The 113,865-nt window shown below is 58.4% G+C and carries 108 protein-coding genes, 4 tRNA genes and 1 riboswitch (1 of these 113 only partly in view); of the genes, 59 read left to right on the top strand and 53 right to left on the bottom strand.

From position 1 onward, the window contains the following. The 4 genes from CRD20_RS03860 to CRD20_RS11020 form a co-directional block, all read left to right on the top strand. Nucleotides 1–1,117, top strand: partial view of an acyl-CoA dehydrogenase family protein gene (locus CRD20_RS03860; protein WP_048731769.1) — the 3' portion only. Its footprint begins 290 nt before the window's first position; only the last 1,117 of its 1,407 coding nucleotides appear in the window; its start codon lies beyond the left edge, outside the window; its stop codon occupies nt 1,115–1,117. 42 nt (nt 1,118–1,159) lie between these two features. Further along, the gene (locus tag CRD20_RS03855) at nt 1,160–2,371 is read left to right on the top strand and encodes an acyl-CoA dehydrogenase family protein (RefSeq protein WP_016421475.1); all 1,212 of its coding nucleotides are present in this window, start codon (nt 1,160–1,162) and stop codon (nt 2,369–2,371) included. Between the two features lie 219 nt (nt 2,372–2,590). After that, the gene (locus CRD20_RS03850; RefSeq protein WP_048731772.1) at nt 2,591–4,048 is read left to right on the top strand and encodes a metallophosphoesterase family protein; all 1,458 of its coding nucleotides are present in this window, start codon (nt 2,591–2,593) and stop codon (nt 4,046–4,048) included. A gap of 149 nt (nt 4,049–4,197) precedes the next feature. After that, entirely contained in the window at nt 4,198–5,025 is an 828-nt protein-coding gene (locus CRD20_RS11020; protein ID WP_070607477.1) for a hypothetical protein, read from the top strand. A gap of 112 nt (nt 5,026–5,137) precedes the next feature. Here CRD20_RS11020 and CRD20_RS03840 read toward each other — a convergent pair whose 3' ends face one another. Then, the gene (locus CRD20_RS03840; protein ID WP_016421472.1) at nt 5,138–6,856 is read right to left on the bottom strand and encodes an AMP-binding protein; all 1,719 of its coding nucleotides are present in this window, start codon (nt 6,854–6,856) and stop codon (nt 5,138–5,140) included. 366 nt (nt 6,857–7,222) lie between these two features. Between CRD20_RS03840 and CRD20_RS03835 the strand changes: the two genes are divergently transcribed. Then, nucleotides 7,223–7,510 (top strand): hypothetical protein, encoded by a 288-nt coding sequence (locus CRD20_RS03835; RefSeq protein ID WP_187404861.1) that lies wholly within the window; start codon nt 7,223–7,225, stop codon nt 7,508–7,510. A 159-nt stretch (nt 7,511–7,669) separates the two neighbouring features. After that, nucleotides 7,670–10,402 carry an ATP-dependent Clp protease ATP-binding subunit gene (locus tag CRD20_RS03830; RefSeq protein ID WP_070603934.1) on the top strand — a complete coding sequence of 911 codons (2,733 nt, stop codon included), beginning with the start codon at nt 7,670–7,672 and terminating at the stop codon, nt 10,400–10,402. Nucleotides 10,403–10,525: 123 nt separating this feature from the next. Here CRD20_RS03830 and CRD20_RS03825 read toward each other — a convergent pair whose 3' ends face one another. After that, nucleotides 10,526–11,371: a hypothetical protein gene (locus CRD20_RS03825; protein WP_070603935.1), complete on the bottom strand. Its 846-nt coding sequence runs from the start codon at nt 11,369–11,371 to the stop codon at nt 10,526–10,528. Next, complete coding sequence (locus CRD20_RS03820) at nt 11,371–11,931, bottom strand: hypothetical protein (protein ID WP_187400234.1); 561 nt, start codon at nt 11,929–11,931, stop codon at nt 11,371–11,373. Before CRD20_RS03820 ends, CRD20_RS03825 begins: the two co-directional genes overlap by 1 nt. 133 nt (nt 11,932–12,064) lie before the next feature. Here CRD20_RS03820 and CRD20_RS03815 point away from each other — a divergent pair, with 133 nt between their 5' ends. Both CRD20_RS03815 and CRD20_RS03810 read left to right on the top strand, forming a co-directional pair. After that, nucleotides 12,065–12,898: a DUF1266 domain-containing protein gene (locus CRD20_RS03815; protein WP_187400235.1), complete on the top strand. Its 834-nt coding sequence runs from the start codon at nt 12,065–12,067 to the stop codon at nt 12,896–12,898. Between the two features lie 333 nt (nt 12,899–13,231). Further along, nucleotides 13,232–13,408, top strand: coding sequence for a hypothetical protein (locus CRD20_RS03810; RefSeq protein ID WP_005510144.1), 177 nt, complete (start codon nt 13,232–13,234; stop codon nt 13,406–13,408). A 39-nt stretch (nt 13,409–13,447) separates the two neighbouring features. Here the strand turns inward: CRD20_RS03810 and CRD20_RS03805 are convergent, their stop codons facing one another. Together CRD20_RS03805 and CRD20_RS03800 are read right to left on the bottom strand one after the other, a co-directional pair. Beyond that, complete coding sequence (locus CRD20_RS03805) at nt 13,448–14,635, bottom strand: lipase family protein (RefSeq protein WP_070603938.1); 1,188 nt, start codon at nt 14,633–14,635, stop codon at nt 13,448–13,450. A 137-nt stretch (nt 14,636–14,772) separates the two neighbouring features. Next, complete coding sequence (locus CRD20_RS03800) at nt 14,773–15,705, bottom strand: A/G-specific adenine glycosylase (RefSeq protein WP_304505181.1); 933 nt, start codon at nt 15,703–15,705, stop codon at nt 14,773–14,775. A gap of 29 nt (nt 15,706–15,734) precedes the next feature. On the opposite strand from CRD20_RS03800, the gene CRD20_RS03795 reads away from it, so the two are divergent. Together CRD20_RS03795 and CRD20_RS03790 are read left to right on the top strand one after the other, a co-directional pair. Continuing rightward, a complete protein-coding gene (locus CRD20_RS03795; protein WP_070653300.1) occupies nt 15,735–16,367 on the top strand; it encodes a carbonic anhydrase in 633 nt (210 codons plus the stop codon). Between the two features lie 4 nt (nt 16,368–16,371). Next, entirely contained in the window at nt 16,372–17,091 is a 720-nt protein-coding gene (locus CRD20_RS03790; RefSeq protein WP_187404860.1) for a hypothetical protein, read from the top strand. Here the strand turns inward: CRD20_RS03790 and radA are convergent. Together radA and CRD20_RS03780 are read right to left on the bottom strand one after the other, a co-directional pair. After that, the gene (radA, locus tag CRD20_RS03785) at nt 17,088–18,647 is read right to left on the bottom strand and encodes a DNA repair protein RadA (protein ID WP_187404859.1); all 1,560 of its coding nucleotides are present in this window, start codon (nt 18,645–18,647) and stop codon (nt 17,088–17,090) included. The two genes, CRD20_RS03790 and radA, sit on opposite strands and share 4 nt — an antisense overlap. Nucleotides 18,648–18,939: 292 nt before the next feature. Next, complete coding sequence (locus CRD20_RS03780; protein WP_070603942.1) at nt 18,940–19,626, bottom strand: hypothetical protein; 687 nt, start codon at nt 19,624–19,626, stop codon at nt 18,940–18,942. A gap of 154 nt (nt 19,627–19,780) precedes the next feature. Between CRD20_RS03780 and CRD20_RS03775 the strand changes: the two genes are divergently transcribed. The 3 genes from CRD20_RS03775 to rlmB all read left to right on the top strand — a co-directional run bounded on the left by CRD20_RS03775 (nt 19,781) and on the right by rlmB (nt 22,901). Further along, nucleotides 19,781–20,356 (top strand): CarD family transcriptional regulator, encoded by a 576-nt coding sequence (locus CRD20_RS03775; protein ID WP_005510159.1) that lies wholly within the window; start codon nt 19,781–19,783, stop codon nt 20,354–20,356. Between the two features lie 139 nt (nt 20,357–20,495). Further along, a complete protein-coding gene (gene cysS / locus CRD20_RS03770; protein WP_049194066.1) occupies nt 20,496–21,899 on the top strand; it encodes a cysteine--tRNA ligase in 1,404 nt (467 codons plus the stop codon). 57 nt (nt 21,900–21,956) lie between these two features. Then, entirely contained in the window at nt 21,957–22,901 is a 945-nt protein-coding gene (rlmB, locus tag CRD20_RS03765) for a 23S rRNA (guanosine(2251)-2'-O)-methyltransferase RlmB (protein ID WP_187404858.1), read from the top strand. A 555-nt stretch (nt 22,902–23,456) separates the two neighbouring features. Here rlmB and CRD20_RS03760 read toward each other — a convergent pair. From CRD20_RS03760 to CRD20_RS03750, 3 genes are read right to left on the bottom strand one after another with little or no spacing between them, the layout of a single operon-like run. Further along, nucleotides 23,457–24,329 (bottom strand): metal ABC transporter permease, encoded by an 873-nt coding sequence (locus CRD20_RS03760; protein ID WP_187404857.1) that lies wholly within the window; start codon nt 24,327–24,329, stop codon nt 23,457–23,459. Beyond that, nucleotides 24,329–25,009, bottom strand: coding sequence for a metal ABC transporter ATP-binding protein (locus tag CRD20_RS03755; protein WP_070767250.1), 681 nt, complete (start codon nt 25,007–25,009; stop codon nt 24,329–24,331). Before CRD20_RS03755 ends, CRD20_RS03760 begins: the two co-directional genes overlap by 1 nt. A gap of 2 nt (nt 25,010–25,011) precedes the next feature. Continuing rightward, entirely contained in the window at nt 25,012–26,040 is a 1,029-nt protein-coding gene (locus tag CRD20_RS03750; RefSeq protein WP_187404856.1) for a metal ABC transporter solute-binding protein, Zn/Mn family, read from the bottom strand. 317 nt (nt 26,041–26,357) lie between these two features. On the opposite strand from CRD20_RS03750, the gene CRD20_RS03745 reads away from it, so the two are divergent. Beyond that, nucleotides 26,358–27,464, top strand: coding sequence for a LacI family DNA-binding transcriptional regulator (locus CRD20_RS03745; protein ID WP_187404855.1), 1,107 nt, complete (start codon nt 26,358–26,360; stop codon nt 27,462–27,464). Nucleotides 27,465–27,567: 103 nt separating this feature from the next. Then, on the top strand, nt 27,568–28,191 hold the full coding sequence (locus CRD20_RS03740; RefSeq protein WP_016421442.1) for a flavin reductase family protein: 624 nt from the start codon (nt 27,568–27,570) through the stop codon (nt 28,189–28,191). On the opposite strand, the gene CRD20_RS03735 is transcribed toward CRD20_RS03740, so the two are convergent. The 3 genes from CRD20_RS03735 to CRD20_RS03725 form a co-directional block, all read right to left on the bottom strand. Next, the gene (locus CRD20_RS03735; protein WP_070546660.1) at nt 28,173–28,649 is read right to left on the bottom strand and encodes an META domain-containing protein; all 477 of its coding nucleotides are present in this window, start codon (nt 28,647–28,649) and stop codon (nt 28,173–28,175) included. The genes CRD20_RS03740 and CRD20_RS03735 overlap by 19 nt on opposite strands. 14 nt (nt 28,650–28,663) lie before the next feature. Continuing rightward, nucleotides 28,664–29,041 carry a hypothetical protein gene (locus CRD20_RS03730; protein ID WP_187404854.1) on the bottom strand — a complete coding sequence of 126 codons (378 nt, stop codon included), beginning with the start codon at nt 29,039–29,041 and terminating at the stop codon, nt 28,664–28,666. 238 nt (nt 29,042–29,279) lie between these two features. Beyond that, nucleotides 29,280–30,908: a threonine/serine exporter ThrE family protein gene (locus CRD20_RS03725; RefSeq protein ID WP_187404853.1), complete on the bottom strand. Its 1,629-nt coding sequence runs from the start codon at nt 30,906–30,908 to the stop codon at nt 29,280–29,282. Between the two features lie 360 nt (nt 30,909–31,268). On the opposite strand from CRD20_RS03725, the gene CRD20_RS03720 reads away from it, so the two are divergent. Then, a tRNA-Thr gene (locus CRD20_RS03720) sits at nt 31,269–31,344 on the top strand. Between the two features lie 864 nt (nt 31,345–32,208). Here the strand turns inward: CRD20_RS03720 and CRD20_RS03715 are convergent. From CRD20_RS03715 to CRD20_RS03675, 9 genes are all read right to left on the bottom strand, one after another. Continuing rightward, nucleotides 32,209–33,078, bottom strand: coding sequence for a hypothetical protein (locus tag CRD20_RS03715; RefSeq protein ID WP_187404852.1), 870 nt, complete (start codon nt 33,076–33,078; stop codon nt 32,209–32,211). Nucleotides 33,079–33,081: 3 nt separating this feature from the next. Beyond that, on the bottom strand, nt 33,082–33,318 hold the full coding sequence (locus CRD20_RS03710) for a hypothetical protein (RefSeq protein ID WP_187404851.1): 237 nt from the start codon (nt 33,316–33,318) through the stop codon (nt 33,082–33,084). A 402-nt stretch (nt 33,319–33,720) separates the two neighbouring features. Next, entirely contained in the window at nt 33,721–34,047 is a 327-nt protein-coding gene (locus CRD20_RS03705; protein ID WP_187404850.1) for a WhiB family transcriptional regulator, read from the bottom strand. Then, nucleotides 34,034–34,240 carry a hypothetical protein gene (locus tag CRD20_RS03700; RefSeq protein ID WP_187404849.1) on the bottom strand — a complete coding sequence of 69 codons (207 nt, stop codon included), beginning with the start codon at nt 34,238–34,240 and terminating at the stop codon, nt 34,034–34,036. The genes CRD20_RS03705 and CRD20_RS03700 overlap by 14 nt, the downstream gene beginning before the upstream one ends. A gap of 9 nt (nt 34,241–34,249) precedes the next feature. Continuing rightward, complete coding sequence (locus tag CRD20_RS03695; protein WP_187404848.1) at nt 34,250–35,764, bottom strand: phage/plasmid primase, P4 family; 1,515 nt, start codon at nt 35,762–35,764, stop codon at nt 34,250–34,252. Further along, nucleotides 35,761–36,528 (bottom strand): bifunctional DNA primase/polymerase, encoded by a 768-nt coding sequence (locus tag CRD20_RS03690; protein ID WP_187404847.1) that lies wholly within the window; start codon nt 36,526–36,528, stop codon nt 35,761–35,763. The genes CRD20_RS03695 and CRD20_RS03690 overlap by 4 nt, the downstream gene beginning before the upstream one ends. 354 nt (nt 36,529–36,882) lie before the next feature. Next, nucleotides 36,883–37,200: a hypothetical protein gene (locus tag CRD20_RS03685; RefSeq protein ID WP_187404846.1), complete on the bottom strand. Its 318-nt coding sequence runs from the start codon at nt 37,198–37,200 to the stop codon at nt 36,883–36,885. A gap of 69 nt (nt 37,201–37,269) precedes the next feature. Then, the gene (locus CRD20_RS03680) at nt 37,270–37,674 is read right to left on the bottom strand and encodes a hypothetical protein (RefSeq protein WP_187404845.1); all 405 of its coding nucleotides are present in this window, start codon (nt 37,672–37,674) and stop codon (nt 37,270–37,272) included. Nucleotides 37,675–37,686: 12 nt separating this feature from the next. Next, entirely contained in the window at nt 37,687–37,923 is a 237-nt protein-coding gene (locus tag CRD20_RS03675; RefSeq protein WP_187404844.1) for a helix-turn-helix domain-containing protein, read from the bottom strand. Nucleotides 37,924–38,056: 133 nt separating this feature from the next. Here CRD20_RS03675 and CRD20_RS03670 point away from each other — a divergent pair, with 133 nt between their 5' ends. The 5 genes from CRD20_RS03670 (at nt 38,057) to CRD20_RS03650 (ending at nt 43,019) form a co-directional block, all read left to right on the top strand. After that, nucleotides 38,057–38,782, top strand: a complete 726-nt coding sequence (locus CRD20_RS03670) for a hypothetical protein (RefSeq protein ID WP_187404843.1) — start codon at nt 38,057–38,059, stop codon at nt 38,780–38,782. A gap of 2 nt (nt 38,783–38,784) precedes the next feature. Further along, nucleotides 38,785–39,954 (top strand): site-specific integrase, encoded by a 1,170-nt coding sequence (gene xerC / locus CRD20_RS03665; RefSeq protein ID WP_187404842.1) that lies wholly within the window; start codon nt 38,785–38,787, stop codon nt 39,952–39,954. 259 nt (nt 39,955–40,213) lie between these two features. After that, complete coding sequence (locus tag CRD20_RS03660) at nt 40,214–40,456, top strand: hypothetical protein (protein WP_069359754.1); 243 nt, start codon at nt 40,214–40,216, stop codon at nt 40,454–40,456. Nucleotides 40,457–41,675: 1,219 nt separating this feature from the next. Then, nucleotides 41,676–42,050 (top strand): low molecular weight phosphatase family protein, encoded by a 375-nt coding sequence (locus CRD20_RS03655; RefSeq protein ID WP_187404841.1) that lies wholly within the window; start codon nt 41,676–41,678, stop codon nt 42,048–42,050. 126 nt (nt 42,051–42,176) lie between these two features. Then, nucleotides 42,177–43,019 carry a PaaI family thioesterase gene (locus CRD20_RS03650; RefSeq protein WP_187404840.1) on the top strand — a complete coding sequence of 281 codons (843 nt, stop codon included), beginning with the start codon at nt 42,177–42,179 and terminating at the stop codon, nt 43,017–43,019. A 9-nt stretch (nt 43,020–43,028) separates the two neighbouring features. Here CRD20_RS03650 and CRD20_RS03645 read toward each other — a convergent pair whose 3' ends face one another. The 3 genes from CRD20_RS03645 to CRD20_RS03635 all read right to left on the bottom strand — a co-directional run bounded on the left by CRD20_RS03645 (nt 43,029) and on the right by CRD20_RS03635 (nt 45,104). Continuing rightward, a complete protein-coding gene (locus tag CRD20_RS03645; protein WP_187404839.1) occupies nt 43,029–43,802 on the bottom strand; it encodes a triacylglycerol lipase in 774 nt (257 codons plus the stop codon). Beyond that, a complete protein-coding gene (locus CRD20_RS03640) occupies nt 43,792–44,478 on the bottom strand; it encodes a triacylglycerol lipase (protein WP_255468712.1) in 687 nt (228 codons plus the stop codon). The genes CRD20_RS03645 and CRD20_RS03640 overlap by 11 nt, the downstream gene beginning before the upstream one ends. A 203-nt stretch (nt 44,479–44,681) precedes the next feature. Continuing rightward, on the bottom strand, nt 44,682–45,104 hold the full coding sequence (locus CRD20_RS03635) for an HIT family protein (RefSeq protein WP_187404838.1): 423 nt from the start codon (nt 45,102–45,104) through the stop codon (nt 44,682–44,684). Between the two features lie 80 nt (nt 45,105–45,184). Here CRD20_RS03635 and purD point away from each other — a divergent pair, with 80 nt between their 5' ends. The 3 genes from purD (at nt 45,185) to CRD20_RS03620 (ending at nt 48,797) form a co-directional block, all read left to right on the top strand. Continuing rightward, a complete protein-coding gene (gene purD, locus CRD20_RS03630) occupies nt 45,185–46,459 on the top strand; it encodes a phosphoribosylamine--glycine ligase (protein WP_187404837.1) in 1,275 nt (424 codons plus the stop codon). 239 nt (nt 46,460–46,698) lie between these two features. Next, on the top strand, nt 46,699–47,826 hold the full coding sequence (locus tag CRD20_RS03625; RefSeq protein WP_187404943.1) for an aminotransferase class I/II-fold pyridoxal phosphate-dependent enzyme: 1,128 nt from the start codon (nt 46,699–46,701) through the stop codon (nt 47,824–47,826). Nucleotides 47,827–48,641: 815 nt separating this feature from the next. Beyond that, on the top strand, nt 48,642–48,797 hold the full coding sequence (locus CRD20_RS03620; RefSeq protein ID WP_016421428.1) for a hypothetical protein: 156 nt from the start codon (nt 48,642–48,644) through the stop codon (nt 48,795–48,797). A gap of 60 nt (nt 48,798–48,857) precedes the next feature. Here CRD20_RS03620 and trpB read toward each other — a convergent pair whose 3' ends face one another. Further along, nucleotides 48,858–50,189 carry a tryptophan synthase subunit beta gene (gene trpB / locus CRD20_RS03615; RefSeq protein ID WP_187404836.1) on the bottom strand — a complete coding sequence of 444 codons (1,332 nt, stop codon included), beginning with the start codon at nt 50,187–50,189 and terminating at the stop codon, nt 48,858–48,860. Nucleotides 50,190–50,624: 435 nt separating this feature from the next. On the opposite strand from trpB, the gene CRD20_RS03610 reads away from it, so the two are divergent. Further along, a complete protein-coding gene (locus tag CRD20_RS03610) occupies nt 50,625–52,055 on the top strand; it encodes a TrkH family potassium uptake protein (protein ID WP_048733103.1) in 1,431 nt (476 codons plus the stop codon). Next, entirely contained in the window at nt 52,048–52,749 is a 702-nt protein-coding gene (locus CRD20_RS03605; protein ID WP_070603953.1) for a TrkA family potassium uptake protein, read from the top strand. Before CRD20_RS03610 ends, CRD20_RS03605 begins: the two co-directional genes overlap by 8 nt. Nucleotides 52,750–52,759: 10 nt before the next feature. On the opposite strand, the gene CRD20_RS03600 is transcribed toward CRD20_RS03605, so the two are convergent. After that, the gene (locus CRD20_RS03600; RefSeq protein WP_070603954.1) at nt 52,760–53,101 is read right to left on the bottom strand and encodes a cupin; all 342 of its coding nucleotides are present in this window, start codon (nt 53,099–53,101) and stop codon (nt 52,760–52,762) included. Nucleotides 53,102–53,105: 4 nt separating this feature from the next. Continuing rightward, nucleotides 53,106–53,864, bottom strand: a complete 759-nt coding sequence (locus tag CRD20_RS03595; protein WP_070603955.1) for a thiamine phosphate synthase — start codon at nt 53,862–53,864, stop codon at nt 53,106–53,108. Between the two features lie 70 nt (nt 53,865–53,934). After that, nucleotides 53,935–54,057, top strand: a riboswitch (TPP riboswitch). A 7-nt stretch (nt 54,058–54,064) separates the two neighbouring features. On the opposite strand from CRD20_RS03595, the gene thiO reads away from it, so the two are divergent. The 4 genes from thiO to CRD20_RS03575 are packed head-to-tail and all read left to right on the top strand — an operon-like array spanning nt 54,065 to nt 57,561. Then, nucleotides 54,065–55,240 carry a glycine oxidase ThiO gene (gene thiO / locus CRD20_RS03590; RefSeq protein ID WP_222866187.1) on the top strand — a complete coding sequence of 392 codons (1,176 nt, stop codon included), beginning with the start codon at nt 54,065–54,067 and terminating at the stop codon, nt 55,238–55,240. 13 nt (nt 55,241–55,253) lie between these two features. Next, on the top strand, nt 55,254–55,487 hold the full coding sequence (gene thiS, locus CRD20_RS03585; RefSeq protein ID WP_187404834.1) for a sulfur carrier protein ThiS: 234 nt from the start codon (nt 55,254–55,256) through the stop codon (nt 55,485–55,487). 29 nt (nt 55,488–55,516) lie between these two features. Continuing rightward, nucleotides 55,517–56,362: a thiazole synthase gene (locus tag CRD20_RS03580; protein ID WP_141752745.1), complete on the top strand. Its 846-nt coding sequence runs from the start codon at nt 55,517–55,519 to the stop codon at nt 56,360–56,362. Then, nucleotides 56,362–57,561, top strand: a complete 1,200-nt coding sequence (locus CRD20_RS03575) for a ThiF family adenylyltransferase (RefSeq protein ID WP_187404833.1) — start codon at nt 56,362–56,364, stop codon at nt 57,559–57,561. The genes CRD20_RS03580 and CRD20_RS03575 overlap by 1 nt, the downstream gene beginning before the upstream one ends. Nucleotides 57,562–57,597: 36 nt before the next feature. Here the strand turns inward: CRD20_RS03575 and CRD20_RS03570 are convergent, their stop codons facing one another. Then, on the bottom strand, nt 57,598–59,184 hold the full coding sequence (locus CRD20_RS03570) for an alkaline phosphatase (RefSeq protein ID WP_016421418.1): 1,587 nt from the start codon (nt 59,182–59,184) through the stop codon (nt 57,598–57,600). A gap of 209 nt (nt 59,185–59,393) precedes the next feature. On the opposite strand from CRD20_RS03570, the gene CRD20_RS03565 reads away from it, so the two are divergent. Continuing rightward, nucleotides 59,394–61,205, top strand: coding sequence for a BCCT family transporter (locus tag CRD20_RS03565; RefSeq protein WP_187404832.1), 1,812 nt, complete (start codon nt 59,394–59,396; stop codon nt 61,203–61,205). A 442-nt stretch (nt 61,206–61,647) separates the two neighbouring features. After that, nucleotides 61,648–66,987 (top strand): G5 domain-containing protein, encoded by a 5,340-nt coding sequence (locus tag CRD20_RS03560; RefSeq protein WP_187404831.1) that lies wholly within the window; start codon nt 61,648–61,650, stop codon nt 66,985–66,987. A 652-nt stretch (nt 66,988–67,639) separates the two neighbouring features. Here the strand turns inward: CRD20_RS03560 and CRD20_RS03555 are convergent. From CRD20_RS03555 to CRD20_RS03545, 3 genes are read right to left on the bottom strand one after another with little or no spacing between them, the layout of a single operon-like run. Further along, nucleotides 67,640–68,578, bottom strand: coding sequence for an amino acid ABC transporter permease (locus CRD20_RS03555; RefSeq protein ID WP_187404830.1), 939 nt, complete (start codon nt 68,576–68,578; stop codon nt 67,640–67,642). Further along, nucleotides 68,578–69,264: an amino acid ABC transporter permease gene (locus CRD20_RS03550; RefSeq protein WP_048733083.1), complete on the bottom strand. Its 687-nt coding sequence runs from the start codon at nt 69,262–69,264 to the stop codon at nt 68,578–68,580. Before CRD20_RS03550 ends, CRD20_RS03555 begins: the two co-directional genes overlap by 1 nt. A 19-nt stretch (nt 69,265–69,283) precedes the next feature. Beyond that, nucleotides 69,284–70,117, bottom strand: coding sequence for a glutamate ABC transporter substrate-binding protein (locus CRD20_RS03545; protein ID WP_370545910.1), 834 nt, complete (start codon nt 70,115–70,117; stop codon nt 69,284–69,286). Between CRD20_RS03545 and CRD20_RS11290 the strand changes: the two genes are divergently transcribed. After that, nucleotides 70,052–70,210 (top strand): hypothetical protein, encoded by a 159-nt coding sequence (locus CRD20_RS11290; RefSeq protein WP_370545917.1) that lies wholly within the window; start codon nt 70,052–70,054, stop codon nt 70,208–70,210. The genes CRD20_RS03545 and CRD20_RS11290 overlap by 66 nt on opposite strands. 30 nt (nt 70,211–70,240) lie before the next feature. Here CRD20_RS11290 and CRD20_RS03540 read toward each other — a convergent pair whose 3' ends face one another. After that, nucleotides 70,241–70,969: an amino acid ABC transporter ATP-binding protein gene (locus CRD20_RS03540; RefSeq protein ID WP_069359127.1), complete on the bottom strand. Its 729-nt coding sequence runs from the start codon at nt 70,967–70,969 to the stop codon at nt 70,241–70,243. A 120-nt stretch (nt 70,970–71,089) separates the two neighbouring features. Next, nucleotides 71,090–72,370, bottom strand: coding sequence for an MFS transporter (locus tag CRD20_RS03535; protein WP_187404829.1), 1,281 nt, complete (start codon nt 72,368–72,370; stop codon nt 71,090–71,092). Between the two features lie 259 nt (nt 72,371–72,629). Here CRD20_RS03535 and CRD20_RS03530 point away from each other — a divergent pair, with 259 nt between their 5' ends. The 3 genes from CRD20_RS03530 to CRD20_RS03520 all read left to right on the top strand — a co-directional run bounded on the left by CRD20_RS03530 (nt 72,630) and on the right by CRD20_RS03520 (nt 75,664). Further along, the gene (locus CRD20_RS03530; protein ID WP_038626519.1) at nt 72,630–73,079 is read left to right on the top strand and encodes a MarR family winged helix-turn-helix transcriptional regulator; all 450 of its coding nucleotides are present in this window, start codon (nt 72,630–72,632) and stop codon (nt 73,077–73,079) included. A 34-nt stretch (nt 73,080–73,113) separates the two neighbouring features. Then, the gene (gene purB, locus CRD20_RS03525) at nt 73,114–74,544 is read left to right on the top strand and encodes an adenylosuccinate lyase (protein WP_070856365.1); all 1,431 of its coding nucleotides are present in this window, start codon (nt 73,114–73,116) and stop codon (nt 74,542–74,544) included. Between the two features lie 190 nt (nt 74,545–74,734). Beyond that, on the top strand, nt 74,735–75,664 hold the full coding sequence (locus CRD20_RS03520; RefSeq protein WP_187404828.1) for an alpha/beta hydrolase: 930 nt from the start codon (nt 74,735–74,737) through the stop codon (nt 75,662–75,664). Between the two features lie 1,135 nt (nt 75,665–76,799). Here CRD20_RS03520 and CRD20_RS03515 read toward each other — a convergent pair. Then, the gene (locus tag CRD20_RS03515; protein WP_222866178.1) at nt 76,800–77,318 is read right to left on the bottom strand and encodes a replication initiation protein; all 519 of its coding nucleotides are present in this window, start codon (nt 77,316–77,318) and stop codon (nt 76,800–76,802) included. Between the two features lie 401 nt (nt 77,319–77,719). Between CRD20_RS03515 and CRD20_RS03510 the strand changes: the two genes are divergently transcribed. From CRD20_RS03510 to CRD20_RS03500, 3 genes are all read left to right on the top strand, one after another. Continuing rightward, nucleotides 77,720–77,995 (top strand): hypothetical protein, encoded by a 276-nt coding sequence (locus CRD20_RS03510; protein WP_048733057.1) that lies wholly within the window; start codon nt 77,720–77,722, stop codon nt 77,993–77,995. Nucleotides 77,996–78,098: 103 nt separating this feature from the next. Further along, complete coding sequence (locus tag CRD20_RS03505) at nt 78,099–78,278, top strand: hypothetical protein (protein ID WP_141763291.1); 180 nt, start codon at nt 78,099–78,101, stop codon at nt 78,276–78,278. A 118-nt stretch (nt 78,279–78,396) separates the two neighbouring features. Next, nucleotides 78,397–78,798, top strand: a complete 402-nt coding sequence (locus CRD20_RS03500) for a hypothetical protein (RefSeq protein ID WP_048733056.1) — start codon at nt 78,397–78,399, stop codon at nt 78,796–78,798. Nucleotides 78,799–78,817: 19 nt separating this feature from the next. Here the strand turns inward: CRD20_RS03500 and CRD20_RS03495 are convergent, their stop codons facing one another. Continuing rightward, entirely contained in the window at nt 78,818–79,000 is a 183-nt protein-coding gene (locus CRD20_RS03495; protein WP_082150646.1) for a helix-turn-helix domain-containing protein, read from the bottom strand. 59 nt (nt 79,001–79,059) lie between these two features. Beyond that, nucleotides 79,060–79,440: a primase C-terminal domain-containing protein gene (locus CRD20_RS11130; RefSeq protein WP_255468697.1), complete on the bottom strand. Its 381-nt coding sequence runs from the start codon at nt 79,438–79,440 to the stop codon at nt 79,060–79,062. Between the two features lie 49 nt (nt 79,441–79,489). On the opposite strand from CRD20_RS11130, the gene CRD20_RS03485 reads away from it, so the two are divergent. Beyond that, nucleotides 79,490–80,224: a hypothetical protein gene (locus CRD20_RS03485; RefSeq protein WP_187271209.1), complete on the top strand. Its 735-nt coding sequence runs from the start codon at nt 79,490–79,492 to the stop codon at nt 80,222–80,224. Nucleotides 80,225–80,226: 2 nt separating this feature from the next. Here the strand turns inward: CRD20_RS03485 and CRD20_RS03480 are convergent, their stop codons facing one another. The 7 genes from CRD20_RS03480 to CRD20_RS03450 all read right to left on the bottom strand — a co-directional run bounded on the left by CRD20_RS03480 (nt 80,227) and on the right by CRD20_RS03450 (nt 87,218). Beyond that, nucleotides 80,227–80,922, bottom strand: coding sequence for a VOC family protein (locus CRD20_RS03480; RefSeq protein ID WP_187404827.1), 696 nt, complete (start codon nt 80,920–80,922; stop codon nt 80,227–80,229). A 120-nt stretch (nt 80,923–81,042) separates the two neighbouring features. Continuing rightward, complete coding sequence (locus tag CRD20_RS03475) at nt 81,043–81,618, bottom strand: NADPH-dependent FMN reductase (protein WP_016421405.1); 576 nt, start codon at nt 81,616–81,618, stop codon at nt 81,043–81,045. 42 nt (nt 81,619–81,660) lie between these two features. Beyond that, on the bottom strand, nt 81,661–82,665 hold the full coding sequence (nrdF, locus tag CRD20_RS03470; RefSeq protein ID WP_187404826.1) for a class 1b ribonucleoside-diphosphate reductase subunit beta: 1,005 nt from the start codon (nt 82,663–82,665) through the stop codon (nt 81,661–81,663). Further along, entirely contained in the window at nt 82,662–83,126 is a 465-nt protein-coding gene (gene nrdI / locus CRD20_RS03465; protein ID WP_080971522.1) for a class Ib ribonucleoside-diphosphate reductase assembly flavoprotein NrdI, read from the bottom strand. Before nrdI ends, nrdF begins: the two co-directional genes overlap by 4 nt. Before the next feature lie 347 nt (nt 83,127–83,473). After that, on the bottom strand, nt 83,474–84,436 hold the full coding sequence (locus tag CRD20_RS03460) for a MaoC/PaaZ C-terminal domain-containing protein (RefSeq protein WP_187404825.1): 963 nt from the start codon (nt 84,434–84,436) through the stop codon (nt 83,474–83,476). 53 nt (nt 84,437–84,489) lie between these two features. Continuing rightward, nucleotides 84,490–85,848: a 3-oxoacyl-ACP reductase gene (locus tag CRD20_RS03455; RefSeq protein ID WP_101688100.1), complete on the bottom strand. Its 1,359-nt coding sequence runs from the start codon at nt 85,846–85,848 to the stop codon at nt 84,490–84,492. 47 nt (nt 85,849–85,895) lie between these two features. After that, complete coding sequence (locus tag CRD20_RS03450) at nt 85,896–87,218, bottom strand: acetyl-CoA C-acetyltransferase (RefSeq protein ID WP_016421400.1); 1,323 nt, start codon at nt 87,216–87,218, stop codon at nt 85,896–85,898. 296 nt (nt 87,219–87,514) lie between these two features. On the opposite strand from CRD20_RS03450, the gene CRD20_RS03445 reads away from it, so the two are divergent. The 5 genes from CRD20_RS03445 to CRD20_RS03425 all read left to right on the top strand — a co-directional run bounded on the left by CRD20_RS03445 (nt 87,515) and on the right by CRD20_RS03425 (nt 92,803). After that, nucleotides 87,515–88,408 carry a phosphoribosylaminoimidazolesuccinocarboxamide synthase gene (locus CRD20_RS03445; protein ID WP_049173073.1) on the top strand — a complete coding sequence of 298 codons (894 nt, stop codon included), beginning with the start codon at nt 87,515–87,517 and terminating at the stop codon, nt 88,406–88,408. Nucleotides 88,409–88,413: 5 nt separating this feature from the next. Further along, a complete protein-coding gene (locus CRD20_RS03440) occupies nt 88,414–90,645 on the top strand; it encodes a S9 family peptidase (protein WP_370545907.1) in 2,232 nt (743 codons plus the stop codon). A 4-nt stretch (nt 90,646–90,649) separates the two neighbouring features. After that, nucleotides 90,650–91,321 carry a 5,6-dimethylbenzimidazole synthase gene (gene bluB / locus CRD20_RS03435; protein ID WP_070643318.1) on the top strand — a complete coding sequence of 224 codons (672 nt, stop codon included), beginning with the start codon at nt 90,650–90,652 and terminating at the stop codon, nt 91,319–91,321. Between the two features lie 134 nt (nt 91,322–91,455). Next, nucleotides 91,456–92,265, top strand: a complete 810-nt coding sequence (locus CRD20_RS03430; protein WP_222865562.1) for a polysaccharide deacetylase family protein — start codon at nt 91,456–91,458, stop codon at nt 92,263–92,265. A gap of 46 nt (nt 92,266–92,311) precedes the next feature. Further along, entirely contained in the window at nt 92,312–92,803 is a 492-nt protein-coding gene (locus CRD20_RS03425) for a glutathione peroxidase (protein ID WP_048732101.1), read from the top strand. A gap of 6 nt (nt 92,804–92,809) precedes the next feature. Here the strand turns inward: CRD20_RS03425 and CRD20_RS03420 are convergent, their stop codons facing one another. Beyond that, nucleotides 92,810–93,748: a hypothetical protein gene (locus CRD20_RS03420; protein ID WP_224783816.1), complete on the bottom strand. Its 939-nt coding sequence runs from the start codon at nt 93,746–93,748 to the stop codon at nt 92,810–92,812. Between the two features lie 119 nt (nt 93,749–93,867). On the opposite strand from CRD20_RS03420, the gene CRD20_RS03415 reads away from it, so the two are divergent. After that, on the top strand, nt 93,868–94,575 hold the full coding sequence (locus CRD20_RS03415; RefSeq protein WP_049193818.1) for a hypothetical protein: 708 nt from the start codon (nt 93,868–93,870) through the stop codon (nt 94,573–94,575). Here CRD20_RS03415 and CRD20_RS03410 read toward each other — a convergent pair. Further along, a complete protein-coding gene (locus CRD20_RS03410; protein WP_016421392.1) occupies nt 94,572–95,579 on the bottom strand; it encodes an acyl-CoA thioesterase in 1,008 nt (335 codons plus the stop codon). The genes CRD20_RS03415 and CRD20_RS03410 overlap by 4 nt on opposite strands. A 29-nt stretch (nt 95,580–95,608) precedes the next feature. Between CRD20_RS03410 and CRD20_RS03405 the strand changes: the two genes are divergently transcribed. From CRD20_RS03405 to purM, 3 genes are all read left to right on the top strand, one after another. Continuing rightward, complete coding sequence (locus CRD20_RS03405) at nt 95,609–96,049, top strand: sterol carrier family protein (RefSeq protein WP_016421391.1); 441 nt, start codon at nt 95,609–95,611, stop codon at nt 96,047–96,049. 51 nt (nt 96,050–96,100) lie between these two features. Beyond that, a complete protein-coding gene (purF, locus tag CRD20_RS03400; RefSeq protein ID WP_070767417.1) occupies nt 96,101–97,669 on the top strand; it encodes an amidophosphoribosyltransferase in 1,569 nt (522 codons plus the stop codon). 158 nt (nt 97,670–97,827) lie between these two features. After that, nucleotides 97,828–98,892: a phosphoribosylformylglycinamidine cyclo-ligase gene (gene purM, locus CRD20_RS03395; protein WP_016421389.1), complete on the top strand. Its 1,065-nt coding sequence runs from the start codon at nt 97,828–97,830 to the stop codon at nt 98,890–98,892. A gap of 369 nt (nt 98,893–99,261) precedes the next feature. Here the strand turns inward: purM and CRD20_RS03390 are convergent, their stop codons facing one another. Then, nucleotides 99,262–99,444, bottom strand: a complete 183-nt coding sequence (locus CRD20_RS03390) for a DUF3073 domain-containing protein (RefSeq protein WP_005511943.1) — start codon at nt 99,442–99,444, stop codon at nt 99,262–99,264. A gap of 260 nt (nt 99,445–99,704) precedes the next feature. Continuing rightward, complete coding sequence (locus CRD20_RS03385; protein ID WP_187404824.1) at nt 99,705–100,859, bottom strand: folate-binding protein YgfZ; 1,155 nt, start codon at nt 100,857–100,859, stop codon at nt 99,705–99,707. A gap of 80 nt (nt 100,860–100,939) precedes the next feature. Between CRD20_RS03385 and CRD20_RS03380 the strand changes: the two genes are divergently transcribed. Continuing rightward, nucleotides 100,940–101,827: an aminodeoxychorismate lyase gene (locus CRD20_RS03380; RefSeq protein WP_049190238.1), complete on the top strand. Its 888-nt coding sequence runs from the start codon at nt 100,940–100,942 to the stop codon at nt 101,825–101,827. 93 nt (nt 101,828–101,920) lie between these two features. Here CRD20_RS03380 and CRD20_RS03375 read toward each other — a convergent pair whose 3' ends face one another. Both CRD20_RS03375 and CRD20_RS03370 read right to left on the bottom strand, forming a co-directional pair. Then, a complete protein-coding gene (locus CRD20_RS03375) occupies nt 101,921–102,601 on the bottom strand; it encodes an FABP family protein (protein WP_016421386.1) in 681 nt (226 codons plus the stop codon). A 101-nt stretch (nt 102,602–102,702) separates the two neighbouring features. Further along, nucleotides 102,703–103,560: a DUF2993 domain-containing protein gene (locus CRD20_RS03370; RefSeq protein WP_016421385.1), complete on the bottom strand. Its 858-nt coding sequence runs from the start codon at nt 103,558–103,560 to the stop codon at nt 102,703–102,705. An 81-nt stretch (nt 103,561–103,641) separates the two neighbouring features. Between CRD20_RS03370 and mshD the strand changes: the two genes are divergently transcribed. From mshD to CRD20_RS03340, 6 genes are all read left to right on the top strand, one after another. Beyond that, complete coding sequence (gene mshD, locus CRD20_RS03365) at nt 103,642–104,550, top strand: mycothiol synthase (protein ID WP_069359332.1); 909 nt, start codon at nt 103,642–103,644, stop codon at nt 104,548–104,550. Nucleotides 104,551–104,889: 339 nt separating this feature from the next. Further along, nucleotides 104,890–105,987, top strand: a complete 1,098-nt coding sequence (gene pstS, locus CRD20_RS03360; RefSeq protein ID WP_016421383.1) for a phosphate ABC transporter substrate-binding protein PstS — start codon at nt 104,890–104,892, stop codon at nt 105,985–105,987. A 236-nt stretch (nt 105,988–106,223) separates the two neighbouring features. After that, nucleotides 106,224–107,267: a phosphate ABC transporter permease subunit PstC gene (gene pstC / locus CRD20_RS03355; RefSeq protein ID WP_049173061.1), complete on the top strand. Its 1,044-nt coding sequence runs from the start codon at nt 106,224–106,226 to the stop codon at nt 107,265–107,267. A 77-nt stretch (nt 107,268–107,344) separates the two neighbouring features. After that, nucleotides 107,345–108,238, top strand: coding sequence for a phosphate ABC transporter permease PstA (pstA, locus tag CRD20_RS03350; protein ID WP_042388200.1), 894 nt, complete (start codon nt 107,345–107,347; stop codon nt 108,236–108,238). A 48-nt stretch (nt 108,239–108,286) separates the two neighbouring features. Next, complete coding sequence (gene pstB / locus CRD20_RS03345; RefSeq protein ID WP_016421380.1) at nt 108,287–109,063, top strand: phosphate ABC transporter ATP-binding protein PstB; 777 nt, start codon at nt 108,287–108,289, stop codon at nt 109,061–109,063. A gap of 264 nt (nt 109,064–109,327) precedes the next feature. Next, nucleotides 109,328–110,158, top strand: a complete 831-nt coding sequence (locus CRD20_RS03340) for a hypothetical protein (protein ID WP_049193810.1) — start codon at nt 109,328–109,330, stop codon at nt 110,156–110,158. Between the two features lie 370 nt (nt 110,159–110,528). Here CRD20_RS03340 and phoU read toward each other — a convergent pair whose 3' ends face one another. Both phoU and dusB read right to left on the bottom strand, forming a co-directional pair. Next, entirely contained in the window at nt 110,529–111,266 is a 738-nt protein-coding gene (gene phoU / locus CRD20_RS03335) for a phosphate signaling complex protein PhoU (RefSeq protein ID WP_080969597.1), read from the bottom strand. A 90-nt stretch (nt 111,267–111,356) separates the two neighbouring features. Then, a complete protein-coding gene (gene dusB / locus CRD20_RS03330) occupies nt 111,357–112,514 on the bottom strand; it encodes a tRNA dihydrouridine synthase DusB (RefSeq protein WP_187404940.1) in 1,158 nt (385 codons plus the stop codon). A gap of 238 nt (nt 112,515–112,752) precedes the next feature. Between dusB and CRD20_RS03325 the strand changes: the two genes are divergently transcribed. Then, nucleotides 112,753–112,825 (top strand) — tRNA-Lys (locus CRD20_RS03325). 75 nt (nt 112,826–112,900) lie between these two features. On the opposite strand, the gene CRD20_RS03320 is transcribed toward CRD20_RS03325, so the two are convergent. Beyond that, the gene (locus CRD20_RS03320) at nt 112,901–113,431 is read right to left on the bottom strand and encodes an NUDIX domain-containing protein (protein WP_070643090.1); all 531 of its coding nucleotides are present in this window, start codon (nt 113,429–113,431) and stop codon (nt 112,901–112,903) included. Between the two features lie 200 nt (nt 113,432–113,631). Here CRD20_RS03320 and CRD20_RS03315 point away from each other — a divergent pair. Then, nucleotides 113,632–113,707, top strand: a tRNA-Glu gene (locus CRD20_RS03315). Between the two features lie 14 nt (nt 113,708–113,721). After that, nucleotides 113,722–113,795: transfer RNA gene (locus CRD20_RS03310), tRNA-Asp, on the top strand. Nucleotides 113,796–113,865 lie beyond the last annotated feature (70 nt).

Below are 113,865 nucleotides of genomic sequence, written 5' to 3'. Positions count from 1 at the left end.
AAAGAAGCTCTTCGACCTCACCCCGACCGAGGATCAGCAGATGATCGTCGAGACGGTTAAGGAGTTTGCTGAGTCTCGCTTGCGCGAGGCTGCTTACAAGTCCGACCACGAGGCAACTCCGCCGGAGAACCTCGTCTCTGAGGCTTCTGAGCTGGGCGTCACTATGATTAACGTCCCGGAGGCTTTCGAGGGCATCGCTACCGGCGAGGACGTCACCACCAACGCACTGGTCGCAGAGGCTCTGTCCTACGGTGACATGGGTCTGGCTCTGGCAGTGCTGGCTCCGGCCGGTGTCGCTGCCACCCTGACCGCTCACGGCTCCGACTCGCAGCAGAAGACCTACCTGCCGGCATTCGCTGGCGAGAACGTCCCGGCCGCCGCTGTTGTTCTCGCAGAGCCGCGCCCGCTTTTCGACGCACGCAAGCCTGAAACCACCGCAAAGCGCGAGGGCGATTCGCTGGTCCTCAACGGTGTTAAGTCCTTCGTTCCGAACGCCGGCGCAGCTGAGCTGTTCATCATCGGTGTTGAGCTCGAGGGTAAGCCGGCTCTGGTTATCGTTGAGTCCGACACTGAAGGTCTCCACGTTGAGGCTGACCCGTCCATGGGTCTGCGCGGTGCCGCAATGGGTCGCGTCATCCTGAAGGATGTCAAGGTTCCGGCTGAGAACATTCTCGGCGGCGCTAGCACCTCGGCTGCAGACCGTGAAGAGGCATACCTCGACATTCTGCGTCGTTCCCGCCTCGGCTGGGCAGCTCTTGCAATGGGTACTTCTCAGGCAGTTCTCGACTACGTCATTCCTTACGTCAATGAGCGTCAGGCATTCGGCGAGCCGATTTCCCACCGCCAGGCAGTGGCCTTCATGGTCGCCGACATCAAGATTGAGCTCGATGGTCTCCGCATGATTACCCTCCGCGGTGCTTCCCGCGCTGACCAGGGTCGCGGCTTCGCTCGCGAGGCAGCTCTGGCTAAGACCTTCGCCACTGAAAAGGGTATGAAGATTGGTTCCGACGGTGTGCAGCTGCTCGGCGGACACGGCTTCACCAAGGAGCACCCGGTTGAGCGTTGGTACCGTGACCTCCGCGCAATTGGTGTCGCCGAAGGCATCGTCGTTCTGTAAACCGCTAGATACTTCAGCCGAAAAGAATTAAGAGGAAAGAAAATGATTAACCTCGAACTGCCGAAGTTCCTCAAGGCGGGCGCGTCCCAGTCGCATCAGGCCGCCGCTGAGATCTTCCGACCGATTTCCCGTAAGTACGATCTCGCTGAGCACGAGTACCCGAAGGAACTCGACACCCTTGCCTCCATGATGGACGGCATGGCAGATGGTGGCCGTGGCTTCTCCGGTGCTTCTGGTGGACGTGGCGACGATAAGAAGCCGAAGCGCACCGGTGTAAAGAACGGTGGCAACATGGCTTCGCTGCTCAACGTTATTGAGACCTGCTGGGGTGACGTGGGTCTGACCCTGTCTCTGCCGTACCAGGGTCTGGGTAACGCAGCCATCGCAGCTGTTGCTACTGATGAGCAGCTGGAGGCTTTCGGTAAGACCTGGGCTTCCATGGCAATTACCGAGCCGTCCTTTGGTTCTGACTCCTCCGCAGTTTCCACCACCGCCAAGCTCGATGGTGATGAGTACGTCATCAACGGTGAGAAGATCTTCGTCACTGCTGGTGAGCGTTCCGACTCCGTCGTTGTGTGGGCGACCCTGGACAAGTCCAAGGGCCGTGCTGCCATCAAATCCTTCCTGGTGAAGAAGGGCACTCCGGGCTTCACCGTGGAGCGTCTGGAAGAGAAGCTGGGTATTCGTTCCTCGGATACTGCAGTGCTCCGCCTGGACAACGTCCGCGTTCCGAAGGAGAACCTGCTGGGTTCCCCGGACATTGATGTTAAGAAGTCCTTCGCCGGCGCAATGGCGACCTTCGACAACACTCGTCCGCTGGTTGCGGGTATGGCCATCGGTGTCTCCCGTGCTTCGCTGGAAGAGCTGCGTCGCATCCTGGAAGAGGCTGGCATCGAGATTGACTACGATGCACCGGCACACACCCAGAGCGCTGCTGCAGCTGAGTACCTGAAGCTGGAGTCCGATTGGGAGGCTGCATACCTCCTGGCTCTGCGCGCTGCGTGGATGGCTGACAACAAGCAGCCGAACACTCTGGAAGCTTCCGAGTGTAAGGCCAAGGCCGGCCGTGCAGGCACCGAGATTTGCCTCCGTGCCGTTCAGCTGGCAGGTACCTTCGGTTACTCTGAGCGTAACCTGCTGGAGAAGTGGTCCCGCGACGTCAAGATCCTGGACATCTTCGAAGGTACCCAGCAGATTCAGCAGCTGGTCGTTGCTCGCCGCACCCTGGGCCTGTCCTCCAAGGAACTGAAGTAGTTACAGTTTCAGAGCAATCTACATACTGGTGAGCCGGTAAAAGCTCACAAAGATGCTCAAGCCACATTTCTTAAAACACCGTCCTGCCATGACTTGGTAGGGCGGTGTTTTATTTTGCGCTGTTTTGGCCGTGTGTCTCTTGTCGTTGCGTTCCTATTTTTCTGAGATTAGAGGGAGAGTTCATCTAATTTTCATCTTTAGGTTCTAGGCTTATTGGACATGAGCATTTCCCGCCGGGCCTACCTATCTGTTGCAACTCTTGCTGCAAGTTCAATGGCCGTCGCGAAAACCTCGGGAGCGTACGGCCTGGAGTACGTCACGTCGGGTCTGGGGCTTACCCAGTCGGATTCCAAGTCGTGGCAGGTACTGGCTAGCGACTTGGAGGTCATCACTGTCACAGACACGTCAGTGGCATTTACATGGGCAACATATGCTCCGGGAGTGCAGACAGCGTATGGCTTCATTAAGCCGACCGTTCCTTCGGATGAGCGGGTGCTGCTTGGTCCTGCGGATTCAACGCAGTTAGAGCTCGTGCACGAGGGGTACTCAGAGTCGGGCTACCACCATGTGGTCATTGACGGGTTGGAGCCGGGACGGGAGTATCGCTTTGAGTGCTGGTCACACAACTGTCGCGCGGTTCCGTCGCTGAATATCACCATGAGCAAAACGGCACCGGAGAAGACAGGCGTCGTAAGCACTCTGCCAGCGCTGGAGGGTGCACATTTGGCGACGTTCGCGCTGACGAATGACACACACATTGGCAAGCCCAATCATGACGGCATTCGCATTGGCAACCTCGGTCTTTCCTCCGGTCCGGGAGAGCAGCCTTTTGCCTCTATGCAATTGCAGGGTCTGGTGGACACGGTAAAGGCTGCCGGGTTAGACACTCTCGTCATCAATGGCGATTGCACGGATAGCAACCGCCCTGAGGAGTATGACGAACTCATCAGGGTTTTGGATACTTTCGGTGAGTTTGGGAAAAACTGGTTTGTCACCCGTGGTAATCACGATGTGCACCCGCCCGGGCTACCCAATATCAATGGTTTCCGTGGACGCGGAATCCGCAAGGGCAAGACCGCGGTTCCGGATTACTTCAGCCAGCGTCTTGTGCCGACGCAGCAGCACTGGTCGACTCGCGTCGGCGAAGTGCGCCTCATCGGTGTTGATACCGCCGAGTTTGGTTATGCAGGTGGACGTATTAATGAGCGTCAGATGCGTGCATTGCGTGCCGAACTCGCAGACGATCCAGAGCGTCCGACAATTTTGTTTGCGCATCACCCGTTTACTCAGGATGCGGTGCGTTCGCATTTCGGTGGTGAGGCATTCATGGTCGAGGCGCAGCAGGCCAAGATTTTCCAGGAGATTCTGGCCGCCACGCCGGGTGCCAAAGGCGTGTTCGCTGGTCATACGCACCGCAGCCGCCGTGGTATCGCTGACTACGGGGATACGGACTTCTGTGAGCGGGGCGCGGCACTCGGCTATCCGGGTGGATACACGCAGATCCGAGTTCACACTGACGGTTACCAAATTAGCTACCACCGCACTACGACACCTCAGTCTCTGTCCTGGTCCACGAAGACTCGTTGGTCGATGTTCGGGTTGGAGCCAGAGTTTATGCTGGGAAAGATCTCCGATCGGAACTACGTCAATTTCTTCAAGAACAAAGTGCCGCTCTGAGCTAGTGCTAGCTTCAAGCAGGGTACGCTGGGCAACGCATAGTGTTAATGGAAAATACGTAGTGGCAAGTTCCGCTGTGGGCGTAGTCGCAAGCCGCCACGTTATTGGCCGAGCACAAGTGTGGCTCTGAAGTAATAAGGAATTTAGCGATGACCGACCAGTACAACCCGCGTTCGTCCTCCCCGCAGGATTGGGAGCAGGACGGTTATGCAACATCTGCCTGGGAGCAGCCGCAGGGCGGGGCCCAGGGCCAGTACCAGCCTCAGTACCAGTACCAAACGCAGGGGCCGAACCAGGGCGGTTACCCCCAGCAGTATCCGGCTTATCAGCAGGCTCCGGCACCTGAGCAGAAGAGCAACAACGGTCTGTACGTGGTCTTGGGCATCGTCGGTGTCGCACTTGCAGCGGTCGCCGGTATCGGTGGCGCGTACTACCTGAATAATTCCTCCGATAATTCCCCGCAGTCTCCCGATACGGTTGCGGCAGGGGACTCGTCGTCAAGCACTGCGTCCCCGGCGCCGGTGGAGACGCACACGGAAACCTATACCCAGACCGTCGAGCCAGAAACGACGAAGCAGCCGGAGAGCAGCGCTCCTACCACTACGCAGAGGGGAAATTTTGGTCTCCGCGCGTTCGGTATGGATCGCGATGATATCGACGCCAAAGGTTGGGTTGGCAGTACCGCTCGCTGCTCGGGTGGGGATTACGCGCGTGTGCTGGCGGAGACGTCGTCGGGCAAGGCTGTGATTTGCGAGAATTCCAATAACCGCCAGCAGCGCCATTACATCGGTGACTTCGGTGAGATTTCGGATAGTCCGGATGCATACACAGTAGATAGTTTCTCCGGGAACCGTGCTGTCGCAAAGAATGGTGGCTACACGTATACCGTCACTCCAAATGCGGTAACCGTGACCCAGGACGGCGAAGAAATTTTCCGTGAACCCGTCACGGACTACGGTGTTTTGAACGCAGGCTAATCAGCACTGGTTCTTTCTAGGACACGCAAAAAGGACGCGGTAACTTCCACAATGGAAGTTTCTACCGCGTCCTTTTCGTGTCTGCCGCTCGCTTTACGACGGTCCCTGCGCCCTAAGCAGCCTTCTCCTCGGCGGCATTCTCCCACGGCTTCGGCAGGTGGCGAGGAACCACCTTGCCGACTGCGTTGCGTGGCAGTTCATCGAGGAACACGGTCTCGCGCGGAACAGCGAAGCGGCTGAGGCGCTGCTTGACGTATGTGCGAATCTGCTCATTGGTCAGGGCGCGGCCCTCAGGTGAATCGTCGCGGACAACCCAGGCGACCAGAGCCTGACCGAAGCGCTCATCCGGAACACCTGCGACTGCGCACTCGCGGATACCCTCGAGCTGGCTGAGTGCATCTTCGGTCTGACGTGGGAAGACGTTCTCGCCACCGGAGACAATCATGTCGTCCTCGCGACCGGAGATGTAGAGCAGGCCATTTTCCATTCGACCCAGGTCACCGGTACAGACCATGCCGTCAATGACCTGCTTGTCCGCGCCGGGGCGGGTGTAGCCCTCGTACAACATGTTGTTACCCACGAAGATTCGACCGGTCTCGCCGTCGGCGACGCGGTTGCCGTCTTCGTCGAGAATCTGGACACGAGTGCCCAGCGGCGCGCGACCTGCCGTGGTCGGATTTGCCTTGAGCTCATCCGGGGTAGCAATGGTTGCCCAGCTGACCTCGGTGGAGCCGTACTGGTTGTAGAGAACCGGTCCGAAGCGCTCGAGGGTCTTGGTGACGATTCCCTCCGGAATGGCCGAACCACAGGATGCGATGACCTTCAGCGATGTCGCACCGATGTCGTAGTTGTCTGGGAGAATCTCAATCATGCGCTGCAGCATGGTCGGCACCAGGAAGATGGTGTGCGGAGAGTGCTGTTCGATAATGCGGAGGCTGTCGGCTGGATCGAACTTGCGGCGCATAATCATGGTGGAACGCAGTGCGATGCACAGCTGTGCGGTTGCGAAGCCCCAAGTGTGGAACAGCGGAGCCGCAAGGTAAGCCGGGCGGCGCTGACGCAGCGGAATGCGGCTCATGATGGAAGATGCCGGCATCCAGCTGCGCGGCTCCGGACGCTTGGCTCCCTTTGGAGTGCCGGTGGTTCCGGAGGTCAGAATAATAACGCGGCCACGGCGCGGACGGCTTGGCAGCTCGGCGGTCGGCCACTTTGCCGGCGGTGCAGTCTTCAGCATCTCCTGCATGGAGGTCCAGCCCTCGCGAACACAGGAGGTATCACCGTAGTTTTCAAACCACGACACTGCGACCGGGCACTCATCGAAGTCCTCCGGCAGCATGTGAGTGAATTCCTCATCAATGAACAGGAAGTCAATCTTCTGCTCGCGAATTACCGCTAGAGTCTGCTCGGCAGCGGCGCCAGTATTGAGCAGCACCAGATCGGTGCCGAGGCGACCGTGGGCGCACAGAGCCATAATGAAACCGCGGTGATTGCGAGCCAGCACGCCGATGCGGTTGCGCTGCTGAATATCGCCGTGGCGGAGTGCCCGCGCCAGGGCAGTGGAGCGCTCGTGCAGCTCCTCGTAGGTCAGCGAGCCGCCGTCATCAATAATTGCGGTGTGGTGCGGATCGCGGCCGGCTGCAATGCCGAGGAGACCAGCTGGCAGGAAGTCCCAGCGGTAGATGGAATTTAATGCCTTACCAGCCGCGCCGGGTCCCATCGAGCCGAGGACACCAGCTTGCGTCACCGGTGCGAGACCGAGAACGAGGTCCGAGGTAGCTCGCGAAGCTTTGCGCACCTTATTGAGAATCGAGGTCTGTGGATCAGATGTCATAGTCACTCATCTTCCGTGGTTCATGTCCTGTGGTCTTCGGAGAGGCCTAATCAGGCGAAACCTCATCGGTAGGACCGCCGATTTAGTTTCTTTTACAGTAAGAATAAGTGTCCTAGGTCACTTTTGTGGAGCTTTTTGCAAAATTTTTTATCAGAAACGAATGATTGTGAAGATATGCGAGGTGAACAGGGAATACGTTCAAAGGGGCGGAGCTTCTTCTATCTCGAGAGATGTTTGTCGCCGCACTTAGAGCCTCCGTTTTGAGGTAATTTCTCTAGGAAAAGTTGTTGAAAGATGTTCCAATCCAACTGCGCCCTCGTCGCCGTAGTGGAGGGTGAGGCCATTCGATATGACTTAGGGGAACCCATGAAGTCCACTCTCAAAAATCAAACTTTCCTACGCATTTCGGCAGCTCGAGTTGCCGTGGTCGGAGCAGTCGCAATCGGTGCGGCTTTTGGTCTTGCAGCATGTGGCGATAGTGATGACGTCGATCCGGCACCTGTCGAGACCACTACGGTGATTTCGACCGAGAGCGTGGACGACAATCGCAATGATCGCGATGATGACGATCATGACGATGACGACGACGATGATGACGACGACGATGATGACGACGACCGAGATGACGGCCACGACGACCGTGTGCACAACTAGGTGTCCGTTCCAGGATGAAACCGCCGTTGTACCTCTCTTGACCAGACTGTTCGCTACTGGCGTACGGCTATAGGGATTAATCTGCGACGCGTCGCGTTTAAGCTAGGTGAAACAACCTTTATTGAATTACGGCAAAAATAGACACTTGAAAGGGCAGTGATGTTCGAGAGGTTTACGGACCGAGCACGTCGCGTTGTCGTCCTGGCGCAGGATGAGGCACGCGAGCTCAATCACAATTACATCGGCACGGAGCACATCCTGCTCGGCCTGATTAGTGAAGGCGACGGTGTGGCTGCCAAGGCGCTCGAGTCCATGGGTATTTCCCTGGACGCTGTGCGCTCTGAGGTAGTCGACATTATTGGTCGTGGCTCCCAGCCGCCGAGCGGTCACGTGCCGTTTACCCCGCGTGCAAAGAAGGTGCTGGAGTACTCTCTGCGCGAGGCTCTGCAGCTGGGTCACAAGTACATCGGTACTGAGCACCTGCTGCTCGGCCTGATTCGCGAGGGCGAGGGTGTTGCCGCTCAGGTACTGGTTAAGCTCGGCGCTGACCTGCCGCGCGTACGTCAGCAGGTTATTCAGCTGCTCAGCGGTTTCCAGGGTGATGAGTCGGATGGTTCTCCGGAGCAGCGTCCGGTCGGCGCTACTTCCGGCGCTCGTGTGCAGGAGGGAAACCACCAGTCCGGTTCGCTGGTGCTCGATCAGTTCGGTCGTAACCTGACCGTGGCTGCACGTGAGGGCAAGCTGGATCCGGTTATTGGCCGTGAGAAGGAAATCGAGCGCATTATGCAGGTTCTTTCTCGCCGTACCAAGAACAACCCTGTGCTGATTGGTGAGCCGGGCGTTGGTAAGACCGCCGTTGTGGAGGGTCTCGCGCTGGACATCGTCAACGGCCGTGTGCCGGAGACACTGAAGGATAAGCAGCTTTACTCCCTCGACCTGGGTTCGCTGGTTGCGGGCTCCCGTTACCGCGGTGACTTCGAGGAGCGTCTGAAGAAGGTGCTCAAGGAGATTAACCAGCGCGGTGACATCATCCTGTTTATTGACGAGATTCACACGCTGGTCGGTGCCGGTGCCGCAGAGGGCGCAATTGACGCGGCCTCGATTCTGAAGCCGAAGCTGGCTCGCGGTGAGCTGCAGACCATCGGTGCTACCACTTTGGATGAGTACCGTAAGCACATCGAGAAGGACGCCGCTCTTGAGCGTCGTTTCCAGCCGGTGAACGTGCCGGAGCCGAGCGTGGATCTCACTATCGAGATTCTGCGTGGTGTTCGCGATAAGTACGAGGCTCACCACCGCGTATCCATCTCGGACAAGGCACTGGTTGCCGCCGCTACTCTCTCGGATCGCTACATCAACGACCGCTTCCTGCCGGATAAGGCTGTTGACCTTATTGATGAGGCCGGTGCTCGTATGCGTATCAAGCGTATGACTGCCCCGGCTGACCTGCAGGAGATTGACTCCAAGATTGCCGATGTGCGCCGCCAGAAGGAAGCCGCCATCGACGAGCAGGACTTCGAGAAGGCAGCTGGTCTGCGCGACAAGGAGCGCAAGCTGGGCGAAGAGCGCCGCGAGCGCGAGAAGAAGTGGCGTGCGGGCGAGTCCGACACCATCGCTGAGATTGGCGAGGAGCAGATTGCGGAGGTCCTGGCTTCCTGGACTGGAATTCCGGTGTTCAAGCTCACTGAGGAAGAGTCCTCGCGTCTGCTGCGCATGGAGGATGAGCTGCACAAGCGCATCATCGGTCAGGAAGAGGCCGTCAGTGCTGTCTCCCGCGCTATTCGTCGTACCCGCGCTGGTCTGAAGGACCCGAAGCGTCCGTCCGGTTCGTTCATCTTCGCCGGTCCGTCCGGTGTTGGTAAGACCGAGCTGTCGAAGGCCCTGGCCGAGTTCCTCTTTGGTGAGGAAGACGCACTCATTCAGATTGATATGGGTGAGTTCCACGACCGATTCACCGCTTCGCGTCTCTTCGGTGCTCCTCCCGGATACGTCGGCTACGAAGAGGGCGGCCAGCTCACCGAGAAGGTGCGCCGCAAGCCGTTCTCCGTCGTGCTTTTCGACGAGATTGAGAAGGCCCACAAGGAGATTTACAACACCTTGCTGCAGGTCCTGGAAGACGGTCGTCTGACTGACTCGCAGGGTCGAGTGGTGGACTTCAAGAACACGGTTCTGATCTTCACCTCGAACCTGGGTACCAGCGACATTTCCAAGGCTGTTGGTATGGGCTTCTCGGGTGTCGGCGAGGCCGATGAAGATGGCAAGTACGAGCGGATGAAGGACAAGGTCCACGACGAGCTGAAGAAGCACTTCCGTCCGGAGTTCCTGAACCGTATCGACGAGATTGTGGTCTTCAAGCAGCTGAGCCAGGCTGAGATTGTCCAGATGGTCGATCTCATGCTGGCCCGCGTCAGCGACCAGCTCGACGAGAAGCGCATCACCATGGAGATTTCCGACCGCGCCAAGAACCTGCTGGCCAAGCGTGGCTTTGATCCAGTGCTCGGTGCCCGTCCGCTGCGTCGCACGATCCAGCGCGAGATTGAGGATCAGCTCTCCGAGAAGATTCTCTACGGTGAGGTTGGTCTCGGCGAGACCGTCTTCATCGATGTCGAAGGCTGGGATGGCGAGTCCAAGGACGTCGACAAGGCGAAGTTTACCTTCACCAACAAGGGCAAGGCCGGTAACGTCGATGCCGACGGCGGTGCTCTGGATGACTCCGAGGAAGGCAAGGACGTTCTCGGCAGCGCTGGTACCAGCGAGCCCGATATCATCACCCCGGATGTACTGGGTGACGGCGGCTCCACCGCCGCTGAAACCGACCTAGAGTCCGGTTCGGACTCCGATGACGACGGCCACAACCCGCCACCGGCTGGTGCGGGTGCTGGCCAGCCACTCTAAGAGGTTTAGCCGCTAGCAGTACCAACGAACACTGCCGCCCCAGTTCCGATTCCATTATGGGAGGAACTGGGGCGGCAGTGTGTCTATATGCGGTCTTTCCTAAAAGCGCGGAGAGTTGTAGTTCTACTTGGCCACGCCGAGGTCGACCAATGCTTTCTTTGCCACTTCGGGGTCATCATTTTTGATCATGTACTCAACGATTCCCTGATCATCTGGGAGGATTTCCGCAACTGTGATGAGGGACTCCACTCGCTGCGCCTTGAATGTGGAACCGCGCGTTGATTCTGCCGGAATCTCAACGGCATCCAAGACAGGCTTGCCGTCACGAACGGCGGCGGTGGCGGCAGGGTCATCGGTGAAGACTACGTAACCAACGTCGGGTGCCTTCGTAGTATCCACGGAACAGTTGGTACCCATTGCCTGTGGGGCAGGGGCGTTATCCGCACCGTAGTAGCTAAACACCACTTCATAGTCTGTGCAGGCCCGCACGAAACTAGCAATCGGTTCGGGTGCGTGGTCGGCAGGGGTGAGGCCGCCAGCGGTATCCCCACCAGTGGCACCGGTAGCGCCACCGTTGGAAGCGCCGGAATCGGCAGGTGCTTCAGCGGCGGACTGTGCGGGAGCAGCGGACTCGTCTGACTTGTCACTAAAGAGCGCGTCTTTAGCCGCAACGTAGGCAATCGCTAGCACCACGATGCCCGCTATCACTAAGGGGAGGAGTAATAGCTGCTTCTTTACACTGAGACCTTTCGATGCGCCGCTGGCCTGAACACCTGTCGTGCCCGCACTGGAGTTTGACCTGGAGGTAGCAGTCGTATTTGCCGGAGATGCTCCAGTTTCTAGTAACGAGCCATGCTTGATGTAATGGCGATAGCCATTTTCCGCAATAGCCAGGTTTTGCTCGATGTGTGATGTGTCTTCTGCCCCATTAAATCGGTCGGGCGAACCCGGGTATGCAAGTCGAATCATTATTCAGTCCACCACCGTGAATCAATGTCGGAATACAGGGAGCGCATCGACTCTGCAAGCTCTTCCAAACTATTGCGATTGAGACGGTGCTTGTTTTCTTTCCATCGCTCAAAAAGCTCCGTCGACGACACTGCACGCGAGGCCTCCGTTCGTGCCTCTCGGCCTGCGGTCAGGGCCCACTGGGCGGCAAATTGCACACGTTTCGCAGCTTTTTCTGTGAAACCGCTCCACACCTTATATGTGTTGTAGAGCTGGGCCACGACGGCCCAGCCACCCTTGTAAGGCAGAACTGTGACGTTGCCCAGGTTGTCAAGTTCAAGGAACTCAAAATGAGATGGATCCTTCTTATCGGCGGTCACGAGGATCCTGCGGTTGGTGACAAACGCGGCACCGTCCACCCCGCTAGCTTTCGTGGCGGCGGCTTCCAGCACAATCTCGTCGACACCAAGGCCTTCTATAACGGCTTCGGCGGCAGCGTGCACAATCTCGGAATCGCCAGCACGCTTAAGCGCAGCACCGAGATCTGGCCGGTCTGTCAATGCAATTTGGGATCCTGTCATGCACACGAGACTAACAACACATCAAAAACTGTGACTGGGTGTGCTGAATTATGGCGTAGATCATTCCCCAGCATAGGGGTGATGGATGGGGCACCGCGGAACCGCGCCAGAAACCTCGGTACGTTGTGTGGATATGAGCTCAACGTTCACGCCAGCAAAGTTTGATGATACTTGGATTTACCGCCTTACAAAGTTCCCATGGCCGGAACCGGCGCCGAGCAAAGATGAGGTGCGCCGCCACTCTTGGGCAATGGTGTACAAGAGCAATAAGGCGTTTGCGACCCCGCTAGGGGTTGAGGCCATCAACGCAAGGGCGGCCAAGTACTACAAAACTTCTCTCGAGCAAAACTGGGGGGTCACTGGTGCACAGGAAGCGTATCAGGTTATTGATGCTCTGCTCGAAGGTGGCCAGCACGTGGAAGATGACCTGGTTTTACCCCTCGCATACGCCGTGAAGGACGTCCCCGAGCGCGAGCTAGATGTGGAAGTGGAGGAAAAGGTCGAGTTCCTCAAAGACTTCTTTATTGCCCAAGGCGCGGATCCGCGTCGTGGAGAACGTAAGTTCCGCTACCTCGTAAGGATGTTGCGCTCGGAGGGCTTTGCCAAAGCAGCGGCCCCGGCACTGCCCGCCACTACTCGCGCATGGGACATAATCCGTGTTCACAACGTTGGTGGCCCGGCAACGGAGCTGGGGTGGATCTCTCCAGAAGAGTTCCTTCAGATTTCAGACAAGGCCGTGGCGGCGCTGCAGCGCTACTTCGTGTCGTGGGCTGACGTAGCCGCAAGTTTCTGGTGGGGTCGAATGATTTGGGCGAGTGATGGTGAGCCCGACGTCACCGCTGCGATGAAGGATCAATCGCAACGGCTCACCGAGCTGCTCGCACACAGTGATTCGCCTTGGGTGCGCGTGCCCTTGCACGACATCCAGGCCGAGGAGCCATTCGCATCCTTGGGTGGTTTGCACTAACTAGCTGTCGTCATTGTTCGGCACGCTGTGGCGGTGGCCGGTTTCATGAGCTCACTAGGGGCGGTCACAAATAACGGATTGAGGCATCTATGGCGCAGGGACGGCGAGTTCAATGACATCTGCAAGGCGAAGTTATCTTCACCAATATGAGGCAAGGTCGGTAACGTTGATGCCGATGAGCGGTGCCTTGGCCGATTCTGAGGAAGATGACGGGCGTTCTCGGCAGTGCTGACGGTATCCTGAGCGTTTGTATCTGGCGACATCAAAGGTACTGCCAATCAAGATACTGCCGAGGCAGAGACCGAATCTGATAACTCCGAGGGAGAGAACTAAATGGGGATTCAATTTCGCAAGAAGCAGAACCTGGACAAGGACACGTGGCTGAACTACTCGGGTTCGGGAGTCTCTGGTTCTAAGCGTATCGGTCCAGTGACCATTAACAGCCGTGGCGGTTACACCGTCCGACTGGGCAAAGGCTTGACCTTCCGTGGTCGCTGGAAGAAAAAGTAGCTGTATTTGCTAGATGGAGGAAAGTGGCGAATGTCGCCGCTAGTACCCCATTTTCTGATTCACCCACGCAAGCATCTCTTCGTGAGTGAGCACGTAGGCAAGGCCGTGCGTCCCATCACCGAGGTCAGTGTCGACCTCCACGTAGGTGATGTCGGCGCCGGCCTTTTGCCATTTCTGCACAAGTTCGCGTGCCGACGTCACGGGTAACACATCATCCAATGCGTTATGGGTAACGAACACGGGCATACTGGGAGTCTTTGTGCCCAGAGCCTGTTCGTCCACGTGGCGTCGAACGACGGGGGAGAGCTCGGGCGAGCGCAGATTCTCCGCTATCCCCAAGTCATTGGCAGTAAATGCCTTGGTGTCATTGCGAGGCCAACGTTCGACAGTGGCGCCAATGCATTCATCGGCGGTGAGCTTCAGGAAGTCCTGCCCCAGTGGGCTGAGCATGCGCTCGATTGGTTCTTTGGACTCTGGGTACTCTGCAATCAAGCCGTTCATGAAGTAACCGACGAGTCCCGCCAGCGCCGAGCCGCGAATATGCAGCGCAGTGTCGGTGAGATCGGCCGGAATAGCCCCGGCGTAGACAGCGCGGATGTTCAGCTCCGAGGCGTACTCATCGGCTAGCTCGGCGGCTGCAGCGGTGGCACCTCCGCCTTGTGAGTAGCCGAAGAGCGCAATGGGAGTATCTGCAGGTAGTTGTAAAGCTTCAATAGTCGCTCGTGCCATATCGAGCGTGTTATTCCCGGCAATCTCACGGTTGAGATACGGATGTACCCCGGGCGTGCCGAGCCCCTGGTAATCCACGATGGCAACATTCCATCCCTGTGCCAGCAGCTGAGGTGCCGGAGGCGTCGGAGGTGCTTCGTAGCGCAGCGCAACCGAACTCGCGCAGTTATCGGCCATCCCGAGAGTCCCCGGCGCAATCACCGCCAGAGGCCGTGGGGACTTCTCCGACCAGCGGGCATAGGGCTGCAATACGGTACCAGATACTGCTGTTTGGCGGTGGTCGCGTGCACCTGTGGAGGAAAACACGACCCGCTGTGCGCGTGCGGGCGCATTGACCGGAAATGGTGTCTGCGTAATTACCTGCCCCGGAGGCAATCGCTTCACCGCAGAAGAGTCAGAATCCGAGGAGTCGAAGTCAATCGCACCTAGACCATCCAACGCTGAGCAACCACTAATCACACCCGCGCTAGCGCCAATCAGAGAAATTCCGAGCACCATGCTCAGCGCAATTCTGCGCTTACTAGCCCCAAAGAGACAGCGTTGGCGCTGAGATCGATGGAGCGAGGCATTCATGCTCCTAATTCTAGGCAACGCACTTGTCCGAATCTGGTCTTTACCGGAGCATTGCCTCGGCTTTAACGGGGCAACTGGAAGCGGCCATCGGGAGTTTGCTCCGCAAGTCCGTCGTCAAGCAGGGAAAACAGTGCGCGGGAACGCTGATGTGCATCATCCCAGACCGCATCGAGAGCGGCCTGTTCGACGGGAGAGTCGGCGGCGCGGAGCACGTCGAGAAGCAAGCCCCGGACTTGGCGGTCGGTGCCTTCGAACTTCTGCACACGGCGTTTAGCAGCGGCGATTTCGTGGTCTTCGGGCTCGGGGCGACCCGCGGCAATCCAGGCGCAACTGGTGGCGATGGGGCATACCTCGCACTCGGGTGTCGTTCGACAGACGGTAGCGCCGAGTTCCATGAGTGCGACGGAAGTCTCGGCCGCAGTCGTGGGGTCGAGTGGTAGGAACTCTTCGACGAGCGCCATGTCGGCGCGTTTGGCGATGCCGGGTAGGTACGTGCCCTGACGGTGTCGCCGGAGTACGCGGCGCACGTTGATGTCCACCACCGGCGTACGCACGCCAAAGGCAAACGCCGCTACCGCCCGAGCGGTGTAGTCTCCTACCCCCGGAAGGGCTAACAGTGTGTCCACGTCGCTCGGCACTTCGCCGTCGTGCTTTTCGACGATTTTTTCTGCGCATTCACGCAGCCGGAGTGCACGTCGGGGGTAGCCGAGTTTTCCCCACATACGCAGAACTTCATCCTTGGGCGCGACTGCCAAATCGGCTGGGGTGGGCCATTTTTCCAGCCAGGCGCGCCACGAGGGGGTCACCCGGGCGACGGGAGTCTGTTGACTCATCACTTCGCTGACGAGCACAGCCCATGGTGAAGTGCCTTCTTCGCGCCAGGGAAGTGGCCGCATGTTGGTGCGATACCAATCACGTAAGGCGGCATCGACGTGTTCGTCGAAGTCGTCGGATTGGTTAATTGCAGAGGTCAATCTACATTCTCGCTTTCCCATAAACAGCGGAGTCGTTGCACAATATAGCTATGAGCAATTCTGAGAGGACTCCTGAGAGTGTATGGCAATCGATGGTGCGTGGAAACCTCCGCTTCTGTGAGAGCAAGACTGCGCATCCTCGCCAGGACTTGGTTCGTCGTAAGCAGCTGACGCAGGGGCAGAAGCCGAAGGCCGTTGTGCTGGCTTGCTCGGATTCTCGCGCTCCGGTGGAGATTATTTTCGATCAGGGTCTGGGCGATGTATTTGTGATTCGTACCGCCGGTGAGATCACCGACCTGTCGGTGCTGGCTTCGCTGGAGTTCGCGGTTGATGGTCTTGGAGTTTCGCTGGTGATTGTTCTCGGCCACGAGTCCTGCGGCGCTGTGGCTGCGGCGAAGAATGCACTGGACGGTGGCGACCTGCCGGGTGGTTTCCAGCGTGTGCTGATTGAAAAGGTCACCCCGTCGCTGTTGGCGGCTCGCAAGGATGGCGAGACTGAAATCGACGAATTTGAGCGTCGCCACGTGCGCGAGATTGTTAATCACATTATTGATCGCTCACCGGAGATTTCGTCGCGACTGGAGACCGGCGAGGTGGGCGTTGTCGGTATGCGGTACCGCTTGGAGGACGGACGCGCTGAGACCGTCGTTACCCATGGAGTCAGCGAGAACCCGCTAACCTAAATGTGTGACCAATAAGCTGCCTCCAGAAATCTACCGGCGTCGGCGTATCGCCGCGGCGGTGTTGCTCGTTATCATCCTCGTTCTCCTGGGCTGGGGTATTTCCGCACTGGTAAACCGGGACAGCGAGGATTCTGAACCGGTGAATGTCACCAGGGATGACGGGAAAGAGGTGACTCCTCCGGAACAGCCCAAGGAACCTTACGCGCCTAAGCCTGACAAGGACTCGAAGAACGACAAGTCTGACAAGTCTGACAAGGACGCCAAGAAGGGCGACAAGGAAGGCGAAGACTCCGCGAAGGATGACGCTCAGGCGGCGCTTGCGAGCAAAAAGGACTGTACCCTTGCAGATCTACAGGTGACGGCCACCTCGGATCAGCCGAACTACGGCGATGAGCAGCCGACTCTGGCGATTACCGTCCACAATCCCACCGGCGGTGAATGCCGCGTGAACCTTGATGAGCAGCAGTTGCGCTTCGAGGTGTACGACCTGGCAACGTATGAGCGAGTCTGGTCGGATGTGGACTGCAATGACTCCGAAGGCCACGGTGAACTGGTATTGGCACCGGGCGAGGAAGTCAACTATGCCGCCACCTGGTCGCGTCTGACCTCGGCGCCGAACAAGTGCTCCGAGGAAGACCGGGTCCCAGTTCCCTCCGGGTCGTACATCTTCTACGGCGTGATTGGTGACAACAACTCTGACGCCTACACGTTCAACATGCGCTAGCGCTTAGCTCCTAACCCAAGCTCAATGGCCTCGGCAACGGTGCCTGCTTCCAGCAGCCGCATCCCTGCCGGGCCTTTTGCGCCTCTGGGCACAATTGCCGTGTCGAAGCCCATTCGATGAGCTTCCTTAAGGCGCCACTCCAAATCGGTCACTCGCCGCACTTCGCCGGCCAACCCCAGTTCGCCGAGTGCAATGGTTTTGTCCTGGAAGGTCCGCTTAGTCATGGATGAGGCCAGTGCCAGCGCAATCGCCAGGTCCGCGGCAGGCTCCGACAGCGTCATTCCGCCGACGGTGGACACGTACATCTCCATGCGGGCCAACTGCTTGAAGTTACCGTGTTCAGTCAGCACGGCCGCGACCATCGGCACGCGCCTCGGGTCGAGACCAGAGACATTGCGTCGTGGATTATGTGCCTCGGTGTTGATTACCAGGCCCTGCACCTCCGCCAGCAGCGGTCTGCGGCCATCCATGGCCACGGTAATTGCAGTTCCCGAGGTCGGCGTTCGGTGATGCAAAAACAGCCCCGAGGGATCCTCAACTTCCGCAATGCCGCCCGCCGTCTGCTCGAAGCAGCCCACTTCATCGGTGCTTCCGAAACGGTTTTTCAGGCCGCGCAAGAAGCGTAGCCCCGAATGCCTATCACCCTCGAAGTTGAGCACCACATCAACCAGGTGTTCCATTGTGCGCGGGCCGGCCACATTGCCGTCCTTGGTTACGTGTCCTACCAGGAAAATCGCAGTTCCGGTCTCCTTTGCCAGCGCCGCCAGAGCAGAGGTTACGGCGCGAGCCTGGGCAACGCCACCGCGAGCACCTTCGACGTCGGCACGCATCGTCTGCACAGAGTCCACAATGAGCAGACCGGGGGAGAGCTCCAGCGTCAGATCGATGACGTCCTCGATATTCGACACCGCCGACAGGTACAGCGAGTCTGACAGTGCGCCAGTGCGCTCGGCACGCAGCCGCACCTGGCCGACCGATTCCTCACCGGTGACGTAAAGCGTCGGCCCCAAATCGCCGTCCGCGCAGCGGTAGGCCACTTCAAGTAGCAGCGTCGACTTACCAACCCCCGGTTCGCCCGCCAAGAGCACCAACGAACCCGGCACAATACCGGAACCGAGCACTCGATCCAGTTCACCGATGCCCGTGCGCACCGCGTGCGCAGCCTTGGCGGAAATCCCCGTAATCGCGGTCAACTCGGAAGATGAAGTGGGGATTCGATCTGTTGCGGAGGTCTCGGCGAGGAAACGTTCCTCCGCCTCGTCGTCAAGCGCGCGCTGTGCTAGACGCTGGCTTTCAGCTGCGACGGAAGTGGAAGATGCTTTACGACGACCACCCCGCGCGCCGGGCTCCGTTGCGGCAGCGCTACGGCGACGTTGCTTGGCTGCCCGTGCGGCAATTTTGTCCTCCAGCGTGGAGGCGGACTTCCCACCGCTGGAGCGGATAGTGACCTTCTCTAGCGTGCCCCACTCTTTGCAGTTGGGACATTGGCCGACCCATTTCGACACCTGCCAGCCGCATGCTGAGCATTCGTAGGCTTCGTCTTTGGTCTTGGCCACGGTGCAACCACCTTTGCTTCAAGAGAGGGGACACGACAGACTCCACAACGTGTGTTGTGCGGTATGCGGTGAATGTCGCGAGAAAATTCACCCCAGATACGCGAGAGCGGGCCAGGGCAGTGTGAATGACTTGTGTCAAGGATGACTGTACTGCCGTGACCCGTATCAAGCGACCAATCGCCCATGCCCGCTCGATGAAGCGCCTCGCGTTATTTGCGGGACAGGACTGCGCTGTACCAGCGCCTAAAAGTGCGCTGCGCGCGAACAGCGCAGGAACACCACTGTGCTGCGATTACTTGGATTCAATCATGCCGTCAGCACCGCGGTTCGGTGCACCAGCTTCCAGAATGTCAGCGGAGATGGTGATGTCCAGGTCGTAGGTGTTGGTCTGGCCCTGCGGGTCAGTGAACTCGAAGGTGGCCTCGCGGTTCTGGCCAGCAGCGCTGCTCTTGTCGCCAACCAGGGTGCTCGGGTCCAGCTCATTGGTGTAGTACGCGATGCAGCCGGTGTTGTCCTTGGCGGTCTTAGCCAGCGGATCGATGACGGACTTCGGGCCGGCAACAATCTGGCACTCACGCGGCAGGGAGTCCTCGCCCTTTGCAGCCTTAGCGAAGGAAGGTGTCTCAGCGACCTTCTTCAGCTCAACCTCGCCGATACCTTCAACGGTCACGGACTTCAGCGTGTAGACCGACTCGGTAGCGCGCTGCTGGTTGCTGGCGGAGAACTTCAGACCAGCGGTACCAGCCTCCGGGTCAACCAGGATGTGAGCGTCGCGGATGTTGACGAAGCCAAGAGCCGAGTTGGTGTTCTCAGCACCCTTGCCGGCAGCATCTTCGCCGCCGTTCATCGCACCGTCTACAGCCGGGTGCTGATTTGCGGTCTGCGAAATCTGACCGGCGCCACAAGCAGCAAGTGCAACTGCGGATGCTGCGGAGACGGTGATGAGGGCGCTGCGGCGAAGTACGGACTTGAAGGCCATGACTAGATTTCCTCCAGTAGCTTGAGGATGGGCGATAGGATTTTCAGTATTTAAAGAACACCTTAGTGTCTTCCTAAGATGTTCTCATACTACCCGTAAAATCATGGGGGGACATGATAGGGTGGAAGGCCGTTGGAAAGGGCGTGTGCATTACATGGAATTCAGCATTGGCGATACCGTAGTTTATCCGCACCACGGAGCTGCGAAAATCGAAAACATCATTGAACGAGAGCTTAACGGTGAGACCGTTCAGTACCTCGTACTGCAGATTCTGCAGAGTGATCTGAATATCCAGGTGCCCGCCAAGAATGCCGAGCTGGTCGGTGTCCGCGACGTTGTCGGTGAAGAGGGGCTGCTGAAGGTCTTCTCCGTTCTGCGTGAGACCGACGTGGAAGAGGCCGGCAACTGGTCCCGTCGCTACAAGGCCAACCAGGAGCGCCTGGGTTCGGGCGACATTAACAAGGTCGCTGAGGTAGTTCGTGACCTGTGGCGCCGCGATCAGGATCGTGGTCTGTCCGCCGGCGAAAAGCGTATGTTGAGCAAGGCTCGCCAGGTTCTCGTCGGTGAGCTCGCGCTTGCCGACGGCGTTGATGAGGCCAAGGTCGAGGAAGTTTTTGCCCGCGTCGATGCCACTATCGAGCGTCACCGCGCCCTGGCACAGGAAGGTGCCGCCGGTGAGAAGAAGGACGAGGCCGACGATAAGCCGGTGGACCTGGACGCAGACGCATAAATCGTTTCCCTTCCCCGGTTCCTTCCAGTAGGGATTTTCTGCACTTTTCCGGTCAACGGCTAGCGCACACACATTGCCCGTGTGCGCTAGCCGTTTTCTCTTTTTCACCCGTATCTATTTCCCCGCTATGCTCGGGGCTGTGACTTTTCAAATCTTCGATACCGCAACCCGCCAACTGAAGGATTTTGAGCCCCTCCGCGAGGGGCATGCCTCCATTTACCTGTGCGGTGCGACCCCGCAGGCTCAGCCGCACATTGGCCATGTTCGCTCCGGCGTGGCCTTTGATATCTTGCGCCGTTGGCTGATCGCCAAGGGGTATGACGTCGCCTTTGTGCGCAACGTTACCGATATCGATGACAAGATCTTGAACAAGGCCGCCGAGCACGGCCGCCCTTGGTGGGAATGGGTCTCCCGCTTTGAACGTGAATTTACCTGGGCTTACAACCAGCTCGGTGTTCTCCCGCCGAGCGTTGAGCCGCGCGCTACCGGGCATGTCACTCAGATGGTGGAGTACATGCAGCGTCTGATGGATAACGGCTTCGCCTACGCTGTCGATGGCAGCGTCTATTTCGACGTGGATGCCTGGTCCAAGGCTGAAGGCAGCGACTACGGCAGCCTGTCCGGCAACCGCGTCGACGAGATGGAGCAGGGCGAGACCAATACTCCGGGCAAGCGCGGTGCGCACGATTTCGCACTGTGGAAGGCTGCCAAGCCGGGCGAGCCCTCGTGGCCGACGCCGTGGGGCAATGGCCGCCCGGGCTGGCACCTGGAGTGCTCCGCCATGGCCACCTACTACTTGGGCTCGGAGTTCGACATCCACTGTGGCGGCCTCGACCTGCAGTTCCCGCATCATGAAAACGAGATTGCGCAGTCGCACGCAGCCGGCGACGGCTTTGCCCGCTACTGGATGCACAACCACTGGGTCACAATGGCCGGCGAAAAAATGTCGAAGTCGCTCGGCAACGTGTTGTCCGTGCCGCATATCCTGACCATGGTTCGTCCGGTTGAGCTGCGTTACTACCTCGGTAGTGCGCACTACCGCTCCGTGCTGGAGTACTCCGAGGAGGCTCTGCAGGAAGCGGCAGCGGGCTACCGTCGTATCGAGGCGTTTATGCACCGTGCCGTCGATAAGCTCGGCGATATCGAAATTGGTGAGTGGACGCCGGCGTTCGAAGCAGCGCTCGACGATGACCTCGCCGTCCCACGCGCGCTCGCGGAAATCCACAACGCTGTTCGTGGAGGTAATCAGGCGCTTGCCGACGGCGACGAGACCAAGGCCAAGGAGATTGCCGGTGCTGTCCGCGCTATGGCCGCAGTCCTTGGGTTCGATCCGCTGAATGAGCAGTGGGCAACCTCCGATTCCAGTTCTGATGCAGCAATGCATGCGCTCGGTGTGCTGGTTGAGCACCAGTTGGAGGAACGCACCCGGGCTCGTGCAGAGAAGGACTGGGCTACGGCTGATGCTGTGCGCGATCGTCTGAAGGAAGCGGGTATCGAGGTAACTGATACCGCGGATGGTCCGGCATGGTCTGTCGCTGACTAGGGCTGAAAAGCTGGCTTTAGGCTAAAGAAAACTATTAACAACAGGAAGCAGGTAGCTATGGCAGGCAACGGTCGTCGTGGTGCAGTGCGCAAGGCAAGCAAGAAGAACGTTGGCGGCTCCGGTGGTCAAAAGCGTGGCTTGCGTGGCAAGGGGCCGACCCCGAAAGCAGAGGACCGCGTTTATCACGCAGCTCATAAGCGGGCGAAAGAGAAGCGCCGCCGTGACTCGGGGCGTCATGAGCGCAAGGGGGATGGCACCGAGCTGGTAGTTGGCCGTAACCCGGTCGTGGAGTGCCTGCATGCAAAGGTGCCAGCGGCCGCGCTGATTGTGGCGCTGGGTACCGACAATGACGAGCGCCTGCAGGAGTCAGTGCGTATTGCTAACTCCCGTGGTATCCCGATTCGCGAGGTACCTCGCCACGAGTTGGACACCATGACCGGCAACACCATGCACCAGGGTATCGGCCTGCAGATTCCGCCGTACAAGTACGCATCTGTCGAAGATCTGATTGATTCGGTGGCCAAGACAGGGGAGCCGGGCCTTATCGTCTGCCTGGATAACATCACTGATCCGCGTAACCTGGGTGCGGTCATTCGCTCGGTGGCGGCCTTTGGTGGTCACGGTGTGGTGATTCCGGAGCGTCGCTCGGCTGCCATTACGGGCGTCGCCTGGCGTACCTCTGCTGGTACTGCTGCGCGTCTGCCGGTTGCGCGGGCGACCAATATGGTGCGCTCGCTCAAGCAGTTCCAGAAGGCTGGCTACCAGGTTGTTGGGCTGGATGCTGGTGGCAATCACACTCTGGATACTTATGACGGAACCACCCCGGTGGTTGTGGTCGTCGGTTCTGAGGGCAAGGGGCTTTCGCGCCTCGTGCGCGATACCTGTGACACCATCATGTCCATTCCGATGGCCGGATGGGTTGAGTCGCTCAATGCTTCCGTTGCTGCCGGTGTGACTCTGAGTGAGTTTGCCCGCCAGCGCCGGGCAAAGAGTAGCCAGTAGCGCATTTGATACCCCCGTAGGCGCCATTATCAATTCGTTATAGTAATGGCGTTTACGTGGGGTATTTTGAGTTCTAGATTCTGGCCGGTACTTATGGCTACCCCCAGTAGTTCAGCGCTTTAAAAATAATTCTATTCCTGGCGTGCGCTGGGAAAATAGCGGCGTTATTATCAATTTCAACAGAAAATTATCCGTCGTTTCCCGAGGGGAGGGTGGGCAAATGATGCTCCTAGAAATGGGGGCGTATTTGACCGTAGTTTAGGGGAGCGCACGGACCTAGCGGTGGCTTGTACAGCTAGCTTTTAGGTCACTGTGATGTCAGACCACGATATCGTCAGTGTTAGTTTTTCTGTCTGCCGGGTCATCCCATATCGGCAGTCTCGCAGTCTTGAAAAGAGCTGGGGGTGTTGGAGTCTTCTTTTGAGAATCCAGCAAAAATACGGGCAGCCCCTCGGTGGCAAGAGGGAAGGTGGACGCATCTTCTCCGCAATAGCCACTCGAGGGGCTGCCCGGTGTTTTTGTTGTTTTAAAAGCCACTCCGAAAAGCGTATGTATCTATTTGCTCCACTTGGCTGCCTGGACGTCGTCACGCGTTGCCTTGCGCGATTGCACCGCTCCAATGGCGTAGCAGATGAGGTAGATGACAAACGCGATTGTCGTCACTAGAACACTGACCGGGATGCCCGGTGCGAGCGAGAGGACGATGCCGCCAACAGCCGCGACCTCGGCGAAGATAATCGAAAGGATGATGGCCTTCACCGGCGAGGCGGTGACGAATGCGGCCGCGGCACCCGGGGTGATAATCAGGGCGATGACGAGCAGGGAGCCGACAATTTGCACGCCCTGGGCGGCGACGAGACCGGTGAGAATCGCGAAGTAGATCGATAGCGCCTTGACGTTGACACCACAGGCGGCGGCCATGATGGGGTCGGCGGAGGCAAATAGCAGCGGCCGCCATTTCCAGGCAATGCCGCCGACGACGATGACCGCGACGATGGCCATCGTCCATAGAGAAGTGTCAGTCAGGCCAATGATCTGGCCGGTGAGAAGTGAAAACGCGGTACTGGTTCGGCCAGGGTAGAGGTGGATAAACAGCACCGATAGGCCCATACCGAAGCTCAAGACCACGCCCACAACCGCATCTTGGCGTCCTCTTAGCGACAGTGCTGCCAGGACTATTGCGATGACCACCGAGCCGATAATGGCACCGCTGCTGACGCTGACACCAAGTAGTAGAGCTGCGGATGCGCCCATGAGCGCTAGCTCACTGGTGCCGTGGACGGTGAAGCTCATCTGCCGCATGACAATCAGGGGCGAGATAATGCCGGAGATCAGTCCGAGCAAAGCTGCCGCGATGAGAGCATTGTGGACGAACCCGACTTGGAGCAGAGCAGCGGTGTCGGAGAAATACTGAGTCAGTAGGGTCATTAGACGATAACCAGCTTTCCCTCGACACGGGCAACCGCAATGTTGGTTTGGTAGAGCTCCGAGAGCGTCTCTGAAGTGATGATTTCCTCGACCGATCCGACCGCATGTCCATGCGGCGTCAGGTAGAGCACCCGGTCACAGACGCCCAGGATGGGGTTGATGTCGTGGGTGACGAAGACGACTGCCGTGTCGTTTTCCCTGCGATGCCGGTCCAGGCGCTCGACCGTGGTCCGTTGCGCCGCAGGGTCGAGGGAGAGCAGAGGCTCGTCGCAAAGCAAAAAATCCGGCGCCGAAACGAGCGCCTGCGCCTGACGGACAAGCTGCTGCTGACCGCCAGAGAGCGTGCCGACGCGACGGTCCGCAATACCGCCCGCGCCGACAAAGCCCAGCATTTCGTCGGTGGCGGAGCGGTTCTTGCCGGCCGCCAGCTCGACGAGGTCGCGAACCCGAATGGGCAGTGAGGGCTCGAACATCCGCTGCTGCGGAATGTAGCCGAGGTTCCCGTCGACTTTTACTGAACCGTGAGTCAGCCGGCGCATGCCAAGGGCAGTGGTCAGCAGCGTGGATTTGCCGACGCCGTTGGGGCCCAGGATGGCCAAGAACTCGCCAGGTTCGATATTCAAATTGAGACCGGACCACAGCGGCTCGACGGCTGCGTCAGTAAAAGTCAGTGAGGGCAAAGCTATGCGGACTCCATATCGGAAAGGGTTTGCTTGTAGAGGTCAAAGAACGACTGGTCAGCGCTCGGCGACTCAAAAACATCGACGATTTTAACGCCCTTTGCCTTGGCTGCCTCGACGAGTCGCTGCGAGACCTGGTCGTGGGTCTGCGGTGCGTCGATGAGATAGTCCAGCTCGCCGGACTCAATCAGCTTCAGCATTTCATTGACATCGCTTGCCGACGGCTCGGACTCATTCAGCGTGGACTGACGGTAGCCCTTCGGGGTGATGTCCTCGACCTTCGTGTCCTTCAGGATGTCATCGGCCAGCGGGTGAACCTGAGCAACCTTAGCGGCCTTGAGCTTGCTCTTGGCCTCTTCGATGTCCTTGATTTCCTTATCGACGGCCTTGGTGTCGGCCTTGGCGCCCAGCTTGGTCAGAGCTTCGGCGAGCTGCTCTGCAGTTTCTTCAACCGCATCGGTGTCGTACCAGACGTGTTCGTTGGCTTCGCCGTCATGGTGGTGATGCTCGTGGCCTTCGTGGTCGTCGTGACCTTCGCCATCATGCTCGTGGCCTTCATGGTCGTGCTCGTGGCCCCCGTGATCATGGTCGTGACCCTCATGGTCGTGGTCGTGACCTTCGTGATCATGGTCATGATCGTGGTCGTGGCCTTCTTCCTGCGGCAGCGCAGAGATGATGACCTTGTCCTTTGCGTCACGCAGAGAGGAGGTCAGCCATGCGTCGTAATGCCCGCCACCTGCGACGAGAATATCGGCGTCCTCTACCTTTGCCATGTCGGCTGCGGCCGGTTCGTAGGAGTGAGGGTCGATGTCGTTGGACGCGATAATCGGGTCGATGGAGACCTTCTCGTCGTCGGTGACTGCGTCGGCGACGTCTGCCCAGACCTTGGTGGAGGTGACCACCTTAATGGTGTCTTCGGACTTGCCCGCGGACGTAGCGCTGTCATCATTGCTGGAGCATGCGCCGAGACCTGCGACGAGGCCGGCGCTGGCGACTAGCGCCGCGATGCGCGTGGAAAAGCGTGCCTTCATGTATGTATCCAATCCTGTTGCGGGCTGAATTATTCCTTTTATTCAGCTCCTGAGCATTAACCGCTATTGAAAACAGTTGTCTTTTAGTTCAAAGAACATAGTAGGGGCTGCGGAGACCCAGTCACAAGGCGGGCCTCTGCCGGAGTGGCCGAAATGACAGTCGCGCACATTCGTTGGGTAAAGTTGTCCGCGATTAGATGCGTGTGATGCTCGTTGTAGTTCTTTTCCATAAAATCGAGGTTTTCTACCTGAGGTAGCTGGACGAAGATATCTGAGCGGGCAGTCGCTGTTGGTTTTTCAAGAAGGGTCGGTATTCCGTGCAAAGTCGGCGTCGTCGTGGCACCTTGGCTTCCATCGCTGCAGAACTTGGGGTCTCGCGCACGACTGTGTCTAACGCTTACAACCGTCCTGACCAGCTCTCGGAGAAGTTGCGAGAGCACATCTTGGAAACTGCGGAGCGGCTTGGCTATCCCGGGCCGGACCCAATGGCTCGCGGTCTGCGCATGCGCCGGGTTGGCGCCATCGGCGTGCTGTTCACCGAGCACCTCCCGTTCGCTTTTGAAGACCCTGCGTCGGTGGATTTTCTCGCCGGCCTCGCAGAGGAGCTCGGCGAAATGGGCGACTCCATGTTGGTCATTCCAGCTTCCTCCGAGGAGGGCGGGGACGTAGATCTCAATCTGATTCGGCAAGCGGTGGTCGACGGTTTCGTGGTCTACTCCGTCGCGGACAACGACCCGTTCCTCGCTGCCGTGCGCGCTCGCGGCTTGCCGACGGTCGTGTGTGACCAGCCTGCAGATGCGGCGGCTCTACCGTTTGTGGGCATCGACGACCGTGAGGCCATCAAGCCCGCGGTGCGGCACCTGACTGAACTGGGACATCGCAAGGTGGGAATCCTTTCGGTGCGCTTGTCGCGTACCCCGAACTCGGGATATGTCACGGAGAAGCGGCTGGCAGAAGCTCATCACCAGGTGCAGAAGAACCGCGTCGAAGGTGCGCTGGAAGCGCTTGCCGAGGCCGGTATTCAGCAGGCAGATGTGCCTATCATCGAGCGTCACCTCAATGACCGCGAGAATAACCGCGATGCGGCTCGCCAGCTGCTGACCGACAACCCGGATCTCACGGCGGTGGTCTGTACCACGGATACTCAGGCAATTGCGGTCTTGGAATATGCCAAGGAGAACGGAATTCGTGTTCCGGAGGACCTGTCTATCACAGGCTTTGACGGAATCGAGCGCGCCCTCTTCCACAAGCTGACCACTGTAATTCAGCCGAATAGGCAGAAGGGCATTGCCGTCGGCCGCGCGCTGGCCGAGGAACTTGAGGCCGCACGCGAGGACCGCGGTCGCGCTCCTCGCGTCTTGTTAGAGACTGAGTTTGTCGTTGGATCGACAACCGCAGCGCCGTCGGCACCGTCAGCCGGGTAGCGGGCCGACGAGGGTAACAACATCGTGGCGCTATCGGGGGCTCTTGGGGTGGTAAACCCCACCTCGTCTTTACTGTGTTCGGATTCAGATTAAGGTCTATTACATGACAGATTCAACAAATTCGAGCACCGACCGATCAGCTGCGGCTCTCAATAGTCCGGAAGCTACCCGCGACGACCATGTCGAACTTGGCGGCCCCGTCGAATTGGATGAAATGTCGATCCGTGGCGCGATGAGTGAGTTCACCACTGGCGTGACCATTATCGCCACCGAGGATGAAGGCGAAGCGTACGGTTTCGCCTGCCAGTCTTTTTCCTCGCTGAGTCTCACTCCACCGATGGTTCTGTTTACTGTCATGAAGACCTCGCGGTCCTGGCCGCATATACGGAACGCTGGACGCTTCTCCGTCAATGTGTTGGCCGAGGATCAGGAGGATATCTCGGCAGCCTTCGGCCGCAGTAATGGCGAAAAGTTCAAGACGGGGAAGTGGACCCGCTCTGAGCTGGGCAACCCTTTATTGCACGGCTGCTCCGTGTGGATTGATTGCACCGTCGTCGATGTTTACGAAGGCGGCGATCACTGGATTGTGACGGCGGATATTGTGGCTATCGGCAAGCGTGAAGAAATCAATCCGCTCATTTACCACCGCGGTTCTTACGCACGGGTTTCTCACCCCGGCACCGATGCGCCTGTCGATCAGAAGTGGCGTCAGCGCCCCTCGGTGTAACCCGAGGTTGTCGCAGTCCAGCCACGGCGATCCTCGCCTGGCTTGGGGTCTTTCATCTCTCGCATGCGCAGACCATTGTTGTCCTGCGTGTAGACGAATTCGCCCGCAACAATCTTGTGGAAGCGCTCCGAATAGGTCTGCGCCTGGTCTGAGCAGTCCAAACTGCGAGTCTGCTCCGGGGCGCCGAATTCGACCGCCTCGCCCTTCCACTGCAGCGAACCAGAGCCGTTGCCACAGGAATCAGCGAAGGCATATGTTGTCTGTCCCAGCGTAATAGTCGGCGCCTGAGTTCCGTCCGGCACACCGTGGGGCAGGTTTGGGTCATCAAAAATTGCGGTTATCTGCCATTGCTTGCCGACGATCTCCGCTGCCGGCTTTGCCTGGCATGCGGTAGCCGTCATGGACACTGCCGCAACGACAGCTACTGCGGCAACCGCCTTTTTCCCGCTAAGACCCATGCTGCGTGACCCCGTTAGTTAGCTGCCTTCTTGGTTGTTTTCTTGGCAGCTTTCTTCGTCGTCTTCTTAGCGGCCTTCTTGGCAGCCTTCTTCGTCGTCTTACGAGTGGTCTTCTTTGCAGCCTTCTTGGTCGACTTCTTCGCAGTCTTCTTAGTGGACTTGCGTGTGCGCTTTGCGGTCTTCGGAGCGTTTTCCTTCTCGTACTCCTCGTGAACCTTCTTGAAGCTCAGGCCTTCCTTCTCCACTCCGAGCATGCACATCAGAGTGACGGCATCGTAGAAGTCCTCGGCGAAGGTAGCCACAATTCGCCGTGCGCCAGCAGCGGTCTTTTCTTCGACCTTGTGAAGAGCCTCGTTCTGAGCAGTGCGAGTGTCTGTGACCTTCGGTGGCACGAATCCTCCTGGCAAGCATGGCCTTAATTGCGCCCCATTCACCTACTTCTGCCAGCCATCTCACCACACGCTTCCGGCACTGAGCTCAACCGAGTTCAGTGAAGAAGGAACGGGATTGTGATGACGCAGTTTCAGCTTTAAGCGCTACTTACAATTCAAAAACCTTATTCTACCACGTTGTTGATAGGTCGCGCGGTGTGGACAACCTGGTTCCGGAAGCGACCAGTTCACGCAGCGACTAGTCCACGCGCGGGTTCATACCGCCCTTGAAGCGGTAGTTGCGTGGACGGCGAGGCTTGTTCCGCGGATTCACAGGACGGATGCGACGCATACCAGCCCGGATTGGGCGGGTCAGGCCACTGTCTTCGCGCAGTGCGCGAGGGCGACGGAGTCTGCGCGCCATCCATTCACCGAGGACAATACCCGCAGCTAGTGCCGTCGCAATGCCTAGCGCTGAGGCCAGCGCCGTAAACCCCTTGGTCGGGTGGTCGTGCAGCAGTGCGTGCATACCGCGGTAGATCGTCATACCCGGAAGCAGCGGGGTTACGCCTGCCACTGCCGTAATCAGCGGCGGGATGGACCAACGTCGTGCCAGCAGGCCACCGATGAGACCAATCAGCGTTGCTGCCGCGCCTGCGCTGGTCACCGGATGAACTCCCAGCGGAGTCAACACGTAGTAGTAGGTCATCGACCCCAGCAGAGCGACCGTTCCGGACACTGACAACGCGGTGAACCCAGCATTCGAGGCCAACGCAAATGCGATTGAGGCGGTAGTTCCCGCTATCACCCGCACTGTCGCCTGGGCCAGGTTGAGGTCGGAGCCCGCGATGACGTCGGGAAGCGGAATGCCCAGCATTCCAGAAAACTCGATGCCCATCGCGATGCCAGCGACGATGCCGCCGGTCAACAGCATGGTGTCGAAGAAGCGCGCTGAGCCAGTCACTGGCGCGCCGGTGATGCCGTCTTGCAGTGCTTGCACGAGGGTTAGGCCGGCGAGCATCACGATGATTCCCGAGGCAATTAGCCTGGATGGCTGCATTTCAAAGGGAAGGTATGCCTGTGCCGCATTGAGTACAGCAGCGGAGAGTGTGGCGATGAGACCGCCGACTGCGTTTTGGAAGAATGTGGGCAACTCGCGGGCGGCAAGCTCGCCAATCACAATGACAATGGCCAGTGTGACGGCAGCCGCGATGAGAGCGACCTCGAAACCAGAGCCGAGTAGCACTGTCACAGATGAGGCCAGCAACGCCCAGCCAGCGTAGATGACGCGGAGGCGGTATTTTGCGGGCTCACGCTCGACCTTGTCGATAGCCTCAATAGCCTCCTCCAGGCTCAGATGGCCCGCGCGAATTCGGCGGATGACACGGTCCGTGTGGCGCAAGCGCTCGAAGTCGGGCACTGGTGCGGTGACTACGCGCATAGCCGTAATTGGTGTGCGGCGGGCACCGATGAGGTGGTAGACCGTCACCGAGGTCAACGTGATGTCAACCTGGATCTGGGTGAGGCCATAGGCTGAGGTCACGGTCTTAATCTGCAGCTCGGTGTCGCGGTTGCCCGAGCCGCATGCCAGCAGCAGTCCTCCGATGCGAGCAGCGAGATCGAGTACGGCCGTAACCTGGCTGGGGTCGGAATAATCAATCGGTGCCAGCGGCAGTGGGGTAGTAGTCGAGTGCACTAGGTCGACAGTTGCCGTTGGGCCGGAAACGAAATCAATCACGCGCTGCTTGAAGGTGGACTGATCTTCGATTGCAGGAAACTGGGTCTGCGGAGTGTCGTCGTAAGAGACAGTGGCTTCAGCGTCGTAGAGATCATTCTTCGCAGCGGAGTTTTCTCCGGCGTTGGAATTGCTGTCACTAGCGAATGACATGTCGACACTTCCTTTCCCCGATACTGCCTGGGGTGCATTGCAGTGATGCTGCAAAGACGCGATGCGGAGACGTTGCAGAAACATAGCCCCAGTGATTTAGCGATAGTCACACTACCCCGTCAGTGACCGAGAATCTCAATTCGTTTTTGAGGCGGTGAATTTGCCTATCTGAGCGGGGCTTTTAGCGTGTGGAAAAGTGTTCAAGAAGTGCGGTTGCAGTTTTCCTGTGGTGTCGTTTTTAACTTCTGCTTGCCAACCTGTACAATCGCCTGTCAGCGGCACAGCTGAGTTCGATTCTTAGGTTGACTCTGATTCTTTCGAGCCAGCGACGGCTAACGCCAAAAGGGTCGCTTTAAAGTTGCCGGGATGGCGCAATTGGTAGCGCAACTGATTTGTAATCAGTAGGTTACGGGTTCGAGTCCCGTTTCCGGCTCCAAAACCCCAGGTCAGGAAGTTTTCCGGCCTGGGGTTCTTTGGTTTCAGGGGTCGAGGTACGCGGATAATACGCGGATAATCCCAGGACATAAAGCGCGTTACGACTTGCCGCCCTGGCCAGTGGTTCTAGCACGTCCAGATATCGCCCTTGCTAGGGCGCACTAAAACACTCAATGCCACCAAAACACCTAAGCCCAGCTCCGAAAGCCAGCCAGAAGCGACCACAGCCCCCAATTGCGTCCACCCACCCGAAACACTGGAACCCGTACACAAACTCAGAAGCAATGCCCTCCGCCCTGGCCAGACCCTCGAGGGGAGAGACCTCCCCCTACCCGTCCTCGTGAAGGGTTGGCCTATTAATAGGGGAGGGGCTGTATCTCCCCAGAAAGTCTTGAAGCAAACCGCGTTCTTCGCGTTCTCCCAGGTAGAACGTGTTCCGACTTTGTTCCAGTGGGGGCAGGAACACGTTCTTTGCGTTCCCCGGCGGGGTTTTTGTGTTCTATCGATGTGTTCTGGCGTGAGGTTAGATCTCTTTGTTGTTGTGTCAGCTTGTCGGGCGATAGGTTTTGGTGATTAAAAATCCCCCTCCGCAGGTGACTACGTGAGGGGGATTGGGTGCGTGCGTGGTGGTTCTGTGCGTGCGATACGGGGGGCTGTATTGCCCCGGTGCGGGGTTACTTTCGTCTGCGGCTAAACAGCCCTCCGGGGTGGTCTGCTTGCCGTGGTGGGTAGGCGTGCTGGGGGAAACCTAGCTTGTCTGGGACAGTCCGTTGTGGGCGTGTGGCTGCGGCTGCCTGTAGCTCGTTGACGTATTTGTCTGTTGTTAAAAGCGGATTATGAAACTCTTTTGGATTGAGCTTTGACATTAGTTATCGAGATTCCACATTGTTACGACGTCATTGTGTGTTGCGAGCATGTTTGGATCTGTTGGACGTCCATCTGCTAGAAGCTCTGGCTGTTTGACGTCTGGTTTGAGTGTGTAATGTCCATAGAACTCTGGTTTTGGATGCGTGTAGTTTCGCTGTTCCATGTATTCGTTCTTTTCAGATGCTGACATGAATTCGTTGAGTCGAGCGCGCGCATCTTCCAGTGTTGTGATGGCTCCGTTGTCGTCGAGGAACCAGTCTAGGGCTGGGGCGAACTTCAGCTGGGGTTGGTAGTGCCGCTGATGGTGTGCGCGGTCTAGGTCGAGTACTAGCCAGCTTGTAGCATCGATTTTTTTGGATGCAAGGAATTCTGTGAACAGTCGCTTGATGTTGGTGATTGTCCGCTGGTGCTTGCCGCGCTGTTGGTATTCCTTGATTTCGGTGGCGGTAGCTGTGGCTAGTACCTGTTCGGCTGTGGGGTTTTCGGTTCCCCATCGGTCGGCGAGGTTGTTGAGTGCGGCCTGGGCGTGGGCGTAGGTGGGGGCAATGTCGGCTAGTAGGGCGTTGATGTTGGTGGGGGTTGCCCATTGGCGGTAGATAGCGCGTTCTTGTAGCTTTCGTTCGGCAACGACTACTTCTAGCTGGTGGCGTTCTGCGGCTAGTGCTGCTTCTTCTCGGGCTGCTTGTCGGATGTCTGCGGTGCTGCCGGGGGCTAGGCTGTCGGCCAGGGGGGATAGTTCGTAGAGGTGGTCTAGCACGCTTTCAACTTCGTCTAGGCGTGCTGCGGCGTCGGCTAGGTCGCTTGTGGTGGAGTCTTTGACGCCTGCGCTTCGTGCTGTGGTTAGGAATTGTGCGAGTGATCGGGACATGGGTTAGACCTTCCAGGACGAGGGGAAGGCGGTCTTGTCGGCTGCGGCGTGCGCGTCGGCGATGATCTTGCGGACAAGCTTCTGTCCATCGGCGTCAAGTTCTGCGTACCAGGTGGCGATGCCGGTTGCGGCGTCTTCTACTGGGGTGTCAGCTAGGGCTTGCGCTACCCGTACAGCTACGTCGCTGATGGTGGTCTGTTCTTCCTGTGGCTGCTCGTTGTCGCTGTTGTTGTTAGCCATGTTTCTTACCCTCCAGGTAATCGATTACTTTGGTTCTGTCCCATACCAGGCGGCCACCTATGACGCGGGCTTCTAGGGTGCGTGCGTAGCGTCTAGCGTTGCGTTCGCAGACTCCTAGTAGTTGTGCGACCTCTGCTGTGGTGGCGGGGTCTGTTATGGGCGCTGGTATTGATTCTTGTTGTGGTGGGGGTGTGTTGGCGTCCGTGCGTCCTGCTAGGGCTATGTCCCCTATGGCTTCGAGTGCCGTTTGTTGTTGGGTGGACAGTGGGTGTCCATTGCGTCGGGCGGCTGCGGCTCCGAATGCCAGTAGGCGGTAGATGTGGCGGGCGTTACCGTCGTGGACGATGTAGGCGCGTTGGTAGGTGTCATTGTGGGGCATGGTTGGTTTTCTCCTTGTTGGGGTCATGCCGCTTCTTGGTGGTCTTGTGGTTGCCCGTCTGCTCCGTAGAGTTCTCCTGCCCAGATGCCGCGGCGTTCTTCTGGGGGAGTGTTGGCGGCTACGTTGTGGCATGCGCTGCGGGCGGCGCAGCTGCGGCATAGGGTGCGGGCGTGGTGGTGGCGGGCTTCGCGCTGCTCTGTGCTTTCGCCTTTGATGGTGTAGTCGAACAGTGGCGCCCGACCACGGCACGCGGCGCGGGCAAACAGGCGGCTGTAGGCGGGTGTTAGCAGTGGTGCTAGGTGCGCGGGTACTAGCGAGATTTGTGGCCAGGAGGCTTTACTTTTTCGCATTAGTGATTTCCTCCATGAGGTCTACGAGGTTGTTGGTCAGCTCTTCGATTTCGTGGTGGCGGATTATGTAGGGTTCGCGTCCGATGAGGAGGAAGATGCGCTTTCCGCTGTTTTTGGTGTCTTTGCGTGCGCGGATTGTGATTTTGGCGCCGTTGGGCTTTCGCAGTGTGGTGATTTTGCGTGTGGTGGTCATGGGGGTCTCCTATTTTGTTCCTGTGATGATCCAGTTGTCGGCGGTGCCGGTGTCGATGAGTTTTATGCCGGTGTATAGGCGGCGTTTGGGGGAATTCGGGTCGTATTCTCCGAAGGTGTTGAGCCTGGTGTTTAGGTGCTGAACCTGCGGGTAGGCGGCGGGTAGCTCGTTGGCTAGGGTTGCGGCGTTCATGCGTGCGCGGCCTTGGCTGTCGCACCATTGGCGGTAGATACGGTTGACGTCTGTGGCGTTAGCTACGTCGGTTTTGTTGCCGGTGACGATGAAACGCTGCTCGTCTTGTGCCCAGTCGATGAACTCATCGAGTGGGCGGGTGAGGTCGGTCATGGTGTCTACCAGTCCTTGAGCGCCTGCAGGTTGTGTAAATCGCCCGTTTTGTTTGTTCAGTGCGTCTAGCCCTTCGAGTGCCCACACGAAAATTCCGGGGAGTTCTGCTAGTAGCTTGTCGGCTAGATTGGGGTCTGGGTTATTCGTGAAACTCTTTTCCAGGCGGATAATCGCAAACCGCCTAAGGATTGCGCCGGATGCGTCTTTGAACCGCGGCAGCTCGTTGGAGACGAACAGCAGGCGAGTGCCTAGGCGCCCAAACCAGGGGTCTTTGTATTTGCGGTCAATGCCCATTGGGTCATCTGCGATGAGGGATAGTAGGCGCTCTACGGCTCGTTTTCCGGCGTGTTCGGTGTCGCGCGCGTCTTCCATGACGGCCAGTGGCTTACCGATGCAGCCGGATAGCATGGCGTCGTTACGGGCGATGCCGTCGAGGGTGATTGTTGCAGTGTTGCCGTCTCCCATCAGCGCGCGGATTACGGTTGCAATGACTCCCTTGCCTGCGCCGGATGCTCCGATGAGCATGAGGGCTTTTTGGAGATCAGTGCGGCCACTGAGCAGATAGCCCATGAATTCTCTGAGTAGGTGAGCGCCTTCGGGGTCGTGCTCAAAGATTTCGTCAAGGAACTTTGTCCATCGTGGGCACTTGGCGTTTGGGTCATAGTTAAATGGCAGGCTCCAGGTGTTGAAGATTGCGGGCGTGTGGTCGGTGAGTTTGCGGGTGTCCAGATTGAACAGTCCGTTAGCCATCGAGATGATGTTCCCGGCTGGGGTGCCGGTGCCGGTGGCGTAAGGCGGGGTAGCGTCATAGTCCTGCATGGTGAGGATCTTTAGTGGTTCCATGATGTCGGAAACGCGGCGGGTAGTTGGTGCCCAGGGTTTGACCTCACCATCGCTGCCAACGGGGTAAGCCTGCTTTTCTAGGTGCCCCCAGATATCGCCCTTGGACTCAATAGCATCTTTCGGGGCGCACCATTCGGCGCCTGCGTAATGCCAGAGCTGCCCCTTCCAGTACGCGAGTAGAGGAAGGTTTTCGGGGTTGGTGTAGAGGTCACGAACAAGGTGGCGGGCTACCGCCATTGGCTGTGATGGTGCCGGGTAGATGCCCCAGTCGCTTGGTGGTTCGATGAGTCCGGCGGCTACGCGGGCTGTAAGGTTCATGCGTGCGTTGGTGGTCATGCTGCCACCTCCTGCGCTGCGCGTCGTGCGCTAGCGAGTGTGCGCATGATTTCCGGCTCGGATAGCCCGGTGCAGGCGGCTGCGCTAGCTAGTTCTTCCGAAATGTCTAACCCGTACTTGTAGGCGATGAAGGCGGCGCGGTTTAGTGTCTCGTTGCGAGATCCGGACTGTGCGCCGGCAACGTCGTTGATGAGCCGGCCGGCAAGGTTGCCGCTGGAGGATAATGCGCGGGGGATAACGGCTTGGACTTTCGCCGGTGGCCGGTACACGTAGCGCTGTAGGTGCTTCGGTAGTTCTGGAAGTTGGCTAGGGTCATGCCAGGACTGAAACACGTAAGGGCGGCCAGTGGCCGGGTGCGTGCTGCCGGGCATCACTAGATAACCACGGTTGGTTTTGAGATCGATGCCGTCCCCGGCTGTCTTGTTCACGGGAGCGGAGTAGGGGAGCCGGAACCAGATGTGAAGGCCACCCGAGCCGGTACGAGTGACCAGCGTGGCGGGGAGGGGCTTGCCTTTGTTGATTCGGCGCCAGGTGTTGTTGCCGCCATTGCGGGGGTCGATGTCGAACACGATCATGTTGGCGGCGGGTCGTGCTCCGATGTTGGCGTGTGGCCAGCGCGTCCACCACGAGTCAATCTGGGCTTGGTCGGTGGTTGCGTCCTTGTGGCCGTGGCGGGTTAGAGGTGCTTTTCCTTTGAGTGGAAAGACTTCCAGCCCCCACCCTGCGAGGGTGGCTGCGTCCGCGTATTGCTGTGTAGTAGTCATGAAGGAACCTCCGGTAGGTCAGCGGGTAGTGAGGTTCGCTAAGGTCAGCTCCTGGCTGCGCCTAAGCCACTGTCTAGCGGGGCGGCTTACATGGCTCCTGGCCTGCGCCCGTGGCTGCCCACGCGGTTTGTGGGACTTCGTGCCCTGCGTGGGAATTGCACCCGCGTTCGCTGTCCAGGGCTCCTATTCAGTTTGTTTTCGTCACTCTATTTCGTCACACCCTTGTTTTTGCCCCTTATAGTCGGGCGGCAGTGGTTGTAAAACCGCTTAAATCAAGGGTGTTGAGCAGGGTGTTTGCCCAGTTGATTAGTTCTTCGTCTGCCGCGTTGAGTAGGGCGGTGGCGTCCATCGAGATCACTTCTTGACCTCCCAGCGATCGGCCATATCGAGCGCCATATCTGCCGGAACGAGGAACTTCGGCCAATGTCCGTCCATGGCCTTTTCCAGGCGTTGAATGTGCCTGCAGGCTGGGCATGGGTAGTACTCGACGGATAGCGGTACACCGTCGCTATCAACCTTCACGGGCGTCGCGTCCTGCCGGGCGATGAAGTCCCCACACGAGGTGTGGTCGCCTGCTTCGGTGCTGCGGATGATGCTGTGAGCGGCGCGGCGGCGTCGCTTATGCCTACTGCTCGTTGATTCGGTTGTGGTAATCTTTGGCTTGGTAGTCATTGTGACCGTCTCCCTTCTTTTTGGGTTAAGGTGCTCTAGCTTTTCAGTCCTCAGCTAGAGCGCCTTTTTCTATTCCTGGTTTTCTTGCTTTTCGACGTAGTTGAAGATTGCCGACATTACGGCTTCACCCTTGGCGGTAAGTTCCTGCATCGTGTAGTCAAAAACCGCTCCGGCTAGGGCGTTGATGATCTCGTTAAATTCGTCGATGCCTGCCAGTCCGTCGAGGAACTTCTTCGTCTTTTCGGTCTCCATGTCCTCATCGGAGACCGTGACGCCTGCCGAGCGCTCGAGGAGTAGCGCGGCGGCTACCCTGCGGTAGTCCTGGTTGCCTGCAATTTCAGCGGCCAAGCGGTCTTTAACCACTTGTTCCCACGGGTCGCCTTCGTTCGCGCGGTCTGGCATCTCCTGGTTGATGAAGTGCTCTGCCAGGTCGCACAAGTTGGTCATGTGGTCGTTGATGGCCTGGGTAGTCATTGTTTTGTTCTCTTATGCGGCGCGTTGGGTGTCTGTGTCGGTTTCGGTGTGTGCCCACTCGGGGAGGGTTTCTAGCCCTAGGAATTCGAGTAGGGGGCGGGTGGCAATGACGTAGCGGCCATTGACTCGGTGCGCGGCGGTAGGAAAATTCCCAGTGCGGATTGCGCGGTAGACGCTTGATTCCGACATGCCCAGTAGGCGAGCAGCTACCGAAACGGGGGTGGTCGCGATTATCTCTGGACTAGTCATAATATCCTCCTGTTGACTGATATGCAGTCAGTTAATGAATGAAATAGACACCAAATGACTGTGCCTAAATCAAGGTAACCATACTATTTAAAATCAGTCAAGATATTGACGATATGGCAGTAAACTGACTGATATGCAGTCAAGTGAGGCGTGGATTGAAAAGATGGCTAAACAAATTGGAAGAGGTATCGACGCAGCGCGCGGCAAACGTTCCGATCAATGGATTTCAGACAGAACTAAGATGCTTGGGCACCCCATATCAAGAACCGCTATTTCCGAATATCGCAGGGGAAAGCGAAAGGTGATGCCGGTTACAGACCTTTTTGTCATTGCGGGAGCATTGGGAGTACCTCCGGTATCACTTCTATTTCCAGGTCTACCGGACGAAAAGAGTCATCTTCTACCGGTTCAAGAGCAGCCGGTAGCATTCGACGCGCTCCAATGGGTCACTGGCGAGCGGCAAACACTTCCCGCAGGGATAGATCCGGTATTTAGCTTGGAAACCGGCGAGTTAACGGGCATCGTGGAGGGGCGTAGAGAGTATCGGGCGGGAACGGAAACACGCGGTGGTACCAATGACCTTTATTCAGAAGCCGCACCAAGTAGCCAAAAAAGCCTAATAGACGCGTGTAGAGAGCTGGCAGAGATCTTTAGCGAGTTCCGCGACCTTGATACAAGTGCGTTCTTAGACTTCGGTGACACACTGCCACCAAAACAACGAGAAGCACAGCTGAAAGTCCACTTTGAGTTAGTCAAAAAACTTCAAGAGCGCTCTCGAGAGGTCGAGACCCGCATACAAGAGCTTGGTGGGGTAATCGCAGAAGAAACAGTAATTCCCATCGATAGTGAGGACGGCTAGCCGTGTCCAGGGGTAAGCCACCAACGCCACCGGGTACACACGGCACCATCAACTACCAAACCCAACCCAACGGCAACATCAAAGCACGCACCCGCCTACGCCTATACACCGGACAAACAGTCCACGTCACAGCCACCGGCAAAACCAAAACCGCAGCCGCCCGAGCACTAGAAACCCGCTGCGTCGAACGACTAGGCACCCCCTACGCCGACACCATCACACCCAACACCCCACTAACCGACCTGCTAACCACCTGGCTAGACCAACACAAAGTCACACCACGCTCCACACGCATCTACAAAACCAACATCGACGCACACATCAAACCCGGCATCGGGTCACTACGCCTAAATGAACTAAGCCCCGTCGTACTACAGGCGTACATCACAGGACTAACCCCAGGCACCGCCAAAACCAGCGCCGCCATACTCTCATCAGCCCTCAAATACGCCGTCCGCGTCGGCGGAATCGCACACACCCCATGGCAGGCAATCCAACTACCAACCAGCGACACAAAACCCATCACCAACATCACCAAGAAACAACAAGACGCATACATCAAAGCCGTCGAACGATGGTGCACCGGCCTAGATCCAGACCAAGCCGACACCGACAAACCACGGGGACGCAATCGCGGCCACGGACTACCCCAAGTAATGCGTCTCATAGCCGGAAGCGGCATACGGCCAGGAGAAGCCCTAGCTCTAAGAATCACAGACGTAGACCCCAAAAACCGGCGCATCACAATTAGCGGACAAGTAGACGGCAAGGGAGGGCGAACAGAGCAGGTTAAAAACCGGTCGAGCCAATTCGCCCGGCGAACAATCACAATCACCACCGACGCCGCCAACGCCGTCACAGAACAACTCCGAGACGAAGCAACCCGGCGATACGGAGAACCGCTGTTTCCCACCTGGAAAGGCACCTACCGCACGGTAAACAACCTCAACCGCGATCTACGCGCCGCTACAAAAGGCATTAAATTCGGAGTCACAATTACGCCTAAAGCGTTCCGTTCCACTATCGCTAGCCGAATTGCGGCCAAGTACGGCCACGACGCCGCGCAACGGCAACTAGGCCACTCCACAAGTGACGTCACCGAGCGCTACTACACCGCGCCCCCGCCATTGATTGAGGATTATCTAGGCGACCTAGAAAACGACACCGACTAGGGCGCTCTGTAAGCGATTAAGGGTGCTAGGGTACGTGCTCCCCGCGTTTAACCGCTTAGAATACGTTTGTGAACAGGGTTTTTAGATCGTGATTCCGACTTAAGCCCCACACGCGCACGGAAGCTACTCTTTAGAATCCTTAAAATTCGACATTGAGCGGGTAAGCCCCACGCACGCACGGAAGATATATCGGAAGATTTACCGTTACCGCTGTAAGCCCCACGTCTGACACAGTTAAGATTGTAAGGGAGGAGTAAGAATGATTGAAAGCATTGCCGATTTGCGGGAAACAGTGGCTGCAGCGACTGGAAAGCGAGTAACCCAGTTCGCAAATTCTGCATACCGGTTCAACAATCATTGGATGATAGGGCCAGCAGAGAATGAGCCTGAGGGGAGCCCTGCGTATCTCGTAACTCCGGAAGGATTGTGCTCAAAGAAGACTCACCAAGATTCCTCCGAGATCGATGCTTTCATCTCCCATGCAGTCGAAATAACCGAATAGTCATTATTCAATGAATAAAGCCATGTAGAAGCCACATTCGCGGGGTGCGAGTCCCCGCCATGGCGCTGCCCCGCACCACATCGGTGGTGGCGGGGTTTTCTTATGCCCGAAAACAGAGGCCACCTAGATGGGTAGGGGCGGGGTGCAATTCCTGCATGGCCACGGCATAGGCATCACAGCAAGGGGGGGGGGCGTGAACAGCTACACCCCTCGGCTCCCCAGAATTAGCCACCCTCGGCAACAGGGAGTAAACCAGGAGTGCTTTAATCCGTCTACCTGCGGGAACATGTTTTTACCCGTAGGAACACACTAAGAACATACTAGGAACACGAAAATATATGCTCTGACCTGTAGGAACACTAGGAACACATTTTTAACTGAACTTTCCTATAGGGGCATTCTGGTTAGTGATTGGTGCGCGGATAATACGCGGATAATGGGTAACTCTAGTGAGAATAGACATGCCTAGAGGTTGCTAGATAAGTGTCTGACCAGCATAGATATGCGAATGGTGAGAGACGGTAAGTCCAGTGACACTACCGCTAGGCAACAGTAGGTTACGGGTTCGAGTCCCGTTTCCGGCTCAAAAACCCCAGGTCAGGAAGTTTTCTGCCCTGGGGTTCTTTGGTTTTAGGGGGTGGGCTTTTGGAGGGGGCTTTTTTTTTGGGGGGCGGGGAGCAAAGGATGCGTTTAAAGGCTGATTAAAGGGCAAATGCCTGTCGGGGCTGGGTGTCGGGCAGTTCTCTGTCACTTATGGCCACGCTGTCGGAAGTCCCGGTCAACATATGGATGAGCTATTCACTTATGGCCACGCTGCTGCGTATCGATAGGTGAATAGGGCATCGATAAGACAACGCAACACCGACACCGGGACAACGCAACACCGACACCGGGACAACGCAACACCGACAGTGGGACAACGCAACACTGACAGCAGGACACGCAACACCGACAGCCGGAAAATCACAGGTCGCGGAGTATTCACATCTGTAACTCCAGCCCCATGCGTCACAGGAGTTGCACGCGTATGTAAAGTGGGCTTTGTTTTTAAGTCATAAGCGTCGATAGGGCTGGTCTCGGGGAAGGGCCTGCGCTATGGGCGCTTTTGGCATTTTTCTGTAAAACCTTCCAGAAAACCCCACAAGCTGGGGTGATTTCTCTGAGAAAAATATTCTACGATAGAGCCATGTCAGAGGTGCTCTTTGTCAGTAGTTCAAACATGGGACTCTCACGCGTACTAGAAGGGCTGCTGCGGCAAGCTGCCCCGGGCCTGACAGTTTTGTCAGCAGGTATCAGCATCGATGATGATGACCGCGGTCTGGATGAAGACGCGCGGCGTGCACTCTGTGAGGTGGGGGCACGGTGCGATGGAGATCCTCATCAGCTCACGCCATCTCTCGCGGATAGTGCGGATGTGGTCATTGTTGTGGGGAAAATCGATGTATCGGACTACATTGCGCCAGATGTAGAAACTGAGCGCTGGGAATATGATGACCCGGCTGACCGCGGCATTTATGGCTATCCTCGCTACGCGCAATTGCGGGATTTCTTTACTCGGCGTGTCAATGCGCTGGCGGAACGGTTTGCTGCCTAAATAGTCGCTGACTTCATAAAAGGTGGGGCGCGGGAACCGTCGTAAAGCATGTGCTGAAGCCGACACACTTTTGTTTTCGGACAATAATACCCGCGTCCGTCCGGTCAGCACCTAATGTAAGTAGTTATGTCTATTGGTCCCTCGCTGCGACGCACCCTGTACAAGCTTGCTGAGAAAGAGATGTCCCCGGCTAAGGCAAAGTTCTTGCTGAACATTTGGCCGCCGCTGTTTGGCACCGGCATCCGTATCACCGAGATTGCGGATGACTGGTCGGCAGGTCGGCTGGAGCTGCGCCTGAACGCTCTGACTGCGAATATGCATGGCGCGGCATTTGGCGGTGCGCTGTTTTCGATGACGGATGTGCTGTTCGGCACGTTGGTTATGCAGCGCCTGGACGTCAATAAGTACGAGGCGTGGACGCGAACTGGTTCGTTTGAGTTCATTCGCCCAGGTAAGAACGGTGCGTACCTCGAGGTAGAGGTGCCGGATGAGATGGTCGAAAAGCTTAAGGCGGAAACAGAAGGCGGCTATTCGACGGTCGTTCCATACACCTCTGTAATCCGAAACCGCGATGGTTCCCTGGTCGGTATTGGCCAGCAGGAGCTCTACGTGCGCCGTCGTGGTCGGAAGAAGCCGCCGGCCAACCCGAATCAGCAGGATCGTGTTGCCGGTGAGAACCTCATCTCTGCTGCTCGCACTCTTGCTCGGCTGGGGATGCGCGGGGTGGAAAACCGCGATGTGCTCGTGCAGCAGGAACGCACCGCACGACGCTGCATTTCGCCAGAGTCGCGTGCAGTCGCATGGCTCCACGGCGTCCTTGAGTACGGCGATGTCACTGTCGACGACTACCGCGCCGCAGGGCTTCCCGACGTCGTCATCGAGGCCCTCACCTCCGATAACCCCTCGCCAGCTGCGCAGCAGCTGCTTGCGGATGTCGTCACCGCGCGCGAGTCGTTGACCAAGTTCTAGGTCGAAGCTCTACGCCAATAGCCGAGTGATCAGATCGATCACTTCGGGGTCTGTTTGCTGCTTCCAATGCGCAACAGACCTGCCCTCCAGCTCGGATTCGAGCAAAATAGTTCGACTGTCCGGCAGGAAGCTCTGTGCGGTATCGGACCACGGAATGACCAGACTGTCATGGTGGCTGATGACATTAATCCAGTCAGGTGCAGTTGCCTTGCGCCCGCGGAGGTGCGGGGCAGTGTTGGCGGCAGGAAGTTCGTATTTTCCTGCCGCTACCGCAATTTGATCGGCTAAAGCCTGTCCCATTAGCCAGCGGGCAGGAGCCCCATTCCGCCGGCCCAGAATGCGGGAGATTCCAGTCAGATTTACGCCGCCGACAGAGCCCGAGACACTGATGACACGCCGAAACGAAAATCGCTCGCATTCATGGTTCTCTAGGCGTGTAAATAACAGGAAAGCCAATAGCCCACCCTGAGAGTGAGCCACAATGTCGACCGTGTCCGAGTTCGTTTCAGCGCAAACTCCGTTGATATAGTCCTCGACTTCGGCGACAGAATCCGCAAGGGCAGCAGTGCCGCGGTTTCCGTAGGCCGGTACATAGACTCGGCGGCCGAGGGAACGGAGCCCGTCGGCAAGCGGTGCCCACGCGCCGGGACTATCGAGCGTGCCATGTAATGCGATAACCGGAACGGGGTCGCTGAGGTTCCCCGCTGCCGGACTCGGATTTGGCAGGGACGGACGAGCGGCTGTCGGCGGGAAGATCCGCGTTAGGAGCGGTCTATTCCGCATGCTCGGTTGGGTCAAAATCCTCGCCTACCAGCTTGAATAGTGCCTCGCGAGTAAGAGTGCGGGGACGCCAATCGTGTGCCATCTGCTCATGCAAAACGATGGCTTGAGGGAACGTGTCCTGCACATAGAGATTGGTGACCATGTCTGTGTCACCGTCATCCAAGAAACAGGACTGTGGCGGGGAAATGAGCTGGTCATACTTAGTGGCAATGCAGGTATAAGTAACGCCGGGGCCGAGAATGTCGTGGGAATTGGAGTTCAAAACCATCTTTGAGCCCGTGAGCTGTTCCAAGCCGGAAACGCCCCAGTAGCTCTGAACAAAGTTGCTCATCAGCGACCTCGTGCCGGGAATCTTAGTGATGCCGGAAGCGATGCCGCCCAGGTTGGTGCCGTGATTGGGGGCGGCAAGACAGACAACATGCTTGATGTACTTGGAAATGCGTAGAGAAAGCAGGGTGGCAATTAAGCCGCCTTGCGAGTGCCCCACGATAACGGCGTGCTTGGCGTCAGTCGCGTGCAGGACAGCCTTGATGTAGGGCACGAGCATGTCGATGGACTGATTGATGGGGTCTGTTGCACGGTGCCCAAAATCTGGCGCGAAGACAGCCCAGCCATCTTCCCGCAACTGACCGCCAAGGGTCTCCCAAATGCCCTTGACCTGGCCTGTTCCGTGCAGGAGGATGACCGGCCACGGCCGAGATTTGGATACTTTGGCTCCCCAGTTATCTTCGAAAACACCGCGCAGCGGACGGAAGATGGCATAGGGAAGCGATGCTGATCCTTCAGCTGCAGCCGGTTTATGCGCCTCCGGTTCCTGCGCTTCAGGGGCAGGGGCTACCGGAAGTTGTTCTTCCCGAAAATCCTCGTTTGAAGCGGCGATTAGCGCACCAACTTTCCGTCTTCGTCAGTCCCGAGGGCCTCCCGTAGCTTAGCGGCGGCCTCATCCATGGACTCTGCGGAAGGATTGCGATCCACCGACTGCAGGTTGTACCCGGACATAGCGTGGGCAGGGAAGATATGAATGTGGGTGTGCGGAACTTCGAAGCCGGCGATGAGGTAGCCAGCACGCGGAGCGTCAAAAGCGGAGACAACAGCCTGACCAACCTTCTGGGCAACCTCATTGAGGTGAGCCCACAGCTCAGGCGAGGCGTCCGTCCACTTGTCCACCTCTTCAACAGGGACGACCAGCGTATGACCAGGCGCAATTGGCTCGATGGTCAAAAATGCGACGACCTTGTCATCGCGGTAGACAAAACGACCGGGGAGTTCACCGTTGATGATCTTGGTAAATACTGTGCTCATGTGCCAAGGGTAACCCGAATAGCGGATTGAGGGGTTGGGTGCGATGAGAGTTATCCGGGCTGATTAGTAAGATGATTGCTATGCGCATCCTCGTAATTGGCTCCGGTGCCCGTGAGCACGCCCTGTTGTACGCAATGAGTAAGGACCCGCAGGCTACTGATCTTCACGTAGCCCCTGGTAATGCGGGTATGAGTGAAATTGCAACCATGCATCCACTGGTCGTGGATGACCCCGCTGGCGCTGTTGCGCTGGCCAAGGAAATTGGGGCCGATTTGGTTGTTATTGGCCCTGAGGTTCCGCTGGTCGCGGGTGTGGCAGACGCGCTGCGCGACGCTGGTTTCGCAGTCTTCGGACCGAACGCTGATGCAGCTCGGATTGAGGGGTCCAAGGCTTTCGCTAAGGACGTCATGAAGGCGGCTGGGGTAAAGACCGCCTCGGCAGAGGCCATCCAGCCGGAGGATTCCGACGAAGACATCGAGGCCGCCATTGACCGCTTTGGCCCGAACTGGGTCGTGAAGGATGACGGTCTGGCTGCTGGCAAGGGAGTCGTGGTCACTAAGGACCGCGCTGAAGCTCTCGAACACGCAAAGGCTGTTCTGGCCGCCGGTAACCCGGTGCTGCTGGAGTCCTTCCTGGACGGCCCGGAAGTTTCCCTGTTCTGCCTGGTCGACGGCGAAACCGTCGTCCCGCTGTTGCCGGCTCAGGACCACAAGCGCGTCGGTAATAACGACGAGGGGCCGAACACCGGTGGCATGGGTGCTTACAGCCCGCTGTCCTGGCTGCCGGAAGGCGCAACTGAGCGCATTGTCGCCGAGGTCTGCGAGCCGGTCGCTCGTGAAATGGCCGCTCGTGGCTGCCCGTTCCAGGGGCTGTTGTACGCGGGTCTGGCCTGGGGCAAGGACGGCCCGGCTGTCATTGAGTTCAACTGCCGTTTCGGTGACCCGGAGACCCAGGCCGTGCTGGCGCTGCTGGAGTCCCCGGTGGCGCAGCTGCTCAACGCCGCTGCTACCGGAACATTGGCGGACTTCGGTCCGCTGTCTTGGCGTGATGGTTACGCTCTGACTGTTGTGCTGGCCGCTGAAGGCTACCCGGTGTCGACGCGCACGGGTGATGTCATTGAAGGTGCAGAGCCTGGCCGCGAGGAAGATGGCATTCTCCACGCTGGTACTGCCCGCAATGCTGCGGGTGAGCTGGTCTCCGCTGGTGGTCGTGTTCTCAACGTCATCGGCGTTGGTGACACGCTGGAAGAGGCCCGCAACAAGGCGTACGAGACCATCAAGACCATTAAGCTCGAGGGCTCGCACTACCGCACCGACATTGCACTTCCTGCAGTTGAGGGCCGGATTTCCATCTAAATAATGCCCGAGGTGTTCAGGCTGCACTCGGATACCTCACTGGTGCACCCACCCGGGTTGAACTGGATTTCCCGGGTGGCCTCGGTGGCTGCAAAGATGAAGGTATGCACGCCGAATCTCCGCAGTTGCCAAAGTCGTCGCAGTCACCGCAGCCGTTAAACTCCTCGCAGCCTCCGCAGGCATCCCAGCCCCAGCGCGACCTAGCATCCCGCCGCAGTGAGGTCGCCCCCTTCCATGTGATGGATGTTCTCGCGCTCGCGCAAGAGCGTCAGCGCACTCATGGTGACGCTCTATTCCTCTGCGTGGGACAGCCCGCGACCGCGGCCCCGGCTGCCGCGATTGCCCGTGCGCGTGCTGATTTAGAAAATCAGGTTCTGGGCTACACAGCGGCCGTCGGCACGCCTGAGCTGCGCGAAACCATCGCCGCCTGGCATCGTGAAAACTACGGCACGGCCACGGAGGCTGCTGATGTTGTCATCACTACCGGTTCTTCCGGCGGTTTCGTGGCACTCTTCCTCGCAGCGCTCGACGTCGGCGACGATATTGTGCTCGCGCGCCCGGGCTATCCCGCATACCGAAATACTCTGCAGGCGCTCGGTGCCAACATTGTCGAGATTGACTGTGGTCCTGAGACTCGTTTCCAACTCACCGCCCAACACCTGGAGGCACTTCCGCGCGTGCCCAAGGCCGTGATTGTCACCAGCCCGGACAACCCCACTGGCACCATTATCGATGCCGACGAGCTGCGTGCCATTGCGAAGTGGTGTGAGCAGCACGATTGCCTGCTCATTTCCGACGAGATTTATCACGGCATTACTTATGGCCGACAGTGTGCGTCTGCACGCGAGTTCTCCGACGCGGCGGTCGTGGTCGGCAGTGTCAGTAAGTACTTCTCGATGACCGGCTGGCGCGTCGGCTGGCTAATCGTTCCCAAGTGGCTGCGTGCGCCGCTTGATCGCCTCGAAGCCAACCTCACTGTCTGTCCACCGGCAATTTCGCAAGCAGCGGCCGTGGAGGCGTTCAGCCCCGAGTCCATTGCCGAGCTCAATTCGCACGTGACGCGTTACGCACGCAACCGCGACGTTTTGCTCGAGGGGCTGCCCCGCGTCGGTCTCGGTAATATTGCCCCACCCGATGGCGGTTTCTATATCTACGCCAATATCGCAGGGCTTTACGACGACCCGAACTCCGTCGACTCCATGACTTGGGCTCGGGAACTGTTGGCCGCAACGGGCGTGGCCGTTGCCCCTGGAATCGACTTCGACACAGAGAACGGCCATGAGTGGGTTCGCCTCTGCTTCGCCGGTGAGACGTTCGAGATGGAAGAGGCTGTTCGGCGTATTGGGGTGTTCACTGATCGTGGTTAAAACGGCTTTTAGTGGCGCTCGCGGTGTGATTTACCTCACCCTTTTAGGAGTGTTTTTCAGTCGGGCGAGATAGGGTGCTCGACGGGCGAATCGCTGCTTTAAATCCTCTACCGACGGTCGCTGGTAGAGCCGATGTTGGGGGCATTCCTGGACGGGGGCGTTGGGGCTCTGTTTTCTTGATCGCCCGTTCGCTGTAAAGGCGGAAAAACTGCCTCAGATTGAGGGCTCTGTGGCTGCGGTCACATCAACTGAGGCTGGGGTTGGGTCGATAGTGGGGTGGGGTGGTCTTCGCGGCAGCATCTTTGACAGTCGGCAGCTCTGCTGGTGGGCTATTTGTGCTGGCAGGGGGTCCTTTTTCTTTAATTGCCGATGGGGTTGACCTCTGAGGAGCTGGCGGCTATCCCTGCGCGGGGTGACGATTGAGCGCGGTGTGTAACCCACATTCAACGTTGGCTGCAAGCGCTTTTAGTGGGGATAGTTTATGTCTGACCAAAAGAGACTTTCGCGCCCTGTTTTTGGCTGTGTAAAAGCGTGATTTTGAAGCCGTTGTCGGGAGTGGTGAAGCGAGGCTTGGGGTGGCGCTGAGGGGCGCTGTTTGTGGTGCAGCGATTGAGCTAAAAAACGTCCAAAAGTTAACAAAAGGTTAACTAAAAATAAAGTTTAGTGCTTGCCAGGCCTTGTGTTGTGGTCTATGGTTGCAAGTCATAAGTTCCAATCGGTTCGATGAAACATTGTTTCAACTGCGGAATCGCAAAGAATCGATTGGAGAAGTCCAACAATAAAGATCAAAGAGATCTTAAGAGAGGTGACCTCTGATGAACGCATTCAACGAGATTATGGATACTGTGTCCCCGATTTTCCGGGACGGCAAGGAATCTAAGCAGGATGCGCTGGCATCGCTGCTTGCCGAAGCCATCGTGGAGGCGAACCCGAACCAGGGCATCGCCGCCGACGACCGCCGCGCTGCCTAACAAGAATTAGCTTTGGTCCGATTCCTGCTAGGCAGCTAGTGCGAAAGCAATCCCTACCGGTTAACCCTGCTGGTTCAGGAACTCCCGGACCTGCTCCATATCCTTATCACCGCGACCCGACAGGTTCACGAGCAACAGCAAAGGCTCATCGCCTTCGTGAACCGGCAGCCCGAGCTCGCTACCAGCGGCAGGGTCGGTTTCACGGAGTCGCGCAATTTTAATGGCCTGCGCCAGCGCATGCGAGGATTCCATCGCCGGAATAATGCCCTCCATGCGGCTGAGCAGCTGGAACGCTTCCAGCGCCTCCTCGTCGGTAATCCCGACATAGCTGGCGCGGCCATTCTCCTTCAGCATGCCGTGCTCCGGGCCAACAGACGGGTAATCCAAGCCCGCCGAGATGGAGTGCGATGGCAACACCTCGCCGTCGTCGGAAAGCATGACAAATGAGCGCATGCCGTGAAGGACGCCAGTCTTACCCGCGTTGATGGGCGCGCCGTGACGATCGGTGTCGAGCCCCTCACCTGCGGGCTCGACACCAATGAGGGCGACATCGGAGTCGTCGATGTAGTTAGCAAATGCACCGATGGCGTTGGAGCCGCCACCGACGGCTGCGATCACAGCGTCGGGAAGCTTGCCGTAACGCTCGACCATCTGACTGCGTGATTCCTCCGAGATGACCTGCTGGAATTCACGCACGATAGTGGGGAATGGGTGCGGACCGGCGGCGGTGCCCAGCAGGTAGAAAGTGGAGTCGAGAGTCTTGCTCCACTCGACCAGTGCCTCGTCAATAGCATCCTTCAAACCGGCCTCGCCGGTGGTGACGGGAACGACCTTCGCGCCCATGAGCTCCATGCGCTCGACATTGGGGTGCTGGCGGGCGACATCGTGCGCGCCCATGTAAATCTCGCACTCAAGTCCCAGCAGCGCTGCGGCCATCGCGGTGGCCGTGCCGTGCTGGCCTGCACCCGTCTCAGCAATGAGGCGGGTTTTTCCCATGCGCTTTGCCAGCAGCGCCTGGCCGACCACGTTGTTGCCCTTGTGCGCGCCGCCGTGGTTCAAATCCTCGCGTTTCAGCACAATCGTCGTGTTCGGCGTGGATAGACGACGGCATTCGAACAGCGGGGTTGCGCGGCCGAGGAAATCGCGACGCAGCTCTTCCAGCTCGCGCTGGAACTCCGGATCGCTCATCGCCTCGATGTAAGCCGCTTCCAGTTCATCGAGAGCTGGCAGCAGGAACTCTGGCACTTCCTGTCCGCCGAAGCGACCGAAAAATGCAGGTAAGAGGGTTTCGCGCACCTCGCCCGCGCCGTTAACGCTTGCCGACGGCACCCTAGTTGCAGTCGGTGCTGAAGCCTTGGCGATGGCATCCGCGCTGGGGTTGTAATCAGTCATTGAGGGGGCCTTTCGTTGCTGTTGTTTATTTCAGCGGGCCCTGGTTCTCTTTGTCGAACCGATAAAAGTCTCGAACCGATAAAAGAAAAGAGCCCGCCAGATTTATCTTCTTGCGAGCTCGTACTTGACGGGTTTGCCGTCGACATTAATGAGATGACGTGACGTTGCTCGCAGACTTAAGCGAGCCACCACCACTGTGCGCCGCACGGCGCGGGTGTGTTCATCAGGGGTGTCATCATGAATCTGACCATAACTCAAGGTTTCCGCAGTAGCCAAAGCGGGGTGGGGTGTGGGGGCGGGGATTAAGCGCGAATTGTGTACGGATATTGCAACTGTGCATGGGGCGTAAGGCAGTTCCCCTATTAGTCGGGTACGCGTAAGAGGCAGAATTCTCGGATCCCCTCGACACCGCTGGCCACGAGGACTAACGTTTCGATGGTGATTACGCTGTCGCGGCAGACCACTAAATCACGTCGGGGAGTTCGTCCCACGACGTTGGTGGTGTGGTGTTATGTCGCCCTCATAACCGTTGGCACGGTTTTGTTAATGCTGCCGATCTCGGCAGCCAATAGCCATCCCACGGGGCACTGTGCCCCGAGCCCTGGGAATCTGTGCCTGCCCACGGCGCTGTCTGATGCTCTGTTCACAGCCACCTCGGCAACGAGCCTGACCGGCCTGATCACCGTAGATACGGCTACCCATTGGTCAACCTTCGGCAAGGTTGTCATCATGCTGTTGATTCAGCTGGGTGGCCTTGGGTTCATGACCTTGGCTTCACTTTTTGGCCTCTTCGTTGCGGGAAGACTCGGCCTTAACCGCCGTGCTGGTGCCCGCGTCGAAGGCCGCGGTATGGACATGGGTGAGATCTCATGGGTTGTCCGTGCTGCCGTTAGCTTCACGCTGTTGGTGGAGTTTGTTGTGGCAGTGGCACTTATGCTGCGGTTCCACCTAGGTTATGGGTACGGCTGGGGGAGAGCTGCGTGGGAGGGCTTGTTCCATGCCATCTCAAGCTTCAACAATGCCGGTTTTGCTCTGTATACGGACAACGTCATTGGGTTCCGCAGTGATGCCTGGATACTTTTGCCGCTGGCCTTCTCTCTTATCGTTGGTGGTCTGGGTTTTTCTGTTCTGCTCGAGGCCTGGCGACACCTGAAAGCGTGGCTTAGTGTCCGCACGCGAGGGCAGTTGCCTAAACGCTGGTCTCTGACTACTCGCTTCACTATCAAAGGCACCATCCTGCTGATTGCTTTGGGCACAATCATGGTGGCATTTGGTGAGTGGTCCAATGCCATGTCTGGATTCACTACAGGGGAGAAGATACTCAACTCATTCTTCGCTAGTGTGAGCCCGCGTACCGCGGGGTTCAACGCACTCGATTACGCGGACTTCCACCCATCGACACTGCTGGGCACTGACTTCCTCATGTTCATTGGCGGCGGCACCGGTGGTACTGCAGGTGGCGTGAAAATCACGACGTCGGCAGTCATTCTCGCCGCCGTTCTCGCGGAGATTCGCGGTGACACCTCCGTGTCCGTGGCTCGGCGGCGCCTCAACCCAAAAGTGCTGCGTCAGGCCCTCGTCGTTCTTGCATTCGGTATTGGCCAGGTTTTTCTGGCAGTAATCGCCGTCAGTTTCCTAGCGCCACAGTTTTCTACTGACCAAATCCTGTTTGAAGTAGTCAGCGCCTTCGCCACGGTAGGCCTATCCACAGGCATCACCGCTAATCTACCGGTGGCGGCACAGGCAATCTTCATCGTGCTGATGTTCGCCGGACGTGTTGGCCCGATCGCTTTGGCGACGGCCTTGGCCGCCCGCCCACGCCAGCGCATCTACGAATATCCGGAAGAAAGGCCCTTCATTGGCTAACTCGAAATTCAACCCGTTTGCTGGTTTTGCAGAGCATTTCGCCAACCAAGCCAGCTCTTCTCCTGTTGTCATTCTCGGCATGGGGCGTTTCGGACAGGCGCTCGGCGAGGAGCTGGTCGCTGGCGGTATCGAGGTTCTCTGCGTAGACCACCGCGAAAAGGTGGTCCAGGAGCTGTCCTCGACCTTCGATCACGTGGTTACCGCCGACACCACCATGCCGGAAGTACTGAAGCAGCTCGGTGTCGATGAAGCCGAACGCGTGGTCATTGCAATCGGCAGTGATATCGAGGCGTCGTTACTGACCGCATCCGCGCTGGTGGACATGGATGTACCGCTGATTTGGGCGAAAGCCGATAACCAGGCTCACGCCAAGATTCTGGGCCAGATCGGTGTGCACCATGTCATTCGCCCGGAGGCAGACACCGGCCGTCGTATTGCGCACCTAATCGGCGGCAAGGTCCAGGACTTCCTTGAGTTCGATCGCGACTACGCAGTCGGTAAGGTCGCCCCGCCGATTCACTGTCTGGATAAGACAGTGGCGGAGATTAACCAGAGCGCACCGATTACGGTCGTCGCCGTACAAAAGCGCGGTCAGCGCTTCCGCCCCGCGCTTGCCGACGACCGCATTACCGCAGGTGACCTGTTGATTGTCTCCGGTGCCATTCGGCAGTTGGAGACGTTCGCCGGGGAGTAGGCGCTGATTGCTACTTGTCGCCGTGGCTGTCGATTCCGTCGACGCCTGTGACCGTGGTCAGCAAAAACACGGAATCTGTTAGAGCTTTCACGCCATGCTTGACGTGGGTGAGCACTTTGAGATTGCCCTCTGAAATCGTGGTTTCATCGGCACCGGTGATTTCAACTTCGCCAACAAGAACAAGCATCGAGGCTGCGGGCGGTGAGTTATGGGCGGAAAGCTCAGTTCCTTCAGTCAATGCGATGAGAGTCTGGCGCAGCGGGCCGTCGTGGACAACAATTTCCGCAGCACGGCCATTACTGTTGCTTTTGGCCTGAGCGAGAAGTTCGTCCTTGTGGGAAAGAATCCTCATGGTTCTAGCTCCTTGGTGAAACCACAGCGCGCAGAGCACACGCTGCCTCTTCCGGATTTTCTGCCTCGGTCAGTGCGCGAACCACCACAATGCGCTCCGCGCCAGCGGCGATAACTTCGCCGGCGGTCTCGGCGTTGATACCGCCGATTGCCCACCATGGCTTTACCGGGTCACTTGCGCCGCGGTCGTGTGGGCGCACAATATCGGCCACGGAATCCTGGTGGGACTCCGCTGATCCCTGAGCGCGCACCCTCCGTACCAGTGCCGCAGCTTCACGGACCATCTCGACTCCGACGGGTTGACGGTCGGGCTTCGTCGGGGTGGCATACACCGGGCCGATTACCGCGTAATCGATGCCATCGTCGGCAAGCGAGGCGGCGAACATGTCCAGATTTCGGTTGGATCGGCCGATGAGAACCTCGGGGCCAACGATCTGGCGGGCCTGCTCGGTGGTGAGGTCCTCCTGGCCCACATGCAGGATGTCTGCGCCGGTCAGTGCGGCAATGTCGGCGCGGTCATTGACGGCGAAGAGCTTGCCGTGTTCAGCGGCGACCTCGGCGAGGGTCTCCACAGCGGCAATCTCGTCGCGGGTGTCGACTTTCTTGTCGCGCAGCTGGATGATGTCGGTGCCGCCTTCGTAACAGGCGTGCAGGAATTCGCGCAGATCACCGCGGGATGCGCGCGAGTCGGTGCAGAGGTACAGGCGGGCGTCGGCAAGCAGGGCGCGTCGTGTTGTGCGAGTGGCGGCTGATGAGGCGTTCATGTCCCCATGTTAGGCGAGGTTGGGGATGCGGTGTCGTGGCGGTGAGTCCGAAGTCATATGATGGGGGAGTACCACGTTCCGCGGGAGCCGTACTCGGTATCGATGAGATGCCGCTGGCTGAGAGGGCGAGTAACGCCGACCGCTTTTACCTGATGCGGGTTATGCCGCCGGAGGGAGGAATGGCAGTGAATGCTGCCGCTATGGGTGCTGCCTCGACAAGTGAGGGCGGCACAGGGGAGACGTCGTCGAGCGTTGTTATCGCAGGCGCGGGCATTATCGGCTTGGCGACGGCATGGAGACTACTCCGCCAGGGATTCGATGTGACCGTCCTCGATGCCGAGCCCGTTTCCGGCGCAACCTTCGCCGCAGCTGGCATGCTGGCGCCGGTGGCCGAAGTCGTGTGGGATCAGCCGACGCTGTATCCGCTGATGGTGGAGTCGGGCAAGCTTTACCGCGACTTTGCCCTCGCCATCGCCGAGGAATCGGGCCACGATGTTGGCTATATCGAGAATTCCACGTTCGTGTGTGCGGGTGATGCCGCCGACCGGCAGACACTCAGCGAGCTTGTTGAGCTGCAGCACGACATGGGCATGGAGATCAACCGCATCACCGCTACCGAGGCGCGCCGGGCAGAACCGGCACTGGGGCCGGGCTGTGTTGGTGCGGTGGATATTCCGGGAGATCACCAGGTCACTCCGCGTCTGCTCGCCGAGGCGTTGCTGACCATTCTGGGAGACCGCGTTACCCGCACCCGCGCGGAAGAGGTTATTTACGCTTCCGATGCCGACCCCCGCCAAGCCATTGGGCTGCGCGGTGCGGACGGAAATGACTACCTCGCCGATGAGGTCATTCTGGCTGCGGGACTGAACACCGCCGACATCACTGGCCTGCCGGAGAATCTGAATCTGCCGCTGCGCCCGGTCTATGGGGATGTGCTGCGTCTGCGGGTGCCGGAGCACTTGCAGCCGCTGGTCACCCGCACTATTCGCGGTGTGGTTCAGGGGCGTCCGGTTTATATCGTCCCGCGTGCTGACGGCACCGTCGTGCTCGGCGCAACCTCGCGTGAAGATGACCTGACCGGTGTCTCCGCCGAAGGAGTCCACCAGCTACTCCGCGACGCATACCGCCTGGTGCCCGGCATTCTCGACTGCGAAATCTACGAGATGACCGCCCGCGCCCGGCCTGGCTCCCCGGACGATGTCCCCATGATTGGCCGCGTGGTTCCTGGATTGACCGTGTCCACCGGCTACTTCCGTCACGGCATTCTGCTTACGGCCATCGGTTCCAAGCTCACGGCCGATGTCGTCGCAGGTCGAGAAACTGACAACGACCCGGCGCTTCTTTCCGCCGTCAATCCATTCCGCTTCAGCGATTAGAGGAGGCTCGCTTATGTCCACCACAACACTCAATGGCGAAGGCTACACACCGGCTGAGGGGGAGATGGTCGCAGATCTCGTCGCAAAGCATACGGGGCACGCGCTTAACGACGACGGCACCGCCGCGGACGGCACCCGCCTGGGAATCGCGGTAGCCGTGGACGGTGCGGTAATCCCGCGAGCCAAGTGGGCGAGCACGCCCGTGGCAGGTGCCATCGACATCGTGACAGCAGTTCAGGGAGGCTAGAGATGACCGAGAATTCCGCACAAGCAAATATGTCCGCACAGGCAAACGAAACCGGGGCGGCGAGCGGACTTACACGCGAACCGCTGCGCATTGGCGGGCTGGAGTTGAACTCCCGTCTGATTATGGGAACTGGCGGTGCGACCAGCATGGATACGCTGGAGCGCGCGCTGGTGGCTTCGGGCACCGAGCTGACTACGGTGGCGATGCGCCGTTTTACGCCCGGCACGAAGCAGAACGTTTTTGAGATTTTGCAGCGCAACAATATTGCGGCGCTGCCGAATACTGCGGGGTGCTATACCGCTCGTGACGCGGTGCTGACTGCGCAGTTGGCCCGCGAGGCGCTGGAAACCAACCTGCTGAAGCTCGAGGTCATCGCCGACGAGGACACGCTGCTGCCGGACCCGGTCGAGCTGGTTGCGGCAGCGGAGCAGTTGGTAGCTGACGACTTCGTCGTCTTCGCTTACACCAACGACGATCCGGCGCTGGCCAAGCGGCTGGAGGATCTGGGCTGTGCAGCTGTCATGCCGGCGGGTTCGCCTATTGGTACTGGCCTGGGAATTCTTAACCCACACAACATCGAGCTGATTGTGGACCGCGCGAATGTGCCCATCATCCTGGATGCGGGCATCGGTACCGCGTCTGAGGCAGCTCAGGCGATGGAGCTTGGCTGCGATGCAGTGCTGTTGGCATCCGCAGTGACCCGTGCACATGATCCGGTGGGCATGGCCACAGCGATGCGCTTCGGCGTTGAGGCAGGCCTGACTGCTCGCGAGTCGGGTCGCATCCCACGGCGTCGACTGGCCCAGGCGAGCTCGTCGTTTGAGGGAATCATCACTGAGCGCGTCAGCGGCGCACGCGAGCAGGATTCTCTGTAATGGCGGAGCAGGGTGTCAATTTTTCGGACCGCGACCTGCGCCGGTACGCACGGCACCTAACATTGCCGGGCTTTGGTGCCGAGGGTCAGCGAACTTTGCGAGCCTCCCGCGTCCTCGTTATCGGAGCTGGCGGCTTGGGATCGCCTGCGCTGTTGTACCTGGCCGGGGCAGGGGTCGGGCACATCACCATCATTGACGATGACGTGGTCGACGAGTCCAATCTTCAGCGCCAGGTCATTCACCGTGAGTCCGATATTGGTCGCCCGAAGGCCGAATCTGCCGCGGATGCCGTGCGGCGCCTTGACTCCGAGGCATCGGTGACCGCAATCGTCGGCAGGTTAAGCGTCGACAATGCTGAGGAGCTCTTCGCCACTCACGATGTAGTGCTCGACGGCGCGGACAACTTCGCCACGCGCTACCTGTCCTCCGATGCCGCGGAGCTGACCGGAACGCCGCTGGTCTGGGCCACAATCCTGCAGTTCGCAGGGCAACTGTCCGTCTTCTGGCCTGGCCACGGCCCCATGCTTCGCGATCTTTACCCCGACATCCCCGACCCCGGCTCCGTGCCGTCGTGCGCCGCAGGCGGTGTCCTCGGCGCAATGGTCGGACAAATCGGCTCCATGATGGTCGTCGAAGCTATCAAGGTGCTCACCGGTGTCGGCAAGGTCGCCGTCGGCAAACTCGTGCTTATCGACGCCCTGGAGGCAACCACCCGCACACTGTCCTTTGCGGCCGACCCGGAGCGCGAACCCGTTTCCGACTTGACCGAAATTGCGCAGGTGTGCGCAGCTTCGTGGACCGAGGACGAGGAGGCCCCGGCGCAGAGCATGCGCAGCATTGGCCCCAACACGGCGCACGAGCTTCTTGCCGAGGGTGTGCCTCTCATCGATGTACGCGAGCCTGAAGAACACGCGGAGGCTGCCATTGCCGGATCTGTGCTTGTGCCACTCGGCGACATTCGCAGCCGTGGGTGGGCTGCGATTCGCGAAGCGTGGGCTGAGCGGAACCTCCAGTCGAACTACCCACGAGTTCTGATTCACTGCCACTCGGGTGCCCGCTCGCAACAGGCAATTGAGCTGTTGGCCAGCGAGATTGAGGCTGATGGCGCCATACCGGAGCTCATCAATCTGGACGGGGGCATTGTGGCCTGGCAGGCTGCGGGGCAGGAGACCGTCGTAAAGCGTGGCGGAACGCACTAATTAGTGGCTACCGCCACGCGCTGTTGAACAGTGTGCCTACGCCTGCGGCTTCAGCGTTGTCGACCACAACTCGGTGCCACGAGTGGTGAGCAGACGGACGGTCATCTCGCGTGAGTCGCCGTCGATATCGACTTCGCCGAAGTGCTGGAAGTCCTGTGTGGGGTCGGCGTTGGCATTGTCTTTACCCGGTGCGTGGACGTACTCCACCTTCGGCCCGAAGGTCGAGTCCATTTCGTTGGGGCCGAAAGCGCCCGCGTGGAGAGGACCGGAGACGAATTCCCAGAAGGGTGCGAAGTCGGTGAACTGTGCGCGCTCTGGGCTGTAGTGGTGAGCCGCGGTGTAGTGCACATCGGCGGTGAGCCAGACGACATTTGAAACATCTTTAATGGCGCTGAGCAGGCGGGCGATTTCACGTTCACGTCCTGCAGGTGCACCGGCGGCACCATTGGATACGCTTTCTTGGTCACCATCGTCGCCGTCGGGGACGATGATTCCAAGCGGTAGGTCATTAGCAACAATCTTCCACGTCGCGCGGGAGTCCTTGAGGGAGTCGATTAACCAGTTGGTCTGCTTTTCGCCAAGGATTGGTTCTTCGGTTGTCGAGCGCGGATTATTGGAAGTGTTTTCTCCCTTGTAACTGCGCATATCCAGAATGAAGATGTCTAGCAACGGGCCGTAGGAAACCTTGCGGTAGACGCGCCCATCTACAGCCATTTGCTGATCAATTGGCTGCCACTCATGGAAGGCTTGGTAGGCACGCTTGGCCAGGGTGTTGACATCGCGCTCGGTATAGCGATCATCGTCTAGGACTTCGTTGGGGTACCAGTTGTTGACTGTTTCGTGGTCATCCCACTGGACTAGCTGCGGAACCTGCGCATTGAAGGCCAAGTAGTTCTTGTCCATGAGGTTGTAGGAGTACTGGCCACGATACTCTTCGAGGGTTTCAGCAACCTTGGATTTGGCCGGAGTGACATGGTTGCGCCACACAGTGCCGTCGGAAAGCGTGACGGATTCATCCAGCGGACCGTCGGCATAGCAGGTATCGCCTGAGTGAATGAATAGGTCTGGATTGCGCTCCATCATGGTGGAAAAGCCGGTGTAGCCACCGATTTCGTCGTTAATTCCCCAACCCTGACCTGCGACATCGCCGGACCAGTGCAGGCGGATGTTGGATGCGCGGTTTGGGGCAGTACGGAAGGTGCCAATAACGGGATCAGAGCAGATTCCAGTATCTGCCTCTTCGAGCGTGACGCGGTAAAAGATTTCCTGTCCTGGCTCGAGACCGACGACACGTAAACGTCCGGTGCCGTCAGTATCTGGAGTTAACAGAGAGTTGCTGCGGAATACCTTGGCATTCTGGAAGCTCTCAGTTGCAGCAGTTTCAACCACCATATGGGCGGGGCGGTCTGAGCGAGCCCAAATCAATGCGCCGTCGCCGCGGATATCGCCACTTGCAACGCCGTGGGTGAGCTGTGGCCGAGAACGCAGTAACCCTGGGGAGGCCAGTGACGGCGAACCCGGTGTAGCTGAAGCCGCAGCTCTAGAGGCATGAGCGAGCGTGACTGAAGTGGCAAGTGCGGTGGATGCGCCTAAACGTAGAGCGCTGCGACGGGAAAGCTGCATGGAGTCGAACGATAGGTTTTCCACTTTGACGTTCAGTTAAACCAGCGTGAACTCGAAGGAAAAAGTCGCAATTACAGCACAAAGGCTTAGTTATTGAGAATGACTGGGCTTCCTTTTGTAACGTAGATAACCGACTTGGGAGGAATGTGTCTTCCGAGCTGTCTTTTCTGAGACAGACAATCTAGAAGTGAAAGGCGCTGACCCCGATAATGGGATCTACACAAACGCCACAAGTAAAAACGCAAGAAAAGAAGTCGGGCGGTTTTCTTAAGAACCTGCCGACCGACCCGTTGATCTTCACGACGGCGATGGGTTTCATTGTCCTCTTTGTGGCAGTGACCATAGCGCTGGGGGATACCGCTCGGGATGCCTACTCGGCCGCTTCCGATTGGGTTACGTCTAACATGGGCTGGCTGTTCATCGGTGGTGTCTCGGCAAGCTTTATCTTCCTCATCGGCTTGTTTGTGTCCCGCTACGGACGCATCCAGCTTGGCGATGATGACGAAGAGCCCGAATACACCATCGCCGAATGGTTCGGCATGCTCTTCGCCGGTGGTACTGGCTCCATGCTGATGTTCTGGGGCGTGGCTGAACCGCTCAACCATGCCTACAACCCGCCGTTCGGTCAAGAGCCGATGAGCCGCGAAGCTCAGAACACTGCGATGGCATTTACCATCTACCACCTGGGTATTCACATGTGGGTCATCATGGCGCTGCCGGGGCTCGCGCTGGGGTACTTCATTTACAAGCGTCACCTGCCGCCGCGCGTCTCCTCCATCTTCGCGCCGCTGCTCGGTGCCCGAATCTACTCATGGCCGGGCAAGCTTATCGACGCCGTCGCCATCATCGGTACCGTCGTCGGTATCGCGGTATCGGTGGGCATGGGTGCGCTGCAGATTAACTCCGGTGCTGCACGTGTAATCGGTACCCCGGAAAGCTCGATGGTGCAGCTCATTCTGATTGCCATCATTATTGTGATTGCCTCGATTTCCGTGGCCCGCGGTCTGGACAAAGGTATTAAGGTGTTGTCCAATGCCAACATTTGGGCAGCCATGGCATTGATGGTCTTCGTGCTGCTCATGGGCCCGACATTGACGCTGCTGCGCCAGACCGTCGATACGACAGGTGTCTACTTGGATGCGTTGCCGCGCATCATGTTCTGGACTGACTCCTACGACGTCAACCCGAATTGGAAACAGGGCGCCTGGACGGTCTTCTATTGGGCCTGGACAATCTGCTGGTCGCCATTTGTGGGCATGTTCGTCGCCCGTATTTCCCGTGGCCGTACTGTGCGTCAGTTCATTGCCGGTGTGATTGCACTGCCGACAATCGTGTCAATCATGTGGTTCTCCATCTTCGGCCGCGCTGGCTTCGAACTGGAAGATGAGCAGCCGGGCATTCTGACGGAACCAGTCGTCGAAGGAGGGGATCCCTCGCCGGCTCTATTTATCCTGCTGGAGCAGTACCCACTGGCGACCCTTGTCAGTGTGTTTGCGCTCTTTGTGATCATGATCTTCTTCGTCACCTCCATTGACTCCGCTTCGATGGTGATGGACATGATGTCTACCGGTGAGGAAAACAAGGCTCCGACCTTCTACCGCGTGCTGTGGGGCGTCATGATTGGTGCTGTGGCAGCTTCTCTGCTGCTGATTTCTGGTGAAACCGCACTGGAAGCGCTGCAATCTGCGGTGATCGTCATCGGTGTACCGTTCTTCTTCCTCCACTTTGTGATGATGTACTCCTTGGTCAAAGGCATGAGTGATGACCACATGGCAGTGCGCAAGCCGGTTACCCGCCAGTGGGAGAAGACCGATACTCCGGAGAAGTTGGAGAAGCACGAAGCCGTACCCGCGCCGGGCTACGACGAAGAGGGCAATGAGCTGCCGCGCTTTGAGTACACCCACGATGAAGAGGGACGTCTTGTTATTCAGTCCGATGTGGTCGTTGAAGGTGAGTTTGAGTCTGGCGAAAAGTCGGAATCAGAGAGCCCAGAGGAGTCGGGGACGAAGTCTGAGTCGTAGGAGAGCACGGTCGCAGTAGTGCCCGGCACTTGTGGCCACGCTATTCACCTATCGGTGCGCTGTAGCGTGGCCATCAGTGAGTAGTGCATCGATAAGAGCGAAGGCAAAGGCTGTAGCCAAATAAAAACGCCGCCCAGCGGAAACCAAAAGTAGTTTCGGTGGGCGGTGTTTTTGTATTCGTTGTGTCAGTTTGTCAAGCCTTGCTTTCGCCGAAATTTCAGGGGTGTTTGGGGGTATTACCAGGGTATATGGGGTTAATTTTGCATGCTAAACTGTGGTGAACGCCCTTTTTACGGTTCATGCTGAAGTGTTATGGAGCTTTCTGGGTGGTGAACATCCAGGTGTTGAACATCAAAGTCTCGCTAACAGAATCGGCGAGGTGCCAGCGGGCCCGTACCAGGTGGGTAAGGATAGGGAAATTGGATAAGGACGCAAAATGCGTATGAAATTACCGGAAGTGCTCAAGAAGCGCTCCGTACGCGCTCCTTTGGCTGTGCTAACAGTCACAGCCGTAGTTGGTAGTGCAATCGGAGTTGCTCCGAATTTTGTCTCTTCACAGCCGGAGGCGGTAGCTGCAGAACTCTCCGGTGGCATCCGCGAGAAGTCCGGCGCGGTGGAGAAGGATGCCCAGAAGGCCTCCGACCTGCCGGCCGGTTCGTGTGTTGTCTCGGAGAACGCTCCGCAGGGCAGCCAGGCTGGTTTCAGCTGGTATACCTCTGAGCCAACTGCGAGCAGCCCCTCGAAAACGCGGTGGGGCTTGAGCGTCTCTTTCGATAACTCGAAGGACCGCACGTTCGCTGATTGGAGCTTTACCAATTCAGGCCTTATGGGGAACTACCTCGATGTAGCTCAAATTCCCGCTATGAATGCCGGTCAGACCCTTGGTGACAAGGTCACACACAAGGCCGACGAATTCCTCAAGATTGATGGCTCTAGGCAACAGCGAAACCTGAACCTCAACGCGGAACTGACCGATGCTAAAGTCAAGCAGTTCGCTGAGGCCACTGCCGCGAACCCGGTTCGTTATGCCTGGCAGGGTGACTATAAGCAGGAAAATCCTAGCCCAAAGGCTAGGGCCACCCAGGGAGAATCCGTAGGCTTTACGGCCGTCGTGAACCCGTGGCCGAGCGAGAACATCGAATGTAACCCGATCACGGTCTCGTGGGAGAGCTTCGAAAAGCACGTTATCGTCCCCGGTGAGGAAACCAAGGTCGGTAAGATCAACGTTCCTGCCGTTGAGAACGGCGGCACGGATGACTCCATGTCCCGCATGGTCGTGGAGGCCTACGACGGCAACGGCAAGTTCATCGGCACCACCGACCCGGCAGCGTCCGGCGGCACCAAGAACCTGCGTATCGACGATACGACCGGCGAGATCTACTTCACCTGGCCTGAGTACCGCGGTACCGACCTGGCAACTGACAAGAACGTGAACTTCTCCGTTCTGGCAAAGCCACGTACCGTTGACCAGCTCCAGGCTGCTGGCGCGAACAACAATGAGTTCGGCGACTCCAAGGCCTTCGACAGCTCCAACTCGCTGACCCGCTACAACAAGGCGAACGTCATCGACTCGAAGGCGTTCTCCCTGGACGACACCGAGTACCACGACCCGAAGTATGACAAGGAGGACGCTTCGATTATCTCGGGCGTTGACAGCCCGACCGGCCCGCTGGCTACCGAGCCACAGAAGGTCGTCTTCAAGCAGGTACCAGATAAGATCAAGGACCTGGTGAAGAAGAAGGGTGACGGCGGCTTCGAGGCCAAGGTCGAGCTGGACGAGAAGTACGTCTACGAGGGTTGGACCGTCGAGATGGACGAGGACTACAACGTCACCGTCACCGCTCCGGAAAACCCGAAGCCGGGCACCTTCGCACGCCCGAAGGTCATAGTGGAATACTCGAATGGCTCCACCGATGAACTTGAGCTGCTCGTCGTGGTCGACCCGAACAATACCCAGGTCACTGACCTGGTGCGCCCGGGTCTTGCCAAGGGCAAGGTGAATGAAGACATCACCTCTCAGATCACCACCAAGTCCATCATGAAGGGCCATAAGCCGGTTCACCCGGCCAAGTTTGAGATTGACCCGTCCACTGTCCCGGAAGGGTGGACCGTCAAGGTCGACGACACAGGTAAGGTCACCGCGAAGGCGGACGACTCTGTCGCGCCGGGAACCGTCATCACTCCAAAGGTGAAGGCGACCTATCCGGACCAGACCACCGATGAGATCGAGGTCCAGTTCCAGGCCATCGTGGACATCAAGATCCCGACTTACGACACTGTAACTGGTCAGCCAAATGCGAACGTCAGCCTCACTCCGGAACTCCCCGAGCGCGGGCTGAGCGGAAACACCTCCGACGAGGCTCCGACGCGCTACACCTTCGAGGACGGTACTAACCAGACCACCCTTAAGAGCGAGGATGGCAAGACGTGGACTGTCTACGTTGATGAGAAGACTGGTGAGATTAAGACCACCATTCCGAGGGACGCGCACGAAGGAGACATTCTTAATGTCCCAGTCCTCGCGCACTACAGTGATGAGGGCAAGCAGAAGCCGCAGACGGTTGTAGGCACCGTTGTCGTTATTAAGGGTGACCTGCAGGCAAACTACGATGTCCAGACCACTGGACCGGGTCAGTCCGTCGAACATCATGTCGACGGTCCGCCGGAGGGCTCTACTTTCTCCTTCGGACAGAAAGACGGCAAGCCGGTCCTCACTCAGAATGTTGACGGCTGGGAGTACAAGGTTGACCCGAACACCGGTGTCGTTACCTCGACTCCGCCGGCCGATGCGAAGCCGGGCGACAAGAATACCGTCACCGTGACGGTTAATGCCCCAGGCGGTCGTGCTACTCAGACGCCGGTTACTACCGTCGTGAAGCTGACTAATGCCTGGGAAGCAGATCCGTCTTACCCAACAGAGACGGTGTACCCGGGGGATACCGCAAAGCTGCCGTTAAACCTCGACAAGCCGGATAACGTAAACGTCGCCAAGGACAACCCATACGAGCTGGGCGAAGTTCCGGCTGGTTGGACTGTCAGTATTGACGACAATGGCGAGATCACCGCAACCGCCCCTGCGGATGCGAAGCCGGGTGACCAGGTCAAGATTCCGGTCACCGTGACCTACGAGGACGGCTCTACGGATACCGCTTACGCTGTGGTTAACGTTGTCGACGTTCCGACGCGTGAGGTCCCGTTCAAGGTCGAGTACAAGTACGACGACACCATTCCTGCCGGCGAGTACAAGGTTGAAACCAAGGGCGTTCCTGGCAAGGAAAAGATGACCAAGGACGGCCAGTGGGAGCAGACCGAGGCGCCGGTTAATGAGGTCGTCGTCATCGGAACCAAGGTTACTGAAAGCGAAAGCGCCGAGACTGTAACTTGGACGGTTCCGATTCCGTACCCGACCGAGGTTCGCGAGAACCCGGACCTGGCACCTGGTGAAATCAGGGTTGTCCAGGAAGGCGAGAACGGTGAGAAGACCTTTACTGCTAACTTCACCGCGAAGGGCGACAAGGCTGAGGTAACCGAGGAGAAGACCACGAAGGAACCTGTTACTCGCATTGTTGAGTATGGTCCCGGCGTGGAGCCATCGGAACTGGTGACCAAGACCGAGAAGCCGATTCCGTTTGAGACTGAAATTGTTTTCGACGACACCCTGGAAAAGGGTACTCAGGTCGTCGATCAGGAGGGTCAGCTCGGAACTGAGGTCGAAACTTCGACTCAGAAGATTGTGGACGGCAAGCCGTCCGGCGACCCTAAGGTGACCACTGAGCGCACCAAGGAGCCGGTCAAGCAGGTTATCCGTGTTGGCACGAAGACCGTGGGCACTCACACTACTGAGTACGAGGTAGACGTCCCGTTTGAGACTGAGATTATCTTCGACGAGAATCTGGAAGCTGGCACGCAGGAGACTGTCCAGGAAGGCAAGCTAGGCAAGGACAAGGTCACCACGACCCAGACCATCGAAAACTCGACGGTTGTGGATTCCAAGACCGAAACCGTGCGAGTGGCTGAGCCGGTCAAGAAGATCATCAAGGTCGGTACCAAGGACAAGCCTGCATCCACGACCATCGAGTGGACTGAAAAGACTCCGTTCGAGGTCGAGGTTCGGGTCAACCCTGAGCTGAAGCCTGGTGAGACCAAGGTCGTCCAGGAAGGTAAGCAGGGCGAAATCAAGCACACCGTTAAGGTGAATGCTGACAACGGGGAAATCTCCACGGATGAGTCCTCTGAGAAAATCAGCGACCCGGTAAACCAGATCATCGAGGTTGGCCCGGCCAAGGGCCGCGAGACCGCATTGACGGATAAGCACACGGAGAAGATTCCGTACGACACCCTCATTGAGTACGACCCGAACCTGGAAGTCGGCAGGGTTGTCGAGGAACAGGCCGGTGAGTTCGGTGAGAAGGAAATCACCAAGACCTGGAAGCTCGAGAACGGTGAGCCGGTAGGCGATCCGGAGATTTCGGAGACCGTTACTAAGGACAAGCAGGATCGAAAGATTCGCGTGGGCACTAAGTGCAAGTGCGAGCCGACGCCTCCTGTTGACCCGAGCGAGCCGACGGACCCGAGCGAGCCGACTGAGCCGACGGACCCGACCGAGCCGACGGACCCGACCGAGCCGACTGAGCCGACTGAACCGACGGACCCGAGCGAGCCGACTGAAAAGTGTGAGCCGGTAACCACGTCTGACTCGTGGATTGAAAAGACTCCGTTCGACACCTTGGTTCGCGTTAACCCGGATCTGGAACCTGGTGAAACCAAGGTTGTTCAGGAGGGAACTCCTGGAGAAATCAAGCACACGGTCACGATTACGGTTGATAGCGACGGCAATGCGACCAAGGAGGATTCGTCTGAGACAATCAGCGATCCTGTCGACCGCATTGTCGAGGTTGGTCCTGCTGAGGGTGAGGCCCAGCTGACGGATAAGCACACTGCGCCGATTCCGTTCGATACCATCATCGAGTACGACGAGACCCTCGAAGCCGGCAAGGTTATTGAGGATCAGCCTGGTGTCACTGGTGAGAAGGAGATCACCAACACCTGGAATCTCGAGGACGGTGAGTTTGTGGGCGAGCCGGAAACTTCTGAAGAGATTCTCAAGGAGAAGCAGGATCGTGTGATTCGCGTGGGCACCAAGCTCGACTGCGAGCCGACTGAGCCGACGGACCCGAGCGAGCCGACTGAGCCGACGGACCCGAGCGAGCCGACTGAGCCGACCAAGCCGACTGAGCCGACCAAGCCGGGTAAGCCAGGTGACAAGCCAAGCAAGCCGGACAAGCCAGGCAAGCCAGGTGATTCCGACAAGCCGGGTAAGCCAGGTGACAAGCCAAGCAAGCCGGACAAGCCAGGCAAGCCAGGTGATTCCGACAAGCCGGGTAAGCCCGACAAGCCGGGCGATAAGCCAGGTAAGCCGGATGACAAGCCAGGCAAGCCGGGTAAGGACGGAAGTTCCTCGAGCTCCAGCTCTAAGGGCGGTTCCTCTTCGGGCTCCAGCTCCAAGGGTGGAAGCAGCTCAGGTTCTAGCTCCTCGGGCTCGAGCTCCAAGGGCGGAAGCTCCTCCAGCGGTAGCCTCTCTGGTGGAAGCTCCTCCAGTGGAAATACCTCGGGTCACAGCAGCTCGGGTGGCAGCACCTCGAGCTCCAGCTCCAAGGGCGGGTCTTCTCTGGCTGTCACCGGCGCTAAGGTCGCTGGCACGCTAGGAATCGCAGCAATGCTGTTGCTGGCTGGTGGTATTTTGCTAGCGGTTCGTAAGCGCCACTCGCAGAATGAAAACTAGTGATACCAAGGCTTTCGAGCCGCATTGCTAGCTCCTAAAAGGAGACGGCGGGAATATAGGAGAACTCCTGTATTCTCGCCATTTTTCATTCAATCCACCGGAATGGCACTCGCAAGTGGTAACTGGGTCTTGGTTTGCTTTCTAGGTGACACGAAACAGACCCCGATACTCCATATGTGCAGGCCAGATGAAGAACAACGACGCCACCTCCAAAGGAACCATTAGATGGTGATGTAAAATCCCCAACTGCGGCAGCTCCACAACCCGGCGTTAAGTAGCAAAGCGGACAACCCGACAAACTACGGGCTGCAAAATGTGAAACTGTATGAGTTTATGACACTTTCAAGCCATTTTTCGGACCATTTTCGTCATAAACGCAGTCAGTAACTCGCATCGACCCGCCGCCGCTGTCATAAACGCAGTCAGTAACTCGCATTGGGGTAAGCAGCAAAAGATGCCCGGCACTTGTGGCCACGCTATTCACCTATCGTTGCGCTGTAGCGTGGCCATCAGTGAGTAATGCATCGATAAGAGCGAAGGCAAAGGCCGTAGCCAAACAAAAACGCCGCCCAGCGGAAACCAAAAGTAGTTTCCGTGGGCGGCGTCGCTGTGTTCGTCGTAAAGCGAGTGCGGCAGTAAGCCGTGATTAGCTTTACTCGTAGGTGCCTCGGAGGTCCTTGTAGTCCTCATCGTGCCAATCCACGTTGGCCTGGTCCTTGGTGGTGACACCGACATCAGGCTGATGCGGGACCTTCGCAATGATGTTGCGGCGGGCGCGGCCGGCGCGGAGCTGGCTTTCGATACGCTCGGCAAGGTTGGCCAGGCCGAAGTTGATGGCAATGAGAATGATCGCCACGACGACCAGCGATGGAATCATGGCGCCGTAGTACTCGCCAAGCTGGCGGCCGGAGCGGACAACCTCGACGTAGCCAATCATGTAGCCCAGTGCGGAGTCCTTCAGCGCAATAACCATCTGCGAGATAATCGCCGGCAACATGGCGGCGACGGCCTGCGGCAGCAAAATGGTGACCATCGTCTGGCGGTGGGAGAGACCCAGCGCAATCGCAGCCTCACGCTGGCCCTTCGGCAGCGACTCGATGCCGGAACGCAGCGTCTCGCCAATGACGGAGCCGTTGTACATGGTCAGGCCAAACACAACGGCGGCAAAGCCGAGGTAGTTCGACGGAAACAGCTGCCAAAGCGCGAACACCGAGTAGGCGAACAGCATGAGCACCAGCACCGGAATGGCGCGGAAGAACTCGACAATCACCGAGCACAGCCAGCGCACCGGAGCGATCGGGCTCAGCCTGCCGACGCCCAGGAGAGCGCCAATAACCAGTGCCAACACAATAGAGACGACAGCCGCGACAATGGTGCTGACCAGACCGGGCAGAATGTACGTGGTCCAAGTGGTGGATTCGAGGAAGAACGACCACTTATTCGCCTCGAACTGGCCCTTGTCGGCCAGCTTCATTCCGACCCAGGCGAGGATCGCAACGGTGATTGCAGCCACGATCCAGGTGAGAGTTCGGTTGAACCGCTGAGCCTTGGGGCCCGGCGCGTCGTAAAGAACTGTTGCGCGAGTAGCCATTAGCGCTTCACCGCCCATCGCTTGCCAGCCCAGCCGAAGAACAGGCCGGTCGGCAGAGTCAGAATAATAAAGCCGACAGCGATGATGCCGAAGATAATCAGGATATCGCTGGCGTAGTTTTCAGTCATGGTCTTCATCAGCAGCGACGCTTCAGCCACACCGATTACCGAGGCAATCGTGGTGTTCTTGGTCAGCGCGATCAGGGTGTTGCCGAGTGGCACGATAGCGCCACGGAACGCCTGCGGGAAGATGATGTAGCGGAAGCTTTGGCCGAAGCTAAGCCCCAGGGAGCGGGCGGCTTCGGCCTGCCCGAACGGCACAGTATTAATACCGGCGCGCAGGGACTCCGCAACGAAGCACGAGGTGTAGGCAACAAACGCCAACACCGCGAGACGGAAGTTCTGCTTGACAATGAAGGAGTCATTCTCCGCAGCCAGCAGCAGCCCCAAGTTGTAGTAGAGACCCATCGAGGCCAGCAGCACAATCAACGTCAGCGGGGTATTGCGGACAATGTTGATGTACCAGGTCGACAGGGTACGTAGGATTCCCACGGGGCTCACGCGCATAGCGGTGAGAAGCGTGCCAAAAATCAGGGAACCAATTGCCGAAGCAATCGTCAGTTTGATGGTTACCCAGAAAGCCGGAAGCAGTTCCGGCCCCATTTCACTCCATAGTTCTGGATTCATTGTTTGCTCGCACCCCTTCCTACTTCTTCTCTACGAACGACAGATCGCCGATTGCCGGCTTGTCGTCGAGCTCGAACTTGTCGCCCAAATGCTTCTTCAGGATCTTCTGAAGCTCACCGGTGTCGTACAGCGACTCCAGCGCCTCATTGATGGCCTCACGGCTGGCATCATCACCCTTGGGCAGGCCGATGCCGTAGTACTCATTGGTCCAGTAGGAACCATCGGGGTTGCGCAGCTCGACCACGCGGAAGTCGTCGCCGAAGCGCTCCTTGTAGCGCTGGGCGAAGCCCGCGAGAATAGTTGCATCGGTAGTCAGAGCATCGACGACCCCCTGCTTCACACCTTCGGCACATGCGGCGTAGGTATCGAACTCCTGCAGCTGCACCTCCGGTAGAGCGTCCTTGACTTTCTGCGCTGGGGTGGAGCCGGATACAGAACACAGGCGAGTGCCCGGGGCGACGTCGTCAAGCCCCTGGATGCCCTCGGAACCGCGCACCAACAGTGCCTGGTGCGTGACCAGGTACGGGCCGGCGAAGTCGACGGCAGCCAGGCGGCCAGCGTTGATGGAGTAGGTGGCGGCGATCATGTTGACCTCGCCGTTGTTAATCAGCGTCTCGCGCTGAGCGGACGGGGTCTCGCGCCACTCCATCTCGGGCACATCCCAACCGTTCTTGTTGGCGATGTACTCAATGACGTAGCGGGAAACATCGTTGTCGACGCCCGCGAACTCACGGTCCGGGGTGCGCTCGCCGAGACCCGGCTGGTCAAACTTCGTACCCAGTGTCACGTGCCCGGCTTCGATATCGGCCAGCAGGTTTCGGGGTCCGCCGCTACCGCAGGCCGCGAGGCTCATTGTCGTGGCAACAGCTACGACAGCCGCCGCAACTCGCTTGCCGACGACACCTCGGCGGCCCTGGTTGCGACTGCGTCCCCGGCCTCCTCGTAATAGTGAAAGCTTCATGGTGACCAGCCCCGCCTAGTGTCCGACGATCTTGGCCAAGAAGTCCTTGGCACGATCGCTCTGCGGGTTGGTGAAGAAGGTCTCCGGGTCGGTGTCTTCGACAATCGCACCGTCGGCCATGAACAGGATGCGGTCGGCCACGCGGCGGGCGAAGCTCATCTCGTGGGTGACACAGACCATGGTCATGCCGCCCTTGGCCAGGTCGGTCATGACATCGAGGACCTCGTTAATCATTTCCGGGTCGAGCGCGGAGGTGGGCTCGTCGAAAAGCATGACCTTCGGGTCCATGGCCAGGGCGCGTGCGATGGCGACGCGCTGCTGCTGACCGCCGGAGAGTTGTGCCGGGTACTTGTCAGCCTGTTCCGCAATGCCGACACGGGCGAGCAGCTTGTCCGCACGCTCGCGGGCCTCGGCTTTTGAGATCTTGCGGACCTTCAGTGGGGCCAACGTGACATTGTCGCGAATGGTCATGTGGCTGAAGAGGTTGAACTGCTGGAAGACCATGCCGACCTCAGCACGCAGACGGGTGAGTTCCTTACCCTCTTCTGGGAGAAGTTTGCCGTTGATGCGGATCTCGCCGCTGTCTATGGTCTCGAGGCGGTTGATGGTTCGGCACAGTGTGGACTTACCAGAGCCGGAGGGGCCGAGGACAACTACGACCTGACCAGCTGGGATTTCCAGATTGATGTCGCGCAAAGCGTGGTAATCGCCGTAGTGCTTATTCACCCCGGCAATCGAAATCATGCTCTGTGGTGTGGATGATTCAGTCATGTGAAAAAGTATAGGTGACTCACGACACATCACTGCTATCGGTGTTCCTTGTGCGATATTCACCTGTGAAAAGTGACTGCACACCAATTAGTTCTAAAGATCCACGCGATGGCGCCTCGCAACAGGCTTGCGGCCATGCACGAACCAGTAGAAAACGGCCGCGAGAACCACCACGACCGCCAGGCCTGCGTACATCTTGTCGAATCCCATAGTGGCGGCTACCGAACCCAAAACAATCGGGCCGAGGCCGATGCCTGCGTCGACAAGCAGGAGCAGCGTCGAGATGCCCGTGCCCAACTTGTGTGCCGGGGCCAGGTGCACGGAGATGGTCTGGCAGGCCGGCATCAGCGTGCCGTAGCCCAGGCCGCAGAGCGCACCGGCGGCGATAACGTGCCAGTCAGCGGTTGCGAAAGCCAGAACAAGCAGTGAGATGGTGAAGCACACCAGGCCGATGGCGATGACGGGGTTGTCGCCGCGGCGATCTTGTAGGCGTCCCAGTGAGAAACGCGCCGCCATCATCGCCACCGCATAGGCGATGAAGAAGAAGCTGGCGCCTCTAGCCAGGCCGCTCAGCTGTGAGTATCGGTTCAGGAATGTAATCACGCCCGCATACGCCAGGCCGATGAGCAGCATGAACAGGCCGATTGGCACCACTCTCGGCGTCATGATGTCATCGAAGGAAAACGTGCGCTTCGTCTCGCTTGCCGACGAATCCTCGGTGGCCTCGTCCTTGGTTGCCGCAGTGGCGGGCTCGTTGTGTTGTGGCAGAACGAGCGCCAGCACCAGTCCGACAATGGACAGGCCGAGGGCTGTGGCAAAGAGGACGCTGTATCCGACCGAACCAATAAGGGCCAGGCCGAGAGCTGGGCCAATCGCTGTAGCCAGGGTGGTGCCGAGCGAGATGTAGCCAGTTCCCTCGGCGCGGCGCGAAGCCGGAATAGCGGTCTGGGCGGCGGCCATCACGGCGGTGGAAGCGAAAGCGTAGGTCAGGCCGTGGATGATGCGGATTGCAATCAGGACCGGCAGGGATGCGGCCCATATGTAGGCGGCACAGGCTGCCACGATGACAGCAAGCGAGCCAAGCATGATTCGGCGACCACCGAAGGTGTCCACCAAGTAGCCGGAAAAGAGGCGAGCGATGGTGGCACCGACCACGAAAGAACTGGCGGCGAAGCCACCGGCGGCATCGGAGGCGGAGAAGCGCTGGACGGCGTAGAGCGCCATGACCGTGATTGAAAGGTAGAACACCAGGTACATGCTGAAGTTAATCAGCCAGCTGATGATGAACGCGGGGGAGAAGAGCTTGTCTTGCCCGTGCTGTTCGTCCTGCTCGTTCTGTTTGTGCCTGTTCTGTGTGGTCGTATGCGTTGTCATGCTGAAGATACGGTCTCTTTTCTCGTTTGAAAACGATCGTGGAATTAGTGCTTTGGCAAAACTGCTTTCCGGTATTTGTATCGTGCAAAAATGCAGTTAGGGCTCGAATTATAACAATCGGTTTGTATGATGCAAACGCGCTTTTTTGGCCTTAACCCCATCCGCGGCGCGCTAGAATAGGAGCTGTTCAGCAAACAGATACATCTCGCAGGCCCATTAAAGGGCCGACAAATAGGCGACAAGAGGATTGACTGCCATCGTGCGAAACGACGACCTAGCCGCGCTCGTTTACGAGAACATGCTGCTATCCCGGGTGAGCTCCAGCGGCTACCGACCACATCGCAAGGACATCCTGTTGGATCGCTCCGCCGCAGCACTACTGGCACGACTGGAAGCGCAGCCGGATATGACAGTCGCCGAGCTTTCCGATGCGCTGGGGCTGGACATTTCTACGGTGCACCGCCAGCTGGCCGCCGCCATGCGGCAGGGGTATATCGCGAAGAGACCCGCGCCGTCGTCAAGCGCGAAGGTGCATAGCGCGACCGACAAGGGGCTAGAGCTGCTGCACCGGGAAATCGAGGCGCGTAAGAAAACCGTCGATGACATTACGCATGACTGGGAGGACTCGGAGCTCGTGGAGTTCGTGCGATTGATGCGCAAATTCAACGAAGGCGTGGAAGAAATGCGTGGTCACCCATGGCCTAGATAACCGCGGATGCCGGGGTCATGGAATACTTGAGGGCGTGGCTGAGAAAAAGAAGATTGCAAACGTCCTTGCTAACCGATACGCCTCTGCGACTCTGGCGGAGTTGTGGAGCCCTGAGTACAAGATCATCCTCGAGCGCAAGCTCTGGATTGCAGTTTTGAAGGCCCAGGTCGCCCGCGGAATTGAGGTTCCGGAGGGCACTATCGAGGCGTATGAGAAGGTCATCGACCAAGTTGACCTCGACTCCATTGCCGCCCGTGAGCGTATTACTCGCCACGATGTGAAGGCCCGCATTGAAGAGTTCTGTGAACTGGCTGGCACCGAGCACATTCACAAGGGAATGACCTCACGAGACCTGACTGAAAACGTCGAGCAGCTGCAGGTTCTGCAGTCGCTGAAGGTCGTGCGTGACAAGGCCGTTGCCGTTGCCGCCCGCACTGCTGAGAAGGCCTCCGAGTACCAGTCGCTGGTCATGGCGGGTCGTTCCCACAACGTCGCCGCGCAGGCAACTACTTTGGGCAAGCGCTTCGCCTCCGCTGCGGACGAGATGCTGCTGGGTATCGAGCGCGTAGAAGACCTGATCTCCCGCTACCCGCTGCGCGGCATCAAGGGCCCGATGGGCACCGCCCAGGACATGCTGGATCTGCTTGACGGTGACGAGTCCGCGCTGGCCTCCCTGGAAAACGAAATCGCTGAAGGCCTCGGCTTCGACCGCGTCTTTGACTCCGTCGGTCAGGTTTACCCGCGCACCCTCGACTTCGACGCTCTGTCCGCGCTGGTCGAGCTCGGTGCAGGGCCGGCATCGCTGGCCACCACCATCCGCCTGATGGCCGGTAATGAGACCGTCACCGAGGGCTTCAAGGAAGGCCAGGTTGGCTCTTCCGCCATGCCGCACAAGATGAACGCCCGCTCCTGTGAGCGCGTCCACGGTTTCCAGGTCATTCTGCGTGGCTACATGACTATGCTCTCCGAATACGCCGGTACTCAGTGGAACGAAGGCGACGTTTCCTGCTCCGTGGTCCGCCGCGTTGCGCTGCCGGATGCCTTCTTCGCCATGGACGGCATGTTCGAAACCTTCCTCACCGTCCTGTCCGAGTTCGGTGCATTCCCGGCCATGATCGACCGTGAGCTGGAGCGCTACCTGCCGTTCCTCGCCTCCACCAAGATCCTCATGGCAGCTGTCCGCGCTGGTATGGGCCGCGAGGAAGCCCACGAGATTATCAAGGAGCACGCCGTCGCCACCGCATTGGATATGCGCGAAAAGGGCGCCGAGCAGAATCTCACTGAACGTCTCGCTGCAGATGAGCGTTTCCCGCTGGATGCCGCAGGGCTTGCCGACGCTCTGGCAGACCGTCACGCGTTCATCGGTGCCGCAGAATCGCAGGTTGACCGTGTAGTTGCACGTGTGCAGGCTGTCGTGGACAAGTACCCAGAGGCCGCGGCTTACAAGCCGGGCGAGATTCTGTAGCTCCACGTGCGTCACGCGCGAATCGCGAAACGTGAAACGCGAAACGCGCAAACGTAAGGACCTTTGAAAAACTCTGTCACGTTGGTGGCAGAGTTTTTCTTCGTTTGTTGGCGAAACCACCAGTGAGCAGCCAAGTTCCTCGGTACGATGAGCGATAAGTATCGAAACCTCTACGCGAAAGGTGCCCGACGTGACATCGGCTGTTAGGACTTCGCTTTCTCGCCCAGGTGCCACATTGAATGTGCTGCGCTGGGTCCCAGAAAATGACAAGGGCGCGCCCATTACTCCTAAGGGAGTGGTGCAGATTGTCCACGGCATGGTCGAGTACGCCAACCGCTACGCTAAATTCGCCGAGTACCTCGTATCCCAGGGCTATGCCGTCGTCGCGCACGACCATCGCGGCCACGGTATGACCAAGACGGATGCTGGCATCCCGGGCTACTTCGCTGACTACGGTGGCTGGAATCTAATTCTCGAAGACCTCCACGCAGTGCGCCAGTACGTTGATGCAGAATTCCCAGGCAGCAAGCACTATATTCTCGGCCACTCTATGGGGTCGCTTCTGACTCGTAACTACATCGCCAAGTACGGCGAGGGGCTTACCGGCGTCATTATCATGGGCACCGTGTCGTGGCCAGGAGCTAAGGGCGATGCGGGAATGAAGGTTGCAAACCTGCTGGCTAAGATTCTTCCTACCGCGCCGGGCAAGCTGCTCAACACCCTCACCTTTGCTGATTACAACAAGGGCTTTGAGCGCCGCACTAAGTTTGATTGGCTCACCCGCGACCACAAGATTGTCGATGCTTATATTGCGGACGACAAGTGTGGTTTCGTTCCCACCAATGCCTTTTTCCGCGACCTTCTCGTCGGCACGCACTACGCGAATTCGTCTGAAGCCTATGAGAAAGCGCCTGATGATCTGCCACTTTTCGTGGTTTCCGGTGCCATTGATCCGGCGGGTGGCGCTGGCTGTGTGACTGAGGTCGTGGGTAAATACCTGAACGCGGGGAAGAAGGACGTGCGCTTTAAGGTCTACCCGGATGGTCGCCATGAAATTCTCAACGAGTTGAATAAAGAAGAGGTCTACGCCGACATTTTGGCGTGGTTGGAGTCCCGCTAAGGGGAGCTGGTTAATAGGCGAAAAGTGTGCCCGCTCGGCGTGTCGACCGGCGTGTTGACCGGCGCGTCGGCGGGTGGGCACCTTTTTGCTACTTATCCCAATGCGAGTTACTGACCGCGTTTATGCCAGCGACGGCGGGTCAATCCGAGTTACTGACTGCGTTTATGTCAGAAATGGCCCGAAAAATGGCCTGAAAGTGTCATAAACTCGCACAGTTTCACATTTGCAGCCCGTATTCACGTGTGGAGTCCGTAATTTTTGGTGTCTGCCCAGTCATTATCTTGAGAATCAGACACACTTTTTGTCTGTCGATCCAGAGGTGCTGGAAGAACGTGTGCGCTAGCTCGGAGTGCGCCACGAGTGGCGCTGCTTGTGTGAGCCCTAGAAAGCCACCGCACTTCTAATAAGTTTCCATTGCGCGGATGCTTTTGTCGGGTAACGTTCTTTTCACGCTGGAAGAAAAGGAACCGACCACATGATCAGAACAAGACAACTCTCGGCGGTCGTGCCCACTATTTCCATGTTGCTGGTGCTCGTAGGCTCTTTTGCGGGAATCAAAGCAGGGCGTGCACAGGCGCAATAGGCTGCGAGTACCTAGATGCCCAGGACTCCGATTCGCTGGCTGAGTCCATGAAGACGCTGGCGACCCGCACCGCACGCACCGCGAAGTCCAGCGCGCAAGAGATACAGGGCGGCGACGCTCCTACGAGCGCTCCCCAGGTGCCTGCCGACGTGGAAACGTTCTCGACCAAGCTGCGGGAAAAGACTCCTGAGTCCGAGCGCAGCATCAGTAATCAGGAAGGCGACGGTGCTGAGTACTTCTCCGTCCCGGTCGCTGAGGGAGAGCGGCTTGCAATTAGTGCGGCCACGGTGCCGGGAGCGTCGTCAGGCGCGACTTTGATGGACCTAGATGTCCGCAACTTCTCGCTCACTATGCATTTGGACGACAGCAGTTGCTTCCTTGCCAATGATTTCGGCAATGGCATCATCGACTCCAATGGCCCCCTTTTCGCATCGATAACAACCAAGCAGTCCGGAGGAGCGGAGGGGGACTGTAAGTCGGGCAATATGGTGTTCTCCGTGGCCCGAAAAGGAGGCCCCTTCGAAGGTCAGGACATTCCTGCAGAAGTGACCATCAAGCGTTTCGCCAACGAAAACCTGACTGATGTGCCGGAGGCGTTCCCGTCCGACAAGGAGAGGTGGTTGGTGACCCAGTGGCTTGTCCAGCAGGTGTGCTCGGGGTTTTGGTCATCAGCCCGGAGTAGGCGGTGTCGCCGTCGACGCTGCGGCGTAGTCCTTCGGTGACTGCGGCAGCGTAGGCCAGTGGTGCGCGGTGGGCGTACTCGGTGCGTGCGAATGGGGCTTCTAGCGCCCATACGGCGTGTGCGTGGCCGTTGGTGGGGTTTTCGACGACTGCGTTGGATCGCCACTGTTCGCAATCCCACATGGCGCGGATGAGTGCGTCGTCGTGGTCGATGTCGACGACAAGCAGGTTGGAAATCGCATCGGGGTTGGCTTCGATGAATCGTTTCCCGAGTGCTTTTTGCCTGCTGGTGCGGTAGATTCCGTCGCGCAGATTATCCGACGCTAGCGGCCATAGTGGCAGCCATAGCTGCTCGAATTTGCCGTCTGGCCGGTCGGTGGGAGCTGTCATGGTGCTCATCCTTGCACAGGGGTGTTTTGTGCTCGGGGATTTCTCCCCAGCGTGTTCAAAGTACGTCGCGAACCAAGTCAGATATTTCCGGGGTTCCAGGGGGGATCCCCTGGAGAGCTTTTCTCACTGCACGAGCGAAGCGAGTTCCTCCCCCTGGGCGCCCCGAGAGGCCCCCAACGCGCACTACGCACCCCGACTTCATCGACCACTAAACCGGCCCCTCGGCAAGGCGGTCCCACCACCGCGGCAGTCCCTAAAAAGTCGCAGATGCTCATCTGCAAGAGGTGTGTCGACCCTGGCGGGTCACTTTCGTTACTTGGCAGGGTCGGGACTGGGTGCGTGTGTGGCGCGGGCGGCGTGCAGGATGGGGCTATTGACCGGTTTTTGGGAGGTTTGGGCGTGTGAGTGGTTCGTACATCGAGCGGTTGCGTGAAATTGGCTCAGAAATCGCCTCAGACGCGACGCTGAGCGCCTCACAGCGCGAGTTGGCACTCCAAGGCGTGGAGGATGCTTTGAACGCTCTACGGGGCGCTGATCGCGATCAAGGCTCGGTGCAGTCGCATCCTCGTCGTGTGCTTGGGGCTGAGGCTGTCGCTGACAGCGCGGGAGTTGTTTTTGGTGTGCGCCCGCGCAGGAAGCGCGGTGCGCCGCGGCCAGAGCGCAAGCGCGACGGTTAAGCCGTTGGCTCGCGCGATGTCGCCGGCGAGGTAACACATGGAACGAAGCGCCGGATTCTTTCGATGAAAGCGGAACGTAGGTTGAGCGCTAGATTGCTCGGCAGTGCTTGAGCTTGAATCCTTTTCCTTTCATCCTCCCCAGTTTATTATTTGCATCTCGCTGAGCGGCGCCCCTGTCCTTGCCTTTGCCAAAGATGTATTGCCCAGTTGCTTCATTCCGAAGATTTACGACAGCGCACTTCAGCGTGACGCCTTTTCCTCGTGGGGGCTTTTTCTTCGCTAGGAAGACTTCCGATGCTGGCTTCGGTGCATACGCACTAGCACTCGGCGCAACAGAGAACGCTGCCCCCGTTAAAGCTAGGCTTACTATCCCGACTACTAATGAACGGAGTGACTTTCGCATGACCAATCCTTCTTCCTTGTCAAATGGTGAGCTGCAAGGCTTTTACGAAGACCTTTACGTTTATTGCTCTGAAAAAGACTCTTACCAGGTTGCCGAGCGTTTCAAGAAGGAACTCAAAGTTTCTTTTCCCGAAATTGACGATCTTCCTGATTTCACAGTTGATGAGTGCGATGAAGACGAGTATCAGCTTGCTGAAGAATTAGACCCTGGTAGTAATCAGGAAAATTTTCGTCCGTACATGATTACTCAGCATTTCTTCCTGGAAGTCTTAAACCTAAGTGACAAGATAATTGACCCTATTAGTGATGCTGTTTTCGAAGCCGTTCAACGAGCTACAGAAGATGTCCCATACTTCAGTTTCATGGGTTTTCTCAAGGAGAATCACTCTGATGATGAGTAGAAGAACGTAGCATCTGGCTTTACTCTGATACGTAGCGGTGGACTGTTCCCACGGAGTACCCAGTTTGTTTTGCTATCGCCCTGATGCTTAGCCCACGAGCACGTAACTCTCGGACGCGGCGACGCTTCTCGTTAGCGCGTGCGAGGTAGTCTTCGCGCGATTCACTAGTCCATCGTTGAGCGGTTCTAACAGACGCGCCCATTTTCTCGGCAAGAGCGCGAGCTGTTTTTCCGTTACGCGGATAGCGAGCATAAACCTCACTCATAGGGCACTTCTCCAGTTCTCTTGAGCAGCTTTACGCCTAACCGCTCCGCTTTTGCGGCCTCGTGCGCTTTGGATGGTGCTGAAGGTTGCTTCGTAGACGGCGGGGCCGTCTGCCCACATGCGGGATTTGGTGGTGATCCATCGGTGGATGGAGCGGGCGATTTGGTCGACTTCGCGTGTAGACAGTGGTTCGCTGAAGAGTTGTTGGTTCATGGCTTGTGCGGTGGTTTGGATTGCGCGGCCGAGTCCGTCGGGGTTGCCGAAGTGGTGGCGGATTTCGCGGTATGCCCAGGTGCGTGCTGATTCGAATAGGGCGCAGTTGCGCCCTAGTCCGACGGGGTTTTTGCGGCGGGTGCGCTTCCACGATGGTGGCGGCATGAAGCCGGTTTCGGTTAGCCAGAAGTTCAGCTCGTCGAGTGTGTAGAGCTTGAACCCTCCGCCCGCGACACCGGAAGCAGATCAGGCTAAGAAGGTCACCCCAGGTTCGTGGTTCGATGACGCCACGGAACTTACTGTCGACAACATCAGCAGCGTCACGGCCGACATTGTTCCTGGTGAGACGCACGTGTACAAGATCAAGTCCGAGTATGGGCAGCAGCTCCGCGGCGCCGTCAAACTCATTGACGCCCCAGAAGCGGACAAGCTTGCACAGATCTCCGGCCTGGATATCAAGACGCTGAATTCGGCACGCCAACTCGCCGGTAGCGAGGAAACCCGTCCTGTAAATGAACACCAGATCGGCGAAGAGACAACATTTGGTAACTCGGCCCGGATTAACTACCGCAATCGGATCGGCGAAGATAGTGAAAAGTCGGGCGATTACGAGGCTGAAAGAGCGTGGCTGGATGGTGACCAGTACATCGTTGTCTTCTTCAACAACAGTTGGGGCGCCGGTAAATCCCACGATGTCGCGGATGTTCAAAATGTCCCGGTGACTTATCAGCTAACCACGGAGTTGGTCGGCGAGAAGATTCCGGGCCCAGCTTTTGAACAGGTCGCGCACAAGTCGCCAAGTAGCGAAACCCCGACTAGTAGCCAGCAGAATCCGAAGACCACCGAAGAAAACGAGGATGACGGCTCCTCGAAGATGATGTGGTTCTCTATGGGGGCGGTGCTTCTGGTCTTGGTCGTCGGCGCGACAATCGCGTTGACCCGTAAGTAACTCTAGAGCGTCCAGTACACGCCGAATCGGTCAGGCTTGACGACGGTTTCCGTGCCCTCGGCAACCTCAGCGCCTGTAAGGCCAAGCGCTTGGCAGGCGCTTTCGACCTCTTCGGCAGAATCGCTGGAGAGACGCATCGCCACACCGTCGCCGAAGGTGAAATTGTGCATGCCCGGCGAGTCGAGCGTCATGAAATTCTCTGACCCGAAAAGTTGGTTGTATACCTCGGTGGCGGCGGCAGCCTGTGGTTCGTCGCCTGTCCACATGAAGTAGGGAATAACGGCGGGATTCGCTGTCTTTGCGGCAGCGTCCGTGCTTGCAGCCCCGCTGGTTAAGGAATTAATCATCAGTTGCCAGTTGACCCCATTGCCGTCTACCAACCAGCCAAAGAGCGGCGAGAAATCGTAGCTGGTCAGGGGCATGAGTGCAGCACCACCGCTGATGGTTTCATCACCCGCCATCAGATGCTCCCACAGTCTGCGCAGCTGGTTTTCCTGACCAGGGGCAAATCGCACCAAAAAAGACACAGCGGGGGTTAATCGGCGGTTCCCGTCCTCAATGAGCTCGAAGTCCATCCCACCGATGGTGAGCGTGGTGGAGTTGGGCTTGATGTTGGAGTGAAAACCTTCGGCGTAAAACCGCGCAGCGGCGCGAGGGTCGTCGTTAAGCGCGATCACGGCCGAAATAGAAACAGTCATGAAAATGAGCCTAACGACGAGCGCTTAACCGCGCAGAGAACGCAGCGTTTGATCCTAGTCAGTGAAGAATCTTCATACGGTGATATCCCCAGTAACGCTGCGCTGATTAGGGGATTTCAGTTAGTGGCGTGGGCTCTGCTCGCGAACTAGGTCTGCAAATCTGTTGATGTAGTCGCGAACAAAGTCCTCAGTGCTTGACGACGTGAATTCTCCTTGTTCGTCAATGAGTGTTGGCGATTGTCCCAGGAAGACCTCTGGCTGACCGAGCATCGGCATGTCGAAGTACGACAGCGCGAGTCGCAAGTTCTTCTGAGAGCTATAACCTCCCATACGGCCGACGGAGTGGCTGATAATTCCCGCGGGCAGGTTCTTCCATGCCACATCACCGTTGGGCTTAGATCCGATGTCAACGGCATTCTTCAGAGCTGCAGGAATTGTGCGGTTGTTTTCTGGGGTGACAAATAGGATGCCATCGCTGGCTTTAATGGTTTCCCGGAAACTGGTGTATTCCGCGGGAGTCGCAATATCGGACACTGCGGGGTCGTCGTAGTCGAAGTTGTAGAGAGGGAGGTCACGAATCTCGACGATGTCGACTTTGAAGTCATCGGGGAAGTACGTGGCTGCCTTGAGTGCAATCTTTCGTGCATAGGAGGCTCGACGCAAGCTTCCTACCAGGATAGAAATCTGTGCAGTCATGCGAATGTTCCTTTCTTAGGATGTATGGGGAAAGACGCGGGTTTAGAAATCCCAGTCTTCGTCTGCGGTGTCTTCGGCTTTTCCGATGACATATGCGGAGCCGGAACCGGAGAAAAAGTCGTGGTTTTCATCTGATCCCGGGGTGAGGGCGGCGAGAATCTCGGGTTTGAAAGCGGTCTCATCATGGTTAAACCGCTGCGGATATCCCAAGTTCATAAGCGCTTTGTTGGCGTTGTATCGAATGAAGTTGGCAACGTCGTCGTAAAGCCCGAGTGGCTCGTATAGAGCTTCGGAGTACCTCAGTTCGAGCTGGTATAGCTCGTCGAGAAGCTCGAAGACGAAAGCCTTCATCTGCGTTTGCGTGGTGGCGTCGTAGGTTTCTACGCCGCGCTGGAATTTGTAGCCGGAGTAATAGCCGTGCACAGCTTTGTCACGCAGGATCAGGCGCACCATGTCGGCGGTGTTGGTCAGGATGCCTCGTGATGCGAAGTGCAGCGGGAGGTAGAAACCGGCGTAAAGCGAGAAAGACGAAAGAAGCGTTGCTGCCGCCTTTCGCTTGAGTGGAACGGCACCGTAATAGTGTTTGAGCACAGCTTTTGAACGTGCCTGCAGGATGTCATTGCCGACTGCCCATTGGTAGGCAGCGTCGATGTCAGGGGTATTGGACAACGTTGAAAAGACCGAAGAATAGGACTTTGCATGCACTGCTTGCATGAAAGCGATGTTGGTATAGACCGCCTCTTCATGTTCAGTGCGGGCATCTTGAATTTGGGAAATCTCTCCGACAGACGCCTGCACTGTGTCGAGCATGGTCAGTCCTGTGAAGACCTTCATAGTCAGCTCGCGTTCTAGATCGGTGAGACGCCGCCAGTCTGCAAGGTCATTGGACAGCGGGACTTTCTCAGGCAGCCAAAAATTTGCTGTTAGGCGATTCCACACTTCGAGATCTTTGTCATCTTGCACTCGGTTCCAGTTGATTGGCCGAAGGCGGGCAGCTGGGTCCTTGCGAAAAGACGGTGGCGTAGTTGAATAGCTGTAGATGTTCAAGAAGTAGCGCTCCTCCAGAATTTTTCCAGGCCCTCTTTGACGTTTTCCACATCGTGGTCCGTCCCCAGTAACTCGTAGTGGTATAGCTCCGGGACCTGGCATTTTGCAGAAATGATGGCTCCGGCTATGCAAAAGTCGGTGCCGAAATTTGTGTTGCCCGAGGTGATGACACCGCGGATGAAACTCCTGTTGGTTTCGTCATTGAGAAAAGCGATGACTTGCTTAGGTACCGCGCGGCGCCGACATCCGCCACCATAAGTCGGTGTGATCAGGACAAATGGGCTGCAAACGCGAATCATTCCGTCTTTTCGCGGATGTAACGGGATGCGTGCTGCTGGTTGAGCCAGCTTTTGGACGAACCGGTGAGTGTTTTCAGAAGCACTGGAGAAGTACACGATTCGGGGTGACTCCTCCGGTGGGAGTTCCGTGAAAGTCAGCGGCGTCTTCGATGATGAAGACACTCGATTACCTCCTATGTTCAATGGATTGAACATAGAATAGGGGAGTGAATGGGGTGTCAACAAGGCGTTGCCTACGTGCGGCTGAAAGTGCTTAGTCACGCAATTGTGAAGTAAAGCCGCGACTCTGCATTAACGGCGGAAAAATCCAGCAGCTGACTATCAAGGCGGGAAAGTGGCGGGGTTGCCGGCCGGGGGGGGGAGGAGGCGGTGTCTCTCGGAGGGGCTCCAGTCGTGCCCTGGGCAAAAGCACAACTGGGAAAACAAAAACGCCGCGCCTTGGAAAGACCCAGTCGATGAGGAGACTGGTTTTCCAAAACGCGGCGTTTTCTACAGCGCTTTCGCGTCAACTACTTCAGCGGGCGAACACTTCCGGTGAAGTGCGGACGCTTCTTCTTGCGATCCCACGCGACGATGTTGACTGCACGGCCGATGTTGGAGCTGCTATCAGTCAGGTTGTGAGCAGCACCTGCACCGTCACCGGTGTGGGTGAGTGCGACGTTGATGGTGGTCGGCAGAACGACCGGCGCACCGAAGGAAATCTGGAACTCGTACGACTGACCCGGCAGAACCTGTGCCTCAGCCAGTGCGCGGGAGGCGGTGTACATGCCGTGTGCAATCGCTGCTGGCATGCCCAGAGCCTTCGCGGAGACAGAGGTGATGTGAATCGGGTTCCAGTCACCGGAAACCTTGGCCCACTTGCGGCCGGTGTTGCCAGCCAGCTTCCACTGGGCAGTGGGGAAGGGGACCTTGAACTGCTCGCGCTTGATGGTCTCGGCGCCGGACTTGATGGCCTCACGCTGTGCCTGGACCTCTTCGAAGCCCTCCGCCTCCTTTAGGCGAACGCCCTTGGCCAGGTACACCGACTGCTCCTCGACCAAGGTGGCGCCGGATGTGGACGATGTAACAGTCGACTCCAGAACAACCTCAGTGCCCGAGCGGTGAGCGCGGAATGCGGCAACCTTCACCGCGATATCAACCTTGCCACCGAGTGTGACAGGCGAGATTTCGCGGTAGGTGTTCTCGGTGTGGACCAGGCCCATCATCGGCAGCGGGAAATCGTCCGCAGCCATTAGCTCCATCTGAATGGGCATGATTAGGGCGTGGATGTGGCCGAAGAACGCTTGCTCAGACTTCGGGGCGCCAACGACGTCGCGGAAGTCCTGGTCACGGTCGGCATCGACAGTGACGCCCTTGACCACCAGCTCATTGACCTTGATTTCGGTGGAGTTCGGGCGCTTCTTCGCCGAACCAGCAGCTGCCTTGGCGTAGAGCGGAACCAGATTGGGAATGGCATCCAGGGTCTTAGCCATAAGTTTTCCTCTTTCCTCCTTATCGGGAGCCTATGCGGAAGCCGCGACTTCGCTTAGGCGCCGACGATGTTCTGACCGCAGACGCGCAGGACGTGGCCATTGACGCCGAGAGCGCGGTCGGAGACCAGGAAGGCGATTGCCTGGGCGACATCGCCCGGCTGGCCACCCTGCTGCAGCGAGTTCACGCGTCGAGCAACCTGGCGATTGACGAACGGAATAGCAGCGGTCATGTCGGTCTCGATGAAGCCCGGAGCAACAGCGTTGATGTTGCCGCCGCGCTTAGCGAACTCCTCAGCGTAAGCCTCGACCATTGCGATAACGCCGGCCTTGGAGGTGGCGTAGTTGGTCTGACCGCGGTTACCTGCGATACCGGAGGTGGAAGCCATGGTGGCAATACGCGGAGCCTTCTCGAAGGCCTTGTGGTTCAGCAGCTGCTCGTTCATCTTCAGCTGAGACTCGATGTTGACGGCGATGACCGAGCCCCACTTGGCGTCGTCCATGTTGGCGAACATCTTGTCGCGGGTGATGCCTGCGTTGTGGATGACGATGTCCAGGCGACCGTAGCGGGCCACAGCGGCATCGGCAATGGCGTTGCCGGCGTCGTCGGCAGTGATGTCCTGCTGCAGAGCCAGGCCACCGAGCTCGTTGGCAACCTTGGACAGAGCCTCGCCCGCCTGTGGAACGTCGATGACGATGACCTCTGCGCCGTCAGCCTTGAGCTGGCGAGCGATAGCGGCACCGATACCACGGGCGGAACCGGTGACAGCGGCAACCTTGCCAGCCAGCGGCTTATCCCAGTCGGACGGGATCTCGCCAGCGTCGGAGGTGACGCGGAGGAACTGGCCGTCGATGAAGGCCGAGCGGCCGGAGAGGAAGAAGTGCAGGGAGGAAATCACGGACGGTGCGGTGACCGAGACACCCGGAGCAACGAGGATGCCGTTGGCGGTGGAGCCGCCACGAACCTCGTGGCCGAGAGAGCGAATCAGGCCCTCGATACCACCGGCGACAGCGTTCTCAGCGATCTCGGCCGGGGTTGCGTTGTGGTGAGCATCCTTGGCGCGGGAGACGGTGACGATGCGGCCACCCTTGTCCAGCTTGCGCATGTGCTTTGCAGCAGCGAGCACTGGGCCCTGCAGCTCTGCCGGACGCTTGGCCTCAGTGGCGACGAGGACAATGGCACCAATCTTGTCGTCAGCGGCGGTGCCACGACGAACCTGCAGACCCCACTCAGTCAGCTGAGCTGCAACTGCGTCTGCATCTGCACCCTCGCCGGTGACGAGCACCTTGTCGTTGTTCAGCAGCGGACCGCCCGGCTTGTGGCGGCGCAGGAACGGTGGCTGCGGCAGGCCAGCGGCCTTAGCCAGTCCAGTGAGCGGACCACCGTTGACGAGTTCCTGGTACTTATCGGTCATGGAAAATTCTCCTTGAAAGTAAAAGTGTCTTTATCGGTGGTGCGCTTTTAGACGCGAGCCTCGAGAACTGCGACAACACCCTGGCCGCCCGCAGCACAAACGGAGATCAGGCCGCGAGTGGTCTTGCCGGTCTCGTCTGCCTTCTGGCGCAGCATCTTGGCGAGGGCTGCCACAATGCGGCCGCCGGTAGCGGCGAATGGGTGGCCGGCTGCCAGAGAAGAGCCCTTGACGTTGAGCTTCTCGCGCGGGATGGAGCCCAGCGGGCCTTCCAGTCCGAGCTTGGTGCGGCAGAACTCCTCGTCCTCCCATGCCTTCATGGTGGACAGGACAGTGCCGGCGAAGGCCTCGTGGATCTCGAAGAAGTCGAAGTCATCGAAGGTCCAGCCGTTGCGGGCCAGCAGGCGCGGGGTGGCGTAAGCCGGAGCCATCAGCAGGCCCTCGTCGCCATGGACGAAGTCAACTGCGGCTGCCTCGGAATCGACGACGTCGGCAAGCACCGGCAGACCGCGCTCAGCGGCCCACTCCGGGGTGGAGACGAGGACGGCGGAGGCTCCGTCGGTAAGCGGAGTGGAGTTACCGGCGGTCATGGTCGGCTCTGCTTCCAGGCCGCGGCCGAAGACTGGCTTGAGCTTGGCCAGCTTCTCCGGGGTGGAGTCCGGGCGCATGTTGGTGTCGCGGGAAACGCCCTTGTATGGGGTGACGAGGTCAGTGAAAAAGCCCTCGTCGTAAGCGTTTGCCATGTTCTGGTGGGAAGCGGCGGCGAGCTCGTCCTGCTCAGCGCGGGTGACGCCCCATTTGGCGGTGGTGATTGCCTGGTGCTCACCCATGGACAGGCCAGTGCGTGGCTCGCCGGTCGACGGAGTGTCTGGAGCCAGGTCGGACGGACGAGCCTTCAGGAAGACCTTTGCCATGTCCAGAGTGGACTTCTGGCGGCTGGCCTCCAGCAGGATCTTGCGCAGACGGTCGTTGACAGCAATCGGAGCGTCGGAGGTGGTGTCCACGCCGCCGGCGATGGCGGAGTCAATCTGGCCCAGCTTGATCATGTTGGAGACAGAGTTGAGGGCTTCCATGCCGGTGGCACATGCCATCTGAATGTCGAAAGCCGGGGTGTCCGGCGCCAGTGCGGAGCCGAGGACACACTCACGGGTGAGGTTAAAGTCACGGGAGTGCTTCAGCACAGCGCCGGCGGAGACTGCGCCGAGGCGCTCGCCGCCGATACCGAAGCGGGCGACGAGACCGTCGATTGCGGCGGTCAGCATGTCCTGGTTCGACTCGTTAGCGTATTCCTTATTAGAACGAGCGAACGGAATGCGGTTACCACCGACGACGACTGCGCGACGCAGAGAGTTATTGTTGGCCTGAGCTGCCATGTGATTGTTCCCTTCAAAATCCTTGAAGTGTGACGTGAATTACTAAATTTAGACAATACTGGTATCGGTGTTTTCTGTCACGTTTTTAGAAATATTTTTGTCCAGTCATCTACCGAGCGGGGTGGGCGAGGGGTAAACACCGTCGTCCACCTGTGAAAAATTCGATGGGCAGCACTCCGGAATCTCAAAAATTTTCCCGCTTGACGACGGTAATTGCGTCAATCCCCACTAGTTGGGGTGGTGGCCGGAGGTATCAATAGAGTGCAAAGGCGTATAGGGGTTTAGACTTTATCGCCATGCGACCTGAACTTTCCTCGTATAACCATCTTTCCGCGGGCAAGGTCCGGGAAATCTACGAGATTGACCCTGAGACTCTGCTGCTTGTGGTCAGTGACCGTATTTCTGCCTTCGACCACATTCTGGAGACCCCGATTCCTGACAAGGGTCGAGTGCTCACCGCGATGAGCGTGTTCTTCTTCGATGAAATCGACTTCCCGAACCACATGGCTGGCCCGGCTGACGATGAGCGCATTCCGGAAGAGTGCCTCGGCCGTGCGCTGGTGTGCAAGAAGCTGGACATGCTGCCATTCGAGTGCGTCGCACGTGGCTACCTGACCGGCTCTGGTCTGGTCGAGTACAAGGAAAACGGCACTGTCTGTGGCATTGAGCTGCCAGAGGGTCTCGTCGAGGGCTCCAAGTTGCCAGAACCGATTTTCACCCCGGCCACCAAGGCTGAGCTGGGCGAGCACGACGAGAATGTCTCCTTCGATGCTGTTGTGGAGTCCCTGGGGCAGAAGCGTGCCGAAGAGCTGCGCGATGCCACCCTGCGTATCTACTCCCAGGCTGCTGAACTGGCTGCTAAGCGCGGCATCATCCTGGCCGATACCAAGTTCGAGTTCGGCCTCGACTCCGACGGCAACCTGGTGCTGGCCGACGAGGTTCTCACCCCGGACTCCTCCCGCTACTGGCCAGCCGACTCCTACCAGGAGGGTTCGGTTAACCCGAGCTTCGACAAGCAGTACGTTCGAAACTGGCTGACCTGCTCCAAGTCCGGCTGGAAGAAGGACGAGGGCACTCCGCCGCCAGCGCTGCCGGGTAGTGTTGTGGAAGCAACTCGCGAGCGGTACGTCGAGGCCTACGAACGACTGTCGGGCCGCCGCTTCTCGGATTGGATTGGAGAACCTGCGTGAGCGAAGTGACCTTGGACTCGGCATCCGTCGGCAAGCCTGCAAAAAAGGATTTGCCCGCACCCCGTGCACAGCGGAAGCCGGTGACTCGGTCCTTCCACGGAAGGGACTTCACCGATAACTTCGAGTGGCTCCGCGATAAGGAAAACCCCGAGGTTATCGAATACCTAGAGGCTGAAAATGCCTACACCGAGGCCTTTACCTCCGACCTCGATGGCACCGCAGACACGATTTTTAAGGAGATCAAGTCGCGCGTGCAGGAGACCGACATGTCGGTCCCAACTCGCCTGAATGGCTGGTGGTACTACTCGCGTACCCAGGAGGGCAAGTCCTACGGGATGAGCTGTCGTGTGCGCGCGGAGGCCGGTGACGGTCTTGATGCATGGATTCCGCCGACCATCGCCGACGACGCCCCGGCACCAGGAGAACAGGTCATCCTGGATGCCAACGAGCTTGCCGAAGGGCATGATTTCTTCGCCCTTGGTGCAGCAAGCATCTCCGCGGACGGCAATCTGCTGGCTTACTCCACCGACGTCACAGGCGACGAGCGCTACACGCTGCGCGTAAAGGATTTGCGCACGGGCGAACTGCTTGACGACGAAATTGCGGGCATTTCCGCAGGTGCTACCTGGGTCGGCTCGGAGTGGATCTTCTATCAGAAGGTCGACGAAGCCTGGCGGCCGGATTCCGTGTGGCGTCACCGCGTGGGCACCTCCACCGAGGACGATGTCTGTGTCTTCCATGAGCCCGATGAGGCCTACTGGGTTGGAGTCGGCACGGTACGCAGCGAAAAGTACCTGATTATTGAGAGCTCCTCGAAGATTACTTCCGAGGTTTGGTACCTGGACGCCAGTGACCCGACTGGTGAGTTCACCTGCGTGCGCCCGCGCGAGGCCGGTGTTGAATACGACATCGACCACGCCGTCATTAGCGGCCGGGATATGTGGCTGATTACACACAATATGACTGGTTCGAACTTCGCACTGGCCATGGTGCCGGCGGGGTCTTTCGACAGCATTTCGGATCTCACTGAGCTGGTTCCGCACCGCGATGACGTCCGCGTTGAGGGCGTCGACTGCTTCGCTGGGCACATCGCGTTTGGTTACCGTCGTGGCGGTATTGGCCGTGTGGCGCTGGCGGTATTGGATTACGATGAGGATGGTGCTGGCTCCGCTGGTGATGCCTCTGGTACAAGCGATGCTGCTGCTCCAGTGCCAGCGTCCGCTGTGAACTTCGTCGAGCTCGACTTCGACGAAGAGCTCTACTCTGCAGGCACTACCGGCAACGCTGAATGGGACACCCCAGTGTTGCGCTACGCTTACGGCTCCTTCACCACGCCGTCGCAGCTTTGGCAGATTGATATTGCCTCGGGCAAGCGGGTGCTGCTCAAGGAGCAGAAGATTCGCGGGGAGTTTAATCGCGGTGATTACGTCGCCAAGCGTGAATGGGTGAGTGCAAGCGATGGCGCCCAGATTCCTGTCTCGATTATTCACCGCGCGGATCTGGACCTGAGCAAGCCGAATCCGACGCTGCTCTACGGCTACGGTTCCTATGAAGCCTCGATGGATCCGGGCTTTTCTATCGCCCGGTTGTCGCTGCTGGATCGTGGGATGATCTTTGTCATTGCACACGTCCGCGGTGGTGGCGAAATGGGCCGTGGCTGGTGGGAGAACGGCCGCGCAACCACGAAGAAGAACACATTCACTGACTTCGTCGCCGTCGCTGACTACCTGCGGGATTCCGGTTGGACCACGCGCGAGCAGCTGGTAGCACTCGGCGGTTCGGCGGGCGGCATGCTGATGGGCGTGGTCGCGAACATTGCTGGCGATAGGTTCGCGGGCATTCAGGCCGTGGTCCCGTTTGTCGACTGCCTGACATCCATGCTGATGCCAGAGCTGCCGCTGACCGTGGTGGAGTGGGATGAGTGGGGCGATCCGTACCACGACCCGGAGGTCTACGACTACATGGCCTCCTACGCGCCGTACGAGAACATCTCGGCCGATGCGAAGTACCCGAAGATTCTCGCGATTACTAGTTTGAACGACACCCGCGTGCTCTACGTGGAGCCGGCAAAGTGGATTGCCAAGCTGCGCGAGGTTGTCGGAGGTCAGCCGGGGCAGTTCCTGCTCAAGACCGAGATGTCCGCTGGTCATGGTGGTGTTTCCGGTCGTTACGAACGTTGGCGTCAGACTGCCTTCGAGTACGCCTGGATTGTCCACACTGCTGGTGCGGTGGAGTAACGGCATGGATATGCGCACGCTGCTGGCAGCGCAGGGTTTTGACACCGATTCGCTTTCCGACGATCAGTTGGCCGTCTACCACACCCTTTTTCGGCGGCGGGATGTGCGCCGCGAATTCGCCGGAGAAGTGGTGGACAGGGAGCGATTGATGCGCGTGTTGGCGGCGGCCCACGCCGCCCCATCGGTGGGGCTGTCCCAACCATGGGACTTTCATATCATTCAGAGCCCGGACCGCCTGCGGCAGTTTGCCGACCACGTAGCCGGACGCCGCGCTGAATTCGCGGCCAAGCTCGAAGGCGAGCGGCGTGAGACCTTCAATCCGATTCAGATTGAAGGAATTGTGGACTCGGGAACGGGCATCGTCGTCACCTATGACCCGACCCGTGGCGGCAAGAACATTCTCGGCCGCGACACCGTCGATGACACCGGCCTCATGTCAGTCGCGCTGGCTATTCAGAATCTGTGGCTGGCTGCTACGGCAGAGGGGCTCGGCGTCGGCTGGGTCAGTTTCTACCATGAGGATTTCCTGGCCGACTTTGTCGGTGTCGAGGCGCCCGTGCGCCCGGTGGCTTGGCTGTGCATTGGTCCGGTAACGCACCTGGCAGCGGAGCGTGACTTGGAGAAGTTCGGTTGGCGCAAGGGACTGGCGCTCGATGAGGTTGTGCATTGGGGATGATCCGCGCTGCAGACGCGAATTGATGCCCTGCGATGGCGCTTTTTTGAACTCTTACTTGAAAGGCTTCTGAGTATTCTCCAAGCCTTGTCCTCTCCGTTACCAAAAATTTACATACGCCTGTTTTTGTTGAATCCATGGCAGGCAGTGGGGTGCAAGAACAGATTCGGACGACCGACCAGGTCATTCGTCCAGCGGGCAAAGAGCTCGTAACTGTTGACGGTGGTGTGGTCGGTTCGCCGCTTTTGGTGTCGGTGTCGGGTTTGCGCGATGGCACGTTGCTCGACGTCGCTCGTTTCGTGGCAGCGATGGAACAGCGTGGTATTACACCGTCTCTGCTGGTAGCGCCGCATGCGGGTAAAAACTGGTCGTTGCGGGAAGCTCCGGCGGTGCTGGATTGGCTCCGCCGTCGTAGCGATGACGGCATCGAGATTGTTCTCGCGGGGTTCGATCAGTCAGTTCGAGGCCGGGGCGCGGAATTTGCGTCGTTAAGCGAACATGAAGCGCGTTTGCGCCTGACCGCCGCAACGCGCCAGATGCGTGCGATGGGTTTTGAGACGGACGTCTTTGCACCACCGAAGTGGACCATGTCGCCAGAGACCATGAACGTGCTGCCGGAGCTGGGCTTCCGTGTGGCAGCGGACCGAAATGGTGTCCGCGACCTGACCACTGGTGCTGTTGATCCGACTCGCGTGCTGGCTATCGGCGAGGGCTTCGGCGGCGCCGGTTGGTGGCGCCGTGCGGTGCGCTCCTCGGTGCAGCGCTCGCTGGAGAAGGGCCGCGCGGTGCGCATCTCCGTCAACGCTTCGAAACTGCGGGAGCACAAGCTGCGCCAGGATGTTGTCGGCATCATTGACCAGGCGGTCGATGGGGGTGCGCAGCCGGTCAACCACTCTTCGGTGCCACTGGGCCGCGAGCTCTTTGAAGGTATGGAGCAGGTCGGCTAGTCGCTACCTCTGACGGCTATCGGGGGACTGCCCTAGTGTGGGGTTTATGAGCAATCTCTTCGACATCCCAGTGACCACCATCGACGGCAACGAAGCAACGATGAACGACTGGGCAGGCCACGTTCTGCTTATCGTCAACACCGCCTCGGAGTGCGGTTTCACGGATCAGTACGACGATCTGCAAGGACTTTTCGACGAATTCGCACCCCGCGGCTTCTTCGTCCTCGGCTTCCCCTGCAATCAGTTCGGTGGGCAAGAGCCCGGCAGTGCCGAGGAAATCAAGCAGTTCTGCCAGCGCGAATTCGGCGTTACCTTCCCGCTCTTCCAAAAGACGGAGGTCAACGGCGATGGCGCGCACCCACTGTACAAGCTGTTGAAGGAAACCCCGGACGCCGACGGCGAGGCTGGGGATGTGAAGTGGAACTTCGAAAAGTTCGTTGTCTCGCCCGAGGGTGAAGTCATCGGCCGTTTCCGCTCCAAGGTCTCGCCTGACGACGATGCTCTGCGCGACCTCATCGAGGAAAACTTGCCTATTTAAACTTGGCTATTTGGTGGCGTCCAGCGGTGCCTGCTCGAAGTAGCCCGTGGCACCGTAGCCCACGATGCCACCTCGGTTGCGCAGGGTCATGCTAGCTAGACCGACCTTGCCAAGCTCATCGCCACCGATGGTGACCCAGTCACCCTGAACCGCGACAACCATGTTGGCGTGCACCCCAAGGCCTGCGGGGTAGCGGTAGAAAATGATGTCACCCACCTGAGGAGAGAAGTCCTTGTCGGTGACGAAAGCATCATGTGCCTTGTAGGCATCCATGAGCTGTTCGACATCCGTAACCAGCCATGGGTTCTCGGCTGCGGCAGCCGAATCCTCGGGCGTATCAAAGACCGGAACACCCGCGGACGCGAGCAGGAATGACAAGAATGGCGCAGTCCAGGAACCGGAGCAGTCGACCGTGTTGCCGAATGCGTCAAGGTTTGGATTCAGCTTCGCGGTCTGGTTCGCAGCTGTGGGTGCAGAACCCGGCCTGGTGGCAGCAGCGGCGGCGACGGCATCTGCATCAGCAGTTGGGTCTGCGTCTGAATTCGGGTGCTCGCCGACCTTGGGGATAACGCTGCGGATGTCGTCATCAGTAGCGCCACACGCCAGGCCGAAGTAAACCTCAGGGGAGGGCTGCTCCTCGTACTGATAGCGCGCAACATCCTTCAGAGCCTGCTGATAGTAAGGGCGGTCTGCCTCGGTGCGGGGGAACGTGCCACCACGCCACGCCAGAACATTGATAGGACCGAAGAGCGTGAACCACCCGGCGAAGAGGAATACCGCCGTCAGTACCAGGATGGAAACAGGCGGGATAGCGGCGCGAACACGTTGCAGCATGCTCGGTGAGGATGCGTTCTCCTGGCCGTCGTCAAGCGATGGTGAGGAAGACTCAGACCGTGCTGCGTGAGGCTGCTGTGCGGGCACAGGCGCGGGTGAATCGGTGGTCATATCTTCTCAGGATAGTAGGCGGCGCTGCGCTCGTCCTTGGCGAGTGCGTCTGAGCCGTACGTAATGGCCTAGTCTGCGGCTCCTGCTGCAGAAGAGGGCGTGCAGTTAAACTGTGGTTCATGACTTCACCCGACATGCGTAACGAGGCCGAGCACGACCCTCGTGAGGATCTGCCGAGCTTCCTGCGTGAGCCGGACAAAATAGACAAGCTTCTCTATGCATCGCTGATGCTGGTTGCCGTGTACGGCTTTGCAATCATCCCGTTCCGTGCGGTTTTGCTGCTCAAGTACACGTTCTTGCACACATGGCTGACAGGATCGAATCTGTCGGTGCTGATTCTCGCGTCGGAAAACGAGGACCGGCCGCTCTTCCTCTTCGCTGTTGTAGTGATTGCGGCGCTTTCGACAATCAAGTTCATGCCGTTCTTCTACTGGATGGGCAAGAAGTGGGGCACGGAATTCATAACGATGAGTTTCGGCGGACACCCACCGCGATGGTTTAAGAAGATGGAGAACTTCATCTATGAACGCATCGGGCTGAGTGTGCTGGCATCGTTTGTGCCATTCTCGCCGATTCCGGCCACGATTGTCGTGGCCATCGGTGGTATTGCGAAGGTGCGCGGCTGGGTAGTAGGCGTGTACCTCTTCTTCTGTGCCGCAATGCTCAAGTGCTTCTACCTGTACTTGGGCCTGAAGTTTGGCCCAAGCATCCAGGGCTCCCTGCAGACGATTGACCGGTACGTCACCTACATCACCTTCGCGCTGATTGGCTGGATGTTCCTATCCATCTGGTGGAAAAACAGGAAGCCGGGTAGCCAGGCGGCTTAATCCTGTTCGCGCTCAATCAGCGGCAGTGGGCTGTACTTGTCACGCAACGCCTTCAGTGACAGATCGTGAGCGTGCAGGCGCTTGTCCTCATCCGTCGTCGGCTGGAAGTGCGGTACCGGCTGCGGGTTGAAATCGTCATCAATTGCGACATACGTCATGGTCGAATGCAGTGCCTTGCGCAGGCCGCCGACACCCTTGCGGGGCTCACAGCAGTAGACCTGCACCGACAGGTGCATCGAGGTCGTGCCTGTACGCAGGATGCGTGCGCGCACCTCAACCAGGTCGCCAATGTGGATCGGGCTGTAGAAGCGAATACCACCTGCGTAGACAGAAATGGTCTGGCGCCCTGCCCAGTTGGTGGTAACTGCCGTCGCAGCCTCGTCGATCCACTCCATAGCGGTGCCACCGTGGACGTTTCCGCCCCAGTTAACATCGGTCGGCTTTGCCAGGAAACGAGTGGTCAGCTCGGGTGCAGAAGAGTCCGCGGAGTAGGTCTGCGCGCGCATGCTGGCCTCGATGTCGCGGCGAAGCTCAAAACGGGAAAGAGCGGCCTTCTCAACGCGCTCTTCTTCCTCCGTTTGCGGCACCCACTTCGGCACCGGAGTCGACTTACCGTTTTCATCCATGGCCACGAAGATCACCAGGCAGTCAGCTGCGCGGGTGAACTTGCCCTCGCGCGGATCAGCCGAGAGCACTTCGTTGACGATGTGCATGGAACTGCGGCCGGTATGCGCAATCTTGGAGCGCACCTCAACAATGTGGCCGCTGGGAATCGGGCGAGTGAAGTGAATGTGACCGAAGTACGCAGTCACGCAGTAGCGTCCCGACCAGCCGGTCGCGCAGGCGTAAGCGGCCTTGTCAATCCACTGCAACACACGGCCGCCGTGGACAGAATTGGTTCCGGCCATAATGACATCGGTCGGCGATGCCATAAAACGGAGTACAAGAGATGGTGATGCCGGAGCATGCACCTGTTCAGCTTTTTCAGTTGACTGCGTATCCATATATGAAAGCATAACTCTAGGATGAGGTTATGGTATCCAAAATCTCGCCTTTCGACGTTCGCAGCGCTCTTTCCACCGCCGCACCCTGGGCGGCGCAACGGCTTCTCGGTCGCGAATTGCTATCTGACCAAGAGGCTGCCTCCTTCATCGGGCCGGATGGGGCGCAGGGGTCGTCGTTAAGCCGTGCGAGCCTTGCCAAAGCGGTACGTCTGTCCGTGCGGATGCTCGCCCAAGAGGCTCCGGGGCATAGCGTCGAGGTGCGCGTGCCGCCCTTCGTCGCGGTCCAGTGCATTGAGGGGCCCAGGCACACGCGCGGTACGCCGCCCAATGTCGTGGAGATGTCGCCGGAGATTTGGCTGGGACTCGCGTGCGGAATGATCACGTTAGAGCAGGTGCAGGCGCACATCGATATGTCGGGCACGCGCGCGGCGGAAATTGGGAATCATCTGCCGGTGGCGCGCATTTCTTAAAGCCCGTGGGGGGGATGCTGAATTGGTGCCTAGGCGGGTGGGGCTATTAGTGTGAATGTCGTGGCCGATACCAACATTTCAGGTGCACCAAAGTCCAAACTTTTGCCAAATTCGCCTTACGACGATCTGGGGGAGACATCCCCGCGCGAAGAATGTGGCGTTTTTGGCGTTTGGGCACCTGGCGAAGACGTGTCCAAACTCACCTACTATGGCCTGTTCGCCCTGCAGCATCGCGGACAGGAAGCCGCCGGTATCGCAGTCGGCGACGGCGACCAAATTCTTGTATTCAAGGACCTCGGGCTTGTTTCCCAGGTTTTTGATGAGCAGACGCTCGACGCTCTGAAGGGGCACGTAGCGGTGGGGCACACGCGCTACACCACCGCTGGCGCTCCTGCGTGGGAGAATGCACAGCCGATGTTCCAGATGGCCTCTGACGGCACGGACATCGCGCTGGGGCACAACGGCAACCTGACCAATCACCTCACGCTGTTCCATGAGGCGGTCGACAAGGGCCTGCTGCGTGAAGAGGGCGAGCTGCCCAGTGACTCCGCAATCATGACCACTTTGCTTGCCGACGAAACCGGCAAGATTGACCACCCCGAAGATTACGGCTGCAGCACCAATGTAGAAGCGGCCGCGATGGCACTGCTGCCACGTTTGAAGGGTGCTTTCTGTCTTACTTTCACCGATGGCGAGACGCTGTACGCCGCGCGTGACCCATACGGTGTGCGCCCGCTGTGCCTGGGTCGCCTGTCCGGTGGCTGGGTAGTCGCATCCGAGACTTGCGCGCTGGATATCGTCGGTGCATCGTTCGTCCGCGAGATCGAGCCAGGCGAGATGGTGACCATTGATGCTTCCGGTGTGCGTTCGCAGCGTTTTGCCGAGACCACCCACGCTGGATGCATTTTTGAATACGTCTACCTGGCGCGCCCAGACTCCAACATCCGTGGTCGCTCCGTCAACGCGGTGCGTCTTGAGCTGGGCCGCCAGTTGGCCCGCGAGTTCCCGGCTGACGGTGACCTGGTGATGCCGGTGCCGGAATCCGGTACCCCGGCCGCTGTTGGCTACGCCCAGGAATCGGGTATCCCGTTTGGTCAGGGGCTGACCAAAAACGGCTACGTGGGGCGTACCTTCATTCAGCCTTCGCAGACGATTCGTCAGCTGGGCATCCGACTGAAGCTGAACCCGCTGAAGGAAGTTATCGCCGGTAAGCGCTTGGTCGTGGTCGATGACTCCATTGTCCGCGGCAACACCCAGCGCGCCCTGATTCGCATGCTGCGTGAGGCCGGTGCAAAGGAAGTGCACGTGCGCATCGCCGCACCGCCGGTGAAATGGCCGTGCTTCTACGGCATTGACTTCGCTTCTCCGGGCGAGCTGCTGGCCAACGGTGTCGATGAGAATGACATTGTCGCCGGTATCGCAACCGCGATTGGTGCCGACAGCCTGGGATTTGTCTCCATCGATGGCATGGTCGCCGCTTCCGAACAGGCAAAGAGCGAAGTGTGCTGTGCCTGCTTCGATGGCAAATACCCACTGGGGCTGCCGGAGGGCAATCCGAATGCGGCAGCTGTGGAGAGGATGCAGGCAGCCCAGGCTGCCAAAGCCGCAACGAGCAATTAGCCTCGAAACCTCCTTAGAATGAACTACGAGAACTGAACCGAGAACGAAGCGCAAGCGGTGCCGTGGAGTGCAGCCGTTGCTTTGTTCCTGGTCCGCCAATACTCCCGGATACGGCAGTAACGCCGCCCGGGGGAGAAAGTTTAAAGCGAGAGCCTCTAATGACCGAGAACGTTTCTGGTGCTTCCTACGCTGCAGCCGGTGTCGACATCGAAGCCGGCGACCGCGCTGTTGAACTATTCGCCCCGATTGCCAAGAAGGCCACTCGCCCAGAGGTCCGTGGCGGGCTCGGTGGTTTTGCCGGCCTGTTTGCACTGGGCAACTACGAAAAGCCGCTGCTGGCCGCATCCTCCGATGGTGTGGGGACCAAGTTGGCCGTGGCGCAGGCCGTCGGCAAGCACGACACCATTGGCCTGGACCTGGTCGCCATGGTCGTCGATGATCTGGTCGTGTGCGGTGCCGAGCCGCTGTTCCTGCAGGACTACATTGCAATTGGCAAGGTCGTGCCGGAGCACGTCGCCGAGATCGTTTCCGGCATCGCCGAGGGTTGTGTCCAGGCGGGTTGCGCGCTCCTGGGTGGCGAGACTGCAGAGCACCCGGGTGTGATGGAACCGGGTGAGTACGATGTCTCAGCTACCGGCGTCGGTGTCGTGGAAGAGGACAAGCTTCTCGGCCCGGACCGCGTGCGTGAGGGCGATGTCATTATCGCCATGGAGTCCTCTGGACTTCACTCCAATGGCTACTCGCTGGCTCGCTACGTTCTCCTGGAGAAGGCCGGTCTGGAGCTCGACGGTTATGTCGAGGACTTCGGGCGCACCCTCGGTGAGGAGCTGCTGGAGCCAACCAAGATTTATGCGAAGGACTGCCTGGCTCTCATGAACGAGGCCGAGGTCCGCACTTTCTGCCACGTCACCGGTGGTGGATTGGCTGGCAACATGGTTCGCATCATGCCGGAAGGCCTGACCGCCGACATGAGCCGCGCAACTTGGACCCCGGGTCCGATTTTCAAGACCATTGCTGAGCTCGGCAACGTCTCCCGCGAGGAGATGGAGAAGACCTTCAACATGGGTGTTGGCATGGTTGCGATTGTTTCTGCAGAGGACCGCGATCGTGCCCTGGCTCTGCTGACTGCCCGCCACATCAACGCTTGGGAGCTGGGTACTGTCCGCAAGAGCGAGGCTGGCGAGGACGGGGCTGTTTTGCGCGGCAGCCACCCGCGCTTCTAGGTTCGGCCGGCCGTCGGTTTACTGCGACGGGCGGCCGGGGACTGGGCCGGCTGGTCTGCCGTGGAGGGCGGCCTACTGATGCGACGGGGCGGTCTAGATTCTGGGTTGCACAACGGAGATCCCAGAAAACCACGGGCTGCAAATGTGAAACTGTATGAGTTTATGACACTTTCGAGCCGTTTTTCGGGCGATTTTTGTCATAAACGCAGTCAGTAACTCGGATTGATCCGCCACCGCCGAACATAATCGGCGGAACATAAACGCAGTCGACTAAGCAAAAGCAAGCACCCACCAACGGAATCGTTGGTGGGCGCTTGCTTTATTGAAATAGAAACGCTTTGCGGAAAATACGACAGCGGTTAGCTTGCGCTAGCTGTCGCGACCAGCGCCTGAGGCCCATTCCTCCCAGTCAGAGTAATAGTCGTCTCGATCGGACTCGTTCGACTTGCCGACGAGTTCCCGCTGCAGACGTTCCAAATCCATTTCTGGTGAATCGTACTTGAGCTGACGGGCAACCTTCGCCTGCTTTGCTTTCGCACGGCCGCGACCCATGGCCTGACCCCCTTGTGTAATCCGTGGGGCGGCACGGGGATACGGCCGACCCACTTATGTCTTATTGCGTTAATTCCTGTAAGACACCATAGCCGATTTTTAGACGAAGGGGTTACGCGGGGAGGCCCATAGTGGGTCGTGTCCTCGCGCTCAGACAACTCAATATGTGCTGTGGCCTGGGGAAATGTCCTTTCTGAAAAAGAATGGAAAAAGTTATTTTTTCACCACTCTGTCTGGTGGCTTTACCTATTTCCTGTTACCTATTTCCCACGCAGGCGGTTGATGGCCACACGGCCCGGCGGCAGCTGCTCAACGCGGTCGATGGAGGAAGGGTCGACGGCCACGGCGCAGTCACCCACCACAAGGCCCTCGCGCTCCTGAGCTGAGCGTTTAAGCAGAGCCAAAGCAATCGGGCCGTAATCGGCATGTTGCACGACGGTGCCCACGCGGCCCACGGCGCGCTTGCCCATCATCACTGGATCGCTGGTTTCCGGCAGGGTGGCCGAGCCGTCGAGCTGCAGCATCACCAAAACTCGTGGGGAGCGACCAACATTGTGGACACGTGATACCGTCTCCTGGCCGCGATAGCAGCCCTTGTCCAAGTGCACGGCAGCCTTGTCGAATTCAGAGGCGATCCAGCGCGGAGCCTCATGCGGAATCATCTTCTCGTCTACGTCGATTCCCAGCTCTGGGCGCAAGGAGACTACGCGTTCGGCCTCCCAGCCCATCAGGCCAACGGGGGAAGCGCCAGCAGCTACCAACGCGTCCCAAGCGCCGACTAAATCCTGTCGGCGCACGAGCACATCCACACGCCCGCCGCGTGGCCACGGTAGGTGCCGGACGTAGGAATGTCCCACAGTCGTAGCTTTACCCACCTGCGGGAATGCGAGGCCAGCGGAGACCAGTACCTCAGGGGCATTCGGCCCCATGACGGAAATAATCGCCCGTTCTACCTCAGCAATTTCCACCTTGGACCAGAACACCATCATGTTCAGGTACTTCAACAGGGAGTCGAAGCCGGCAGGGGGCACGTCGATAAGCACGGAATCGTCCAAAACAGTCAACGTCATGTGATGGAGAATGTGACCGTTTGCATCCAGGTTCAGTGCTTCAGTGACAGTGCCGGGAGCGGCTTCGTCGACCTTCTGCGAAAAAAGTGTGTTGAGGTAAGTCAGGCGATCCTCGCCAGTGACCTCAATAACGCGGTAATACGAGCGATCTACTACTCCGCAGTCCTCCTGCAGGTGACGTTGCTCTACCAGCGGACGGCCGTAGTGCCATGCCACGCTAGCTTGCCCTGTGGTTTGCTCAACGGTTTTCGCTGAGTTTCCGTCTGGGGCGTTCTCTGAGGCCTTCTCCAAACCTTCCATCTGTCCGCCCAGTTCGAGGGCAGCGGCGCCAGCCACGTGAGACATCAAAGGACTTACATACTCAACACTCACTCCCTCATGTTAACCAGAAATCCTCAAATTAAGCATGGATTAAGCTTGTGTGTATGACGGATTCGCTTTCTTCTCTAGTGCTTATCGACGTCTTTGCAGACGGCGGCCCGATTGCTGTCGAGGCAGGACAGCCGTTCCTCTACGCGGATGATCTCGGAGCTATTCGCGGCGACGGAGTTTTTGAAACACTCCTGGTCAGGGGTGGTCATACCTGTAATACCGACCGGCATGAGAAGCGATTCGCATCGTCAGCGCTAATGCTGGATTTGCCAACCCCAGATCTGCAGCAGTGGCGGGCGGCTACCGAGGTCGCACTACAGGAGTTGCGCGATAGGTCAATTGAGGGGGATGCGACGTTGCGGTGGGTGTACTCGCGTGGTCGCGAGTCCACCGGAGAGCCGACTGGCTACGTTTTGGCTAGCTCCGCGGAAAAGGTGGCGGAAAACCGTCTGAAGCCGGTATCGGTCATGCTTGCAGAGCGCGGTTTCTCGCTCGACCTTGGCTCCCGTGCACCGTGGGCGCTCATCGGCGCGAAAACGTTGTCATACGCAGCTAATATGGCTGCTTTGCGCTATGCCAAGTCCAAGGGGTTTGACGATGTCATCTTCACGTCCGCAGAGGGCAAGCTCTTGGAAGGCCCAACATCGACCATCATCGTTCAGCGCGGCAATGAACTGCTGACTCCCAACCCCGGTGAAGGAGTGCTGCCGGGCACAACTCAGGCAGCGCTGTTTGAAACAGCCGCCAACTGCGGCTGGAAAGTCACCCCGACGGTCCTGGTGCCCGGGGACCTATTCACCGCCGATGCGGTGTGGCTAGTGTCTTCGGTGCGTATCGCGGTCGTGGTTAAGTCCATCGATGGTGAACCCATCCGGCAGCCGGATGCAATCGCGGAAAAGGAATTCCGCGACCTGTGTGACAAGGCGCTGGCGACGCAGTAGGGCTTGACGCAGTTGGGGCGCCAAACGGTGGGGCTTGATGCAGTTGGGCGACGCAGTAGGGCCACACAACGCCCGTCGTAAAGCGGGGAGAACCTAGCCCGCGTAGCGCTTGAGCTGCGCGGACATGCGGGGAGCGAACTCCTCATCCCGCAGGCGCTCGTCCACCCACCCGAGATCGTTGTTCGGCATCAGACCGTAGAGGCGCTTGCCCGGGCCAAGGGATGCAGGACCGGTAGCAGTGACCATTGTGGAGGCTGCCTGCAGTTCCCATGCACGCTCGGAAACCGGCTTGCCGTAGTAGATCTCAGTGACGCCGGTGGAGTGGACGCAGATGAACTCAATCTCGTCCTCGTTGTTAATGCGCCAAAATCCTGTTTCGCGCTGGTCAGGGCCGGTCGGCTTGCCTTCTTCGTCCAGCTTCCAGATGCGCGACTCATACTTCAGGTAGTTCTCGCCATCGTGGCTGAAGATGAGCTGCTGGCCGAAGTTGTACTCGCCGTCGACGACAGTGTTCGCCTGCCCCTCACCGCGCCACACGCCGACCAGCGGCAGTAGTGCCAGCAGGCCGTCGTGAATATTCGGGCCGAAGCGCAGGTTAGCGGTCTCGTCGGGGATCGGGAGCCCCTCAAGCTCAGTGATGTTGCGCGTAGCGGTGCTCTTGGCCTGTTCGGCCGCGCGGTTGATGGCCTCGTTGCCGTCGAGGCGAGGGGCTTCCGCAGCTGCAGGCTCCTGTGCAGCGGCGTCTGTCTGGTTGCTGCCATTCTTCTCGGTCATGCTTCACACTCTACCGCTGAAGCTCTTGTGGCCATGTATGGGCTGTTGTCGCATGGTGCTAACGCTGCACCGACGCTTAACGGCGATGCTTGACGACGGCCTTAGCGACGCACCCGACAGTTCTTCTCCGGCAGCTTCTCCGTGGATTGAGCTGACGCCTCGGCATCCTGCTGGGATGTCGGCGGCATGAAGTTTGTTGGCGACACGGTGCACAGAATCTGTTCGCCTTCGATGGTGATAGAACCGCCCGACACGTACACGCGAGTCGCCGGCATGCCCATCGGTATCTCTGAATCCCGCAGCGTCAGAGCGAAGGTGTCCATGATGTGCTGCGTATCAGCCTCAGACAGCTCAGGTTTGATGTGGCTTTTAGAATCCGTTGGGGACGAGGGCGCAGAAATAATCTCCATCGGCGTAATGACCACGTCGCGGCTGACAATGCGCAACTTCGCCGTAACCTGGGTTTTTCCCTGCCATCCGGCTGGCGTGGCCTCGAAGATAGCCTCGGTCTCCCAGCCGCCGGTGGGGGAGGAGTCCTTCAGGCTCTGGATACTCAAGTCTGTCAGTCCCAGCTTGTTTCCCAGAGAGACACCGTCGAGCGAGAGCTTAGTGAAGTACTGCTTCGTCGGCGATTCTGGGAAATTACCGCTGAGCACCGCCGATGCCGGGACCTTAACGTTGGAGGCTCCGTACTCCAGAGATACCAAGCCGAAGTCGGGCACCTCGACATCGCGGATGCGCGAGGTTACGGAGCTCCATTTTCCCGTAACAAAAGAGGACAAGTAGGCCTTGCCACCAATGGCGACGTATGGGGTCATCTCCAGCTGAGCAGTCTCCTGAATATGCTCGGAGAGCTTGTACTCCGCATGGCTGGCGAAGCCCATGTCGGTGGCAATCACCAGCGCGGCAACGGCGAGGATAGAGCCACCGATCTTCTTCTGTCGTCGGGAAATGGACACACTCTATTAGTACCCCATCGCTTTTGGCTCAGACGACATCGGGGAAGTGTTGAATTCGCTGCTGTGTATAAGGTGGGGCGTATGAACGTAACCGAACTGCTTGACGTAGACACCACCGCCGCCGATACGCTACTGCAGCACGCCCACTCCGCCGACGGCGTGGAGGCGTTCGGCGAGGCTTTCGTCCGAGGGCTTGACGACGAATCTTTCGGGCATCGACACTTTGCGATTATTGAGAACGACCGTTACTTGGGCCTGGCCGCCGTTGCGCCGGATGCTGTGGAGATGGTTGTTGACCCGGAGTTTCGTAAGCAAGGAGTGGGGGCGAAGCTGCTTGCGCACATCGATGCTGAGGTCGGCGAGCGCCTGCCTGTCTGGGCTCACGGTGATGTCGCCGGTGCCAGTCGTTTGGCAGAGTTGACGGGACGCAAGGTCATCCGCGAGCTGTTGCAGATGTCCATTTCGAGCTCAGCGTTGGAGAAGGCTGCGGGGGCCGTCGATAAGCGCGATGATGTTGAAGCGCTAACCCTGACTGCGGCACGCGCGAAGTGGGGTGAGGCGGCCGTGGATCGGGCGTGGTTGGCTGTGAATAACGAGGCGTTTGACTGGCATCCGGAGCAGGGCGGTTGGTCGCAGCCACAACTCGATCGCGCTCGGAACGTGCAGTGGTTCGACCCGGAGGGCGTGTTCTTTGCTGCGGATGTGGCCGGGGCGCGCGACAGTGCGGAGGAGATTTGCGGTTTCCACTGGACGAAGTGGCATGCCGAGGAGTCTGTGCCAACTGGCGAGGTGTATGTGATTGGACTGAGCTCGAAGGCACGCGGACGTGGTCTCGGACGATGGCTGACCAACGTTGGGCTTTCCTATCTCCGAAACCGGGGAGCGGAAAAGGTAATTCTCTATGTCGAAGGCGACAATGCGCCGGCAGTGCGCACGTACCGTGCGGTCGGTTTTGAGGTGGCCCGCCGTGATGTGATGTACGGCGCGTAGATGTGACGGTTCGATTGGGGGGGGGATTGAAGGCGAGTTATTGGGGAGGGGGAGCTTAGCTTTATCTCAGTTTTAGGTGGTTTTCCTCTGGCGCGGGGGCAATGATTCTTGTGTTTTTGAGGAGATGCTGTCCAATCCTCAGTGTTTCAGGGGCGCATTTTAGGGCCTCTTACAGGGAAAATGAGGATAAATAAAGAATTACTTGCGCCGTTCACCAATTGTTAATGTTCTGAACAGGTTCCGGTTACTATCGGTAGATAGGTTCAGCGCAGTGGACCGGAGTGTGGCGGTTCCACGTGAACTGTTTCACTCATTGTGTAAAACCCCGGAGGATTTACTGTGCTGAAGAAGAACCGTGCGGCATCTGTCATTGGTTTGGCCGCTGTTGCAAGCCTTACCCTGGCTGCTTGCTCTGAAGAGGGCGGCGAAGGCGCTTCTAACGTTGAGGGTCTGGCTGACGTCACCGGTGAGCTGCAGGGCGAGGGCGCTACCTCGCAGCAGCGCGCCATGGATTTGTTTGCCACCAAGTTTGAAGAGACCGGCTCGACCCTGTCGTACAACGCATCTGGCTCTGGTTCCGGTCAGACTCAGTTCATTGCCGGCACCGTTGCTTTCGCTGGCTCTGACTCCCCGCTGAAGGAGAAGGACGGCAAGGACCAGGTCGCAGAGGCTAAGAAGCGCTGCGACGGCAATGAAGCATGGCACCTGCCGATGGTTATCGGTCCGGTTGCCGTTGCCTACAACCTCGAGGGTGTTGACGTCGCTCTGACCCCGGCTCTGGTTGCTGAAATCTTCGACGGCAAGATCACCAAGTGGAACGACCCGAAGATCGCTGAGGTCAACGAAGGTGTCGATCTTCCGGAGAAGGACATCAAGGTTGTCTACCGCTCTGAGGAGTCCGGTACTACTGATAACTTCATGAAGTTCCTGAGCGCAGCTGCTCCGGAGCAGTGGCAGCACGAGGCTTCCAAGTCCTTCCCGACTGCTACTGGCCAGGGTGCTAACGGCTCGGCTGGTGTTGTCAACGAGGTCGCCAACATCGACGGTGCTATCACCTACGTCGAGGCTGGCTTCGCTGAGGACAAGGACCTGGGCATCGCCAAGATGGACTTCGGTCATGGCCCGGTTGAGCTGAACAACGACACCGTCGGTAAGGCTCTGGATTCCGTCACGTTCAAGACTGAGGGTCACAACATGGTTGTTGACACCGACGCTCTGTTCGCAATGGACGAGGAAGGCGCTTACCCGCTGGTTCTGACCACTTACGAAATCGTCTGCTCCGCTGGTTACGACGAGCAGACTCGTGACCTGGTTAAGAACTTCCTGAAGGTTGTTCTGGAAGAGGGCCAGGGTCCAGAGCTCGAAGAGCTGGGTTACATCCCGGTTCAGGGTGAGTTCAAGGACAAGCTGTCCGCAGCGGTTGACGCTATCAAGTAATTCTTTGCGCGCAACGCGGGTGAAAGCAGAGTTGGCTCTGTCGTTACCCGGTTGGCGCGAGGATCACTTCAGCCGGCCACGCAGATTTGAGCTGTAGGCCGAAAACCTGACGTAGACCGGTTGGCTTTATATATCGACACCTCAGTTGATTGAGTACCGCTCGTAGAGGGGTACTGAGGCCAATCGGTCTTCATGCGCGTTGAAGCACAAATCACTTCTACTTAGGAAATGAGATCATGAGTTCGTCGACTCCCATTGAAGGGAAGCAGGAGGCTGTAGACAGCAGTCTGTTGCAGTCCTCAGCACCGCAGGTGGATTCCTCCGGCGACGAGAGCTCGGAAGAGCAAGCCATTCAGACCGGCGTTGTTCGTCCTGGTGACCGAATCTTCAAGATTCTGGCGGTAGGATCTTCCGCATTGGTGACTGCCGCCATCATCGCAATTGCTGTGTTCCTGCTCCTGCGCGCAGTTCCGGCAATGTCCCGTAACGAAGCGAACTTCTTCACCTACACCGAACGATGGAACCTGGCGGATACCTCCGCCATGTACTTCGGTATTCCGAACATGTTTCTGGTGACCGTCGCGGTTTCCATCCTGGCGCTGATTCTGGCTATGCCGGTTGCGCTGGGTATTGCTATCTTCCTGACTGCCTATGCGCCAAAGAAGATGGTCAAGCCGCTGGGTTACCTCGTGGATTTGCTGGCTGCAGTGCCGTCGATTGTTTACGGTCTGTGGGGCTTTATGGCTCTCGGTCCGGCATTGGCTGGTCTGTACGGGTGGTTGGCTAAGACGCTGGGCTTTATCCCGATGTTTGCCCTGTACCCAAACTCGCCGGCATTCGAGACCGGTCGAAACCTCTTCACCGGTGGCATTGTGCTGGCAATTATGATTCTGCCGGTTATCGCGGCTACCACCCGTGAAGTCTTTGTTCAGACCCCGCGTGGTCACATTGAGGCATCGCTGGCTCTCGGTGCGACCCGTTGGGAGATGGTCAAGCTGGCTATTCTGCCATTCGGTCGTTCTGGTTTTATCTCCGGCTCGATGCTGGGTCTGGGACGTGCCCTCGGTGAGACGATGGCTCTGTACCTCGTAATCTCCCCGTCCTCGGCATTCCGTGGCTCGCTTTTCGACGGTGGTACCACCTTCGCAACCGCAATTGCTAATGCGGCACCGGAGTTCAATGACAACCTCAAGGCCGGCGCTTACATGTCCGCAGGTTTGGTGCTGTTCTTGCTGACCTTCGTGGTCAACTCCGCAGCCCGAATGATTGCGAAGAAGTAGCAAGGTCGTAGGAAAAGAAACGAGAAGTAACAATGACTAGTTCAACTACTGATTCTTCGCCTCACGGCCCTGCAGACATGGTCCCCACCACGGAGTCGGCATTCACCCAGATTAAGGGTTCCCGCAAGGTGGCGGACAGCGTCTCCACGGTCCTGATTTACTTCTGCATGGCTCTTGCTCTGGTCCCGCTGGTGTGGGTTCTCTTCGAGCTTGTCGTCCGAGGTACCCCGTCACTGCTGAGTGGTGAGTGGTGGACTGCATCCCAGCGCGGTGTCACCGTTGGTGCGTCTGCCGGCGGTGTTGCGCATGCAATCGTCGGTACCTTGGTTCAGGCTCTGGTTACTACTCTCATGACCGTGCCGTTCGGTATCTTCGTCGCCATCTACTTGGTCGAGTACGCAGGTAACTCCCGCCTGGGCAAGGTCACCACCTTCATGGTCGACATTCTCTCCGGTGTGCCGTCGATCGTCGCGTCGCTGTTCATCTACTCGATGTGGGTGGTCATGTTTGGCATGAGCCGTTCCGGTTTCGCCGTCTCGCTGGCGCTGGTTCTGCTGATGCTGCCAATCGTTGTCCGCAACACCGAGGAAATGCTGCGCATCGTTCCGCACGAGTTGCGTGAAGCCTCTTACGCTCTGGGTGTTCCGAAGTGGAAGACCATTTTGAAGATCGTGCTCCCGACCGCACTGTCGGGCATCGTCACCGGCATCATGCTGGCCGTCGCCCGCGTCATGGGTGAGTCCGCACCGATGCTGATCCTGGTTGCAACCTCGCGAATCATCACCTATAACCCGTTCGGCCAGTCGCAGTCCTCGCTGCCGCTGTTCATGCTGGACATGTACAAGGCCGGTAATACCGGTGCGGCATTCGACAAGATGTGGGGCGCAGCGCTCACGCTGGTTCTCATCATTGCCCTCATCAATATCCTGGCGCGCGTCATATCCGCCAAGTTCTCCGTCAAGAGCAGTTAATGCTGGGCGCCTAACGTCCGCTATTTCAAGGAAGGTTTTTGAAAGACCATGGCTAAGCGCCTAGACCTTAACGATGTCAACATCTACTACGGCGATTTCCACGCTGTGCAGAACGTCGACCTGCACGTCCCGCCGCGTTCCGTTACCGCATTCATTGGCCCGTCCGGCTGTGGTAAGTCCACCGTGCTCCGTTCGCTGAACCGTATGCACGAGGTCATCCCGGGTGCCTACGTCACTGGCGAGGTGCTTCTCGACGGCGAAAACATCTATGGCCCGAAGATCGATCCGGTCTCTGTTCGTAACACCATCGGTATGGTGTTCCAGCGTCCGAACCCGTTCCCGACCATGTCCATCGAGGACAACGTCGTGGCTGGCCTGAAGTTGGCCGGTGTTAAGAACAAGGCTCATCTCCAGGAGGTTGCCGAGAAGTCCCTGCGCGGCGCCAACCTCTGGGATGAGGTCAAGGACCGCCTGGACAAGCCGGGTGGCGGCCTCTCTGGTGGTCAGCAGCAGCGTCTATGCATCGCACGCGCAATTGCAGTTGAGCCGGAAGTTCTGCTGATGGACGAGCCGTGTTCCGCACTGGACCCGATTTCCACTCTGGCAATCGAGGACCTGATTCATGAGCTGAAGGAAGAATTCACCATCGTCATCGTGACCCACAACATGCAGCAGGCAGCTCGTGTGTCCGATCAGACCGCATTCTTCTCCCTCGAGGCAACCGGTAAGCCGGGTCGCCTGGTTGAGGTTGGCCCGACCAAGAAGATCTTCGAGAATCCAGACAAGAAGGAAACCGAGGACTACATCTCCGGTCGCTTCGGTTAAACGCTTTGCGTATGCCGTAATAAGCCAAAAAGAGCCCCGTACTTCACGCGTGTTCACGCGAGGTACGGGGCTCTTATTGTTGTTGCAGTTTATGAGATTGCTGTTTGTTTCGGTGTGGGGCCGGGGGTGAAAATAATGTTTGTTTTGGGGCGGAATTGTCTGTTTGTTATCGGGCGGGGTAATCTTCCGAAGACGCAATCGAGCGTCCCCCGGAAAACTGTAGAGGGATCTGGGTAAATATATTTACATAGGAGTTATTCAATTATGGATAACCAGCAAAACGCGCAGTTCAATCCTCAGTTTTCCCCTGTGGGTGAGCAATCTTGGCCAGTAATCGCCGAAGAGAAAGCGCCGAAGCCAATTGTCGGTTACATTGCACTTGTAGTTGCGATTATTGGTTTACTCGGTTGTATCCCGGGGGCTTTGATTATTGGTTGGGTGGCGCTACCGGTTGCATTTATTTTATCGGTCGTCGGACTGTTTCAGCGCGCAACTACCAAAAAACCAGCTCTTATCGCTCTGATTCTTTCTGTGTTGGGATTGCTCATTGCGCCAATTGTATTTGTTTCTTCGGTAGGCAATGCCGTGGATGATGCGTTCAATCGGGATACGACTGCCTCTAGCCCGGATGGAAGCAAATCTGATTCTTCCGATTCTGGTGCTGCGGGCAGTAGTCGGGAGAATCCGTTGCCGATTGGAACGACCATCGAAAGTGAGCAGTGGGCCATTACTATCGATAGCGTAAATCTAAACGCTAACGATGAGGTTCTGGCGGAAAATCAGTTCAATGACCCTGCTCCAGAGGGGTTTGTATACGGACTTGTGCATGTTACTGCAAAGTACAAGGGGAATGACCCTCAGGGGCAGAGTTCCTGGCTTGGTATTAATTATGTAACTGCAGGTGGCCAAACCACGGACGAAACGGAGCTTTGGGCGGTGGCGCCTGACGAGTTTGACACCCTCGAGACGGTGTATGAGAACGGCGAAATCGCAGGTAACGTGGTAATCGTTGTGCCCATTGATGGGGCAGATCAGGGAGTTCTGGCAGTCACCCCAGATTTAATGTCAAAGAAGTCTTTTGTTGCTGTCTCTTGAGTAGCGGCTGTCTCTTGGGCCGCGGGGATGGACACGATATAGGAATCGGCATTCTCCAGACATCTAACGCGAAAAGTAATCGCACAAACAGTTACTGACTAGGTTTATGACAGGTGAATAGCGTTTACAGGCGGTAAAGTGTCATAAACCTAGTCAGTTTCTCGGTTTGAGGCGGTGTTGTGGCTGGGGCAGTGTTTGGCTGGGGCAGTGTTTGGCCTGGTGTGGCTTAAAAACGGCTCCACTCCGGCCTAAAACCCGCGCCCCAGGCCAGCAGCCACCCCCAACATCCCTACAGCTCAGCCGAACACCCAGCCACGCCCAGCAGCCCTACAGCCCAGCCCCCCCCCCAACAGCCTGCAGCTTCACGAACCTACATCCGCAGGTGACGCTCCAAGGCCTGCAGGCGTTGGTTAAAGCTGCGCTGGTCGCGTTCGTCCTCAAGCTTGTCCAGGTAGACATCGCGCTTGTAACCGGTGGCCAGGTAAATAATCCGGGCGGCAACCTCGACGGCGTGATCCGCGTAACGCTCGTAGAAGCGGCTCAGCAGAGTGACATCCACTGTCTGCGCAGGGGAGTGCGGCCAATTATCGTCGTTGGTCAGCGTAAACAGGTGCTGGTGGATGTCGTCGATGCTGTCATCGGTCTTATCCAAGGCCAATGCCTGGTCAACGTCGTAGTCGATGAGCACCTGACGGGTTTCGTGCGTCATCTGTTCAGATACGGAGGCCATCTCGCGGAAGAACCCCTCCACGGGCTCTGGTAGTGCCTTGTTCGGGTGGCGACGCCGGGCAACGTTGGCAATATGCACACTCAATGCGCCCATGCGGGAGATGTCCTCGACAATGTAGAGGCCACTGACAATCTGTCGGAGATCACCAGCCACAGGAGCTTCGCGGGCCAACAGCTCGAAGGCTCGCTGCTCCGCATCCTGGCGTAGGTCCTCGAGAGAATCAATCTGGGAAAGAACTGTTTCAGCCGAGACCAAATCAGCCTCGAAGAGGGCCTTGTTCGCAAGCTTGTGCATGGAGCCAACTCGGTCACACATCACAATCAGGCTGTGGGCCAAGTTGTCCATTTGTTCTCGGTAGACAGTGCGCATGCGTTCCATAGTAGGCAATCCTCAACAACGTCGCGCGTTAGTGGGGAGCCCCCAATTACCCCTCGTAAAGTTATGTAAACACTCGCTCAGAACCGAAGCTTAGCCACCGGAGTGCATAATCTCCGCGCCCTCGGGCACGGTGTCGTCCTCCGGGTCGTCCAGCCAGCCCTCCGGCAAGACCACCTTTGCAGGGGACCCCTGTCGGCCGCGGGCGCCGTCGGAGTCCTCCGGGCGGGCGTGGGCGCTGGGGCCGTCGTAAAGCGGTGCGAGAATCTCGTCGAGCGTTGCCAGCGAATCGACGCGTGCGAGAGACTTGCGCACCTCACTGCCGGCGGGGTAACCGCGCAGGTACCAGGCGATGTGCTTGCGCAGGTCGCGGCAGCCCTTACGTTCGCCCTCGTGCTCCACGAGCAGTTCCGCGTGACGACGGATAATCCCCGCGACCTCACCAAATGTTGGTGCCGGCGGCACTTCTTCGCCACGCAGCTCGGCGGACAACTGCGCGAACAGCCACGGGCGGCCAAGGCAGCCGCGACCGACGACGACACCGTCGCAGCCGGTCTCGTCGAGCATTTTGCGGGCATCGGTGGAGGCAAAGATGTCGCCGTTGCCAAGCACCGGGATATCGCTGTAGCCGGAGTCGACCATGTGCTCCTTCAGCCGCGCGATCTGCGACCAGTCAGCGTGGCCGGAGTAGCGCTGCGCTGCGGTGCGGGCATGCAGAGCCACAGCCTGGGCGCCCATCTCAGCGGCGATGCGGCCGGCATCGAGATGCGTGTGGTGCTCGTCGTCGATACCGACGCGGAATTTCACGGTCACCGGGATGTCCGTGCCCTCAGTGGCTTTTACCGCTGCGGCGACGATGTTGCCGAAGAGACGGCGCTTATACGGCAGTGCCGAGCCGCCGCCCTTGCGAGTGACCTTCGGTACCGGGCAGCCGAAGTTCATATCGATGTGGTCGGCGAGGTTTTCGTCGACAATCATCTTTGCGGCCTCGTAGGTCCACTTCGGGTCAGTGGTGTAGAGCTGCAGGCTGCGCGGGTTTTCGTCAGGCGCGAAGGTGGTCATGTGCATGGTCTTCTCGTTGTGCTCGACCAGTGCTCGCGCGGTGACCATCTCGCAGACATAGAGGCCCGAGACCGTGCCTGTACGCTGCAGCTCCTGCTCGCGGCACAGCGTTCGGAATGCCACGTTGGTGACACCGGCCATCGGAGCGAGTACCACGGGGGAAGCGAGCTCAAAGGGGCCGATGTGCATGTGCGCGGACGTGGCATCGGCGGGCTTGGCGGCGCTGAGTGGACTCGTGGAGGTATCTAACACGTACAGTATTGTGTCACGCTGAACTGCCGTTTTCGAATCTGTTTTGGGCGGCCGGCTGGATTGGTCGTGCGTTTGGGCGTGCTCATCTATTCCACGAGCGTTTCAGCGGTTCCATCGCAAGTGTGGGGGCAATTATTAAAAACAAGCGCGTAATTGCTAGGCTATTTTGTTGCGCGGGCCTTTAGCTCAGCTGGTAGAGCTACGGACTTTTAATCCGCAGGTCGCGGGTTCGAGCCCCGCAGGGCCCACAAGCACGCAAAACCCCAGGTCATCAACAGCCTGGGGTTTTGTAGTATCTTGCCTGTATTTGCCCTCTGTGGCACCTACTTCTCCCGCTTGTGGTAGCCCATCCGTGGCTTGAAGCCCGCCGGGTGCTTAAGCTGCGCCACTGCATCGGCGACTATCAAGCGGAAGCGTGGCTTCATCGGTGGCATCTGTGAGATCTGGAACCATCCGACATCAGTGGATTCATCATCAGCGACATAGGGGACGTCGTCGCCAACAACACTGCAGCGCATGGAGATATCCAGATATGAGGAAACATCGCCGTTGAGGTGTTCGATAGGGCCAACGGCGCCAGTTCCAAGCAGGGCCTCAACTGTGACATCGAGTCCCGTTTCTTCCTTTACCTCTCGCACGGCGGCGTCGTGAGGCTGCTCGTCCGGGTCGATAATTCCGGTGACTGGGGTCCATTCACCATTATCGGAGCGACGAACCAGCAAGACCTCGGGCAAGGCGTACATCGGTGCATTCGGCGGAACATCGCGAATGACGATAGCCGTGACACCGGGGAGCCAGAGCGGAGCGTGGCCCACTTTTTCACGGAGCTGAACAATGAAATCCGGAATTGCCATAGTTGCGAGCTTATCTGAGTACTAGTAGCGTCCGCGGAAATAGTAAGAAACTCCAGTTCAACCGTGGATTTTGGGAAAAGGGTACTTATCCTCTATAGTTCTTTACGTTGCCAAGAGCGCGCGCAAATGCAATGTTCATACACTGCAGGTGTACGCGGAGTGTGCCACTGAGTGGGCAACTCTTTGCAGCGTTAAGTCGGGCTCCCATCGTCTAGAGGCCTAGGACTCCGCCCTTTCACGGCGGCAACACGGGTTCGAATCCCGTTGGGAGTACCACTAAAAATCATGATGGCCCTGTGGCGCAGTTGGTTAGCGCGCCGCCCTGTCACGGCGGAGGTCGCGGGTTCAAGTCCCGTCAGGGTCGCAATTCTAAACGCCAGTTCCGGTTGGAGCTGGCGTTTTTTGCTTTTGGTTAGTGGTGCGCTGGGCGTCGG

The sequence above is a fragment of the Corynebacterium sp. LK33 genome, from assembly GCF_014334955.1.
Classification (GTDB): Bacteria; Actinomycetota; Actinomycetes; order Mycobacteriales; family Mycobacteriaceae; genus Corynebacterium; species Corynebacterium jeikeium_D.
The sequence above is the reverse complement of the archived record's forward strand: the minus strand, read 5'-3'. Positions and strand labels throughout refer to the sequence as shown.

Coding starts and splice junctions, on each gene's coding strand:
- CRD20_RS03855 (WP_016421475.1), top strand. CDS start 1,160: ATGATTAACCTCGAACTGCCGAAGTTCCTCAAGGCGGGCGCGTCCCAG.
- CRD20_RS03850 (WP_048731772.1), top strand. CDS start 2,591: ATGAGCATTTCCCGCCGGGCCTACCTATCTGTTGCAACTCTTGCTGCA.
- CRD20_RS11020 (WP_070607477.1), top strand. CDS start 4,198: ATGACCGACCAGTACAACCCGCGTTCGTCCTCCCCGCAGGATTGGGAG.
- CRD20_RS03840 (WP_016421472.1), bottom strand. CDS start 6,856: ATGACATCTGATCCACAGACCTCGATTCTCAATAAGGTGCGCAAAGCT.
- CRD20_RS03835 (WP_187404861.1), top strand. CDS start 7,223: ATGAAGTCCACTCTCAAAAATCAAACTTTCCTACGCATTTCGGCAGCT.
- CRD20_RS03830 (WP_070603934.1), top strand. CDS start 7,670: ATGTTCGAGAGGTTTACGGACCGAGCACGTCGCGTTGTCGTCCTGGCG.
- CRD20_RS03825 (WP_070603935.1), bottom strand. CDS start 11,371: ATGATTCGACTTGCATACCCGGGTTCGCCCGACCGATTTAATGGGGCA.
- CRD20_RS03820 (WP_187400234.1), bottom strand. CDS start 11,931: ATGACAGGATCCCAAATTGCATTGACAGACCGGCCAGATCTCGGTGCT.
- CRD20_RS03815 (WP_187400235.1), top strand. CDS start 12,065: ATGAGCTCAACGTTCACGCCAGCAAAGTTTGATGATACTTGGATTTAC.
- CRD20_RS03810 (WP_005510144.1), top strand. CDS start 13,232: ATGGGGATTCAATTTCGCAAGAAGCAGAACCTGGACAAGGACACGTGG.
- CRD20_RS03805 (WP_070603938.1), bottom strand. CDS start 14,635: ATGGTGCTCGGAATTTCTCTGATTGGCGCTAGCGCGGGTGTGATTAGT.
- CRD20_RS03800 (WP_304505181.1), bottom strand. CDS start 15,705: ATGGGAAAGCGAGAATGTAGATTGACCTCTGCAATTAACCAATCCGAC.
- CRD20_RS03795 (WP_070653300.1), top strand. CDS start 15,735: ATGAGCAATTCTGAGAGGACTCCTGAGAGTGTATGGCAATCGATGGTG.
- CRD20_RS03780 (WP_070603942.1), bottom strand. CDS start 19,626: ATGGCCTTCAAGTCCGTACTTCGCCGCAGCGCCCTCATCACCGTCTCC.
- CRD20_RS03775 (WP_005510159.1), top strand. CDS start 19,781: ATGGAATTCAGCATTGGCGATACCGTAGTTTATCCGCACCACGGAGCT.
- rlmB (WP_187404858.1), top strand. CDS start 21,957: ATGGCAGGCAACGGTCGTCGTGGTGCAGTGCGCAAGGCAAGCAAGAAG.
- CRD20_RS03760 (WP_187404857.1), bottom strand. CDS start 24,329: ATGACCCTACTGACTCAGTATTTCTCCGACACCGCTGCTCTGCTCCAA.
- CRD20_RS03750 (WP_187404856.1), bottom strand. CDS start 26,040: ATGAAGGCACGCTTTTCCACGCGCATCGCGGCGCTAGTCGCCAGCGCC.
- CRD20_RS03740 (WP_016421442.1), top strand. CDS start 27,568: ATGACAGATTCAACAAATTCGAGCACCGACCGATCAGCTGCGGCTCTC.
- CRD20_RS03735 (WP_070546660.1), bottom strand. CDS start 28,649: ATGGGTCTTAGCGGGAAAAAGGCGGTTGCCGCAGTAGCTGTCGTTGCG.
- CRD20_RS03725 (WP_187404853.1), bottom strand. CDS start 30,908: ATGTCATTCGCTAGTGACAGCAATTCCAACGCCGGAGAAAACTCCGCT.
- CRD20_RS03715 (WP_187404852.1), bottom strand. CDS start 33,078: ATGTCCCGATCACTCGCACAATTCCTAACCACAGCACGAAGCGCAGGC.
- CRD20_RS03710 (WP_187404851.1), bottom strand. CDS start 33,318: ATGGCTAACAACAACAGCGACAACGAGCAGCCACAGGAAGAACAGACC.
- CRD20_RS03705 (WP_187404850.1), bottom strand. CDS start 34,047: ATGCGAAAAAGTAAAGCCTCCTGGCCACAAATCTCGCTAGTACCCGCG.
- CRD20_RS03700 (WP_187404849.1), bottom strand. CDS start 34,240: ATGACCACCACACGCAAAATCACCACACTGCGAAAGCCCAACGGCGCC.
- CRD20_RS03695 (WP_187404848.1), bottom strand. CDS start 35,764: ATGACCACCAACGCACGCATGAACCTTACAGCCCGCGTAGCCGCCGGA.
- CRD20_RS03690 (WP_187404847.1), bottom strand. CDS start 36,528: ATGACTACTACACAGCAATACGCGGACGCAGCCACCCTCGCAGGGTGG.
- CRD20_RS03685 (WP_187404846.1), bottom strand. CDS start 37,200: ATGACTACCAAGCCAAAGATTACCACAACCGAATCAACGAGCAGTAGG.
- CRD20_RS03680 (WP_187404845.1), bottom strand. CDS start 37,674: ATGACTACCCAGGCCATCAACGACCACATGACCAACTTGTGCGACCTG.
- CRD20_RS03675 (WP_187404844.1), bottom strand. CDS start 37,923: ATGACTAGTCCAGAGATAATCGCGACCACCCCCGTTTCGGTAGCTGCT.
- CRD20_RS03670 (WP_187404843.1), top strand. CDS start 38,057: ATGCAGTCAAGTGAGGCGTGGATTGAAAAGATGGCTAAACAAATTGGA.
- CRD20_RS03660 (WP_069359754.1), top strand. CDS start 40,214: ATGATTGAAAGCATTGCCGATTTGCGGGAAACAGTGGCTGCAGCGACT.
- CRD20_RS03655 (WP_187404841.1), top strand. CDS start 41,676: ATGGGACTCTCACGCGTACTAGAAGGGCTGCTGCGGCAAGCTGCCCCG.
- CRD20_RS03650 (WP_187404840.1), top strand. CDS start 42,177: ATGTCTATTGGTCCCTCGCTGCGACGCACCCTGTACAAGCTTGCTGAG.
- CRD20_RS03645 (WP_187404839.1), bottom strand. CDS start 43,802: ATGCGGAATAGACCGCTCCTAACGCGGATCTTCCCGCCGACAGCCGCT.
- CRD20_RS03635 (WP_187404838.1), bottom strand. CDS start 45,104: ATGAGCACAGTATTTACCAAGATCATCAACGGTGAACTCCCCGGTCGT.
- purD (WP_187404837.1), top strand. CDS start 45,185: ATGCGCATCCTCGTAATTGGCTCCGGTGCCCGTGAGCACGCCCTGTTG.
- CRD20_RS03625 (WP_187404943.1), top strand. CDS start 46,699: ATGGATGTTCTCGCGCTCGCGCAAGAGCGTCAGCGCACTCATGGTGAC.
- CRD20_RS03620 (WP_016421428.1), top strand. CDS start 48,642: ATGAACGCATTCAACGAGATTATGGATACTGTGTCCCCGATTTTCCGG.
- trpB (WP_187404836.1), bottom strand. CDS start 50,189: ATGACTGATTACAACCCCAGCGCGGATGCCATCGCCAAGGCTTCAGCA.
- CRD20_RS03610 (WP_048733103.1), top strand. CDS start 50,625: ATGGTGATTACGCTGTCGCGGCAGACCACTAAATCACGTCGGGGAGTT.
- CRD20_RS03600 (WP_070603954.1), bottom strand. CDS start 53,101: ATGAGGATTCTTTCCCACAAGGACGAACTTCTCGCTCAGGCCAAAAGC.
- CRD20_RS03595 (WP_070603955.1), bottom strand. CDS start 53,864: ATGAACGCCTCATCAGCCGCCACTCGCACAACACGACGCGCCCTGCTT.
- thiO (WP_222866187.1), top strand. CDS start 54,065: ATGGGTGCTGCCTCGACAAGTGAGGGCGGCACAGGGGAGACGTCGTCG.
- thiS (WP_187404834.1), top strand. CDS start 55,254: ATGTCCACCACAACACTCAATGGCGAAGGCTACACACCGGCTGAGGGG.
- CRD20_RS03580 (WP_141752745.1), top strand. CDS start 55,517: ATGTCCGCACAGGCAAACGAAACCGGGGCGGCGAGCGGACTTACACGC.
- CRD20_RS03575 (WP_187404833.1), top strand. CDS start 56,362: ATGGCGGAGCAGGGTGTCAATTTTTCGGACCGCGACCTGCGCCGGTAC.
- CRD20_RS03570 (WP_016421418.1), bottom strand. CDS start 59,184: ATGCAGCTTTCCCGTCGCAGCGCTCTACGTTTAGGCGCATCCACCGCA.
- CRD20_RS03565 (WP_187404832.1), top strand. CDS start 59,394: ATGGGATCTACACAAACGCCACAAGTAAAAACGCAAGAAAAGAAGTCG.
- CRD20_RS03560 (WP_187404831.1), top strand. CDS start 61,648: ATGAAATTACCGGAAGTGCTCAAGAAGCGCTCCGTACGCGCTCCTTTG.
- CRD20_RS03555 (WP_187404830.1), bottom strand. CDS start 68,578: ATGGCTACTCGCGCAACAGTTCTTTACGACGCGCCGGGCCCCAAGGCT.
- CRD20_RS03550 (WP_048733083.1), bottom strand. CDS start 69,264: ATGAATCCAGAACTATGGAGTGAAATGGGGCCGGAACTGCTTCCGGCT.
- CRD20_RS03545 (WP_370545910.1), bottom strand. CDS start 70,117: ATGAGCCTCGCGGCCTGCGGTAGCGGCGGACCCCGAAACCTGCTGGCC.
- CRD20_RS03540 (WP_069359127.1), bottom strand. CDS start 70,969: ATGATTTCGATTGCCGGGGTGAATAAGCACTACGGCGATTACCACGCT.
- CRD20_RS03535 (WP_187404829.1), bottom strand. CDS start 72,370: ATGACAACGCATACGACCACACAGAACAGGCACAAACAGAACGAGCAG.
- CRD20_RS03515 (WP_222866178.1), bottom strand. CDS start 77,318: ATGACAGCTCCCACCGACCGGCCAGACGGCAAATTCGAGCAGCTATGG.
- CRD20_RS03500 (WP_048733056.1), top strand. CDS start 78,397: ATGACCAATCCTTCTTCCTTGTCAAATGGTGAGCTGCAAGGCTTTTAC.
- CRD20_RS03495 (WP_082150646.1), bottom strand. CDS start 79,000: ATGGGCGCGTCTGTTAGAACCGCTCAACGATGGACTAGTGAATCGCGC.
- CRD20_RS11130 (WP_255468697.1), bottom strand. CDS start 79,440: ATGCCGCCACCATCGTGGAAGCGCACCCGCCGCAAAAACCCCGTCGGA.
- CRD20_RS03480 (WP_187404827.1), bottom strand. CDS start 80,922: ATGACTGTTTCTATTTCGGCCGTGATCGCGCTTAACGACGACCCTCGC.
- CRD20_RS03475 (WP_016421405.1), bottom strand. CDS start 81,618: ATGACTGCACAGATTTCTATCCTGGTAGGAAGCTTGCGTCGAGCCTCC.
- CRD20_RS03460 (WP_187404825.1), bottom strand. CDS start 84,436: ATGGCTAAGACCCTGGATGCCATTCCCAATCTGGTTCCGCTCTACGCC.
- CRD20_RS03455 (WP_101688100.1), bottom strand. CDS start 85,848: ATGACCGATAAGTACCAGGAACTCGTCAACGGTGGTCCGCTCACTGGA.
- CRD20_RS03450 (WP_016421400.1), bottom strand. CDS start 87,218: ATGGCAGCTCAGGCCAACAATAACTCTCTGCGTCGCGCAGTCGTCGTC.
- CRD20_RS03445 (WP_049173073.1), top strand. CDS start 87,515: ATGCGACCTGAACTTTCCTCGTATAACCATCTTTCCGCGGGCAAGGTC.
- bluB (WP_070643318.1), top strand. CDS start 90,650: ATGGATATGCGCACGCTGCTGGCAGCGCAGGGTTTTGACACCGATTCG.
- CRD20_RS03430 (WP_222865562.1), top strand. CDS start 91,456: ATGGCAGGCAGTGGGGTGCAAGAACAGATTCGGACGACCGACCAGGTC.
- CRD20_RS03425 (WP_048732101.1), top strand. CDS start 92,312: ATGAGCAATCTCTTCGACATCCCAGTGACCACCATCGACGGCAACGAA.
- CRD20_RS03420 (WP_224783816.1), bottom strand. CDS start 93,748: ATGACCACCGATTCACCCGCGCCTGTGCCCGCACAGCAGCCTCACGCA.
- CRD20_RS03415 (WP_049193818.1), top strand. CDS start 93,868: ATGACTTCACCCGACATGCGTAACGAGGCCGAGCACGACCCTCGTGAG.
- CRD20_RS03410 (WP_016421392.1), bottom strand. CDS start 95,579: ATGGATACGCAGTCAACTGAAAAAGCTGAACAGGTGCATGCTCCGGCA.
- CRD20_RS03405 (WP_016421391.1), top strand. CDS start 95,609: ATGGTATCCAAAATCTCGCCTTTCGACGTTCGCAGCGCTCTTTCCACC.
- purM (WP_016421389.1), top strand. CDS start 97,828: ATGACCGAGAACGTTTCTGGTGCTTCCTACGCTGCAGCCGGTGTCGAC.
- CRD20_RS03390 (WP_005511943.1), bottom strand. CDS start 99,444: ATGGGTCGCGGCCGTGCGAAAGCAAAGCAGGCGAAGGTTGCCCGTCAG.
- CRD20_RS03385 (WP_187404824.1), bottom strand. CDS start 100,859: ATGTCTCACGTGGCTGGCGCCGCTGCCCTCGAACTGGGCGGACAGATG.
- CRD20_RS03380 (WP_049190238.1), top strand. CDS start 100,940: ATGACGGATTCGCTTTCTTCTCTAGTGCTTATCGACGTCTTTGCAGAC.
- CRD20_RS03375 (WP_016421386.1), bottom strand. CDS start 102,601: ATGACCGAGAAGAATGGCAGCAACCAGACAGACGCCGCTGCACAGGAG.
- mshD (WP_069359332.1), top strand. CDS start 103,642: ATGAACGTAACCGAACTGCTTGACGTAGACACCACCGCCGCCGATACG.
- pstC (WP_049173061.1), top strand. CDS start 106,224: ATGAGTTCGTCGACTCCCATTGAAGGGAAGCAGGAGGCTGTAGACAGC.
- pstA (WP_042388200.1), top strand. CDS start 107,345: ATGGTCCCCACCACGGAGTCGGCATTCACCCAGATTAAGGGTTCCCGC.
- pstB (WP_016421380.1), top strand. CDS start 108,287: ATGGCTAAGCGCCTAGACCTTAACGATGTCAACATCTACTACGGCGAT.
- CRD20_RS03340 (WP_049193810.1), top strand. CDS start 109,328: ATGGATAACCAGCAAAACGCGCAGTTCAATCCTCAGTTTTCCCCTGTG.
- phoU (WP_080969597.1), bottom strand. CDS start 111,266: ATGGAACGCATGCGCACTGTCTACCGAGAACAAATGGACAACTTGGCC.
- dusB (WP_187404940.1), bottom strand. CDS start 112,514: ATGCACATCGGCCCCTTTGAGCTCGCTTCCCCCGTGGTACTCGCTCCG.
- CRD20_RS03320 (WP_070643090.1), bottom strand. CDS start 113,431: ATGGCAATTCCGGATTTCATTGTTCAGCTCCGTGAAAAAGTGGGCCAC.